We start from the raw sequence: 112,140 nt of genomic DNA on the forward strand, positions 1-112,140 counted from the left end.
GACTTCATCCACACCGATCTGGTGCCTGCCTACAATCCGGCGTCCTGATTACGACACGACTCGATCTCGGCCCTTGTCCAAGGCCGCGGTGTACCGCTGTTCAACCGCGCCGACATCGTCCAAACCGCACCGCGTGACCCGTCTCTGCGAAACACAATGATCCCGGCTCTCGAAGAATTCCGCCGCATCGTCATCAAGGTCGGATCGGCCCTGCTGGTCGATCGCAAGGCCGGCCGGCTGCGCCATGCCTGGTTGGCAGCTCTGGCCGAGGACATCGCCGAGTTGCACGGCCGGGGCGTCGACGTGCTGGTCGTGTCTTCCGGCAGCATCGCCCTGGGGCGGACGGTGCTGGGCCTGCCGCCCGGGATCCTGCGGCTCGAGGAGAGCCAGGGCGCGGCTTCGGTCGGGCAGATCACCCTGGCCCGGCACTGGGCCGAGGCGCTCGGCCATCACGGCATCGTGGCGGGTCAGATCCTGGTCACCCCGCAGGACACCGAGGAGCGCCGCCGCTATCTCAACGCCCGGGCGACGGTGCTGAAGCTCCTGGAGATGCGCGCCGTCCCGGTGGTCAACGAGAACGACACGGTGGCGACCTCGGAGATCCGCTACGGCGACAATGACCGGCTGGCCGCCCGGGTCGCCACCATGATCGATGCCGACGTGCTGGTGCTGTTCTCGGATATCGACGGCCTCTACACCGCCCCGCCCCAATCCGACCCAAATGCCCGTCACCTGCCCGTGGTCGAGCGCATCACCCCGGAGATCGAGGCGATGGCCGGCGGCCCGGCCTCGGAGTTGTCGCGGGGCGGCATGCGCACCAAGGTCGAGGCGGCCAAGATCGCGGCTTCGGGGGGCACCCACCTCGTCATCGCCGACGGACGGGGCAAGAACCCCCTGAAGGCGGTGCGCGAGGGTGCGCGCTGCACGTGGTTCCTGTCCGGTTCGACCCCGACCGCGGCGCGCAAGACCTGGATCGCCGGCTCCCTGGAGCCGCGCGGCACGCTGACCATCGATGCCGGGGCCGCCAAGGCGCTGCTTAGCGGCGCCAGCCTGCTGCCGGTGGGCGTCCGGGCGATCGAGGGCAGCTTCTCCCGGGGCGATGCGGTGATGATCCGCGATCCTGACGGGCGCGTGCTCGGCCGCGGCCTGGTGGCCTATGACAGCGCCGAGGCGGCGCTGATCATCGGCCATCCGAGCGCGCGCATACCCGAGTTGCTCAATTATCCCGGGCGCGCCTGGATGGTGCACCGCGATGATCTGGCGCTGTTTTAGAATGAACTGAGTCAGATCAATTATTCGCGCACCCTGGATCGCTCGATCTCCATCACGCTCTCCGGTCGGGCACACTTGTAGGCCCATCGCCCGATGTGCAAATACGGCCTATTCCCCTGTCGGGCCGGTTTCCGCGGCCCTCGAACACCGAGGACGCCAGCGTGCCCGTCCTGAACCTGAGATCGGATTTCACCGAGGCCGAGGCGCTGCCGGAGCAGATGGCGGCGATCGGCCGTCGGGGGCGCGTCGCCGGCCGGCGCATGGCGCTCGCGTCGGCCCAGACCAAGGATCGGGCGCTGCGGTTGATCGCCGAGCGCCTGCGGGCCAATGCGGAAGAAATCCTCCGCGAGAACGCCCGCGACGTTGCCGCCGCGCGTCAAGCCGGGCAGAGCGCCGCTCTGATCGATCGCCTCGCCCTCGATGCCGGCCGGGTCGCGGCCATCGCCGATTCCGTCGAGAAGGTCGGCGCGCTGGCTGATCCGGTCGGGCGCCAACTCGCCGCGATCGAGCGGCCGAACGGCCTGCTGATCGAGCGCATCGCCGTGCCGCTCGGCGTCATCGGCGTCATCTTCGAGAGCCGCCCGAACGTCACCGCGGATGCCGGCGCGCTTTGCCTGAAGGCCGGCAACGCCGCGATCCTGCGCGCCGGCTCGGACAGCCACCGCAGTGCCCTGGCGATCGCCAAGGCGATGAGCGAGGGCTTGGCCGAGGCCGGCCTGCCCGCCGACGCGATCCAGCTGGTGCCGACCCGGGACCGCGCTGCGGTCGGGCTGATGCTCGGCGGCCTCGACGGCTGCATCGACGTGATCGTGCCCCGGGGCGGGCGCGGTCTGGTCGAGCGCGTCCAGGCCGAAGCGCGGGTGCCGGTCTTCGCCCATCTCGACGGCGTCAACCACGTCTACGTCGCGGCCGCGGCCGATCTCGACATGGCGCTCGCCGTGCTGCTGAACAGCAAGATGCGCCGGACCAGCGTCTGCGGCGCCGCCGAGACCCTGCTGGTCGACCGCGCCTGCGCGGCGACGCATCTGGCCCCCCTTGTCCGGACCCTCCTGGATGTCGGCTGCGCCGTGCGCGGCGATGCCGAGACCCAGGCGGTCGATCCGCGGGTCACCGCGGTCTCGGAAGACGACTGGCACACCGAATATCTCGACGCGATCATCGCGGTGCGCGTGGTCGACGGGATCGAGGCGGCGATCGAGCATATCGAGACCTACGGCTCGCACCACACCGATGCGATCATCACCGGGGACCGCGCCGAAGCCACGCGCTTCCTCGCGGAAGTCGATTCGGCGATCGTTACCCACAACGCCTCGACCCAGTTCGCCGATGGCGGCGAGTTCGGCTTCGGCGCCGAGATCGGCATCGCCACCGGGCGCATGCATGCCCGCGGCCCGGTGGGCGTCGAGCAGCTGACGACCTTCAAGTACCGCGTCCACGGCAGCGGCCAGATCCGCCCGTGATCCCGCCGGAAGTCCCGGCGTGCGGCTGACCCTGCCGCCGAGCGCCCCCGGCATGCGGATCGGCCTCTACGGCGGATCCTTCAACCCCGCCCATCACGGCCACCGCCACGTCACCGTGACGGCTCTGCGCCGGCTCGGGCTCGACCGGGTGTGGTGGCTGGTCAGCCCTGGCAACCCGCTGAAAAGCCGGATCGCCCTGCCCTCCGTGGAGGTGCGCTGCGCCCAGGCCCGGGAGATCGCCCGGCACCCGCGCATCGCGGTAACCGGCATCGAGGCGGCGCTCGGCGTGCGCTTCACGGTCCAGACCCTGCGCTACCTGACCCGCCGCTGCCCCGGGGTGCAGTTCGTCTGGATCATGGGGGCGGATTCGCTCGGCAATTTCCACCGCTGGAAGGGATTCGCCGAGATCGCCCAGTTGGTGCCGATCGCGATCATCGACCGGCCGGGCTTCACCATGACGCCGCTGAGTGCCCGGGCTGCCCATCGGCTGGCTCAGGCGCGGGTGCCCGAGGAGGCTGCGCACACCCTGTCGACGCGCCCGCCCCCGGCCTGGGTGTTCCTCCACGGCCCCCGGTCACCCCTTTCGTCGACTGAAATCCGCAACGGCGGGCGGGGAACCTGAGCCCCCGAATGCGACGCAGTTGCAATCGCCGCATGATACAGCCAATTTCATACCCGTTCGCGCGCCTGGAGAGGGCGGCACGGCATCACGAGGAATCAGGACGCTGCCCGAGACCATTCGCACGGAGACCATCCGCACCAATGCCCCCGTCCCGGAAGAGCCCGGGATGGCGCGCTCGGACGACCTGAAGGCGCTCGCCCTCTTCTGCTTGGACGAGATGAAGGCCGAGGAGACGATTGCGATCGACCTCGCCGGAAAGACCTCGCTCGCCGACACGATGATCATCGCCTCCGGCCGGTCGCAGCGGCATGTCGGCTCGATCGCCGACAAATTCATCCAGGAGATGAAGAGCCGCGGCTATGGCAACGCCCGGGTTGAGGGCATGCCGGCCTGCGACTGGGTCTTGATCGACGCGGGCGACGTGCTGGTGCACATCTTCCGCCCGGAAGTGCGCGGCTTCTACAATCTCGAGAAGATGTGGGGCGCCGACCGCCCGTTGGGTCTGGCGGCCGACTAGCTATCGCCCAACCCGCGCCGTCATTGCGAGCGCAGCGAAGCAACCCAGGGCAGCGCGCGATCGCAAGACGTAACGCCACGCTGGGTTGCTTCGCTGCGCTCGCAATGACGTTGCGGCAACGTCTGTCCCAATACAGCGAGAGACCCCTCCCCCGTGCGCCTCGTCCTGGCAGCCATCGGCCGTCTGAAGGCCGGCCCGGAGCGCGAGCTCGCGTCACGATATCGCGACCGTGCGGGGCAACTCGGCCGCGGGCTCGGCTTTTCCGCCTGCGACAGCGTCGAGATCGTTGAATCTCGAGCCCGCCGGGCGCCGGACCGCTGCGCCGAGGAGGCGTCCGCCCTGCTCGCGCATCTGCCGCCCGGCGGGGTGCTGGTCGCCTATGACGAGCGCGGACGCTCGGACATCGCCAGCGAGGCCCTGGCCGAGCGTGTCGCCGGCTGGCGCGATGCCGGCCGACCGGCCTTGATGGTGGCGATCGGCGGGCCAGACGGCCTGGACGCCTCAATTCGGACGAAGGCGGAGCTGATCCTGTCCTTCGGGGCCGCCACCCTGCCCCACGGACTCGTGCGCGTGCTCGCCCTGGAACAGATCTATCGCAGCCTGACCATCCTGGCCGGCCACCCGTATCACCGCGGCGAGCCGGGCTAGGGCGCCGTGCGGTTCGATGGCCTCGCCCGTGGCGTCTTTTTCCAGCGTCCAACCCTCCGCGCCCTTGTGCTGATCGCCCTCGCCGGCACGGCCGCGCCGTCGCGGGCCGAGGATCCGGCCGCCAACGCAGAATCCGAAAAGATCCAGCGTGCCACCGAGGAGCGCGAGCGGCGGGCCGAGAACCTCAAGCGCGTTCAGGACGCGCTCGCCGCCAGCGCCGGCCAGCGGGCGCAGTTCGAGAGCGAGATCGCGGCGATCGGCTCGGACCGGGCCAAGCTCGACAGCGCGCTGCTCGATGCCGGCCGCCAGGCGCAGGCCACCGAGGACCGGTTGAGCCGCCTGGAAGAGCGCCTGAAGGCGATGATCGAGAGCGAGGCCGCGATCCGGCGCTCGCTGCAAGCCCGCCGGGGCATCGTCGCCGAGATCCTGGCGGCGCTGCAGCGGATGGGCCGGAGGCCGCCCCCGGCCGTGCTAGTGAGCCCGGAGGACGTGCTGGCGGTGATCCGCACCTCGATGCTGCTCGGCGCGGTGGTGCCGGAGCTGCGCGGCGAGGTCGATACCCTGGCCGCCGATCTTGCCGAAATGATCCGCCTGCGCGGGCTGATCGCGCAGGACAAGGAGGGGCTGGCCAACGACCTCGCCGGCTGGGCCCGCGAGCAGCAGCGGCTCCAGGCCCTCGTCACCGCCCGGCGGGCCCGGCAAGCGGATGTGGAGAGCGGCCTGACGGCGGAGCGCAAGCGCGCGGCCGATCTCGGCGCCCAGGCCAAATCCCTGAAGGACTTGCTCGACCGCACCGAGGCCGAGGTCAACGCTTCCCGGCGCTCGGCCGACGAGGCGAAGGCTGCTGCCGAGCGCGAGGCCCGGGTGACGCAGGAGCGTTTCGCCGCGGCGGGCTTCCGAGATCCCGCCCGCCTGGCCCCGAAGGTGCCGTTCGCGGAAGCGCGGGGCGAAGTGCCGCGGCCGGTCAGCGGGCGGCTGGCGCGGGCCTTCAATCAGCCGGACGGCAATGGCGGGACCACCCGCGGCGTCTCCTTCACGACGCGGCCGAAGGCGCTGGTCTCGTCCCCGGCCGACGGCTGGGTGAAGTTCGCCGGGCCGTTCCGGTCCTACGGGCGTCTCTTGATCATCAACGCCGGCGATGGCTACTATCTTCTGCTGGCGGGGATGGATCAGATTAGCGTAGAGGTCGGCCAGTTCGTGCTCGCGGGGGAACCGGTGGGCAGCATGGGCGAGGGTGGCGCGGGCTCGCCCGGGTCCGACGGCGAACCGACCCTGTACGTCGAGTTCAAAAAGGATGGCGGCTCCGTCGATCCGGAGCCGTGGTGGGCGAAGAGCCCCAGTGACAAGATACTTGGCGAGAAGGTTCGCGGCTGATGCGCAAGACATCCCTGATCATGCTCGGCGCCTTCCTGGGTGCCGGGACCTCGATGGTGGCGACCCAGACCGACATCCTGTCGGGACCGCGGGCCGTGGCCGCCTCGGCCGAGACCTACCGCCAGCTCAGCCTGTTCGGCGACGTGTTCGAGAAGGTCCGGACCGACTACGTCGAGAAGCCGGACGAGTCGAAGATGATCGAGGCGGCCGTCAACGGCATGCTGACCTCGCTCGACCCACATTCGAGCTACATGGACGCCAAGGCGTTCCGTGACATGCAGACAACGACCCGCGGCGAGTTCGGCGGGCTGGGCATCGAGGTCACGATGGAAGACGGCCTGATCAAGGTCGTCACGCCGATCGACGACACGCCGGCCGCCAAGGCGGGCTTGCTCGCCAACGACATCATCACCCAGATCGACGACGACCAGGTCCAGGGCCTGACCCTGAACCAGGCTGTCGACAAGATGCGCGGCCCGGTGAATTCGGCCGTGAAGCTCAAGATCTCCCGCAAGGAGGCCAAGGAGCCGCTGGACGTCACGCTCACCCGCGATGTGATCAAGATCAAGCCGGTGCGCTCGAAGGTCGAGGGCGGGGATATCGGGTACATCCGCCTGACCCAGTTTAACGAGCAGACCTTCGACGGCATGCGTGCGGCCATCGACAAGCTGTCGAGCGAGATCGGGGCCGACAAGCTCAAGGGCTACGTGGTCGACCTGCGCAACAACCCGGGCGGCCTGCTCGACCAGGCCGTAATGGTCTCGGACGGCTTCCTCGACCGCGGCGAGATCGTCTCCACCCGCGGCCGCAACCCCGATGAGACCCAGCGGTTCTCGGCCAAAGCCGGCGACCTGACCAAGGGCAAGCCGGTGGTGGTGCTAGTCAACGGCGGCTCGGCCTCGGCCTCCGAGATCGTGGCCGGCGCCCTGCAGGATCACAAGCGCGCGACCATCATGGGCACGCGCTCCTTCGGCAAGGGCTCGGTGCAGTCGATCATCCCGCTCGGCGGCTCCGGCGCCCTGCGGCTCACCACGGCGCGCTACTACACGCCGTCGGGCCGCTCGATCCAGGCGAAGGGCATCGAGCCGGATGTCGAGGTGCTGCAGGAGGTGCCCGACGAGCTGAAGGGCAAGGACGAAACCAAGGGCGAGGCCGGGCTGAAGGGCCACCTGAAGCAGAAGGACACCGACGAGCGCGGCGGGTCCTCCGCCTACATCCCGCCGGACCCGGCAAAGGACAAGCAGCTCCTGTCGGCGATCGACTTCCTGCACGGCATCCAGAAGGGCGCCGCCAACGGCACCCAGGCGCCGCAGCAGCAGAAGCCCAGCGTGCCGAACTGATCGTTTTCCACCGATCCAAGTGCCAAAAACCCCGTCCGGCAGGCCTGCCGGGCAGGGCTTTTTTGTGCCGGTTCGAGACGTTAGCGGAAGATTAACCATACCGGCCGGCAATGATCGCCAGGATTTGCGCCGCTGCTATCGGGCGTGGGACGCGAATCCGCATCGAGTGCCGCTTGACCGAACCCACCGACGATATCCTCACGCGCCCCCTCGGGGTGCCCGAGGCGCAAGCGCCGGAGCGGCCCGAGGGCCGGTTCGGGCGCCTCGTCGCGCCGCTGCGCCGGCCCAAGGTGGCTGCGGGCGTGATCGCCGGCGGGTTGCTGGCGGCCTGCGGGCTCGTGCTGGCGCTGGGCGATCCCCAAGGCGGTGAGCCGCGTGTGGAAGTCGCCATCGCGCTGCGCGAGCCCCTGTCGCGATCCGCTCCCGCTCCGGTGGCGGCCGTCTCGGAGCCGCAGGGCGCCGTGGTCGTCAACGCGGGGGGCTCGCAGCAGCGCAGCGCCGAGGAGATCGAGACTGCCTCGGGCGTCACCGTGGTGCGTCCGCCCGGCTCGGGCCCGAGCGAGGCCGTGGTGATCCGCGTGCCGCCGGCCAACGCGCCCCGGCTCACCCCGGCCCCGGATCCCCGCATCAGCGAGCAGGGCCGCCACGGGACCATGCCGAAACTCGGCGAGGGTCGGGTGCGCGCCCTCGACGTCTACGCCCGGGCCGAGGAGCCCGGCAGCGGCCCCCGGATCGCGATTCTGGTCACCGGCCTCGGCGTCGGCCAGGCTGCCACCGCCGGCGCGACGGTCCGCCTGCCGCAAGCCGTGAGCCTCGCCTTCCTGCCCTACGGCGCCGAGGCCGAGCGCTCGGCCGCCCGCGCCCGCGACGCCGGCCACGAGGTCTTCCTCCAGCTCCCCATGGAGCCGTTCGATTATCCCGACAGCGATCCCGGCCCCCAGACCCTGCTCACCGCCCTGAAGGGCCTGGAGAATTCCGACCGCCTCGCCTGGTCGCTCGCCCGCTTCCCCGGCTATGTCGGCGTGGCGAACTTCATGGGCGCCAAGATGATGGCCGACCCGGCCTTCGAGCCGATCCTGCGTGAGATCGGCGCCCGCGGCCTCGGCTTCCTCGACGACGGCACCGGTCCGAAGCCCGCGTTGACCAACAAGACCCGCACCCCGGTCGCCCGGGCCGAGCTCGTCCTCGACGCGGTGCCCCGCGCCGACGCCATCGACGCGGCGCTCGCCCAAGCCGAGGCGCGGGCGCGGGTCACCGGGTTCGCCCTGGTCTCGGCCAGCGGTGCGGCGCTCAGCGTCGACCGGATCGCCCGCTGGGCCCGGGACCTCGATACCCGCGGCATCCGCCTGGTCCCGGCGAGTGTCGCCCTGCGCGGCCCGGTGGAGAAGCGGGTCAGCACCGCCAATTGACCGCGTGCTTTCGGTGCCAGCGGCGTTGCCGCGCGACTTGCGCCTGACCTATGGTCGCCGCCGATGACCACAGATTCCGACTCGGACGCCGCGCTGCCCTACCGCCCCTGCGTGGGCGTCGCGCTGATCGCGCCCTCGGGCGGCGTCTTCGTCGGGCGCCGGACCAAGGAGGCCGGCCCGGAGCACGTCGCCGGCCCGTATATGTGGCAGATGCCGCAGGGCGGCATCGATCCCGGCGAGGACCCGCGAGTCGCGGCGCTGCGCGAACTCTACGAGGAGACCAACGTGCCGCCGGACGCGGTCCGCCCGCTCGGCGAGATTCCGGATTGGCTGAGCTACGACCTGCCCCCGGCGGTGGCGAAGCAGGCCTGGAAGGGACGCTATCGCGGCCAGACCCAGAAATGGTTCGCCTATGGGTTCCTCGGCAGCGAGAACCTAATCGACGTGCTGAGCCCCGGCGGCGGCGCTCACAAGGCCGAGTTCGACGCCTGGCGCTGGGCGCGATTCTCCGAGCTGCCGGACTTGATCGTACCGTTCAAGCGCCCGGCCTACGAGGGCGTGGTTGCGGCCTTCGCCGGTCTCGAGAGCTGGGCTTCGCGGCCGTGATCGCTCGGACGGGATCGTAGGGTGGTGCGCTGGCTCGCGATCCCGCTCGCGCTCGCTCTGACGTGGCTCGCCTTCACGGTGAGCCCGCTCTGGTCGCTCTACGATCTGGCGCAGGCCGTGCGCCGGCACGACGTGGCCTATATCGAGGGCCACGTGAACTTCCGGACGCTGCGGCTGTCCCTGGTCCGCCAGATCACCGGAGCGATACGCTCCGCCTCCGACACCGACCTGGACCTCGAACCCCGCGACCGGCAGCGCCTCAACGACGTGGCCTACGGATTGGCTCTGGCACTGGCCGAGACCCTGGTCACGCCCGAGACGGTGATGGACCTCCTCGACAACGGCTGGCCCGACAAGCTCGACATCGAGCGCCCCGCCGCGCTCAAGCCGGAGGGCCTGGCGATCCGCAGCGCCGGGCGGCTCCTGCCCTATTATACCGCCCTGGAGATGCGCGGCTTCCGGGCCGTGGTGATCCCGATCCCGCCCGAAGCTCCCCGGGCCGAGCGCACCCGGATCCGCCTGCGTCTGAGGGGCCTGAGCTGGCGGCTGGTCGACATCGAGATGGCCGACATCCTGCGCGAACAGATCGCCGCCAAGTTGGGGCGGGCGCTGGCGCGGGCCAAGCTCGGGGCGAGCGCGGGAGAGGAGCGGTGATGCTGCGTTCGGGCTGGTGATGGTCGCGGTACCACGACCTGCACCACGAATCCGTCGGATCAGGGCACTTCCACCCACGCCCTCATCCTGAGGCGACGGAGCGCAGCGGAGGCCTCGAAGGAGCCCTCCAGGGATCGCGAGCAGACTGGAGGGCCCCTTCGAGGCTCGCTGCGCTCGCACCTCAGGATGAGGTGAATTGTAGGGAAGACCGTCGATACCGGCTGCGCGGGGTGCCCCCCCGCCGTCAGTTCGCCTTCGGAGCCGGCGCCTTGGCAACCGGAGCCTTCTCGTCCGCCGGCGCCTTCGCCTTTGGCTCGCGCGCCTCGACCAGGCTCTCCGCCTCGTCCTCGTCGGTGTTGCCGCCCTGCACGATCGTCTTGTCGGGGTTGGCCAGCAGCGATTTGGCGATGCCGAGCAGCACCTCGCACTCGCCGGGGAACTTGTAGGTCTCCAGCACGATCGCCGCGTCGCGCAGGGTGCGCAGGTCGCGCACCGTCTGTTCGTTGGCGTCCTGGCGCAATTCCTTCTTGGCGGCGATCCCCTCTTCGATCTGGGCGCCCTTCACGTCGCAGGTGGCCGGGGCCGCCAGGGCGGAGGTGGTGAGGGCGAGGACGAGGCCGGTGGCGATCAGCGGGCGCCGCATGGCGGGGTTCCTTGGAAATCCGGGGTCAGGCGTGGTGGTGAGGGTGCGCGGCGCGCAGCATGTCGTTGGTCAGGGCCACGAGCTGGCTCGGCCGATACGGCTTGGGGACGAACACCGATTCGGAGACGGCGTCGGCGGGCGACAGGCAGGCCCGGCCGCCGGACGTGTAGAGGACCGGCAGATCGGGGCAGACGCTGCGGGCGCGGCGCGCCAGCGCCAGGCCGTTCGTGTTGCGGGCGAGGTCGATATCGGTGAAGAGCATGTCCACGCTCTCCCGCGCCAGGATCGCCTCGGCCTCCCAGGCATCCGCGGCGGTGAGCACCCGATAACCTTCTTCGAGAAGCGCCTCCGCGGCCAGCTCGCAGACGGTCGGCTCGTCCTCGACCACGAGGATGGTCGGGGCGGCCGAGTCCAGGGCGGGCATGGACGGGCAGGCGAAGGCGGCGGCGAACGGCATCATGACGCAACTCCCACTCACCCGGCGGGGGCGCGGTAGCCCCGCGCCGGATCGAAGGAGCAACGGGCCCCTGCGCTCCGGCGTTCGCGGTGATTGCATCGAATTGCTCCGACTTGGTGCATGGGCCGTTAACCCCACCCCGCTGCCGGTGAACGGAGCGTCCGAAATGGTTAACGGTGCGTTACCGGATTGCGGCGGGAGGGCGGATTCGTGAACCGGTCCTGGCAGCTGGGCACCGGCCTGCTCCTCACGGGGCTCGCCGGCTACGTCGATGCGCTGGGCTTCATGCGGCTCGGCGGGCTCTACACCTCGTTCATGAGCGGAAACACCACGCAGCTCGCGGTGTTCGGCGCCGAGGCCCAGCCGCACCGGATGCTGCTGCCGGCGATCCTGCTGGTCGCCTTCCTGACCGGCTCGATCCTCGGCAGCGGGCTGGCGATCCTGGTGCCGCAGCGCTGGACCACCCCGGTGGTGCTGGCCTACGAATCGCTGCTGATCCTCGGCGGTTTGGCTTTGGGACTGGCCTCGCCCGAGCTGGGGCTCGCCGCGTTCTTCGTGGCCGTCGCCATGGGGGCGCAGAACGCCGTGCTGGCGCAGGTGCAGGGGTTCCGCGCCGGCACCACCTTCGTCACCGGAGCCCTGTTCAGCCTGGGCCAGAAGATCGCCAGGGCGCTCACCCGGACGGGTGACCCGTTCGGGTGGATCGGCGACGGGCTGGTCTGGTTGTCCCTGCTGCTGGGCGCCCTCCTGGGGGGGCTGGCCTACGAAGCGTTCGCCCTCTACGCCCTGGTCGCGCCGGCGGCGGTCTCGGGGGTGCTCGCGCTCATCACCGCGGTGCTGGTCCTGCGCGCCGGCCCGCGGGCCAAGAAAGTCGAGTCCCCATGAGCGAGTCCGTCAGCCATCCGTCCCTCACCGACCACGTCGCGCCGCTGGAAGCAGGCGCCCACGTGGTCGCGGCGCATTTCCTGAAGGATTCGCCGGCCCTGGCCCTCGGCGACGGTACCGTCGCCCTGGTGCAGAGTGACGACCTCGTGCGCATCGCGGCCCATCCCGACAGCGGGATCCTGGTGGCGGCCGGTAGCCCCGACCGCCTCGTCACCGGCGGTGACGACGGCCGCGTCGTCGAGATCCGGGCCGGGGGCGCGACCCAGGAACTCGGTGTCGCCAAGGGTGGCGCCTGGATCGACGCCCTGGCGCTGCACCCGGACGGCGCCGTCGCCTGGTCGGCGGGGCGCGCGGTCGTGGCCCGGGACACCAAGGGCCGGGAGAAGAGCTTCACCGCCCCGTCCACCGCCCGCGGCCTTGTCTTCGCCCCGAAGGGCTACCGGCTTGGCGTCGCGCATTACAACGGCGTCAGCCTGTGGTTCCCGAACCTCGAGACCCCCGCAGAGGTCGTGACCTGGAAGGGTTCGCATATCGACGTCACGTGGTCGCCGGACGGCCGCTTCGTGGTCTCGACCATGCAGGAGAACGCCCTGCACGGCTGGCGCCTGCAGCCGGATCGCGGCCACATGCGGATGTCGGGCTATCCCGGCAAGGTCCGGTCGGTGTCGTGGTCGTCGGACGGGCATTGGCTCGCCACAGGCGGCGCCGAGGCGGCGATCGTCTGGCCGTTCGACTCCAAGGAAGGCCCCACCGGCAAGGCGCCGCGGGAATGCGGCGTCCGGCCGGCCCGGGTCTCGCGGGTGGCGTTCCATCCGAAAGCGCCGGTCCTGGCGGTCGGCTACGAGGATGGCTGCATCCTGCTGGTGCGCTTCACCGACGCCTCCGAGCTGCTGGTGCGGCGCGCCGTGCAGGGCAGCGGCATCACCGCGCTGGCCTGGGACGCGCGCGGCAACCGGCTGCTGTTCGGCTGTGGCGACGGCCAAGCCGGACTGCTGACCCTGCCGGCCTGAGTTTTTGTCTCCGGGCGACAGCCATGCTTTGTTTCCGCTTCATCGAGTCGCCCGGCTGGAGGGTTTGACGTGTTCCGCGTGTTCCGCACTTTCGGCCTCGCCCTCGGCCTGCTCGGCGGCGTGATCGCCGCGCAGGCCCCCGAATTCGCGCAGCAATACGCGCAGCGGATCGGTGGCGCCGTCGACGAGCTGCGCCGGCAGGTGGCGGTGCTGGAATCCGACGCGCAGGCGACCGGCACCACCCGCGACGGCGCAGTCGACCGGCTGCGCACGAATCCCGATCAGCTCGTCGCCCGGCGGGGCGAGGCCGCCCAGGCCGACATCGCCCGACTCGCCCGCCTGAGTTCCCAGCAACAGGCCCTGGCCTCGGCCACGAGTCCGCTGGGCAAGGTGGTGGCCATGCTGCGTGACCCGGACGTGCCGGTGGCGCAGGCCGCCTATCAGGACTTCAGCCCCGCCGTCCCGACCAATGCCGACGGCCTCGCCGCCGGGCTGATCGGGTTTCTCGCCGCCTGGGGCGGCTGGCGTGTCGTGTCCGATCTCGGCCTGCGCCTGACCCGCCGGCGCCCGCGCGAGACCACCCGCACCGCCTGACTCGGTCGCAAGGCAGTGCGCGGACCCGGGAGTGTTGCCCAGGGTCTACAGCGGCTTGCGCGGGGCTTGCGTATCGAACGTGATCCGGCCACCACGGTCCGGGATAAGGCGCAAGATGCCGCGCGCGTCGAACTCCACCACGATCGATCCGGCGCTCGACGCCGCCGCCCTGCTGCGGCGCGTCGGCTTCTTCGGCCTGTTCGTCATCCTGCCGGTGCTGGCGCAGGTCGCCCGCCGCGCCACCGTGATCCTGGCGCCGATCGCCGTGGTGCTGCTGATCATCGCCAGCGCGATCGACCGGCGCCAGCGTCCGGTGCGCCCGGGCGTGTCGCGGCTGCTCACGGCGCCGGCCTTCCTGGCCGGCATGCTGGTGGTGCTGTGGTCGGTGCTGTCGTTGACCTGGACGCCGTTCTTCGGGCCGGCGGTCGAGCGTCTGGCCAACCTCGCGGCCACGATCGGGCTGGCGCTGCTCGGCTATTTCGCCCTGCCCGACCGGATGCGCTCGGCCAACCTTTATCTGCTGCCGCTCGGGGTCGTGGCCGGGTCTATCGTGGCGATCGTTCTCGGGCTGTTCGGCGCCCATCTGGCGCCCCCCGGCATCGACGACGACGGCGCCCTCGACCGCGGCTTGATCCTGCTGATCCTGCTGGTCTGGCCGGCGCTCGCCTGGCTCCGGTCCCGGCGGCGCGACCGCGAGGCTCTGGGGCTCGCCCTGCTGGTGGCCCTGGCGCTGACGGTTCAGCCGGACGTCACGCAGATCGCCGCCCTGGCCGTGGGGGCGCTGGCCTTCGCGGTGACGAGCTATCGGCCCAAGCTCGGCGTGATGCTGACCGCGACGATCTCGGCCGCGCTGCTGGCCGTGGCGCCGCTGCTGCCGTTCCTCGCCCGTCCGATCGGCGCCGCCCTGCTCGGGCCGCTGTCGCCGGCCGCGCTGTCGCTGAAGAGCTGGCAGAAGGTGGTGACCGCCGATCCGGTTCGGCTCATCACCGGCCACGGCTTCGAGACGGCGCTCCGCGGGCGCCTCGTCGGCCTGCTGCCTCTGAACGCGCCGACCACGGCGCTGTTCGAGTTCTGGTATGAGCTCGGCATCGTCGGCGCGCTCGCCGCCGCCTTCGCGCTCTACGCCTCGATCCGCCGGGGCGGCCGCGACATTCCGGCCCTGATCCCGGGGGCGATGGGGTGCTTTGCCGCCGCCTTCACGGTGGCGTGCCTCGGCGTCGGCCTCACGGCGATCTGGTGGCTGAGCATCATCGCCATCGCCATCGTGGTGTTCGTGGCGGTGGAGCGCGGCCAGTTCCGGACCAGCCGCCCCAAGGTCGCCAAGCTGCACCGGCTGCGGGAGAACTGAGCCTCGTCCTGAAAGTCGGAAGACAGCTCTACGCCTTCACCATCAAGCGCAAGGCGCCCCAGCGGCGGCCATTCACCCGGATCGGCACCGAGACGTTTTTCATCATGTCGAACCGGCTGCCCATGTTGCGCCGGTAGGTCTGGACCAGCACCGGTTTGTCGCTGGTCATCTGGGCCAGGGAGGTGCGGTCGAGCTGGCGGGTCCTGGCTCGCGAATGGGCTGCGTTCCAGACCGGGTCGTCGGTCGGCGGCTTGGCGAAGGCGGCGTTGACGGTCGGATAGTAGTTGTTCATGTCGCCGGCGGCACAGGCCACGATCTGCGGCGAAGCGGCGACGATCTCTTCGAAGATCGGTTGCAGGTGGCGCGTGCAGAAATCGGTATGCCGCGTGAGGTAATGCGGCGGCTCGACGCCGGGCACCGGTCTGTAATCCGTATCGAACAGGGCATCCGCGGTGATCTCGCCCCGCGCAACTGCGTCTTCGAACAGTCTGGAAACCTGCTCGGCCGTCTGCACGGCGGCGTCCATGAACGGCGTGTCGACGGTCTCGACCCCGGCCTCGGCCGTGAGCGTGATCATATCCTCGCTCATCGCATGGAGACCGCTCGTCCGTTCGCGCACCGCTTCGAGATCGACGAGCGACGCGCGCGCCTCCCCCTCGATCTGGCTGATGTCCTCGCGCACGGTCCGAGACCGGACCTCGTTCTCGGTCACGGCGCGGGTGATGTCTCCCACCCGATCGCGCACCTGGGCCAGATCGCGGTTGACCTGATCGAGCTGGCCGAGGGCGGTCCCGAACACGCCGGAATCGGAACGTGCGGCCTCGGCCACCGTCGCGGCGTCATGGCTTTCCGTGACCAGAAGGGCGATCTGCGCGCTCAACGCACTCAAGGTGGCCTCGATCGTGGTGACGGCGTTCGCTGTCTGGAGCGAGAGCGCCTTGACCTCGGCGGCGACGACGGCGAAGCCCCGGCCGGCATCGCCGGCACGGGCGGCCTCAATGGTCGCATTCAAGGCCAGGAGGTTGGTCTGTCCGGCGATCTTCTTGATGTCGCGGGAGACCGACGAGACCCGGTCGAGTGAATCCCGCAGGCCGGGCAGCTTGCCTTCGACCTGTCCGATGCTGACCACCAGCCCGTTGATGGTTTCCAAGGCGCTTCTGACGGTGCCCCGGCTCTGTTCCATCGCGGCGCTGACCTGGGTCGAGGCTTCCCGCGTCGTCACCGCCGCCTCGGCGATGCGCGCATTGGCTTCCGCCATCGCCTGGACCGCGCCCGTGACGGCCACCAGCTGGTCCTGCTGCCGTTCGGCGCGCTCCGTCACCTGATCGATGCGGCCCGAAATATCGGCCGATTCGATGCCGAGGCGGCCGACCCGTTCGGCCATGGCCTGAATCGTGTGCAGCAGGTCGGTCGTCGGCTGGGACATGTCGGATCCGGCTGGCGCTTGAAGGACCGATGACACGGAAGCTGGCTTCGTGCCCGCGTTAGAGCACCTCACAGGACTCCCGGTTCCCGGAAGTTCTCCCTCTGCACGCGACAGTGCCGGGGGAGTTGTGTGAGACACTTTTAGCTAGCGACTTTCCAGGATCGGACAAGTGGGGCCGCACAAACTCACAAGCAATTAAGAACGTTGCCACACCAAGAAACCAGAAGCCGCATTTTGCAAAGCTAATTCAAGATTTAATGATGAATATCGCTCGTCGACGGGGAATATTTATCAGGTCCCGCGCCCCGAAAATCGGCTGACGATTTTCGGAATGCGAACGATGCACAATCTAATTCTCCGATCATCGCCCAGATTGCAATATCCAAGGCGGTGCTGGAGGAGATGCCGTCCTTGCTCCGGCGCAGCGGCCGTTCAGCTGCGCCGGGTGATCATGGAGACGTAAAAGCCGTCGGTCCCGGTCCGCAACGGAGTCATCTGTAGGCCGTGAGCGGTCTGGCGCACGGCGGTCGCGAGGCTCGGCGGTCCGGCCGCCAGCACGGTCTCGGCCGGCACGGCATCGAAGCGGCCGCGCCAGCGCGACAGCAGCCCGGCCACGGCGGCGTCGTTCTCCGCAGGCAGCAGCGAGCAGGTGATGTAGACGATCCGCCCGCCGGGCCGGATTAGTTTGGCCGCTCGGTCGAGGACCTGGCTCTGCTCGGCGACGCGCAGCGCCAGGCTGCCCGGCCGCAGCCGCCACTTGGCGTCCGGGTTGCGCCGCCAGGTCCCCGAGCCGGTGCAGGGCGCGTCGACCAGCACCCGGTCGACTGTGCCGTCGAGATCCTCCAGCACGTCGGCCCGGGCCTTGCCGCTGCGCGGCGTGCGCACCGCGACCTCGGCGCCGGACCGGCGCAGGCGCTCGTGGATCGGTGCGAGCCGGCGCGGATCGCCGTCGGTGGCGATCAGGCGGGCGCCGTTCCGGGTCTGGGAGGCCAGCGCCAGGGCCTTGCCGCCGCCGCCGGCGCAGAGATCGACGATGGTCTCACCCGGTTGCGGGTCGGCCAGCAGGGCGGCGAGCTGCGAGCCCTCGTCCTGGATCTCGTACCAGCCGTCCAGGAACTCGGCCTCGACATGGAGCGCCGGGCCGCGGCCATCGGCGCCGATCGGGACCCGGACGCCGAGCGGCGCATGCGGGGTCGGGGCGGCCTCGTATCCGGCGAGCGCCGGCATCAGGTCGTCGCGGCTGCCACGCAGGGCGTTGACCCGGATGTCGAGCGGCGCGCGCCGAGCGAGCGCCTTCAATTCGGGGATCAGCGCGTCGCACAGCGCGGCCTGAAGCTCGGGTAGCACGAAGGCCGGGGCATCGCCCGCCACCTCGGGCGGGGCCGCGTCCAGCGTCCCCGATTCGAGGCGGGCGCGCTCGTCGTCGCTCAGCGGCTCGGGGGCGAAGCGCTCGCCCGAGAACAGGGCGGCCACCGAGGCCGCGGCGAGGCCCTGCTGCAGCCGCAGGGAGCCGATCAGCACGGCGCGCGGCGCTTCCGAGCCCATGATCCAGGCGGCGGAGGCCCGCCGGCGCAGGGCGTCGTAGACCAGGCTGGCGATCCCGGCCCGGTCCCCGGAGCCGGCGAAGCGGTGCGCGAGGCCCCAATCCTTCAGCGCGTCGGCGGCCGGGCGGCGGCGCTCCGTGATATCGGTCAGGACTTCGATGGCAGCGGAGCAGCGGGCGGCGGGGGTCAGGGTCCGGATCCTTCTGAATGGGTCGAGGCCGACGCGAAACGGCCACGCTTGGCCCACGATGCCGCCACGGTACGGCCGAGCTTCCAGCACGATCCCGGTTCAGACCGGATCGTGGGCGGTCCCGCGACACGGGGCCGGCCCGTGTCGTATGGCATCCTCCCGTCGCGGGCCAGTGGGTTCCGCCAAGGGGGCATGCCCGGGAGTGCCTCAGATCATGTCTTCCGTCGTTCGCGTGGCTCGTTCTCTGACTCTCGCCGGCTTCGCCGCCGCCGCCCTCGCCGCCTGCGCGAGCGCCCCGGCCGCCCCCGACCTCACCCCACCGCCGCGCCGGCCGCTGGATGCCAAGACGCAGCTCGAATACGGCAACCCGCCCCCGCCGCCGCCCGGCCGCTACTGAGGGCCGGATGCGGGGCGCGGCTCAGGCCGCTTCCCGCGCCCGCCGGGCCTCGTAGCCCTTGAGGCCGGCATAGACCCGTTCCAGCGCCGGGAACGCCGCCTCCGGGACGAGCCGGCGCCCCCTGGCGATCAGGTCGCCGATGACGTGGTCGGCCTCGATCCGGCCGCCATTCTCGATGTCGCGCAGCATCGACGCCGTGAAGGTCGAGCCCTGAGCCGTGAGTTGCGCCCGGGCCCGCTCGGCGACCACGCCGCGCGGCTCGAACCCGCTCGCCGCCGCGATCGCCGTGCACTCCGTGTGGAGGGCGGCGATGAAGGCGGCCCCGCCGGGTGCCGCCACGATGTCGCCGACCGCGGCCCGCATCAGGGTCGTCGCGCCCGCGAGGCTCGCGAGGAACACCCACTTCTCCCACATCTCCAGCAGGATCACGTCGCTGAGGCGGGCCTGGAACTTCAGGCCGCGCATCAACCCGTCGATCGCCTCGATCCGGGGCGACCGCGACCCGTGCCGTTCGCCGTAGGTGATGCTGCACAGCTCGCTCATGTGCCGGATCGCCCCGTCCGGCGCGAGGGTCGCCGCGATGGCGCAGGATCCGCCGAGGACCCGCTCCGCGCCGAACCGGGCGTCGAGGGCATCGAGATGGGACAGGCCGTTCAGCAGCGGCAGGATCGCGGTCCCCTCGCTCACCGCGGGCGCCAAATCGGCCAGAGCGCTGTCGAGGTCGTAGGCCTTGCAGGACAGCACGACGAGATCGAACGCGCCCGCCTGCCCCAGCTTATCGGCCGTGACGGTGGGAGGCGCCGCAAGGTGAAGATCACCCAGCGGCGAGTGCAGCACGAGCCCGTTCGCCGCCAGTTTCTCGGCCCGCGCCGGCCGGACCAAGAAGGTCACGTCCGCCCCCGACTCGGCGAGCCGCGCCCCGTAATAGCCACCGGTCGCCCCGGCTCCGACGATCAGGGTGCGCATTGGGTGTCTCCGGGGCGAGAAAAACGGCGGCGTTCGGTGTCGTGAGCGCCTCCCGCGATCAAATCAAGATCCGAGAAGACGGTGACGGGCGGTCCACTGCGCCGTTTGAAGCTGCCGAACTAGTCTCGCATCTGCGGTCAACAGGACGCCGTCCCAACGTTCAGCCGCGGCCACGTAAAGCGCATCGTAGTGGGTACATCCGACAACGCGCGCGGTATTGAGCGCTGCGTCCGCAATCGCGTGGATCGGACGGAGCTGGACGAGCTTGCCCAGGGCCGCGATCGCGGCCCGCGCATGATCGAGCGTGATTGTGCCTGACCGATAGGCTTTCAGAAGTGTGTTCCCAACTTCCACAAGAATGTGCTCCGGCGCAATCCGGACATCCTCAGCGAGCAGGACCGTCTCTGCCAAATCGCTCTGTGGCTCCGGCAAGAACCACTTTACAGCGACGCAGGCATCAATGACGATCATCGTCCTTCGCGGTCTGCCCTGATCATCGGGGTGCTGTCGGGAAGCAGCTTACGACGCGCTTTGGCCCGGATCGTCCGGACCAGAGCCACGGCCTCAGCGGCCTGAAGGTCGTTCGTGTCCTTCAGGCCATCGTCGTGGCGGTGACGCAGGCCAGCTTCCGCGCGACCGCCGACGTCATCCCGCGGGACGTCGAAGACGGGTCGATGCCGACCGAGCGAAGACCAGCTTGGGATGTTCATGAGACCTCCGCCTCAGGTCCGCGACGGATAGTTCGGGCTCTCGCGGGTGATGGTCACGTCGTGGACGTGGCTCTCGCGCAGGCCGGCATTGGTGATGCGGATGAACTGCGCGCGCTCCTGGAAGTCCGGGATGGTCGCGCCGCCGACATAGCCCATCGCGGCACGCAGGCCGCCGGCGAGCTGGTGCAGGACGTTGCCCACCGGGCCCTTGTAGGGAACCTGGCCCTCGATGCCCTCGGGGACGAGCTTGTGGGTGTCATTCACCTCCGCCTGGAAGTAGCGGTCGGCCGAGCCACGGGCCATGGCGCCCACCGAGCCCATGCCGCGGTACGACTTGTACGAGCGGCCTTGATACAAAAAGACTTCGCCGGGGGCCTCGTCGGTGCCGGCGAGCAGCGAGCCGAGCATCGCGACGGAAGCGCCGGCCGCGATCGCCTTGGCGAGGTCGCCGGAATACTTGATGCCGCCATCGGCGATGACCGGGATGTCGGCCTCTCCGGCGGCCTCGACGGCCTCCATCAGGGCGGTGAGCTGGGGCACGCCGACGCCGGCCACGATCCGGGTGGTACAGATCGAGCCCGGGCCGATGCCGACCTTGATGGCGTCCGCGCCGGCATCGATCAGCGCCTTCGTGCCCTCGCGGGTGGCGACGTTGCCGGCGATCACCTGGACGGCGTTGGAGAGCTGCTTCACCCGGGCGACCGCGTCGAGCACCTTGATTGAGTGGCCGTGTGCGGTGTCGACCACGATTACGTCGCAGCCGGCATCGATCAGGCGCTCGGCCCGCTCGAAGCCGCTATCGCCCGTGGTGGTAGCAGCGGCGACCCGCAGGCGGCCCTGCTCGTCCTTGACGGCGAACGGGTAGGTGACGCGCTTCTCGATGTCCTTGACGGTGATGAGGCCGATGCAGCGGTAATGGTCGTCGACCACCAGCAGCTTCTCGATCCGGAACTGGTGCAGCAGCCGCTTGGCCTCGTCCTGGGTCACGCCCTCGCGGACCGTGATCAGCCGGTCCCGGGTCATCAGCTCGGCCACCGGCTGGGCGGAATTGGTGGCGAAGCGGACATCGCGGTTGGTCAGGATGCCGACCAACTTGCCCCGGGAGCCGTTGGGGCCGCGCTCGACCACCGGGATACCTGAGATGCGGTTGCGCTTCATCACCTCGAAGGCGTCGGCCAGGGTCTCGTCCGGGTGGATCGTGATGGGGTTCATCACCATGCCGGACTCGTACTTCTTGACGAGTCGGACCTGCTCGGCCTGCTCCGGCGGCTCCAGGTTGCGATGGATCACGCCCATGCCACCGTTGGCCGCCATGGCGATCGCCATCGGCGCCTCGGTGACGGTATCCATCGCGGAAGCGAGGATCGGCAGGTTCAGGGGGATCGTGCGGGTCAGCCGCGAGGCGACGTTGACCTCGGTCGGCATCACCGAGGAAGCGGCGGGCCGCAGGAGCACGTCGTCGAAGGTCAGGCCCTCGATGATCGTTGCAGAATCGACTCGGGCCATGTGCCAACTTTCCTCGGACGGCCGCGCTCGGGGGGGCTGCGCAGCGGGATCGGGTTGGCAAGGGCCAGTATCATGGGGTCCGCGGCCGCGCCAATGCGCCGTCGCCGCGCCGCAGCGGGAAATCGCGCATGGCTCCCCCGCTTTTTTGCACCGGTATGGGCGGCGCGGTCAGCGCAAATCCGGAGCGGGGCCCTTGTCGGTGTATTCCGGCGGCAGGCCGATATAATCGCCGAGGATACCGTCGATGCCGGGCGCCCGGCCGTAGGCCTCGCAATCGGGGTCGAGGGGCGCTTCGCCGAGCGTGGTGACCCGGATGCGGTCCCAGGTCGGCAGGGTGTTGGGCGCGTTGAACGGGTCGTCGCCGGTGGCCAGCATGAAGCCGAAATCCTGGCCGAACTCGCCGGCGAGGTCATAAGCGTCGCTGGCGCGGGAGAAGCGTGGCTGGCTGGTGAACGAGTTCGCGGCCCCGCCCCAGACCATCGCGGCGCGCTGCTCGCGGCGGCGGTCCAGCGCCTCGGCCTCGACCGTGAGGCTGCCGAGCCCGATCGGGATCCGCGGGATCGGGATACGGCCGATGCCCTCGACGGCGCTGAGGCCGACCTGGGACGCCACGGTCACGCCGGCCGAGCCTGAGATGGTGGCGCCGGCGCCGAGGAGGTCGGTGGGCTCGACCCGGGTGACCTGCGCCCGCACGGTCAGGTCGGCGTCGCGGCCGGTCACGACATCGTAGCGCAGCGACAGGTCGTAGCAGAGCGCCCGGTCGGCCGCGTTGGCGATCAGGCGGCGCTCCGCCTGGGTCAGCGGGGCGGCGCCCGCGACGTCGGCGTGGAACGCCGTCGGGATGATCCGCACGGTACCGGCCTTGGCCAGCGCCGGCCGGTCCACGTAGAGCCGCGAGGCCGAGGCGACCGCGCTGCTCGCCTTCAGGCGGTCGTAGCGGGTGAGCGAACCGCGATCGTTCAGCAGCACTGTGCCGCAGGCCGTTACCGTCGACAGGAGCGCGACGGCGGCGGCGATCCGCGACAGGGATCGGCGCTTGGTCGGAGAGGGCTGCATCGCGTGTCCCGTGGCCGGCACCGCGCCGGTATCGACGGCCGGAAGACCGCTCGCGCCAAACGTAGCCATTGGACCACCCGCACAAAAGGTGGTGTCCGGTCACGATGCAACCTCTGTTGCGTTGCGGATACAGACGCGAAACACGACGGTGCGAATGGGCGCCCCCGCCGTGCAACCGTCCCGGCGCGACGCGCGTCTGCTGTCCGATGTCTTCCCCGACCCAAAAACCGCTCTGGATCGTCCCCCTGACGGTGGCCACCGCCCTGTTCATGGAGAACACCGATTCCACCGTGATCGCCACGGCGCTGCCCAGCATCGCGACGAGCCTCGGGGAGGACCCGATCGCCCTGAAGCTGGCGCTGACCGCCTATCTCGTCAGCCTGGCGATCTTCATCCCGGTGAGCGGCTGGATGGCCGACCGCTACGGCTCGCGCACGGTGTTCCGGGCCGCGCTGGTCGTGTTTATGATCGGGTCCCTGGCCTGCGCGGCGGCCAACGGCCTGGCGTGGTTCGTCGCCGCGCGGTTCCTTCAGGGCATGGGCGGCGCCATGATGGTGCCGGTGGGCCGCCTCGTCGTGCTGCGCAGCGTGCCGAAGTCCCAGCTGGTGACGGCTCTGGCCTACCTGACCTTCCCGGCGCTGGTCGGCCCGGTGATCGGGCCGCCGCTCGGCGGGCTGATCACCACGTGGTTCGACTGGCGCTGGATCTTCTTCATCAACCTGCCGATCGGCTGCGCCGGGATCGTGCTGGCAAGCCTCTATTTCGAGGACATCCGCGAGCCGGAGCGGCCGCCGCTCGACGTCGCCGGCTTCTTCCTGCTCGGCACCGGCCTCGCCGCTTTAATGCTCGGGCTCGCCTCGATGGGACGCCATCTCCTGCCGGCCTCGGTCTCCTGGGGGTGTCTGGCCGGCGGCGCGATCCTGCTGCCGCTCTATTTCCTGCATGCCAGGCGTGTCGCCCACCCGATCGTCCGGCTCGACCTGATGAACCGCCCAACCTTCCGGGTCGCGATCCTGGGCGGCAGCCTGTTCCGGGTTGGGACGGGCGCCATCCCGTTCCTGCTGCCGCTGATGCTGCAGGTCGGGTTCGGGCTCGACGCCCTGCATTCCGGCCTGATCACCTTCGCGGCCGCGGCCGGAGCGATGTTCGTGAAGACCCTGGCGCCCAGGATTCTGCGCCATCTGGGCTTCCGCACCGTGATGGTCTCGAACGCGGTGCTGGCCTCGGCCTTCCTGGCGGTGAACGGGCTCTACACGGCGGGTACGCCGCACTGGATCATGATCGCGCTGCTGTTCATCGGCGGCTGCTCGCGCTCGGTGCAGTTCACCTGCGTCAACGCCATCGCGTATGCCGATCTCGAATCCCGGGAGATGAGCGCGGCCACGAGCTTCGCCAGCGTCTGCCAGCAGCTGTCGCTGAGCCTGGGCGTCACCCTCGGAGCGCTCGCCCTCGAGGGGACGGCTGGTCTCCACGGCCGGGCCCGGATCGAGGCCGGCGATTTCGGGCCGGCGTTCGTCGCCGTGGCTGTGCTGTCGGCCCTCTCCGTGCTGGCCTTCCGCAAGCTGACGCCCGATGCCGGTGCCGAGATTTCCGGCCGACGGATGGTCGCCGCGACGCCATCCGCATCACCCGAGCTGAAGCCCCGGGCAAGCTGAGCCGGTCAGGCCGCTGCCCGGGCCGGTGCGCGTCCGCCCGATTTCTTGCTGGCGCCACCGCGGGCCGCGGAGCTTTTTCCGGCGGCCTTGGCCGGCGCGCGCTGCGGAGCCGGCCGTTCGGCCGCCTGGCCGGCGCGCCAGCCCTGCCAACTCCAGGCACCGGGACCGGTCAGCGCGTAGATCAAGAATCCGCCCGCGAGCCCGAGATCGGCGAGCATCAGCGTCCGCTCGGCGATCGCGGCCGGCCCGACATATTGCCAGAACGCGTGCAGCATCACGGCCGTCACCGCCGCGAAGGCGGCGAGCGCCAGCCCGGTCAGGCGCGGCAGCACGCCGAGGATCAACGCGAGGGGCCCGAAGACCTGCACAACCACGGCGGCGGTGGCGACGCCGTTCGGGAACGGCATGCCGCTGCCGGCGAGCGTCAGCGCGAAGCCCGAGACGTTGAGCGCCCGGGCGATCCCGGTCGGCAGGAGCGCGGCGGCCAGGAGCAGGCGCGCGGCGAGAAGGGTTCCGTCCTGGGCGCGGGCGATCATGGTCGAATCCGGTCGGCTGAAAGGGCTGACCGGAGGGTGGCGGATTCTCTTGAAGGCCCGGTTAAGTCGCCGGGCCTCAGCTCGCGACGCCGCCCCGGAACAGCCGGCCGCGCTCGGTCCAGAGCACCACCAGCAGCGCCAGACCCCCGAGGGTGGCGTAGCCGATCCCGACCGGCAGCACGGTCCCGTCGAAGGCCTGGCCGATCACGTAGCCGGAAAACGCCCCCAGGATCGTCGTGTAGAAGCCCACGAACGACGAGGCCGTGCCGGCGATCGCGCCGAGCGGCTCCAGCGCCAGCGCGCTGAAGTTCGGCAGCGCAAAGCTCATCAGGAACTGGTTCGCCGCCAGGATCGCCAGAAACGCCGCCAGGGGCGGGTGGCCGTGATAGGCGAGGCCCACGCCGACCTGGGCCAGGGCCACCAGCGTGAACGCGATGATGCCAGCGTGCGAGAGCGCTCGCATCCCGAGCCGCCGCACGATCCGGGCGTTGATCAGCGTCGCCGCCCCCATGGCACCGGCGACCAGCCCGAAGGCCAGGGGGAACAGGGGCCCGAGATGGTACAGCCCGGTGTCGAACACCTGCTGGGCCGAGCCGACATAGCCCATGATGCAGCCGGTGAGCAGGCCGAGCGCCGTGGCGTAGCCGATGGCAACCCGGGTGGTGACCGTGGTGCGCACCGCGTCCCAGGTCGCCCCGAGCGAGAGCGGGCGACGGTATTCCGGATGCAGGGTCTCCGGCATCCGGAGCGAGAACCAGGCGGTCAGCCAGAAGGCCAGCGCCAGCATCGAGACGAACACGTAGACCCAGGAGCCCAGGGCCAGCATCAGGCCGCCGATCGCCGGGGCGATCATCGGGACGATCAGGAAGACCATCATGGTCAGCGACATCACGCTCGCCATCTCGCGGCCGGCGAAGCGGTCGCGCACGATCGCCACCGAGAGCACGCGGCCTGCAGCCGCGCCGATGCCCTGGATGACCCGGGCCGCCAGCAGCCAGCCGAAGCTCGGCGCCACCATGGCCAGCCCGCAGCCGACCACGTAGATCGCCAGGCTCGCGAGCAGCACAGGCCGGCGCCCGAACGTATCCGAGATCGGCCCGTAGGCGAGCTGGGCCACGCCGAACCCGGCCATGAAGACGTAAACGAGGAGCTGCAGCCGGTTCGGATCGGGCACGGAGAACCGCGCCTCGATCGCCGGGAAGGCCGGCAGCAGGTTGTCGATGGAGATGGCGGTGACGGCCATCATCAGCGCGATGATGGCGACGAACTCGGTGAAGCCCGGCCCCGACCGCGTCTGCGGGGTGCGAATTTCCTGGACCGGCGGATTCGGCCGGATCGCGATTGTCACAATGCGCACTCGTGCTGCGAAAGGGTTGCCCGACGGAGGCGCCCCCTTCGCGGCACGCTTGTGACGGCTTCGGCCGCTCGGCGCAGCTCAGGCCGGCAGCGGGCGCAGGGCCGGCTCGCGGGGATTGCGCCCGACGAAGCCCGCCATCAGGGCGGCGACCAGGCACATCAGGCCGGCCGACACGAACGCGCCGAGATAGCTGCCGGTATCGGTCCGGACCATGCCGGCGAGCCACGCGGCCGAGGCGGCGCCGATCTGGTGGGCGGCGGCTATCCAGCCGAACATCAGCGCGGCGTTCTCCTCGCCGAAGGACTTTCCGGCGAGCTGCACGGTGGGCGGTACGGTGGCGATCCAGTCGAGCCCGTAGAACACCGCGAACAGGGACAGGCCGTAGAAGCTCAGGTCGAACGAGTAGGGCAGGAAGATCAGCGAGAGGCCACGCAGGCCGTAATACCAGGCCAGCAGCTTGCGCGAATCGAACCGGTCGGTGAGCCAGCCCGAGGCCGTGGTGCCGATCAGGTCGCAGATGCCCATCACGGCGAGCAGGCCCGCCGCCGTCACCTCGGCGATGCCGTGATCGATGCAGGCCGGGATCAGGTGGGTGCCGATCAGCCCGTTGGTCGAGGCGCCGCAGATGAAGAACGTGCCGGACAGCAGCCAGAAATCCTTTGATCGCAGGCCGATCCGCAGGCCGCGCAGGGCCCGCATCGCCGGGTTTTCGGTGAACACGGGCGTCGGCGTCACCGTGGTCTCGCCGTAGCGCGGCAGGCCGAGATCGGCCGGCCGGTCGCGCAGCAGCAGCGCCGCCAGCGGGATCAGCACCAGGGTCACCCCCGCGACCAGCAGCGAGACCGAGCGCCAGCCCGACCCGACCGCCAGGGAGGCCAGGATCGGCAGGAAGATCAGCTGTCCCGTGGCGCTGCTGGCGGTGAGCATGCCGATCACCAGGCCGCGGCGCTTGCCGAACCAGCGCCCGGCGACGGTGGCGCCGAGCACGTTGGCGACCATGCCGGACCCCGAGCCGACCACGATGCCCCAGAGCAGGACCATCTGCCACGGCGCCGTCATCAGGCTGGTGGCGGCCGTGCCGAGTGCCAGGACGAAGAGCGAGCCGCAGACCGAGCGTCGCAGGCCGAACCGCTCGATGATCGCCACCGCGAACGGCCCGATCATCCCGTACAGGAAAATGTTGAGGGCGATGCCGACGCTGATCGTGGCGGCGGTCCAGCCGAATTCCCGCTCCCACGGGACGATCAGCACGCTCGGCGTCGCGCGCACGCCCGCCCCGATCAGCAGCACCAGGAAGGTCACCGCGGCGACGACCCAGGCATAGTGCAGGCGCGGCGCGGGCGGCGCGGAGAGCGTCTCGACGGGGGCGGGCATGTTCGGGCTCCGGGGGTGAGACGGTCGGTCAGGTGGCGGCGATCAGGGCTTCCGCGAGGGCTGCGACGGCCACGGGGTCGACCTGAGCGTTGATTCGAGCTTGGGCCGCCTGCCAGTAGGGCGTAGCCGCCGCGATAGCCTCGCGACCGGCATCCGTCAGGGAGACGATCCGCTCGCGCGCATCCCGGCCTGCCTCGATCTTCACGAGGCCGCGCCGTTCCAGCGGGTCGAGGTTGCGGCCCATCGTGGTCCGCTCCAGGACGGCCTCCACGGCCAGCCGCGTCACCGGAATTGGCCCGAGCCGTTCCAGGCGGCGCAGGATCGAGAATTGCGTCACCCGCAATCCGGCTGGACGCAGGGCCGCGTCATAGGACGCGGTCAATGCGCGGGTGGCCTGGCGCAGGGCGACGCAGGTGCAGGATTCGGTCTGAGATTCAGTGCTCACAATGCGTGTATATGCACCTATTCCCCGTCGCACAAGCCGGGCCTGACGGTTCCTCCGGTTCGACATGCGGGAACCGGGATTTGCGGCCGGCTGTCATCGACACGGCGGATCACCCTGCTAACGCTGCGCAGGCAGGCTCCCGGTTCGTGAGAGGCACGATGACACTCGAAACCGCCACGGCGTTGTCATCCTCGGAACAGAAATCGGCCCGGACCGACCTCATCGAGGCGGCCGCCGAGATCGTCGCCCAGCAGGGCGGACCCGGCGGCTTCGTCCGCGACCTGTTCGGACGCGTGACCCCCGAGGACGTGGCACCCTACCCGGGCGATGCGCTGGCCGAGCTCGCGGTTCGCGCCCGCGCGTTCCTGTCCGAGCCGCGCAAGTCCGGCGAACCGGCCCGGCTGCGCTTGAGCGATACCGAACTCGTGCGGGACGGCCGGACGCGCGAGGTGACGATCGTCGAGGTCATCAACGACAACCGGCCGTTCCTGCTCGATTCGACCCTGGCCGAACTCACCGAACAGGGCCTGACGCCGGATCTCGTCGCGCACCCGATCCTCGGGGTCGAGCGCGATGCCTCGGGCGTGCTGGTACGCGTGGTCGGGGAGACCACCGCGGACGCCCATGGCAGCCTGGCGCGCGAGAGCTTCATCCATCTCCATCTCGGCCGCCTCGACGGAGAGGCCCGGGCGCGGCTGGAGGAGGCCCTCAGCCAGGTCTACCGGGATGTGGCCCTGGCAAGCGACGACCACGATGCCATGCTGGCCCGCATCTCCGCGCTGTCCGACAGCCTCGGTCGCGCCCCCTCCCCGCTGCCGGAGGCCGAGATCGCCGAGGCGCGCGCCTTCCTGGACTGGCTCACCGACGGGCAATTCCTGGTGCTGGGCATGCGCCAGCACGGCATCGAGGGCGACGGCCATCCCTTGATCGAGGGCTCGAGCCTCGGGGTTCTGCGCGACCCCGGCGCCACGCCCCTGCGCCGGGGCCGGACACCGGTGGATTACACGCCCGAGATCCTGGCCTTCCTGGAGGAGCCGCAGGCGCTGATCATCACCAAGGCGAGCGCGAAGTCCCGGGTCCACCGGGTCTCCTATCTCGACTATGTCGGCGTGAAGCTGTTTTCGGCCACCGGCAAGCTCTCGGGCGAGGTGCGGATCGTCGGCCTGTTCACCGCCGCGGCCTATACCAGCCCGGCGCGCGAGGTGCCGGTGCTGCGCCGCAAGGTCGAGGCGGTGGCCGAACGGGCCGGCCTCGACCCGACCAGCCATGCCGGCCGCAGCCTGCTGGCGGTGCTGGAGACCTACCCGCGGGACGAGCTGTTCCAGATCGACATCGACCGGCTGTACCGGTTCACCCTGGCGATCGCGAACCTCGCCGACCGGCCGCGGATCCGCGTGCTGTCGCGTCCGGACCGGTTCGGCCGGTTCGTCTCGCTGCTGGTCTACGTGCCCAAGGACCGGTTCGATTCAACCGTGAGCGCCCGCATCGCCGCCTATCTGGCCGAGGCCTATGGCGGCCGGCCGAGCGCGGCCTACTCGGAGCTGCCCGAAGGCCCGCTGGCCCGGACCCACTACATCATCGGCCTGCCCGACGAGGGCACACCGGAGCAGGACCCCGCCGCCCTGGAGGCCGGCATCGCGGCTCTGGTTCGCACTTGGGGTGACGCCTTGAGCGCGGCGTTGGCGGAAGCCCATGACGGCGGCCGGGCCCGTCTTCTGGCCGCCCGCTACGCGGACGCGTTCTCGGCGGCCTATCGCGACAATTTCCAGGCGGACGTGGCGGTCGCCGACATCGCCATCCTTGAGGCGCTGAGCGACGCGCAGCCGCGCGCTGTGCATCTCGGGCGCCGGGCCGGCGATTCCGATGCGCAGGTCCGGCTGAAGGTCTTTTCCCGCGGCACCGCGATCGCCCTGTCCGACCGGGTGCCGGTGCTGGAAAATATGGGCTTTCGCGTCATCGATGAGCGGACCTATCGGGTCCGGCCGACCGGCTCGGACGAATCGGCCCGGATCTGGCTGCACGACATGCGGATCGAGCGCGCGAGCGGCGCGGCGATCGACCTGGCCCTGCTGGAGCAGCCCCTCGAAGAGGCGATGCTGGCGCTGGCCGACGGGGCGGCGGAATCGGACGGCTACAACCGGCTCGTGCTGGAAGCCGCCCTCCCCTGGCGGGAGGCGGCGCTGCTCCGGGCGCTCGGCCGCTACCTGCGCCAGCTCCGGATTCGCTATGGCCAGGATTACATGGCCGGCACGCTGAGCCGCCATCCCGGGATCGCCCGGGCGATCGTCAGCCTGTTCCGGACCCGCTTCGACCCGCAGGCCGAGGGCGACCGGGCCGCCCAGGAGGCCGAGACCCGCGCCCTGATCGAGGAGGCGCTCGGCGACGTCACCAGCCTGGACGATGACCGGATTCTGCGCCGGTTCGTCAACCTGGTCGAGGCGGCAGTGCGGACCAACTTCTTCCAGACCGTCGAAGGCGGTGGCCCTCGGGAGACGATCAGCTTCAAGTTCGCTTGCGCCAAGGTCACGGCGATGCCGCTGCCGCGGCCGTTCTTCGAGATCTTCGTCTATTCGCCACGAGTCGAGGGCGTGCATCTGCGCTTCGGCTACGTCGCCCGCGGCGGCCTGCGCTGGTCCGACCGGCCAGAGGATTTCCGCACCGAGATCCTGGGCCTGGTGAAGGCCCAGCAGGTGAAGAACGCCGTTATCGTGCCGGTGGGCGCCAAGGGGGGCTTCTTCCCCAAGCGCCTGCCGCCGGCCGCCGACCGGGCCGCCTGGATGCAGGAAGGCACCGAGAGCTACCGGCTCTTCATCCGCACGCTCCTGGAACTCACCGACAACATCGTCGACCAGGCGATCGTGCCGCCGCCCGACACGGTGCGGCACGACACGGACGACGCCTATCTCGTCGTGGCGGCCGACAAGGGCACCGCCACCTTCTCGGACATTGCCAACGCCCTCTCGCTGGAGAAGGGCCACTGGCTCGGGGACGCCTTCGCGTCCGGCGGCAGCCAGGGCTACGACCACAAGGGCATGGGCATCACCGCCCGCGGTGCCTGGGAGGCGGTGCGCCGCCACTTCCGCGAGATCGACGTCGACGTCCAGACCGACCCGATCACCGTGGTCGGCGTCGGCGACATGTCGGGCGACGTGTTCGGCAACGGCATGCTGCTGTCGGAGAGCCTCCGGCTGGTCGCGGCCTTCGACCATCGCGACATCTTCCTCGACCCGAAACCCGATGCGGCGAAGAGCTTTGCCGAGCGCAAGCGCCTGTTCGACCTCGGCCGCTCCTCCTGGGCGGATTACGACCGCGCGCTGATCTCCGAGGGCGGCGGGGTGTTCTCGCGCAGCCTCAAGACCATTCCGCTGTCGCAAGCCGTCCGGGCCGCCCTCGGCTTCGACCGGGACGAGGCGACGCCGACCGAGCTGATGCAGGCGATCCTGAAGGCCCCGGCCGACCTGCTGTGGTTCGGCGGCATCGGCACCTATATCCGCGCCACCACCGAGACCGACGAGGATGCGGGTGACCGGGCCAACGATGCGGTGCGCATCACCGGGCCGGAATTGCGGGTGAAGGCCGTCGGCGAGGGCGCCAATCTCGGCCTGACCCAGCGCGGCCGCATCGAGGCGGCTCGGGCCGGCATCCGGCTCAACACCGACGCGATCGACAATTCCGCCGGCGTGAACACCTCCGACGTCGAGGTGAACATCAAGATCGCGCTGATGACGCCAGAGCGCGACGGGCGGCTCGACTACGATGCGCGCAACCGGCTGCTCGCCACCATGACCGACGAGGTCGGGCGGCTGGTCCTGCGCAACAACGAGTTGCAGACGCTCGCCCTGTCCCTCGCCCAGCGCGGCGGCCTGGGCGAGACCGGCTTCGCCATGCGCACGATGCAGGCGCTGGAGGCCGAGGGGCGCCTCGACCGGGCGGTGGAATACCTGCCGGATGATGCGGCGATCACCGAGCGGACGCGCCGCGGCGAGGGCCTGACCCGGCCGGAATACGCGGTGCTGCTCGCCTACGCGAAGCTGTCGCTCTACGACGCGATCCTGGCGAGCGCAGTGCCGAACGATCCGTATTTCGATCGCGAATTGCAGCGCTACTTCCCCAAAGCCCTGCGCGAGCAGTTCCCGGACGCCGTGAAAGGCCACCGGCTGCGCCGGGAGATCATCTCCACGGCGCTGGCCAACATCATCGTCAACCGCGGCGGTCCGTCCCTGGTCACGCGCCTGATCGACGGGACCGGGGCGGATGCCGCGACCATCGCCAAGGCCTACGCGATCACCCGGGACGCGTTCGGGCTGATGGAGCTGAACCTCGCCATCGACGGCTTGGGCGGCGGCCTCTCCGGTCAGGACCAGCTCGGCCTCTACGCCGAGGTGCAGGGCCTGCTCGCCAACCGGATCGTCTGGTTCATCCGCAACCTCGACCTGACCGGCGGCCTCGCCCCGCTGGTGGCACGCTACCGCGACGGCGTCGCGGCCGTGGAGGCCGCGCTGCCGAAGGTGCTCGAGGCCGAGGCGCTTACCGCCATCGCCGACCGGGCGGCGGAGCTCGAAGGCCACGGCATGGGCCACGAACAGGCACGGCGGCTCGCCTCCCTGAACGCCCTGATCTCTGCGCCCGACATCGTGCGGGTGGCCGAAGCCAGCGGCCGACCGGTGGAGGAGGTGGCGGCGACCCATTTCGCCCTGGAACACGCCTTCCGCCTGGACGAGCTCGCCGCCGCGGCCCGGACCGTGCCGGTGGCCGACACGTTCGACCGGGTCGCCCTGGAGCGGGCGGTCGCCGGCATCGCCGCCGCCCACCGCAAGCTCACCGCCGAGGTGGTGGCCGATCTCGGCGCCGGGCCCGAGGCCGTTGCGGCCTGGGCCAAGGCACGGGGTGCGCCGCTGATCCGCATCCGCGATGCGGTGGACGCGATCAGTGCCTCAGGCCTGACGGTGTCCAAGGCAACGGTGGCGGCCAGCTTGCTTGGCGATCTGGTCCGGGCCGACTGACGTTGCGCCCGGCCGTCAGGCGCCGGGTGCGGAGGCGGAAAAGATCCGGCTGCCGCTGCGGCTGACGGCCGTGACCGTCAGGCCGAGGCCCAGGATCGAGACGGCGGCGGCGATCAGCGGCAGCTGGCCGTAGCCGGCTCCCAGCGTGAGGGCCGTGCCGCCGATCCAGGCGCCGGTGGCGTTGCCGAGGTTGAACGCGCCCTGGTTCAGCGTCGAGGCGAGGTTCGGGGCGTCGCTCGCGGCCTCGACCACCCAGATCTGCAGCGGCGAGACCAGCGCGAAGGCAAGGCCCGACCACAGGACCAGCACGGCGACGGTCGGGATCGCGTGATGGGCGACCGCGGCCAGCATCAGCAGCACCGCGACGATGCCGATGAACCCGCCGATGATCGTCGCCATCAGGCCCCGGTCGGCGAAGTGGCCGCCCGCGAGGTTGCCCACCGTCAGGCCGATTCCCGCGGCGAAAAGCACACCGGTCACGCCCTGCGGCGAGAACCCGGTGACGCCGGTGAGGAACGGCGTGATGTAGGTGAACACCGTGAAGAAGCTGACCGACGACAGGGTCGAGATCAGCATCGGCCGCAGCACCGGCCAGCGGCCGAGCGCCCGGAATTCTTTCACCAAGCCGCCGCGCGTGCCCGGTAGGCCGGCGGGCACGAACAGCTGGATCGCGAGACCGGCCAGGAGCCCGATCACGACCACCGCCCAGAAGGTCGAACGCCACCCGGCCACTTGGCCCAGGGCGGTGCCGAGGGGAACGCCGAGCACGTTGGCGAGCGTCAGGCCGGCGAACATCAGCGAGACCGCCTGGGTCCGCTTCTCGCGCGGCACCAGATCGCGCGCCACCACGGCGCCGATGCCGAAGAACGCCCCGTGCGCGAAGGCGGTGACGATCCGGGCCGCCATCAGCAGGCCGTAGCTCGGCGCGAGGGCGCAGCCGACATTGCCGATGAGGAACACAGCCATCAGGGCGAGCAACGCGGTCTTGCGGGGAAGCCCGGCGGTGGCGATCGCCACGATCGGCGCGCCCACGACCACGCCCATGGCGTAGCCGGAAACCAGATAGCCGGCCTGCGGAATGGTGACGCCGAAGCCCTGCGCCACCTCCGGCAGCAAGCCCATGATGACGAATTCGGTGGTGCCGATTCCGAACGAGGCGACGGCAAGGGCGAGGATCGGCAGGGGCGGCACGGCGGCCTCCTTCGAGCGGATAACGGGCGCCGCTTTGTGCGACGCAGCATGGCGCAAGGATGGGGCACATTCGGTTTTTGCATAGCGATGCAAACGCGATGCACCATTGCGCCGTATGCAAACAGCCGAATTGCGGAAGGAATAGTTTGGGTCAGAACCGCGTGCTGCCGCGCTCGGTCAGGCGCGGCGGGATCAGCATCCGCTCGCCGATGCCGACATCCTCGGCGGACATACGGGCGATCATCGCCAGAGCTGCCTCGACCAGCGCCGGAACATCCTGATCGAAACTGGTCAGGTCGTAGCCGCCCCAGGACGCGGCGGGGGTATCGTCGTAACCGATCACCCGAACGTCTTCGGGAATGCGCCGTCCCGCGCGCCGCAGGGCGTCGATCGTGCCCAGCGCGCAGAGATCGTTGGCGCAGAAGATCCCATCGACCGGCCCCGCGGCGCAGAGCTGCGTCGTCGCCTCGGCCCCGCCATCATAGGTGTAGGCGCATCCGGCGACGCGCGGCTCCGGCAGTCCCGATGCATGCAGGCCATCGCGAAAGCCGGTCAGGCGCTCGGCGCTGGCCGGGCTGTCGGCGGGCCCGGACACGAAGGCGGGATGGCGCACGCCGCATGCGTGCAGAAGGGCGGCGGCCTGCCGGCCCCCGAGCGCGTTGTCGGAGCCGACCGAACCGACCCGCGCGGCCGTCACCGGCGTGTTGAACGAGACCACCGGGATCCGGGAGGCCGAGAGCGTCTCCGCGGCGTCCCGCGAGAGCACGGCCAGGGCGCTGACGATCGCGTCGACCCGGTACTGCGCGAGCCGCGCCGCGACGGCGTCGAGGGTGTAGTCGCTGTCGACCGGGACCAAGAGGATCTGGTTGCCGGCCTCCCGCAGGCGGGCCGCAAGGGTCTGGACGACGCGCGCGTAGAACGCGTTTTCCAGGCCGCCGACCACCAGGGCCACGAGTCCGGACCGGTCGGTCAGCATGATCTTGGGGATCAGGCTCGGGCGGAAGCCGAGGGTTTCCGCCGCCGCCAAGACCTTGTCGCGCGTGCGCGCCGAGACGCTGGCGCCCGGTGTGAAGGTCCGGGACACCGCCGATTGCGAGACTCCGGCGAGGCGGGCGACCTCGATCGATGTCGGATAGCGCTTCGAGACCATGTTCGGCATGTATTGCGGCGGCGTCCGCTCGTCGGTTGAGCCATCCCGCCGCCGTGTCACGCTCGCGACTGGTCTCTGTCAAACGGGCCCAGTAAATTCGGCGCGCCGCTCTACTCGACCGGCGCCTTCTTGCGACCTCGCGTCTTCGGCGCAGATGCTGCCGGTGCCTCCTCCTCCACGGCTGGCGTCGCCGCACCGCGAGACTTGCGGCGCTGCTGGCCGAGGCCGAGGGCACGGGCCAACTCCGACCGCTGGGCCGAATAGCTTGCCGCCGTCATCGGATAGTCCCGCGGCAGGCCCCATTTCTCGCGGTAGGCCTCCGGGCTGAGCCCGCGCAGGGTCAGGTGCCGGCGCAAGGTCTTGTACGGCTTACCGTCTTCAAAACTCATAAGATGATCGTGCGTAATCGATTTCCGGATCTGGGCCGGGCTCATCTTCTCAACCGCGGTCGTCGATGACGCCCCCGAAGCCGAAAGGCTGTTCAGGGCCGCATGAATGCCGCCGATCAGACCCGGAAGTTCCGAGGGCGGTACCGAATTGTTGGACACATAGGCCGCGATGATATCGACCGCCAGCTCAATGTGTTCGGCCTGCTCAGCTTCAGCGCTATCGCTCACGTTGAACCTCTGTCGTTGCAACTATCCAGATCGGTCAATCCCGTAAGGACCGCATCGAATTCTGCTGGACGCTACCGGATCTGCGAGAAAAGCTCAATCGCTACTTTTACGCGACACCGAAATTTAAGAGCGACTGCGCCTCGCCTGGAAGAGCCGCGCAGATTCGGCGTTGACGGCGCATTAACCATGTCGGCGCTAGCTTGCATTAACCATACCGACGACCTCGGAGGCGGCGGCGTGATCTGTAGATCCCGGCTCTTGGGGCGCGGGGCGTAGGTGGAGGCCAAGATCAGGTGCGGATGTCGGGCGCTGATCGGCGGGGACGGCAGGAGATCAGGCTCGCCCTCGCGATCCTGACGCTCGTGCTCGCCGCATCGCCGTCCGAAGCGCAGCGCTTCGATGCGATCAGCCCGGTCACCGGCCAGCCCGACAATCCCGGTATCGGTCAGGATACGGCGCCGAACGGTCTCCCGGCGCTGCGGCGGCGCATCCCGGACGGGCTGTCGCGCGAGGACGGCCGTACCTCGTCGGGCGGCAATTCAACCGGCGGCGAGCAGACCGGGGGTGACAGCCTCCGGTCGCCGCTTTCGCCGCCGATCCCGACGCAGAGCCAGACGGGCCTCTCCCAGCTCGGCACCCGCATCACCGGCAGCGGCCAACGTACCGGCGGTTCGACCACGGCACCGAACAACCGGACGCCGTCGGACCTGCTGCGCTCCCGCTCCGCGCCGCCCCGGCGCATCGGCTCCGCGACCCGCAGAGTCACCCAGGAGGTGACGCAGGTGCCGGCGCCGGCTTTGCGGCTGACGCCAGTGGTCCAGCAGGCCGTGGTCGGTGTGCCCGTGCAGCCGGTTCTGGCATCACGCCCTGTCCTGCCGCTCTTCGTGATCTCCCCCGCGCTCGGCCTGCTCACGCCGGGATTCATCCTCGGCCTCGACCTTGCGCGCCCGATCCCGACCGATCCGGCCTACGCGCCGATCGGCTACCGGATCGGCACCTTCACGGTTCTGCCGAGCTTCGCGCAGAGCGTCGGCTACGATTCGAACCCCGACCAGACCAGCCGCCAGCTCGCCAAGGGGTCGGTGGCCCTGCGCACCGAAGCCGCCGTCGACTTCCGCAGCGACTGGTCCTCCAGCTCGTTCCAGGGCTCGCTGCGCGGCTCCTACCTGGAGACCCCGCAGAACGAGGCCGCCAGCCGGCCGGCCGCGGACGGCACAGTCCGCCTGCGCATCGACGCCGACCGCGACCTGCACATCGACGCCGAGGGCCGCTTCCTGGTCGACACGCAGCGCACGTCCAGCCCGAACCTGCAGGCCGCCACGGCGACGAGCCGGCCGCTGCTCGCCGTCTACGGTGCCTCGCTCGGCGCCACGGAGACGTTCAATCGGCTGTCCGTGACCCTGCGCGGCTCGGTCGACCGCTCGGAATTCGACAACGCTCAGCTCTCGGACGGCACGATCATCAACCAGTCCGACCGCAACCTGAACCAGTACAGCCTGCAGCTGCGCACGGCCTACGAGGTCAGCCCGGATCTAAGCCCGTTCGTGGACCTGCTGGGCGATACCCGCGTCTACGACCTGCGCCGGGACACCAACGGCATCCGCCGCGATTCCGACGGCATCGCCCTGATGGTGGGGGCGAGCTTCGGGCTCGCGCGCTCGGTCACCGGCGAGATCTCGGCCGGCATCCAGCACCGGACCTATGTCGACCCGTCGTTGCGGTCGATCGATGCCCCGCTGGTCAACGCCGCCCTGGTCTGGTCCCTGAGCCCGCTCACGACGGTCCGGCTCACCGCGGCGACGGGGGTGACCGAGACCACGGTCCTCGGATCCAGCGGCATCTTCACCGAGGTCGCCACCCTGGAAGTCCAGCACGACCTGCTGCGCAACCTGTCGATCGTGCTCGGCGGCTCGTTCCTGAAGAACGACTACCAGGGCAGCACCATCCGGGAGACCGGCTTCTCCGCGACCGCGCGGCTCGATTACCGCTTCACCCGGTGGCTGACCCTGCGCGGCACCTACATCTACCAGCAGATCGACAGCACGGTGGCCGGATCCAGCTTCCGGGACAACACCTTCCTGCTCGGCCTGCGGGTCAATCCCTAGAGCACGCTTCAGAAGCGTTCGACCCAGGGCCGCAGCTCCAGTTCCGACGTCCAGGCGCTGCGATCCTGCCGCAGCAGGTCGCGATAGGCGCGGGCGATGGCGTCCGGGTCGAGGTGGCTGTCCGGGGCGTCCGGCGGCTCGCCGCCTCGGGCCAGATTCCGGATGGCGCCGTCGATCACCACGTGGGCGACGTGGATGCCCTGCGGCTGCAATTCGCGGGCGAGGCTCTGGCCGAGACCCCGCAGGGCGAACTTCCCCATGGCGAAGGGCGCCGAGCCGGCGAATCCCTTCACGCTCGCCGAGGCGCCGGTGAGCAGGATCGCGCCGTGCCGGTGCGGCAGCATCCGGCGCGCCGCCGCCTGTGCCACCAGGAAGCCGCCATAGGCGGACACCATCAGGCTCTGCGCGACCGCCTGCGGATCGAGATCGACCACAGGCCCGCGCAGCCGGCCGCTGGCGTTGTAGATCACCACGTCTGGCGAGCCGCCGAGCGCCGGCTCCAGGCGGGCGAACAGGGCCTCGACCTCATTCGGGTCGCTCGCGTCGCAGGCATGGACGGCGGCCCCGGTCTCGGCCGCGAGAGCGGAGAGCTTCTCGACGTTGCGGGCGGCCAGCCCGACCTTCAGGCCGTCCGCCGCCAGGAGCCGGGCGAGCGAGGCACTCAGGCCGGAGCCTGCGCCGACGATCAACGCGCGCGAATAGGTCGGTGTCATGGGCGGACGCTCCGTTCGATCCTGCGAGGATGCCCCGAAGCCGCGCGGGTTCAAGCCCTCAATCGCGCCGTTCTGCGAAGAATGCGCGAAGCAGTTCGGCCGCCTCGGTCTCGCGGAAGCCGCCATAGACCTCCGGCGCATGGTGGCAGGTCGGCTGGTTGAACACCCGCGGGCCATGCTCGACGCCGCCGCCCTTGGGATCGGGGGCGCCGAAATAGAGTCGCCGGATCCGGGCGAACGCGATCGCGCCGGCGCACATCGGGCAGGGTTCGAGGGTGACGTAGAGATCGCAACCGGTCAGCCGCTCGTCGCCGATGGCGGCGCAGGCGGCGCGGATCGCCAGGATCTCGGCATGGGCGGTCGGGTCGTGCAGCGCCCGCGGCCGGTTGTGGGCCACTGCCAGAACCGCGCCGTTCCGGACCACGATCGCGCCGACCGGCACCTCGCCGGCTCGGGCCGCTGCCCGCGCGGCCGCGAAGGCGTGGTCGAACGGCCCGGAGGCGCTCGCGGTTTCTTGCTCCGCGTCTGGGATCGGATCGACCGCCACGGTGTTTATCACCCCATCGCCGGGACAGGCACCGACCGGCGCCGGAACCCGATCCAGGTCAATGTTAATGCCTGGAACATTCCTCTCATCGTCACCGTTGCCATAACGATTGCGGCGCCGCCGCGAGAGATTGGACGGAAGGAAACGCCATGAGCAGCACCACCGACAAGATCAAGGGCGCCGCCAACGAGGCCCTCGGCAAGGCCAAGCAGGGCATCGGCGACGTGACCAACAATGACAAGCTCAAGGCCGACGGCGCGGCGCAGGAGCTCAAGGGCAAGGCCCAGGGCACCGTGGGCGACGCGAAGAGCGCCGTGAAGTCGGCCACCGACAAGCTCTGAGATACCGGATGTGACCGGATCGGGATCCGCCTCCGGCGGGTTCCGGTCCTGAACCGACTGAACGTCGCGAGGTTGTCATGATCGGTTGGGCTATCACGTTTCTCGTCGTCGCCCTCGTGGCGGCGCTCCTGGGCTTCGGCGGCATCGCCGGCACGGCCGTCGAGGCGGCCAAGATCATCTTCTTCGTGGCGATCGCCCTGTTCCTGGTCTCCGCCGTGTTCGGCGTGATGCGCGGGCGATCCCCAAGACTCTGAGCACCTGCAAAACGGCGGGTGATCCGGGGCGGTCCAGCGGGGCCGCCCCGTTTTGTTTGGCCGGCATCGATTCCTTTGCCACGGCGAGACCTCGGAGGCTCAACCCGTCTCGCCTGTCCGGGCCGGCTCTGATAAGGCCGGCGCATGAGCGACTTGCCGAAAGACGATGTCCCGGGGGCTCCTGCCCAGCCGGACACAGAGACCACGCGTACCGAGCGTTGGAAGCCCACGACGGATGCGGGCAGCGAATCCGAGACGAAGCCTGACGGGCCGTCCTCGACGTCCGAGCCGAACCCGCATGAAAATACCGCGGCTTCGGAGCCCGCCGCCGAGGTGGCCGCCGACGCGCCGACCCCGCCGGGCGAGCGCATCGCCAAAGCGATGGCCCGGGCCGGCATCGCCTCGCGCCGTGACGCCGAGGCGATGATCCTGGCCGGGCGCGTGAGCGTCAACGGCGAGACGCTGACCTCGCCGGCGCGCAACGTCACGGACGACGACACGATCGTGATCGATGGCGAGCGCATGCCGGCCCGTGAGCGCAGCCGGCTGTGGATCTTCCACAAGCCGCGCGGCCTCGTCACCACGGCGCGCGACCCCGAAGGCCGCCAGACGGTGTTCGAGGTCCTGCCCGAGGACCTGCCCCGGGTGGTGGCGGTCGGCCGGCTCGACATCAACACCGAAGGTCTGCTGCTGCTCACCAACGATGGCGGCCTCGCCAAGGTGATCGCGCATCCCGATACCGGCTGGCTGCGCCGCTACCGCGTCCGCGCCCATGGCGACACCGATCAGGCCCAGCTCGACACGCTGGCCAAGGGCGTGACCATCGACGGGATGGAATACGGCCCGGTCGAGGCGACCCTGGACCGGGTCCAGGGCGACAATCTCTGGCTGACGCTGGGGCTGCGCGAGGGCAAGAACCGCGAGGTCAAGCGCATCCTCGAGCATCTCGGCCTGTCGGTGAACCGGCTGATCCGGCTGTCCTTCGGTCCGTTCCAGCTCGGCGATCTCGAGGTCGGCCTGGTCGAGGAGGTGCGCATGCGCGTCCTCAAGGACCAGCTCGGCAAGGCCCTGGCCGAGCAGGCCGGGGTCGATTTCGAGAGCCCGGTGCGCGAGCCGATCGGCGCCTTCGGCAGCCCCAAAAAGGCCGAGAAACATGTCGAGCGGGCGCCGTCCGCCGGCCGCAACGCCGCGCGGCCCGCGCCGGCACCCCGTGTCTCCACCGGCGGGGCCGGGTCCGGCCCGCGCAAGTCGGCCTGGCGGGCCGACGAGGACTCCGGCAAGCCGCGGGCCGCTCGCGTCCCGCGCCGGGGTACCGATCCGCGGGCCTCGCAGGCGGCCGCGGCCGAGCGCGGCCATGAGCGGGTCGGGTCGTTCCAGAAAGGCGATCGCCGGGTCGTGGTCGAGCGCCTGTCCGCGAGCCCGGTCGAGCCGGTCCAGGAGGAGAAGCCGCGGCGTCGCTACGCCGATCGCGGCGCGCCCGAGGGCGGGCAGCGCTCTGCGCCGGGTCGTCCGGATCGCGCCGGCTGGGACAGCCGCGGACCGGCGCCGCGGGGCGACAGGGGCCAGGGCGACCGTCCCGGGTACGGGGATCGCTCGGGACCGCGCGATTCGGCCCGGGGCGCACCCGGTCAGCGGGACGAGGCCCGACGGGACGACCGCCGTGACGGCCGGCCGGCCGGACGCAGCGATCGGCCGTACGGGGGCGGGTCGGCCGAGGGCGCCCCGCGCGGTGGCGGCGGCTTCCGGAGTGAGCGATCCGGGCCCGGCGGCAAGCCGGCCTTCGGCGGCCCCAAGCCCGGGGGCGGCGGGCGCCCCGGCGGCAAGCCGGGTGGCTTTGCCGGCAAGAGTTCCGGCGGCTTCGGTGGCAAGGCCCCCGGCGGCTATGCCGGCAAGGGTCCGGGCGCCAAGCCCGGTGGGCGTCCGGGCGGCTTCAAGGGGGGCGGCAAGCCCGGCGGCGGCGCAAGACCCGGTGGCGGCGGTGGCGGGCGTCCGCCGCGCGGAGGCCGATGAGAATCGTCGGCGGTGCGTGGCGCGGCCGCAAGCTGGCGACGCCGCGCACCGACGCGATCCGACCGACCTCGGACAGGCTTCGCGAATCCCTGTTCAACGTGCTGACGCATGCCTACGACGAAGCCGTCGTCGGCACGCGGGTGCTCGACCTGTTCGCCGGCACCGGTGCGCTGGGTTTCGAGGCGCTGTCGCGTGGCGCGGCCTACGCCCTCCTGGTCGACGAGGGCGCCGAGGCCCGTGCGGTGATTCGGTCGAACATCGAGGCCTTCGGCGCCGAGGGCGTGACCCGGCTGTTCCGGCGTGACGCGACCCGGCTCGGGCCGGCCGGCACCACGGCCCCGTTCTCGCTGGTCTTCTGCGATCCGCCGTACCATCGCGGACTGGCGCCCCAGGCGCTCGCGAGCGCGGCCGGCGGGGCGTGGCTCACCCCCGGGGCCCTGGTCGTCGTCGAAGAAGCCGAGGACGTGCAGCTCGCATGGCCCGAGGGCTTCACCGCGCTGGAGCGCCGTGTCTACGGCGACACCGCCGTGGCCGTGGCACGCTTCGCCGCCTGACCGCACCTCACGGGCCAGTGCCCGACCCGAGCTCCGGCCCGAAATGGATCGCCAGCCAGATCGTCGGCGAATCGGTCTCCTCGACGCGGTGCCGGCGATGGGGCTCGATCAGGACGGTATCGCCCGCCGAGAGCCTGCGCGGTTCCGCCTCGTCGGCGAAACGCAGTGCGGCGGATCCCGTCAGCACCGCCACCCATTCGGCATGGGGCTGGTCGTCATAGAAGCCCGGCGGGCTCGCCTGACCGGTCGAGACGATGCGCTCGACTCGTAAACCGGGCGCCGAAAGCAGGACCGTGACGACCTCTTCGCGCGCGTCAAGGGCAAGATCCGCGAAGAGGTTGGAGACGTGTAAGGCGGTCATCCCCGTCTCCCGAATCAGGATCACGAAGGGACGTGCGCCGCATAGCGCGGCCGGTCAACCGCCACGACCGTTGGCTGCTTCAGGCCGACGGCGCGGCGCCGTTGGTCGCAGTAGCCCGCTGCAGAACGCTATCCGCAGACACGCTCGCGTTGCCGATCCGGGCGGCGGATTTCACCAGCGCGATGACATCCCGGCGCATCTGGTCGTCGGCGATATGATTGTAGGCGCGCAGGAGTTCCACGGCCCCGGCCACCCGGAGCAGCGCCGGGCCGTTCTCGGTCGCGGCTTCCGGCTCGGGCTCGAAGAAGCTCGACACCGGCACGCCGAGGCGCTCGGCAATCGCCTGGAGGCGCCCGGCCCCGACGCGGTTCTTGCCGGTCTCGTACTTCTGAACCTGCTGGAAGCTGACGCCCAGCGCGCTTGCCAGCGCGGACTGGCTCAGCCCGTTCGCCGCTCGCAGGAAGGCGATGCGGCTGCCGACCCCGTGATCGATGGCCGTGGTCTGCTTCGGCTTGGGGGTCGGGTTGGACATGATCGTGGGTCCGAGCTTCGTTTAGGTTGCGGCGGGCGTGGTCGTGCGGACCCTGGCCGCAGCTCACAACCAACAGGTGCAACATCACGCGGCCAAGGTCCAGACGTGACGCATGTTAGTGCCACAGTGCAGCCGAGTGTGCAACGAATGGTCACGCTTGCAGGATCATGCAGCACGAGCATAGCCGCCTCGGTTTCGCAGTTACGCCGAGGCGATCGACACAGAGAATCACGACCGATCAATTCTACGGATACCGGCTACGCAGACCGGGACTTTCCGGCAATGATCGCGCGCGCGGGATTGCCTATGGCCCAAGTGATTTGGTAATTTTTAAACTGATCGGCAGCGAAGAGCCCAAGGTTCGGTCGGCGCAGGGTCTTGCCGGTCAAGCCGCCGGGCCGAGCCAGTCCGTGACGATGCGAAGTTGAGTCTCGTCCAGCAGAGCCGGCGCGTGACCGCAATCCGGGATCTCGACCCGCTCGACGGGCGGGCCGCGGCGGGTCATCTCATCCGCCGTCGAAGCGAGAAGCAATTCCGAGTTCTGGCCGCGCAGCAGCAGGACCGGACAGGTAATCGCGTCCCATTCACGCCACATGCTGACGCTGTAGACCCGGCCGGGCCGGAACGCGTCGCCGATGGCCGGGTCGTGGTGGGGGCGCCAGCCGCCGTGGGGCTCGGGAAAGAAACTGTGTTTGGCGATGTGGCGCCACTGCTCGTCCGTCAGCGGTCCGAAGGCCGCCAGGACGGTCCGCAGGCGTGATTCGCCCGAGGCCAGGTTGTGGTGGAGCCGTGGCGCATCGCGCAGCCGCGTCCCGATATGGCGGATCGGCGCCCAGGGCAGGAACGGCCCGACATCGTTGATGACCATGCGGCGGATCGGCGTGTTGTCCGAGGCCGCCAGCACCATGCCGGTGAGTCCGCCGAGCGACGTGCCGACCCAGTCGATCTTACCCTTGACCCGCAGGTGCCCGATCAGCGCCGCCATGTCGGCGGCGTATTGAGGCAGGGCGTAGAATTCCGGATCCTTCAACCACCCGCTCAAGCCCCGCCCGGGCAGGTCCGGGCACACGACCCGGTAGCCCATCTTGGCCAGCTTGTAGCCCAGCGGATCGAAATCGCGACCCTGCCGGCTCAGGCCGTGGACGCACACGACCACGTGCGGGCTGTCCGGCTCGCCCCATTCGACATAGGCGATGCGGTGGAAATCGTGCGGCGCGTAGGCCGCGAAATGTCCGGTCCGAAATGGCACGTCGGCGCGGCTGAGATCGTCCAGGCGCGGCATCGTCTCGGATGCCGCGACCGGCTCGGCGGTGAGCGCGGTCACGGCGTCTCCGTACGGGCGGCAGCTTCGCGGGCGAGGCGGCTGGTGGTCTGGTGGAGATCGACCATCTGATCGGTGAGGCGGCGCGACTGCTCCTGCATGAACGTGACGTGCAAAGCCGCCACTTCGCGGGCGTCCGCGGCCTTGGCGAGGCGCTCGGCGAAGTCCAGCGAGGCGCGGACGTTGGTATCCGACGCGACCAGCATGCGGTGGCCGATCTCCCGCATCGCCGCCAGGGTGTGTCCGGCATTGTCCTCGAACGCGTTGTAGAGCCGCGCGCCGGCAGCCTCCCATTGCTCGCGCGTCTTGCGCGCGCCCGCGACGTTGCTGTCCGAAAGCTGGTGTGCCGTCTCGCGACTCGATCCCATCACCGAGCGCCAGCCCTCGAAGCTCTGCGCCATCGAGGTCTCGAAGGCGTTGAGCGCCATCTCGCCGGCTTCGGCGAAATGCTCGTAGGCCTCCCGGACCCGCGCCAGGCTGCCCTCGGCAATGTCGCGCCCGGCCTGGGGTGGGACCGTCGGCAGGTTGTCGTTCTTCACAAGCCTCTCCCGCGTGACGCCCGTCCTAGACGCCTCAATGGACCGCACGACCGGCATCCGCCAGGGCGGGACCGTCGTCAACCACCCCGGCGTGACAGACCATTTGATCGCTCCATCAGGCTTCCGTGCGCTCGGAGCAGTGTGATGACCGGTTCCACTTGTAACCGGCGCGCCGATTGACAGTCCGGACGGACACGACGTCATCTCGACGTTGAGCGCGCGCCACGCCAACCGCCCGGTCAAAAGGCAGAACCATGACGGAGACGAATCCGCCCCGAGCGGGCTCTCGGGAGTCCCACCGCCACCCGTTCGAGACCGGGCTCGACCGGACGCCGGCGAATTACGTGCCGCTGACGCCGGTGAGCTTGCTGGCCCGGGCGGCGGCTTCCGTGGGCGCGCGGGTCGCCATCATCGACGGGGCGCGGCGCCTGACCTACGCCGACCTGTACCGCCGTTGCCGCCGCCTCGCCTCCGGGCTCGCGCGGCGGGGAATCGGGCACCTCGATACGGTGGCGATCCTGGCGCCGAACGTCGCCGAGATGATCGAGGCGCATTTCGCCGTGCCGATGCTCGGCGGCGTGCTGAACCCGCTGAACACCCGCCTCGATCCCGCGACCATCGCGTTCTCCCTCGACCATGGCGGCGCCCGGATTTTGTTCGTCGAAGCCGAATACGGCGAACTGGCCGCCAAGGCGCTGGCCGACCGAGCCCAAGTGATCCTGGTGGTGGAGATCGGTGCCACCGGCATCGCCGGCGCGATCCCCTACGAGTCCCTGCTGGACGAGGGCGACCCGGACTACGCCTGGGCCGGCCCTGTGGACGAGTGGCAGTCGCTCTGCCTGCTCTACACCTCCGGCACGACCGGCGACCCGAAGGGCGCCGTCTACAGCCATCGCGGCGCCTACCTGCAGGCGCTCGGCAACGCGGTCACCTTCGGCCTCACCGGCGAGAGCGCCTATCTCTGGACGCTGCCGATATTCCATTGCAGCGGCTGGTCCTACCCCTGGGCGAGCGTGGCGGCCTGCGCGACCCAGATCTGCCTGCGCAAGGTCGAGCCGGCGGCGATCTTCCGGCTGATCGCCGAGCATGGCGTGACCCACTTGTGCGGCGCGCCGATCGTGCTCTCGATGATCGCCCACGCGCCGGCGTCGGACCGCGTGCCGTTCCGGCAGCGCGTGCGCTGTGCGGTCGGCGGCGCCGCGCCGTCCTCGACCATCATCCGCACCATGGAGAAGCTCGGCTTTCAGGTGACGCATCTCTACGGCGCCACTGAGAGCTACGGCCCGGCCACCGTCTGTCTGGAGCAGCCCGACTGGGCCGACCTGCCGGAGGAGGACCGCTACGCCCGGATGGCGCGCCAGGGCGTGGCGCTCGCGACCGTCGAGGGCGTCGTCGTGGTCGATGCGGCCAGCGACCGACCGGTGCCGCAGGACGGCATCACGGTCGGCGAGATCTGCCTGCGCGGCAACACCGTGATGAAGGGCTATCTCGGCAATCCCGACGCCACGGCGCAGGCGCTCGCCGGCGGCTGGTACCACACCGGCGACCTCGCGGTCTGGCACCCCGACGGCGCCGTGGAGATCAAGGACCGGGCCAAGGACATCATCATCTCGGGCGGCGAGAACATCTCCAGCCTGGAGGTCGAGGAGGTGCTGATGCGCCATCCCGCGGTGATGCTGGCAGCCGTGGTTGCCCGGCCCGACGCTACCTGGGGCGAGAGCCCCTGCGCGTTCTTGGAGATGAAGCCCGGCGCGTCCGCCCCCACCGACCGGGACCTGATCGATTTCTGCCGGGAGCGGATGGCCCGGTTCAAGGTGCCCAAGACGGTGGTGTTCGGCCCTCTGCCCAAGACCTCGACCGGCAAGATCCAGAAATTCGTCCTGCGCGAGCAGGCCCGGGGGCTGTCCAATTCCATCTGACGCAACCTGCCCGACCCTCGCCCTGATCCTGAGGAGCCCGCGCCAGCGTGCTCCTTCGAGGGCTTCGCTTCGCTGCGCCGCCTCAGGATAAGGGGGCGCGTTGAATGTCCCCGGGTTTGACCCTCACGCTCCGGGCTTCGACGGCTTCCAGATGTCGGCGGCGGCCTCGGCGGCAGCGGTGAGGGCGGCGTGCAGCTCCGGATCGGCATCGCGCGCGCCGGTTCGGATTGCCCGGACCAGATCGTCCAACGCGTCATCGCCGGCACCGGCGAGCACCCGCGCGCCGGTCTCCCTCAGCCGATCCGCCTGCGCGATCTCGCGGGCGGCGATGCCGATGGCGTTGGCGACCATCAGGGCGACGTAGCGCGGCCGTCCGGTGAGGCCGGGGACGACTTCGTCCGTCAGCGCCCGGCGGGCGGCGTCGAGGAGCGCGGCGCCGGAGGGTTCGTCCTGCATGCTCAGCTCCAGTGCTCCGGGGCGGTGGCCCGCAGGATCGTGCGTTCGAGTTCCGGCACCATCCGGCCGGTCAGCGCCAGCTCCAGGGAGAATTCCCGGCCCGAGACGTGGCGGGCGCCCTGCTCCAGGGCGATCACCGCCCAGCGCAGATGCGCCAGCACCTCCCAATAGGCGACGCGCGCCGGATCGACCGCCCGTCCGCCCTCCTCCGTGTAGCCCCGGTAGAACGCCGCCCGGGTGCCGATGCCGCCAGCCTCGAGATCCGGCCGGCCGAAGCGCCAGCACGCGGCGCAGAACCAGCCGAGATCCTGCGCGGGATCGCCCCAGCCGGCGAATTCCCAATCGAGGATCGCGGTCAGCCCGGATTCATTCACCATGTAGTTGCCGGTGCGGAAATCTCGGTGCACCAGAGTCGGTGCCGGGCAGTCCGGCGCCCGGACCTCGCCCCAGCGCAGCCCCCACTCGATCGCTGGGCGCTGGGCGCCGATCCCGTCGAGGCTTGCGCGCAGGCGGGCGATCTCGGCCAGCGCCGGCTGCGCCTCGGGCTCCCCGAGGAAGGCGAGCGCAGACGGCAGCTCGCGCGGATCGAGGGCGGCGTGGATCCGGGCGAGCTCGCGGCCGAGCGTCTGGGCCAGACGCTCCCGGTCGCCGCCGAGGGACAGATCCTTGGCGATGCGCGGCCCGAGGCCGACGCCCTCGACCAGGCCCATCAGCGCGAAGGGCGCGCCGACGACGGAAGGGTCGGCGCAGAAGCCGACCGGCTCCGGCACCCGTACCCCCGCCCGCCAGACCGCTTCGAGGATGCCGAACTCCTCCGCCCGGGACCGGCTCGACGCGATGGTCGCAGCCGCGTCCATGCGCAGCACGAAGGCCCGGGTGGTGTCGCCGATCCGGCAGCGGACCAGCCGGTTCTCCTGGATCGAGCCGCCGCCCAGCGGGCGGATCTCCTCGATGGCGAGATCCGGACTGCCGAGAAGCCCGGCGATCCAGTCGCGCAGCCGTGTCTGGTCCATCGGCTAGAGCCCCGACACGAGGTGGCCGCCATCGACCGCGACGACGCTGCCGGTCATGTACGAGCCGGCCTCGGAGGCGAGCAACAGCAGCGGCCCGTCAAGCTCGGACGCTTCGCCGAGCCGCCGCTGCGGCACGCGCTTGATCAGCGCCTTGCCGGGCTCGGAGTCGAAGAACGCGTCGTTCAGCTCGGTGGCGATGTAGCCGGGCGCGAGCGCGTTCACCCGGATCCCGTGGCGGGCCCATTCCAGCGCCAAGCTCTTGGTCAGCTGCACCACCCCGGCCTTCGACGCGGCGTAGGCCGCGAGCCCGCCGGTGACGCGCAGGCCGAGGATCGAGGCGATGTTGACGATGCTGCCGCCCGCCCCGTGCCGGACCATGCGCCGCCCGGTCGCCTGCGCCACCAGCCAGACGCCCTTGAGATTCGTGTCGAGCACGAAGTCCCAGTCGGCCTCGTCCAGGTCGAGGGCCGGCTTCGTGGCGGTGACGCCGGCGTTGTTGACCAGCACCGAAACGGGGCCGAACCGCGCCTCGGCGGCGTCGAGCGCCCGCTCGACGCTCGCGGCATCGGTCACGTCCATGACGATGGCGTGCGCCTCGCCGCCGCCCTGTTCGACACGGGTGACGGTCTCGGCGAGCGCGTCGGCGCGGCGAGCGCAGAGCGAGAGGCGGGCGCCGGCCTTGGCCAGCGTTCCGGCGAAGTGGCGGCCGAGGCCGCTCGAGGCGCCGGTGACCAGCACGTGCCGGCTGGTGAGATCGAACAAAGCCGCCATCTCAGTGCAGCCGCTCGATCGCCATGGCGATGCCCTGTCCGCCGCCGATGCACATGGTGACGAGCCCGTAGCGGCCGTTGACCCGGGCCAGCTCGTAGAGCGCCTTCACGGTGACGATCGCCCCCGTGGCCCCGAGCGGATGCCCGAGCGCTATGGCGCCGCCGTTCACGTTGACCTTGGCGGGGTCGAGGTCGAGGGCGCGGGAGACCGCGCAGGCCTGAGCCGCGAAGGCCTCGTTGGATTCGATCACGTTGAAATCGGCGGCGCGCAGGCCGGTCCGTTGCAGAAGGCGCTGCACCGCCGGGACCGGCCCCATGCCCATCTCGGACGGGTCGACCCCGGCATGGGCGTAGCCGACGATCCGGGCGAGCGGCCGCGACCCGTCGCGCTCGGCCGCGGCAGCGCTCGCCAGCACCACGATCGCGGCACCGTCGTTGAGGCCGGACGCGTTGCCGGCGGTGACGCTGCCGGTCTTGGAGAAGGCCGGACGGAGCTTGGCGAGATCCTCGGCGCTGGTCGCCTTCGGGTGCTCGTCGGTGTCGAACGCCACGGTCTCGCGCTTGCGCTGGACCTCGACGGCTAGGATCTGATCGCGGAACCGCCCCTCGCGGATCGCCGTTGCGGCGCGGGCCTGGCTCTCGGCGGCGAAATCATCCTGCATGGCCCGGGAGATGCCGTAGCGCTCGGCGACGTTCTCGGCCGTGACGCCCATATGGCCGTGGCCGAACGGGTCGTTGAGCACGCCCACCATGTAGTCGACCAGGGCGGCGTCGCCCATGCGCTGGCCGAAGCGGCCGGTCTTCAGCAGGTGCGGCGAGCGGCTCATGCTCTCGGCGCCGCCGGCGACCGCAACTTCGGCATCACCGAGCATGATCGCCTGCGCGGCCGAGACGATCGCCTGCAGGCCGCTACCGCACAGCCGGTTGACCGTGAGCGCCGGCACCGCCTCAGGCACCCCGCCCTCGATCGCCGCGACCCGGGCGATGTAGGCGTCCCGCGGCTCCGTCGGGATGACGTGGCCGAGCACGACATGGCCGACCGCCTCAGGGGCGGTCCCGGAGCGCTTCAACGCCTCCGCGACGCATTTCGCCGCCAGCTCGGCCGGCGGGATCGCGGCGAGCGAGCCCCCGAAGGTGCCGATCGCGGTGCGAACCGCACCGGTGATCACGACATCGGTCATTTGTTTTGGACCTTTCCTATCGTCGGCTAACCGCCGATCAAGGCGTTCCCATTGCCGATTTTTATTCGTCACGGCCGGATGAGCAGACAAACGGTCATCCCACCAGCGCCCTCATCCTGAGGTGCCCGGCGATCGAAGATCGCTGGGCCTCGAAGGAGCCTTCCAGCCCGCCGCGATCCCTGGAGGCCTCCTTCGAGGCATCCGCTGCGCGGGCGCACCTCAGGATGAGGGGGTGGGTTGGAGGTTCACGTCACGGATGAAACCACGCCGGTCACGCCTCGACACCCCAAGTCCAAAACGAATCGCCCTCGGTTTCGAGATTGCGATTGAGCACCATCTTGTGGACTTCGTCGGCCCCGTCCACCAGCCGGGCCTGGCGGGCGTAGCGGTAGATCCACTCCAACGGCGTGTCGGTGGAATAGCCCCGAGCGCCGTTGATCTGGATCGCGATGTCGGCCGCCGCGTGGACCAGGTTGGCGACGTGGACCTTGGCCATCGAGACCTCCTTGCGGGCGAAGCTCCCCTGGTCGAGCGCCCAGGCGGCCTTCATCACCAAAAGCCGGCCGATCTCGATCCGCATGGCGAGGTCGCCGAGCATCAGCTGGATGCTCTCGCGGTCGGCGAGCCGGATGCCGAAGCCGTGGCGCTCGCCCGCATAGGCCCGGGCGATCTCGACGCAGCGCTTCGACAGGCCGAGCCAGCGCATGCAATGGGTCAGCCGCGCCGGGCCGAGGCGGATCTGGGTCAGCTTCAGGCCGTCACCCTCGTTCATCAGCACGTTCTCGGCCGGGATCTCCAGCCCGTCGAACAGCAATTCGCAATGGCCGCCATGCTCCTCCGGACCCATGATCGGGATCCGGCGCAGGATCTCCCAGCCGGGCTGGTCCTTGTGGAACAGGAAGGCGGTCAGCCCCTTGCGGGCATCGTCGGAGGTACGCGCCATCAGGATGAAGTGGGCGGCCTCCTCGGCCCCGGTGATGTACCATTTGCGGCCGGTGACCACGTAGGTGTCGCCCCGCCGCTCGGCCCGGGTCTGGATCATGCCGGGATCGGAGCCGCCGCCGGGATGCGGCTCGGTCATGGCGAAGGCGGAGCGGACCCCGCCGCGCACGATCGGGGCGAGCCAGCGCTCTTTCTGGGCCGGGGTCGCGACCTTCTCCAGCACCATCATGTTGCCGTCGTCGGGGGCGGCGGAATTGAACACCACCGGCCCGAAGATCGAGCGGTTCATCGCCTCGTAGCAGACCGCCATGCCGACCTTGTCGAGCCCGGCCCCGCCGGTCTCGGGCTTGAGCTGGAGGCACCACAGGCCCTCCGCCTGGGCGAGCCCGCGCAGCCGCGCCAGCTCGGCCAGGCCGATATTGCCGTGCGCGTCATAGGCCGACCGGTCCGCCTCCACCGGCAGGATATGCGCCTCAACGAACGCCGCGATCCGCGCGCGGTAATCCTCGACGCGGCGGGAGATGGTGAAATCCATGGTCGCGGGCTCCGGCAGGGCGCGGTGTAAGGGACGTTATCGGCGGCCGAACAGCCGCTCGATGTCGGAGAGCTTCAGCTCGATCGAGGTCGGGCGGCCGTGGTTGCACTGGCCGGAATTGGGCGTCGCCTCCATCTCGCGGAGCAGGGCGTTCATCTCCTCCGGACGTAGGCGCCGTCCGGCGCGGACCGAGCCGTGGCAGCTCATGCGCGAGAGCACCGCGTCAAGGCGCCGGCCCAGTGGGCCGCCCTCGGTGGCGGGTGCGCCGCCCTCCTCGTCGCCGCTTGCTTCCAGCGCGTCGAGGATGTCGGTGACGAGGTCGCGGATCGAGGCGCCGATCAGGGCCGCCGGCACCTCGCGCACCAGCACGGCGCCGGTGCCGAAAGCCTCGATGGTGAGACCGAGCCGGTCGAGATCCGGGGCGGCGGCGACCAGGCGCTCGGCCGCGTCCGGGCTCATCTCGACCACGTCCGGGATCAGCAGGCCCTGGCGGGCGATGCCGCCGCGGGCCCGCTCCGCCTTCATGCGCTCATAGACCAGGCGCTCGTGGGCGGCGTGCTGGTCGACGATCACCAGGCCATCCTTCGTCTGGGCCAGGATGTAGGTCTCGTGGATCTGGGCGCGGGCCGCGCCGAGCGGGTGGTCGACGGCCTCGGCCGCCTCGGCCATCGGGCGGACATCCGCCTGGGGCGGAGCCGCGTGATCCACTGGCCGCTCGAACAGGGCCTGAGCGGCCTCGCCGAAGCCCTGCCCCTCACCGAAGACCGGTTCCGGCGCCTCCTCCGTCAATTCAGGGGCCGGTCGCCAACCCTCCGGCCGGCGATAGCCCGCGGGGGCCGCCACGGACGGCGTGCCCGCCGGGAAGAAGCTCGGCCGGGCCGACCGGAACAGGCTCGGCGCGGCGGCACCGGTATGGGTGGCCAGCGCAGGGCCGGCGGGGCGCAGGGCGTCGAGGGTCCGGCTGGCGCCGGTGGTGGCCGAGCGGGCGCCGCCCCGGCGCAGGGCGTCGTGGATCGCGCTCACCACCAGCGCCCGCACCAGGCCGGGCTCGCGGAAGCGCACCTCGGTCTTGGCCGGGTGGACGTTGACGTCGACGTGGTCGGGATCGCAGGCGATGGCGAGCCCGAGCACGGGGTGACGGTCGGAGGCCAGGGTATCGGCATAGGCCCCGCGGACCGCGCCGAGCAGCAGCCGGTCGCGTACCGGGCGGCCGTTGACCACGAGATGGATGTAGCCGGCCGCTCCCCGGTGATAGGTCGGCAGGCCGACATGGCCGGTGACCCAGAAGCTCTCGCGGATGAGCGATACCGGCAGGGCGTTGGCGGCGAAATCTGGCCCGAGCACCGCGGTCAGGCGACGCAGTTCCGCTTCCGGCCCGGTTTCGGCGGGCAGGAGCAGCGGCTGGCCGGCATCCGCCTTCAGGGTGAAGCGGATCCCGGGCTGGGCCACGGCGAGCCGCCGCAGGGTCTCGGCGATGGCGGAATTCTCGGCACGGTCGGACTTCAGGAACTTCAGCCGGGCCGGCGTCGCGGCGAACAGCTCGGTCACCTCGATCCGGGTGCCGCGCTGGGCCGGGGCCGGGCGGACCGGACCTTTGAGGCCGGCCTCGACGATGAGGCTCGCCCCGGCTTCCGCGCCCTCGGGACGGGTGGTGATGGCGAGCCGCGATACGGCGCCGATCGAAGGCAAAGCCTCGCCGCGGAAGCCCAGCGTGTCGATGGCCGAGAGGTCGCCGCCCGGCAGCTTCGAGGTGGCGTGGCGCTCGACGCACAGCGCCAGATCCTCCGGGCTCATGCCGCGGCCGTCGTCGACCACCCGGATCAGCCGGCGGCCGCCATTCTCCACCACCACGTCGATGGTGCGGGCGCCGGCATCGATGGCGTTCTCGACCAGCTCCTTCACGGCCGAGGCCGGACGCTCCACCACCTCGCCCGCGGCGATGCGGTCGACGAGGATCGGGTCCAGGCGGCGGATGACGGGATGGGGGACGGACATCGGGGGCCACGATAGCCCGGGGGCCGCGGCGCTCCTAGAGCCTCATGCCACCGCGGCGCTCAGGCGCGACTGCCCGAGCCGCCGAGGCTGACGCGGTTGCCCGCCGGCCGGGCGCCGTGGCTCGGCGCCTTGTAGGGCCGGCGCGACGCGTCGTAGAGGGCGTTGCCGACGAGGCCGGCGGTGCGGCGCAGCGTGGCCCCGTCGCAGGTGGCAGCCACCCGCACGCCGATCTCGTGGGTGTGGCTGCGGCCGTACAGCCAGACGGCGAGCCGCGCCCGGGTCGCCTCCGGGATGCCGTCGAGGATGTAGGACGCCGTATCCGCGTCGGCCTTGATCAGGCGGCCGACGGTTTCGGGCGGAATCGGGCAATCCACCGCGGGATCGTCGATGCTCAGTGGCTGGGTCTTCGTCATGGTCAAACCTGTCAGCCTGGGAACTGCAGGTTGAGCCGCCTTGGTTAACGAAGGGTCAACGACGCCGGTCGGGCGCCGCACTGCGACATTTCAGAGCGGCTTGCGGATCAGCTTGGCCACGAGCCCGACGATGCCCTCGCGGAACAGCAGCACGCAGAGCACGAAGACGCAGCCCTGGATGATGGTCACCCAGGCGCCGAACTGCGCGAGGTAGGTCTCCATGGTGACGATCACCAGCGCGCCGACGATCGGCCCGAACACCGTGCCCATGCCTCCGACCAAGGTCATCAGCACCACCTCGCCCGACATCGACCAGTGGACGTCGGTGAGCGAGGCGAGCTGGAACACGATCGCCTTGGTCGAGCCCGCGAGCCCGGCCAGCGTCGCCGAGAGGACGAACACCGCGAGCTTGTACTGGTTGGCCCGGTAGCCGAGCGAGATCGCCCGGGGCTCGTTGTCCCGGATCGCCTTGAGCACCTGCCCGAACGGCGAGTGGATGATCCGGTAGATCAGCAGCATCCCGGCCATGAAGACCACGCAGACGAGGCCGTACATCGCCCGGTCGTCGGCGAGGCTGAACACCCCGAACAGGTTGCCCCGCGGCACCGCCTGGATGCCGTCCTCGCCGCCGGTGAACTTCGCCTGCAGGGAGAAGAAGAACGCCATCTGGGCGAGCGCCAGGGTGATCATCGAGAAATAGATGCCCTGGCGCCGGATCGCGAGCGACCCGAACACCAGGCCGAACAGGGCCGCCGTGGCGGTGCCCGACAGGATCGCCAGTTCCGGGGTGAAGCCGAGGCTCTTTGCCGTGTAGGCGCAGAGATAGCTCGCCATGCCGAAATACGCGGCGTGGCCGAACGAGAGGAGGCCGCCGTAGCCGAGCAACAAGTTGAAGGCGAGCGCGAACAGCGCGAAGCACAAAACCTTCATCAGGTAGACGGGATAGAGCACCATCGGCGCCGCGATCAGCAGCAGCGCGATGCCGACGAAGATCATCCGGTGCAGCGCCTTGTCGTCACGGCGCGTCGGCAGCGCGGCGGCGATCGGGGCGACGTCGATGGCGGCGGTGTCGGCCATTTGGATCGAGCCTCTGATCTCTATCAGGCCGTGCGCCCGAACAGGCCGGCGGGTTTGACGAGCAGCACCAGCACCATGATCACGAAGATCACGGTGGCCGAGGCCTCCGGGTAGAACACCTTGGTCAGGCCCTCGACCAGGCCCAGCGCGAAGCCGGTGATCACCGAGCCGATGATCGAGCCCATGCCGCCGATCACCACCACGGCGAAGACCACGATGATGATGTCGGCGCCCATATTCGGGTTCACCGAGTAGATCGGCGCCGCGAGCACGCCGGCGAAGCCGGCGAGCGCCACGCCGAACCCGTAGGTCAGGGTTAGGAACAGCGGCACGTTGACCCCGAAGGCCTGGACCAGGGTCGGATTCTCGGTGGCCGCTCGGAGATAGGCGCCGAGCTTGGTCTTCTCGATCACCAGCCAGGTGGCGATGCAGACGGTGAGCGAGGCCACCACCACCCAAGCCCGGTAGTTCGGCAGGAACATGAACGGCAGGCGCTGCCCGCCCGACAGCTCCGGCGGGATCGCGTAGGGGAGCCCTGAGACGCCGTACTGGTTGCGGAACAGGCCCTGGATGATCAGCGCCAGCCCGAAGGTCAGGAGCAGCCCGTAGAGGTGGTCGAGCTTGTACAGCCGGGCGATCAGCACCCGCTCCAGCACGACCCCGAAGATCCCCACCACCAGCGGCGCCAAGCCCAGCGCCCACCAGTAGCCGAGCCCGACATAGGTCAGCAGCATCCAGGCCACGAACGCGCCCATCATGTAGAGCGCGCCGTGGGCGAAGTTGATGATGTTCAACAGCCCGAAGATGATCGCGAGCCCGAGCGACAGGATCGCGTAGAACGAGCCGTTGATCAGGCCGAGCAGCAATTGCCCGAACAAAGCCTGGGTCGGCACGCCGAAGATCATGGACATCGGGGTCTCCTCATGGCCGTCCTGCGTGCCGGACCCGCACCGTCAGCCCTTCACCAGCGGGCAATTGCCCTCGTTCAGCGGCCGGAAGACCTGGTCGCCCGGGATGGTCTCGAGCTTGTTGTAGAGGTCCCACTCGCCCTTCGACTCGGCGGGCTTTTTGACCTCGAACAGGTACATATCGTGGATCTTGCGCCCGTCCGCGCGGATCGTGCCCTTGCCGAACAGCGGATCGTCGGTGGGGATGGACTTCATCTTGGCGACCGTGGCGGCGCCGTCGGCGGTGGACTTCGTCTCGGTCACCGCCTTCAGGTAGTGCAGCACGTCCGAATAGACGCCGGCGTGGTTGGCGGTGGGCTTGGAATTGCCCTTCATCTGCTTGGAAAACCGGTCCGAGAAGGCCCGGGTCTGGTCGTTCAGGTCCCAGTAGAACGGCTCGGTGAGCACGAGGCCCTGCGCGACCTTGGTCCCGAGCGAGTGCACGTCCGAGGAGAACACCAAAAGGCCGGCGAGCGCCTGGCCGCCCTCGGTGATGCCGAACTCGCCGGCCTGCTTGATCGAATTGATCGTGTCGGTGCCGGCATTGGCGAGCCCGATCACCTTGGCGCCGGACCCTTGGGCCTGGAGCAGGAACGAGGAGAAGTCCGAGGTCGGGAATGGAGTCTTGACCGAACCGATGACCTTGCCGCCGTTCTTGACGATCACCGCGCTGGTGTCGCGCTGCAGGGTCTGGCCGAACACGTAGTCGGCGGTGAGGAAGAACCAGGTGTTGCCGCCGCGCTTGACCATGGCGCCGCCGGTGCCGTTGGCGAGCGCCACCGTGTCGTAGACCCAGTGGATCGTGTTCGGCGTGCATTGCGAGCCGGTGAGGTCGGCGGTGCCGGCGCCGGTATCGATGAAAACCTTGTTCTTCTCCTTGGTCACCTGGCTGATCGCCAGCGCCACCGAGGAGGTCACGCCGTCGGTAATCATGTCGACGCCGTCGCGGTCGTACCATTGCCGCGCGATGCCGGCCCCGACATCGGGCTTGTTCTGGTGGTCGGCGGAGACGATCTCGACCTTCAGCCCGTGCTCGGCCGGCTTGAAGTCCTCAACCGCCAGCTTCGCGGCGACCACCGAGCCTTCGCCGCTGATATCGGAATAGGCGCCGGAGCGGTCGCCCAGGATGCCGATCTTCACATTCGTCTGCGCGCTCGCACCGCCCATCATCAGGGCACCGGCGAGGGCAGCGAGGGACACGGACCCGATGAGACGTCCGACCATGGTCTTCCTATCCTCCAGCGGCGCAGCGGGTCCCGCCTGCCGAGTGTCCGACGCCGTTCTCCGGCGTTTATTTGGTATTGATCGCCTGACTCAGACGCCGAGATAGGCGTGAAGCTTGTCGATATTGGCGTCAAGATCGGCGTTGGGGATCATGTCGATCACCCTGCCCTGCTCGATGACGAAGTGCCGGTCGGCCAAGGTCTGCGCGAAGCGGAAATTCTGCTCGACCAGCACGATGGTGTAGCCCTGGGACTTCAACTGCTGGATCGTCCGGCCGATCTGCTGGACGATCACCGGGGCGAGACCTTCGGTGGGTTCGTCCAGCAGGATCAGCTTGGCGCCGGTCCGCAGGATGCGGCCGATGGCGAGCATCTGCTGCTCGCCGCCCGAGAGCTTGGTGCCCTGGCTGCCCGCGCGCTCCTTCAGGTTCGGGAACAGGGTGTGAATCTCGGCGACCGTCATCCCGCCCGGCTTCACCCGGGGCGGCAGCATCAGGTTCTCGTGGACCGTGAGGCTCGCGAAGATGCCGCGCTCCTCCGGGACGTAGCCGAGGCCCAGCCGCGCGATGTTGCGCGAGGCCATCCGGATGGTCTCGACGCCGTCATAGACGATCGAGCCGGCGCGCCTGCCCAGGATGCCGATGATCGCCCGGAGCGTGGTGGTCTTGCCGGCGCCGTTGCGGCCGAGCAGCGTGATCACCTCGCCGGCCCGGACATCGAGATCGATGCCGTGGAGCACGTGGCTCTCGCCGTACCAGCCCTCCAGCCCGCGCACGGTCAGCAGGGCATCCGTCGCCGCTTCCGGCACGGGATTCTTCACGGCGGTGTCAAGCATGTCCCGCCCCGATATAGGCCTCGACCACCCGCGGATCCTTCGAGACGGTGGCGTAATCGCCCTCGGCCAGGACCTGGCCGCGGGCCAGAACGGTGATGCGGTCGGACAGCGACGCCACCACCGAGAGATTGTGCTCGACCATCAGGATGGTCCGGTCCTTCGAGACCCGGCGGATGAGCTGGGCGGTCCGATCCACGTCCTCGTGGCCCATGCCGGCCATCGGCTCGTCGAGGAGCAGCATCTCGGGATCCAGCGCCAGGGTGGTGGCGATCTCCAGCGCACGCTTGCGGCCGTAGGACAGCTCGACCGCGAGGACGTCGGCGAACTCGGACAGCCCCACCGCCTCGACGAGCGCCAGGGCCTCGCCGTCGAGCGCCCGCAGCACCTTCTCCGGCCGCCAGAAATCGAACGAATCGCCTCGGAGCCGGCGCTGGAGCGCGATCCGCACGTTCTCGGTTACCGTCAGGTGCGGGAACACCGCCGAGATCTGGAAGGAGCGCACCAGGCCGAGCCGAGCCACGTCGGCCGCCCGCATCCCGGTGATGTCCCGATCCTTGTACCGGATTGTGCCGGCGGTCGGGATGAGGAACTTGGTCAGCAGATTGAAACAGGTGGTCTTGCCGGCGCCGTTCGGGCCGATCAGCGCGTGGATCGTCCCGCGCTCGACTTCCAGCTTGACGCCGTTGACGGCCCGGAATCCTTTGAATTCCATCGTCAAGCCATCGGTCGCCAGGATCACGTCCCGTGCCAAGCGCGTCCCTCCCGCGTATGATTTATTGCCTGCCATATCGCCGATCCGGCCGTGAACAGTCCATCGCAAACGCTCGGCGCGACGGGACAATCCCCGGCTCATGATATGCTGATGGTTCCTGGCCTGGGATCAGACGTCTGATCCGCGGAGTCCAATCCCGGCTTCTTGTCCCGGCGGCCCTTGCTCGACCCGTTGCCAAGGCCCTATAACTCAGACAAATGACGAACAGGGAGGGGCGCGCATGGTCGGCCGAGCGGCCTATATCGCCGTCGACTGGGGGACCACCAACCGGCGCGCGTACGCGATGACCGCGGACGGCGACGTGGTCGACACCCTGCAGGACGATCGCGGTGTCCTCGCGCTGAGCCCCGCCGAGTATCCCGACGCGATCGCGAGGCTGCGGGACCGCTTCGGCGCGCGGACGGTCGTCGCGGCCGGCATGGTCGGATCCACCCGCGGCTGGCGGGAAGCCCCCTACATCGATGCGCCCGCCACGCTGCAGGCTCTCGCGGGTGCGAGCCTCGCAGTTGCGCCCGACGTCCGGATCATCCCCGGGGTCGCGCTCAGGACCGGCCCGCGTCCCGACGTGATGCGCGGCGAGGAGGTCCAGGTTCTCGGCGCGATCAGAACCGGCGCGGCATCGCCGACGGCCCTGTTCTGCCAGCCCGGCACGCACAATAAGTGGATCGAGACGGTGGACGGCGCGATCACGGATTTCGCCACCGTCATGACCGGTGAACTCTTCGCCCTGGTCCGCACCCACGGCATCCTGGCGGGCATGCTGGACGGCCCGGTGGCGGACGGTGCCGCCTTCAGGGATGGGCTCCGCCGCGGGCGCGAGGCGTGCAACCTCGCGGCCGCCCTATTCGAGGTCCGGGCCGGCGTGCTGCTCGACCGGCTGACCCCGGCGGACGCCGCCGCCTATGCCAGCGGGCTCATGATCGGCGCGGATGTCGGGACGCGCACCGATCTCGGCGACCGCCCGGTCCACCTGCTCGGCGGGGGCGCCCTGGCCGCGCTCTACACGGTCGCGATCACGGAAGCCGGCGGCCGCGCCGTGACGGTTCCGGACGGGTCCACGACGGCCGGCATCCACGCCATCTGGAGTTTGCGGGCATGACGATCCTCGATCGATTTGAAGTGGCCTTCGCGGCCTGCCCCCTGGTGGCGATCCTCCGCGGGCTCACGCCCGACGAGGCGCCGGCCATCGGCGACGCGCTGGTCGAGGCCGGCTTCACCCTGATCGAGGTGCCGCTCAACTCGCCGGAGCCGCTGAAAAGCATCGCGCTGCTGGCCGAGCGCTTCGCCGGGCGCGCCCTGGTCGGCGCGGGCACCGTCCTGACGCCTGCCCAGGTCGCGGACGTTGCGGCGGCGGGCGGGACCCTGATCGTCTCGCCCAACACCGACGCGGCGGTGATCCGCGCGACCGTCGCTGCCGGCCTCGTGTCGTTGCCCGGCTACCAGAAGCCGAGCGAGGCGTTCGCCGCCCTCGCGGCCGGCGCCACTGCCCTGAAACTCTTCCCCGCGGATATCGCCACACCGGCGGCGCTCAAGGCGCACCGGGCGGTGTTCCCGTCCGGCGCCCGCGTGCTCGCCGTCGGCGGCGTCACCCCGGACAGCGTTTCCACCTGGCGACAGGCGGGCGCGGTGGGCTTCGGGCTCGGCTCGAACCTCTACCGTCCCGGTAAGCCGGCGGCCGACGTCGCCCGGGACGCGGCGGCCTTCATCGCGGCGATCGGGGGATCGGCATGAGCGCGCACGGCCTGTTCGCATCGGGGGCAGCGGTCCGGCGGGCGGCGCGTCGGCGACGTCTCTTCAGCGCCCTTCTGGCGGTCGCGACGGCTGCGGCGCCCTCCGGCCTGCAGGCCCAGACCAGCCGCTTCGTGCCGACGGCTTCCGGCAAGCCGGCCCTGGAGGTGGACGGCCAGCCGTTCCTGACTCTCGGCATCCAGCTGAACAACTCCAGCGGCTTCCCGGCGGAGCTGAAGAAGCTGGGCCCGGCCATCGCCCGGACGCATGCCAACGTGGTCATGGTCCCGGTGAGCTGGCAGCTGATCGAGCCCGAGGAGGGCACGTTCGACTGGTTGGTGGTGGATGGCGTGCTGGCCGAGGCGCGGGTACAGAAACTCCGGCCGACGCTGCTGTGGTTCGGCACCTGGAAGAACGCCACCATGAGCTACGCCCCGGCCTGGGTGAAGCGCGATGTCCGGCGCTTCCCCCGGGTCGTCTCCGCCACGGGCGCCGCCATCGACGTACTCAGCCCGATCGCAACCGCCAGCCGCGACGCCGACGCGCGCGCCTTCGCTGCCCTGGTGGCGCATCTGGCCGCGGTGGACGGGGCGCAGCACACGGTCATCATGGTTCAGGTGGAAGAACGAGGCGGGCACGCTGGGCGCCGACCGCGACCATTCCCCGGCGGCCGAGGCGCTGTTCCGCGGTCCCGTCCCGGCCGACATGCCGGGCGCCAAGCCGGGAACTTGGAGCGAGAGCTACGGCGTGGACGCGCCGGAGGCGTTCATGGCCTACCACACCGCCAAGTATATCGGCGCCGTCGCGGAGGCTGCAAAACGCGCCTATGCGCTCCCGCTCTACGCCAATGTCTGGCCGCGCGAGCAGCCGGGGCTCCTGCGCCCGGGCGACAGCTCGCCGTCGGGCGGCGCGGTCTCCTGGCTGCTGCCGCAATGGCGCGCGTTGGCGCCGGCCATCGACGTGGTCGGGGTCGACAATTACGACACCAACATCGCCCCCTATATCGAAATCGCGCGGGCCTACGACATTCCGGGCAATCCTCTGTTCGTGCCGGAGACCGGGGCGACGATGGCCCATGCCCGCCACGCCTTCTGGACGCTGGCCCAGCCGCACGCGCTCGGCATTTCCCGGTTCGGTCTCAGCGTGGATTCCGGCCTCAAGGACGGTCGGCCCGCGGAAGAGCCGATCGCGGTGGATTATCGCCTGCTCGACGGCATCGCCCCCTTCCTCCTGCCGCTGCGTGATGCCGGTCAGGTACGCGTCGCGATCGAGGAGGACGGCCTCGCCAACGTGCCCGGGGCGTTCGACGGGGTCGATTTCGTCGCCCGCTTCGGCGAGGTGAAGGACGTCTATGGCGGCAAGCGCGGCCAGGGGAATCCCGATCTGTCGGGCCGGGTGATCGTGGCGCGCGCGGCGCCCGACCGCTTCCTCGTCACCGGCGCCTCGGCCAATGTCATCTTCGCACCCAAGCTCGGCCAGCCGGGCGCGATCGAGCTGGTCACGGTCGAAGAGGGCCATTTCGAGAGCGGTCGCTGGGTGCGCGAGCGCCTGCTCAACGGCGACGAGACCGCCTTCGGGCTGGTCCTGCCCCCCGAAGGCCGGTCCATGATGGTGACCGTGCTGGCGAATCGCTGACCCGGCGCATCGCGCCCGGATTCGCGCGGCTCCCGTGACGGCGCCCCTGCCCCTGTCTATGAGCTTGCCCGGGCGGACAGCGCGGGAGCGAGCGAATGACGGACGCGGGCATTGGGCAGGCGGACGGCCTCGACGATCTGGAGACGCCCTGCCTGCTCCTCGATTCGGACAGGCTGACGGCCAACGTCGCTGGGATGCGGGCACGGCTCGACCGGCTGGGCGTGTCGCTGCGCCCGCACCTGAAGACCGCCAAGTCCTTGGATGTCGCCCGCATCGCCATGGCGAGCCCGTCCGGCCCGGCCACCGTCTCGACCCTGCGGGAGGCGGAGTACTTCGCCGAAGGCGGCGTCCGAGACCTGATCTACGCGGTGGGGATCGCGCCGCAGAAGCTCTACCGGGTCGGGGCGATTCGACGGCGCTGGGGCGCGGATCTGGCGATCGTCCTGGATTCGGTCGAGCAGGCCGAGGCCGTGGCGGCCTGGGGCCGCGGCCACGGCGATCCGCTGCCGGTGCTGATCGAGGTCGACGCCGACGGGCATCGCTCGGGCGTGGATCCCCGTGACGCGGATACGCTCGTGGCGATCGGCCGAACGCTCGCGGAGGGCGCGTCCCTGCGGGGCGTGCTGCTGCATGCCGGCGACAGCTACGTGCTGACCGATCCGCCGGCCCTGATCGCAGCGGCGGAGGCCGAGCGGCAGGCCGCTCTGGGGGCCGCCGCGATCCTGCGCGACGCTGGCCTGCCCTGCCCGGTGGTCAGCGTCGGCTCGACCCCCACGGCGCGCTACGCGGAGGATCTGGACGGCATCACCGAAGTCCGGGCCGGCGTGTTCATGATCGGCGACCTGTTCCAGGCCGGCGTCGGCTCCTGTGGGATCGACGACATCGCGCTCAGCGTCCTCACCACGGTGATCGGCCACCAGCGGGACAAGGGCTGGATCATCACGGATGCCGGCTGGATGGCGCTGTCACGCGACCGCGGCACGGCAAGGCAGGCGATCGATCAGGGTTACGGCATCGCCTGCGACCTGGCGGGACGCCCCTACCCGGACCTGATCGTGCGGGACGCGAACCAGGAGCATGGCATCCTGGCCCTGCGGCCGGGCTCATCGGCAGCCCGCCCGGATCTTCCGATTGGGTCGCGCCTGCGGATCCTGCCGAACCACGCCTGCGCCACCGGTGCCCAGCACGACCGCTATCATGTCATCGCCGACGGCCGGCTGACCGGCGCGGTCTGGCCGCGCATCAACGGCTGGTAGGGCCCGGTCTTCAGGGCCGGTTCGAGACCGTCCGCACCGGGCGATCGGATTGGTCCATCACCACGCGGCAGCCGGCGCTGAGGTTCGGCCGCTGCTGGCGCAGGCAGACCGTGATCGCGGCCACGTTCGGGATCTGCGAGGCGCAGAGGCGCATGACGTCCGGCGTGCAGGCCGCACGGTCGGCCCGGGATTCCGCCAGCGCCGGCGCCGCGCCGACGATCAGGGCGATCAGAGCGAACGAAGCGGATTTCATCGAAACGGATCCTTTGACAGGTGCGTAGACGGCCCGAACGGCCAAGCCTCGATGTGCGGCGAAACGCTGGGAGCGGCCGAAATATCCCCTCGGCAAGCGCCCTATTCTGTCGCACCGACCGCGATATGCGATGTGCGTCCGCGTGCCGATGGCTACGGCGGCGAAGAGCAGCCGGCGTGGTTAGGGCCGCGGACCCGGCGTGATCGCCCCGGTCGCGGCGGGCTCGGCCAAGGCCGCAGCGGCGTGGGCCGGCGCTTTCTGCCGGTCGAGCTTGTCCGCCGAGACGAGAGCGGCCGCAATCAAGGCCGCCACCGCCATCGTTGCCTTCACAACCTCCCAGGTCCGCGCAAGCATGGCTGATTCCCAATGGCGTCACAGCATCTTGAGCAGATCAGCCTGGGGCGAAGCTGTTCAAACTGCGTGCCGCGCGCCGGCTGATCGATCCGTGACCTCACGATCTTCAGCCCCGACCCTTCCCAAAACCTTTCCACGTCGGTTTCCAGAAACCATCCGCGGGAACGTGATGCATCCACGCCTCACCGCGGAGCGGCCTCCGCGGCTTCGGTGGCCAGCGCCTCGAAGACCAGCGCGTGCCGGAGCGCCAGGGCCTCCACGTCGGAGGTGTATCCGCCGCCGATCACCGCCACGAGCGGGATGGAACGCGCGCGCGCCTGGGACACCACGAATCGGTCCCGGGCCAGCAGGCCGGCATCGCTGAGGCAGAGCCGCCCGAGCCGGTCGTCGCGGTGCGGATCGACCCCGGCATTGTAGAAGATCAGATCGGGGGCCAGGGCGTCGAGGAGCGGCGGCAGACGGGCGCGCAGCACCTCCAGATAGCCGGCATCGTCGAGCCGGTCGGGCAGGCCGATATCGAGATCGCCGGCGATCTTCTGGGCCGGATAATTGTTCTCGCAATGGATCGAGAGGGTGAACAGCTCCGGGCAGAGCGCGAGGCAATCCGCCGTGCCGTCCCCCTGATGGACATCGCAATCGACCACCAGGACCCGCCGGACCGCGCCCTCCGCCTGCAAGGTCCGGGCAGCCACCGCGACATCGTTGAGCACGCAGAAGCCGGCGCCTTGCAGGCGCCGCGCGTGGTGGCTGCCGCCGGCCGCGCTGCCCGCCAGCCCTTCCGCCAGCGCCAGCCGCGCGGCTAGGAGCGTCCCGCCCACGGAGGCGCGCGAGCGGCGGACCAGGGCCGCATCCACCGGCAGGCCGATCGCCCGCTCGATCTCCCGGGGGACGGCGACGCCGAGGACCGCGGCGACGTAGGCGGGATCATGCGCGTTGATCAGAATCTCCGCGGTCGCCAGTTCTGGCGTGACGAAGCCGAGCGGCGCCAGCCCTTTGGCGACCAGCGTCTCCGCGAGCAAGCCGTATTTGCGCATCGGAAAGCGGTGCCCGGCCGGTAAGCTCGATTCGTAGGCCGGGTGGAAGGCGATGGGCGGGATCACGCGGGCCGTCTCATCGCTCGGTGACAAGCGTCCGACCGGCCGAACGCCGCGACAGCCCCCGAGCACCCGCTTCGCAGATCGCGAAGCGGTCGAGCCGGTTCACGGCATCGTTGGAACGTCCCGGGCGTGTGGCGTCGCGCATCGCGTGGACATAGCGCGGCAAGCGGCCGGATGGCAGGGAAGCGCGACTGCGGCGCTTGAGCCCGCGTTCGATCGGGATGGTTCGCGGCTCGCAGATCCTGCGGCTGCCGTGATCACGCGGCCCGTATCTCGATCGGTCAATACCGCCCGCGTCAGGCGGGATCCGGCCGCCGGATACGCGCCCGTTCGGCGCCGCTCTGGGCGATCAGAGCCGCGATCCCGATCCCGGCAGCCCCCGCGCCGACGATCGCGGTCGCGGTCAGCCCGAACGCTGCGACGACGCCACCTCCCACCAGGGAGCCGAGCGCGATCCCCGCATTGAACCCCGCGATGTTGAGGCCAGCGGCCGAGGCCAGCGCAGTGGGGGCGCGGCGCTCGGCGAGGCCGATCACCCGCGCCTGCAGAGCCGGGACGGCGGCGTAGGTCAGGGCGCCGAGCGCCGCGACCAGCACGGCCATGGCGGGGGTCGAGCGTGCCGCGAACCCCATGGCGGCGAGGATGACTGTGAGGCCGACCAGGACGATCAGCACCGCCCGGTCGGGACCGAGCCGGTCGGTCATCCGCCCTCCGGCGACGTTGCCGATCGCGGCGGCGACCCCGTAGACCAGCATCATCGCGCCGACCCACGATGCGTCCATGCCCGTGACCTGAATGAGCAGCGGCGCGATGTAGGAGAACAGGCAGAACGAGCCGGTATAGGCGAGCACCGTGATCAGCGCGGCGCCGAGCAGCCGGCTATCGAGAAGCGCCGTCAGGTTGTGGATGGCGTCGCGGGCGCGGCCGCCGTCGCGGCCATCGGGCATCAGGGCCAGCAGGCCGACGAGACCGATCGCGCCGCAGGCCGCGACCGCCATGAAGATCGCCTGCCAGGTCCAGAGGCCTCCAAGCCAGGTGCCGATCGGGACGCCGAAGGCCAGAGCCAGGGTCAAGCCGCCGAACACCACCGCGACGGCGCTCCCGGCCCGTTCGGGCCCGACCAGTCGGGTCGCGGCGCTGGAGGCGACGGCGAGGAAGACGCCGTGTCCCAGGCCCGATCCGAATCGGGCGGCGAGCAAGGACGGCAGGTCGGCCGACAGTCCGACGAAGGCGTTGCCCAGCGTGAAGACCAGCATCGCGGCGACGAGCAGGTGCTTGCGGCTGAGCGGCGCGGCCAGCGCCGTCAGGATCGGCGCACCGATGGTGGCGCCGATCGCGTAGGCGGCTACGGCCGCGCCGACCGCGCTGACATCGACCTTCAAATCCGCCGCGATGGCGGAGACCAGGCCGATGGTGACGAATTCGGTGAAGCCGAGCGCGAAGGCCGACAGCGCGAAGACGTAGACGACGAACGGCATCCGGGTGGCGGTGGAGGTTGCCATGGCGATCCCCTCCCTCGGTCAGCGGGCCGCGGCGCGGAGCGCGTCGAGCGTCAGTTCCGCGGCGCGCGTCGAGGAGGCCGGGTTCTGCCCGGTGACGAGACGGCCATCGGCGATGGCGAAGGGTTGGAAGTCCGCGCCGCATTCGTAGCGCGTGTCGAGCTCGCGAAGCCGCGTCTCCAGCAGGAACGGGACGGCCTCGGCCAGCCCGGCCGCGCGCTCCTCGCTATTGGAGAAGCCGGTGATGCGGCGCCCCGCGACCAGGGGCTTGCCGGCAGCGTCCTTGGCCGAGACCAGCCCCGCCGACCCATGACACACGTCGGCGACAACTCCACCGCTCGTCCAGACCGTGCGCAAGGCCGCTGATAAAGCGGCGCTGTCCGGCAGGTCCCACATCGTGCCGTGGCCGCCGGGCAGGAACACGGCCTGATAGGCCGAAGCATCGACCGCCTCCACCGGGATCGTCGATCGAAGGGCGGTTGTCGCGGCGGCGTCGCCGAGAAAGCGATCGACGCTCGCCGGGTTCTCACCCTTCGCCCTGACTGAGCGCGGATCGATCGGCGCAGAACCGCCCAGGATTGAGGCCAATGTCACCGCGACGCCGGCATCGACAAAGATGTAGTAAGGCGTCGCCAGTTCTTCGAGCCATAGGCCGGTCGGCTCGCCGGTCTTCTCCATGACGGCACTGGACGTCACCACGATCAGAATTTTGCGCTCGGCAGGCATCGGCGAACCCCCGTTGTTCGGATTGGACAGTGCCGAACTCTCAACGGCGATAGAAATTATTCCTTTTGCTTCAAGCCATCAGAAATCTTATGGCTTTAGGGGCGATGAACCATCTGCCCTACCTTCGGACATTCCTTGAGATCTACCGCGCCGGTTCGTTGACCCGAGCCGCCGAACGCTTGGGGATGACCCAGCCGGCCGCCTCCGGACATCTGTCCGCCCTGGAGGCGATGCTCGGGAAGCCGCTGTTCCTGCGGCAGGCCCGGGGCGTGAGACCGACTGCGGCCGCCGACGACCTCGCCCACGCCATCGCCGCGAGCCTCGATCACGTCGAGGCGACCATGAGCGCGGCGCTCGCCCGCTCGCATTGGCTCACCGGGACGGTGCATCTGATCGGGCCGGCCGAGTATCTCTCCGCCCGTATCGCGCCGCTGCTGATGCCCCTCGCCGCGGAGGGGCTCCGGTTCCGTATCCAGACGGGCAATCGCGAGCGCATCTATGCCGGGCTGGACGGGGGCCACGCCGACCTCGCCGTCACGGCGTCCCGGCCGGATCCACAGCGTTACGGCTTCGCCGACCTCGAGACCGAGCGGCAGATGCTGGTGGCCGCACCCGCCTTTGCCGCGCGGGCGAAGGGAAGACGCGTGACCGCGGACTTCCTCGCCGCCCTGCCGAGCTTGGCCTATGACGAGACCCTGCCGCTCATCCGACCGTATTTCGAGCACGTCTTCGGCGAGTGGCCCGACATGCAGGCGATCGCGACGGCGCCGGATCTGCGCATCCTGCTCGGCATGGCAGAGGCCGGGACCGGCTGGACCGTCCTGCCGGATTACATCTGTGCCGATGCCCTGGCGACGGGGCGCCTAATTGATCTGTTTCCCACGAAAACCGGTCCGGACAACAGGCTCTATCTCGTCTGGAACAAGGCCGCGCTGCGTCATCCCCGCGTCGTCCACGTGCGCGACCGTCTACTCCAGGCGATCGGCCGGGCGTCTCCGGTCCGGGTCGGCGATCCGGCGCGATGAGGTCGAACCGCGGGTCGCTGATTTGATAGGATGGTGCGGGTAGAGGGAATCGAACCCCCACGCCTTGCGGCTGGCGATTTTGAGTCGCCCGCGTCTACCAATTCCGCCATACCCGCGCGCGTTGCGCTCTTCGCACAGGTGCGGCGTCGAGGCCAAGGGTGTTGGTGCGGTTTTTTTGCCGACTCGGACCGATCTGGCCATGGCGCGGCGCCTATGCTCAAAGGGCGGCCGTTTCTTCACGATCTGGAAGTTGTATGCTCCGCCGTCTTTACGCGTGGATCCTCGCGCTCAGCGGCAGGCCCTCCGCACCCTACGTGCTCGGGGCCGTGGCTTTCGCCGAGAGCTCGTTCTTCCCGGTCCCGCCGGACGCGATGCTGGTGCCGATGGCGGTCAGCCGTCCGGACCGGGTCTGGCTCTACGCCACGATCGCCACGGTGGCGTCGGTGCTGGGCGGCCTGGTCGGCTACGCGATCGGGGCGCTGCTGTTCGACTCCGTCGGCGAATGGCTGATCCGCCTGTACGGGCTGCAGAACTCGGCCGCGACCTTCCAGGATTCCTACGCCCGCTACGGCCATTGGGTGATCCTGTTGAAAGGGCTCACCCCGATCCCCTACAAGATCGTCACGATCACGTCGGGCTTTGCCCATTACTCTCTGTTCTGGTTCACCGTGCTGTCGGTCATCACCCGCGGGGCCCGGTTCTTCATCCTGGCCGGTTTGCTCGGGCGCTACGGCCTCCAGATCCGCGGCGTGCTCGACCGCCATCTCAACGCGGTCGTGGCGATCTCGGTCGCCGTCGTCGTGCTTGGTTTCCTGCTGTTCAAGGTCATCCTGTAACCATGAACGTCGCGTCTGCGCTTCGCCTCAAGACAGCGGGCCTGTGGCTCGCGCTCGCCTCGGCGCTGATCCTCGGGGCCGTCCTGGCGCTTCAATACGGCTACGGCTACGCCCCGTGCAAACTCTGCCTGACCGAGCGCCTGCCCTACTACGCCGCGCTCCCGCTCGGGCTTGCGGCCCTGTTCGCGCCGGCGCGGCTGGCTCGCCTGGCGCTCGGGCTCGCGGCGCTCGGGTTGCTGTATGGCGCCGGGATCGGGGTGTACCATGCCGGCGCGGAATGGGGGTTCTGGCCCGGACCGAGCGATTGCGGCGGCGGCACCGGCGCCAACCCGGGACAGATCGGCGATTTCCTGAACCAGCTTCAGACCACGAAGGTCGTCGATTGCTCGACCGCGGCTCTGCGCGTCCTTGGGATTTCGCTGGCCGGATGGAATGCCGTCGCATCCTTCGTGCTGGCCTTCCTGGCCGGCACCGCCGCAATGCGCCGGTGAGCGCCGCTCATCGAGCGGATCAGTTGCGGTCGTCGGGCATGATCGGGATCGGCGCGACGTCGATCCCCTCCTCGATCAAGGCCCGTGCCTCGGCCGGGCTCGCCTCGCCGTAGATGGAGCGGCCCTCGGCCTCGCCGTAATGGATCTTGCGCGCCTCCTCGGGGAAGCGTGTCCCGACATGCTCGGAATTGGCCACCACCTGTTCGCGCAAGACTCGCAGCATCGCGCGCACCTGACGCTCGGGCTCGGCGATCATCGGCATCGGGGCGTCGGCCTGGAGCGGCGCCACGGGCGTCGGACTCTGCCCGCGATCGGTGCGTACGACGCTCGGCGCCATGAGCGCCTTCGCCACCTTGTCGCTGTCGCAGATCGGGCAGGTCACCAGACGGCGCGCGGCCTGCGCATCGTAGGATTCAGAAGAGGGAAACCAGCTGTCGAAGCCGTGGGCGGCTTCGCAGACGAGACTGTACCGGATCATTCTGTCGCTTACTGTGCGGCCTGGACCTCAGGCCCGATGCGCTCGACCGTGAACGCGCGTCCGTGCTGCAAGGCCGGGATACGCGCCCGCGCATCCGCGACCTGGGCGAGGTCGATCTCCGCCAGGATTACTCCCGGCTCGGCCCCGCCGGCATCGGCGAGCACACGGCCCCAGGGATCGATGATGAGCGAATGCCCGTAGGTCTCGCGGCCGTCCTCGTGGACGCCCCCCTGCGCCGCCGAGATCACGAAAGCGCCGGTCTCGATGGCCCGCGCCCGCTGGAGGATGTGCCAGTGGGCCTCGCCGGTCTGACGGGTGAAGCACGCCGGAGCGGTGAGGATCTCGGCTCCGGCTTCGGCCAGCGCCCGATACAGGCCCGGGAAGCGGATGTCATAGCAGATCGTCAGGCCGAGCAGCGCCCAGGGCGTCGCCGCCAGTACAGCGCAGGCACCGCCCGTATAAGTCGCGGATTCGCGCCAGCGTTCGCCGCTCGGCAGATCGACGTCGAACAGGTGCAGCTTGTCGTAGGAGCCGAGGATCTCACCGTCGGCGCCGATCAGGTAGGCCCGGTTGGCGATCTTGTCGCCCGACCGCACCGCGATCGAGCCGATATGTACCATCGCGCCGGTCTCCCGGGCCGTCTGCCGGAGACTGGCCAGGGTCTGATCCTGGTCCTCGGTCGTGACGTGCGCGAACAGGCGTTCGCGGCTCCGCTCCACCAGGGAGGTCATCTCGGGGGTCTGGACGTAAGCTGCGCCGCGGCTCGCCGCCTCGCGAACGCCTGCCACGGCGGCATCGCGGTTGGCGCCCGGGTCGCGGCCCGAGCGCATCTGCACGCAGGCCGCCGTGAAACGCGTCTCAGGCATCGGCCTTGTCCGTCAGCAGCGGATCGAGCTTGCCGGCGCGGTCGAGGGCGTAGAGATCGTCGCAGCCGCCGACATGGGTCGTCCCGATGAAGATCTGCGGGACGCTGGTGCGACCACCTGAACGCTCGAGCATCGCGGCCCGGGCGCCTTGCGCGCGCTCCACGTCAATCTCCTGGAAGGCGACGCCCTTCTCCTTCAGCAGACTCTTGGCTGCCGAGCAGTAGGGGCACCAGGCCGTGGTGTAGATCGTGACCGGCTGCATGGCGTTCGTCGTCTCGCGCGGGGGCTGTCTCCATATAGGAGCGCGCCCGCCGGATTGCCTATGCCCGCGTGGTCACAGCCGAACCGGTCGGAGATCTGCGCCGATCAGGCAGCCATCAGCTTCTCGACCTCGTTGACGAGATCACGCAGGTGAAACGGCTTCGACAGGACCTTCGCGTCCTTCGGAGCCTTCGAATCCGGGTTGAGCGCGACGGCCGCGAAACCGGTGATGAACATCACCTTGATGTCCGGATCAAGCTCAGTGGCGCGACGTGCCAGCTCGATTCCATCCATCTCGGGCATGACGATATCGGTCAGCAGGAGTTCGAACGGCTCCTCGCGCAGCCGATTATAGGCGGAGAGGCCGTTGTCGAAGGACAAGACGTCGTAGCCCGCATTCTGCAGCGCCTTGGCCAGGAACCGGCGCATGTCGTTGTCGTCTTCCGCCAGTAGGATTTTCATCGGCCGTTTCCGAGCCCTCGAGTCAAAATGTTGATCCCATAAAGGGAGGTGATGGTAAACAAGGTGTTAGGATTGGAGCCCGCAGACGGCGCCGCGCGTTCCGAGGACGGTCCTGTGAGTCGTATGCGCCGGAGTGGACAGGTGACCGTTCGCATACCACAGTACGCGTCCGCCGCGTTTCCTCTACCGCCGGGGCCTTCACACACCCAATGACCGCGCCCGAAACGGTACAGCCCGATGCATTCGGTTTTGCCCCCGCCTTCGAGGTTGACGAACCGGCGACGCATACCCTGCCGTTCGTCTTCAATACCGGTCATTCCGGCGCCGTCTACCCCCCCGATTTTGTCGCCGCCTCACGACTGGATGCATTGAGCCTGCGCCGGTCCGAAGACGCCTATGTCGATCGCCTGTTCGCTGCAGTGGTCGAACTCGGCGCGCCGCTCCTGCGGGCCAACTTTCCCCGGGCTTTCCTGGATGTGAACCGCGAGCCGTTCGAACTCGACCCGCGCATGTTCGACGGCAGGCTGCCGCCTTTCGCCAACACCCGCTCGATGCGGGTCGCCGGCGGGCTGGGCACCGTGCCGCGGGTCGTTGCGGACGGCCAGGAGATCTACGCGCGGCGGCTGCCGGTCAGCGAGGCGACCGCCCGGATCGAGGCGTTGTACAAGCCCTATCACCAGGTCCTGCGCAGCCTGATCCAGCTCACGACGCGCACGCACGGCCATTGTGTGCTGATCGATTGCCACTCGATGCCGTCCTCGAGCCTCGGGCGCGATGCCGAGATCAAGGCCGACATGGTGTTGGGCGACCGGTACGGGACGTCGTGCGCGCCCGGCCTGATCGAAGCGTTCGAGGCGGCACTCCGCGCGCAGGGCTTCCGGGTGGTGCGCAACAAGCCCTATGCGGGCGGTTTCATCACCGAGCATTACGGAGAGCCGAATCTCCGCCGTCATGCCCTGCAGATCGAGGTCAACCGCGCTTTGTACATGGATGAGGCGAGCCTCGCGACGACGCCGGATTTCCCGAGTTTGGTCAAAGCGCTGCGGATGGTCATCGCCACAGTGGCGGCCGATCTGGGCGATCTCACACCGCGCAGGATCGCCGCCGAATAGGCCCCTTCCCGATCGCCGCGGACGCGGCGACCGCCCCACACGCTGCGCGTTATCGAGGTCCGGAAAGAAAAAAGGCCACTCCCGAAGGAGCGGCCCGAAGTCTAGGGAGGAAACGCCCAAGAAGGGCTACGGGACCGCGACGCCATCGCGATCTCGCAACGCACAAATTAAAGTGCGGCGCACAAGAAGCAAGGATTAATTCGCCTCGGCCTCCGCACCGGATGCATGCCTCTGCCGCGCCGCGCGCAACGGCTCAGCTCTGCGCCAGCAGCTTGGCGATCTCGGCCTTGAGCGGACCTGCGAGGTCCGGCCGCTCCAGCGCATAGGCGAGGTTGGCGGTGAGGAATCCGATCTTGGAGCCGGTATCGTAGGTCCGGCCCTCGTAGTGCATGCCGAAGAAATCCTGCGTTTCCATCAGGTCGATCATCGCATCAGTGAGCTGGATCTCGCCGCCGGCGCCCTTCTTTCCATGCTCCAGGATCCCGAAAATCTCGGGCTGGAGGATGTAGCGGCCGGAAATGATGAAATTCGACGGTGCTGTACCCTGCTTCGGTTTCTCGACCATGCCGGTGATCTCGAAGGACTGGCCGTAGGTCTCGCCGACGCTGACGATGCCGTATTGGTGCGTCTCCTCCGGAGCCACTTCCTCGACCGCGATGATGTTGCCGCCATGACGCTCGTAGGTCGCGAGCATCTGCTGCATGCACCCGCGGCTGAGCATATCCGGCAGCAGCACCGCGAACGGCTCGTCACCGACGATCTCCCGGGCGCACCAGACGGCGTGCCCGAGGCCGAGGGGCGCCTGCTGGCGGGTGAAGCTGGTCTGGCCGGCCTTGGGCAGATCGCGCTTTAGTTCCTCGTAGGCGGCGGTCTTCCCGCGCTCCTGAAGGGTGTGTTCCAGCTCGAACGCGATATCGAAGTGATCCTCGATCACCGCCTTGCCGCGACCCGTGACGAAGATGAAGTGCTCGATGCCGGCCTCGCGCGCCTCGTCGACGACGTGCTGCACGACCGGCCGGTCCACGACCGTGAGCATTTCCTTCGGGACCGCCTTGGTGGCGGGCAGGAATCGCGTGCCCAGGCCCGCGACGGGCAGGACAGCCTTGCGGATCGGTTTCATCAAGCAGCAACCCCGAAAACTGAATGGAACGGCATGGGCAATGGTTCAGGCAGTGAGATAGCCTACAGGACGCTTCGCAAGGCCTCTACGTCGATAGTATGAGCCGAAGCGCCGTAAATATACCGTTTGTGACCACCTAACGTCACCATTATCAAGTGGAATCCCACGTCACGCTTGAACGTGCGATGAAGCGGCGGCTGGAAGCCTTGCCCAGTCGCAGCCCGATCGGGCAAGGCTTCCGGCGGGAACCATTGGAACGGCATCGGAGCGGAGACATGGCGGTTCTGGTGACGGGCGGGGCCGGGTATATCGGCAGCCACATGGTTCTGGCGCTGCTGGATGCCGGCCACGAGGAGATCGTGGTGCTCGATGACCTCTCCACCGGCTTCGATTGGGCCGTGCCCGAGGGCGTCAAGCTCGTGGTCGGCGACGTCGCCGATCAGGCGCTGGTCACCCAGACCATCCTGCAGCACCGGATCGACGCGCTCGCCCATTTCGCCGCCCGGATCGTCGTGCCGGAGTCGGTGGCCGACCCGCTGGGCTATTACCTGGCCAACACGGTCAAGACCCGCGCCCTGATCGAATCCGCGACGCGTGCGGGCGTGCGCCACGTGATCTTCTCCTCGACGGCGGCCGTCTACGGCGAGCCCGAGATCGTGCCGGTGCCCGAGGACCTGCCGCTCAACCCGATCAACCCGTATGGCCGCTCCAAGCTGATGAGCGAGTGGATGATCGCCGATGCCGCGGCGGCCCACGGCTTCACCTATGTGGTGTTGCGCTACTTCAATGTCGCCGGCGCCGATCCGGCCGGGCGCTCCGGGCAGTCGACACCGGACGCCACGCACCTGATCAAGGTCGCGACGCAGGCCGCGCTCGGCCGACGGGCGCGGCTCGACGTCTACGGCACCGACTACCCGACGCCGGACGGCTCGTGCCTGCGCGACTACATCCAGGTCTCGGATCTGGCCGAAGCGCACCGGGTGGCGCTCGACCACCTGCGCGGCGGCGGCGAGAGCCTGACGCTGAACTGCGGCTACGGCCGGGGCTACTCGGTCCTGGAGGTGATCGAGGTGGTCAAACGGATCTCGGGCCGTGACTTCGAGGTCCGTTTGTGCCCGCGCCGGCCGGGCGACCCGGCCCGGATCGTGGCCGAGGCCGCCCGGATCCGGTCGCAGCTGGGCTGGCAGCCGCGCAACGACGATCTCGACGCCATCGTCGCCCAGGCGCTGGCCTGGGAGGACAAACTCAGTACGCGCAATCGGATCTGAGCCGGTGGCCTGCCGCCGTGCGCTGCTCGTAGCGGCGTTGTGCCTCGCACCGACGCTGTCCTGGTCCGGGACGCCCCAAACTTCGAACGGGGCTTTCGAAGCCTTCGTCGCGGCTCTGCGTATCGATGCGGAAGCGCGCGGCGTGTCCGCCGCGACCTTCGCGGCCGCGTTCCGCGCCATTACGGCGCCCGATCCGGGGATCCTGGGGCGGACCCGGCAGCAGGGCGAGTTCGTGCGGCCGGTCTGGGACTATCTCGTCGGTGCCGTGTCGCCAGGGCGAATTATCCGCGGGCGGGCGCGCGCTGCCGCGCTCGCGCAGACGCTCAAGGCCATCGAGAACCGGTACGGCGTTCCAGCATCGGTGGTGCTGGCCTTCTGGGGTATCGAATCGGATTTCGGCGCGAGCGCCGGCAGCACATCGACCATCCGGGCGCTCGCGACCCTCGCCGAAGCAAAGCACCGCGGCACGCTATTTCGTGACGAACTCCTCGCGGCCCTGTCGATCCTCCAACGCGGCGACATCGCGCCTGACCGAATGAGCGGAAGCTGGGCGGGCGCCATGGGGCAGGTCCAGTTCCTGCCGTCCACCTACCTCGCCCACGCGGTCGATTTCGACGGCGATGGCCACCGGGATATCTGGACGAGCGACGCCGACTCGCTGGCATCCATCGCGGCCTATCTCAAGGATCTGGGCTGGGATCCGGCCCTATCGTGGGGCTACGAAGTGCGTCTTCCCGAGGGGTTCGACCTCACCGATTATACCGGCGACCTCGGCAAGTTCGCGGCCCGCGGCGTCCGGCGCGTGGACGGCAATCCTCTGCCTGAGCGCGGCAATGCCACCCTGTTCCTGCCCGGAGGTCTCGGGGCACCCGCTTTCTTGATCACCGGCAATTTCGAGGTGATCCGCGGCTACAACACATCCGATTCCTACGCGCTAGCGGTAGGGCATCTCGCCGACCGTCTCGACGGCGGACCCGTTCTGGCGAACCCGTGGCCGACGGGCCCGCGCCTCGACGGCGCGGGGTTGCGCGCGCTCCAGACCGGGCTGGCTGCCGCCGGTGTCTACGATGGCCCGAAAGATGGCCGTGCCGGACCCAAGCTGCGCGAGGCGGTGCGCCGCTACCAGATTGGAGCGGGTCTGCCGGCGGATGGCTACGCCACGCCGACGCTTCTCGCCCACGTCCAGGGGCGCCACGGCCGCGGTCAATAGAGCCCGGTTTAGACGCGCGTGTCGCTCTACCGTATAGTACCGCCGACCGATCGGCTTCCGGTCGTCCAGGGAATGCGCATGAGAGTCGCCGCTTGGCGTCGCACCATCCGTCCGGCCGTCCTCGGGCTCACCGTCCTGCTGTGCCAAGCCGGCCTGTCCCTTTTCGGCAGCGGGCCAGTCAAAGCGCAATGGGGCGACGGCTATCAGCAGCCCGGAAACGGTGCCTCCTACGAGGCGCCGCCGCGGCGTCGCCCGCGCGACGCGTATTATCGCGATGACGGATCTTACGCACGGCAGCCGCGCTATGCGCCGCCCCAGGAAGCACCGCGTCAGTTCTACTGGCCGTGGGAGGATCGGCCGCAGCAAGTCGCCCCCGCGCCGGAGCGCACCTACCGGGCACCCCGCCCGCGCGGCAATATCGGGACTGCCGACGCGCAACGGCCTCCGCCCGTCATCAAGCGTCGGGAACGGCCCGCCCGGGCGCCGACGCCGCCGAAGCCCGCCATCGCCAAGACCGCCCCGAACGTGCAGATCGCGGTATTCGGCGATTCGCTCGCCGATCACCTCGCCCACGGCCTCGACGACGTCTTCGAGGACAATGCCGACATCGCCATCGTCGATCGCGCGAAGGGCGACAGCGGCCTCGTGCGCAAGGACGTGGTCGATTGGCCGAAGAGTGCTGAAGACTACTTCCGGACAAATCCGAAGGTGCGCTACGCGCTGGTTATGCTCGGCGCCAATGACCGGCAGCCGATCCGCGAGGGCGACGAGACGGCCGATCCGCTCACCGATCGCTGGAAGGCCCTGTACCGCGCGCGGGTGGATGCCCTTCTGAAGGTGTTCACCGACCACAAGGTGCCGCTGGTCTGGGTCGGGCTTCCGCCGATGCAGAGCGAGAGCCTGAGCCGGGACCTCGCCAGCATCAACGACATCGTGCGGGACAGCGTGACCAAGGCCGGCGCGACCTATGTCGATATCTGGCCCGGTTTCGTCGACGACCGCGACCGCTACGCGGCATCCGGCCCCGATCCCGAGGGTCAGATCGCCAAGCTTCGGACGGCCGACGGCGTGCACTTCACCAAGGCCGGCGACCGCAAGCTCGCGCACTTCGCCGATGTCGAATTGAAGCGTCTCATGGGCACCGCCGCGCCGGCGCTGACCGAGCCGGCGCCCACCGCCACCATCGCGCCGGCTGGGCCGCCCTCGACATCGGGCCCGAGCCTTGACGGGTCCGGGCAGCCCACCGACACCGCGACGATCGACCGCCAGATCACCGCGATGCTGCCGAGCCTGCCGGAGCCGCCGGGTGTTCCGGCTCTACCGGTGAAACCCGCGGCCGGTCCTGTCGTGCCCCTTGGTCGAACCGAAATCTCTCCCGGTGGAACGTTGCTGACCGGTCGCCCGCGCGACGGCGATAATCTCGGCACCGTCGAGCGGACGCTCGTCCGCGGGGCTGCACCGCTCCCGCAGCCCGGCCGCGCCGACGATTTCCGGTGGCCGCCAGGCTGACGAGACGAGGTCGGCGCGGATCTGGTGGCCCGCGCCGGTGGATCGAGGCCGGTTATCGCGGCAGGACGCTCGCGCCCATCAGGGTCTCGTCGATGGCGCGCGCGGCTTGGCGGCCCTCGCGGATCGCCCAGACCACCAGGGACTGCCCACGGCGCATATCGCCGGCGCTCCAGATCTTCTCGTCCGAAGTGCGATAATCCTCCTCGTTCGCCTCGACGTTTCCGCGCTTGCTCACGCTGATGCCGGATTGTTCGAGAAGGCCCTTCTGCACCGAGCCGGCGAAGCCGATCGCCATGAACACCAGATCGGCCGGCAGGATGAACTCGCTGCCGGGAATCGGCTGACGCTTGGCGTCGACCCGGGCACAGACCACGCCGGTCAGCCGGCCCTTCTTGTTGCCGTCGAGCCGCAGCGTCGCCGCCTGGAACTCGCGCTCGGCACCTTCCGCCTGGCTGGACGAGGTCCGCATCTTGGTCGGCCAGTACGGCCACACCGTCAGCTTGTCCTCGCGCTCGGGCGGCCGGGGCCGGATATCGAGCTGCGTCACCGACAGGGCGCCCTGGCGGAACGCGGTGCCGACGCAGTCGGAGGCCGTGTCACCGCCGCCGATCACAACGACGTTCTTGCCCGAGGCCAGGATCGGGGACTCGCCGTTGCCGCGCATCGGCTCCGCGGCGACGCGCCGGTTCGACTGGATCAGGTAGGGCATCGCGTAATGGACGCCCTCCAGTTCCTGACCGGGGAGCTGCGGGTTCCGGGGATCCTCCGCGCCGCCGCAGAACATCACGGCGTCGAACTCAGCCTTCAGCTCGTCCACCGGCTTCGTCACGCCGATATTCTGGCTGTAGTGGAAGACGACGCCCTCGGCCTCCATCTGCCGCACGCGGCGGTCGATGTGGCGCTTCTCCATCTTGAAGTCGGGGATGCCGTAGCGGAGCAGGCCGCCGGCCTTCGGCTCGCGCTCGAACACATGGACGTCGTGGCCGACCCGGGCGAGCTGCTGGGCCGCCGCGAGACCGGCCGGCCCGGAGCCAACGATCGCCACGCGCTTGCCGGTGCGCACGGAGGCCGCCTCGGGCTTGATCCAGCCCATGTTCCAGGCACGGTCGGCGATGGCCTGTTCGATCGTCTTGATGGCGACCGGCTGGTTCTCGAGGTTGAGCGTGCACGCCTCCTCGCAAGGTGCCGGGCAGACGCGGCCGGTAAATTCCGGGAAGTTGTTGGTGGAATGGAGGTTGCGCGACGCCTCCTCCCAATCCGACTGGAACACGAGGTCGTTCCAGTCCGGAATCTGGTTGTGGACCGGGCAGCCGGTCGGGCCATGGCAGAACGGAATGCCGCAATCCATGCAGCGTGCCGCCTGTTTGGTTAGGTCGTGCTCGTCGAGCGGCAGGGTAAACTCGCGGAAGTGCCGCACGCGATCGGCCGCGAGCTGATACTTCTGCTCCTGCCGGTCGAACTCGAGGAAACCCGTGATCTTGCCCATCGATCAACCCTTGAGGCCCGCAGATCGACCGATGCTGCAGCCTATGAGACCTTCATTCCGCAATCGGCACCCGTGTCGCTCGGGTGCCGATACCGAGAACTCTACTCCGCGGCCACCGGCATCCGGGCCATCTCCATCTCGCGCAGGGCGCGGCGGTATTCCACCGGCATCACCTTGACGAACTTGGTGCGGAAGCTCGCCCAGTCGTCCAGGATCTGCTTCGCCCGCGGGCTGCCCGTATATTTGAGATGGTTGGTGATCAGCTGGCTGAGGCGCTCCTCGTCGTGGCCGGACATGTCGGCCAGGATGTCGACACGCCCCTTGGTCTCCAGGTCGCCGTCCTGGTGGAAGCGGCGCATCAGGTCGTCCTCCTCCTCGACGGGCTCGAGATCGACCATCGACAGGTTGCACCGAGCCGAAAACGAACCGTCCTCGTCCAGCACATAGGCGATGCCGCCCGACATGCCGGCCGCGAAGTTGCGCCCGGTCTCGCCGATCGAGACCACGACGCCGCCGGTCATGTACTCGCAGCCGTGGTCGCCCATGCCCTCGACCACCGTGATCGCGCCGGAGTTGCGCACCGCGAAGCGCTCGCCCGCGGAACCGCGGATGTAGCACTCGCCGGCGATCGCCCCGTACAGCACGGTGTTGCCGACCATGATGGTCCGGTCCGGGGGCGACCGCAGGGCGTCGCTCGGCCGGATGATCAGCTTGCCGCCCGACAGGCCCTTGCCGACGTAGTCGTTGCCGTGGCCGGTCAGCTCGATGGTGACGCCGGCCGCGACCCAGGCGCCGAAGCTCTGGCCGGCGGTGCCGGACAGCTTCACCACGATGGTGTCGTCCGGCAGCCCCTCGTGGCCATGCGCCTTGGCGACCATGCCCGACAGCATCGCACCCGCGGCCCGGTCCGAGTTGCGGATCGTGTCGGTGACAACCACCGGCTCGCCGGTCTCGATGGCGTGCTTGGCCCGCTCGATCAGGCGCCGGTCGAGCACCGTGTCGATCGGATGGTGCTGCTTCTCCACGTGCCGGATGGCGATGCCGTCCGCCACCTTCGGGCGGTGGAACAGCTTGGTGAAGTCGAGCCCGCGCGCCTTCCAGTGGGCGATGGCCTCCACCTTGTCGAGCACGTCCGAGCGGCCGACCGCCTCCTCCAGCTTGGTGAAGCCGAGCGAGGCCAGGATCTCGCGCACCTCCTCGGCCACGAAGAAGAAGTAGTTCACCACGTGCTCGGGCGTGCCCTTGAAGCGCTTGCGCAGAACCGGATCCTGCGTGGCCACGCCCACCGGGCAGGTGTTGAGATGGCACTTGCGCATCATGATGCAGCCGGCTGCGATGAGCGGCGCGGTCGAGAAGCCCATCTGGTCGGCGCCGAGCAGGGCCGCGATGACGACGTCACGCCCGGTCCGGATGCCGCCATCGGCCTGGAGGGCGACGCGCCCGCGCAGGCCGTTGAGCACCAGCGTCTGCTGGGTCTCGGCCAAGCCGGTCTCCCACGGGCCGCCCGCGTGCTTGAGCGAGGTCAGCGGCGCGGCGCCGGTGCCGCCGTCATAGCCCGAGATCGTGATGTGATCGGCCCGCGCCTTGGCGACGCCCGCCGCCACGGTGCCGACCCCGACCTCGGAGACGAGCTTCACCGACACGTCGGCCGACGGGTTCACGTTCTTCAGGTCAAAGATCAGCTGGGCCAGATCCTCGATCGAGTAGATGTCGTGATGCGGCGGCGGCGAGATCAGGCCGACGCCCGGGGTGGCGTAGCGGACCTTGGCGATCTTGGCGTCGACCTTGTGGCCGGGCAGCTGGCCGCCCTCGCCGGGCTTGGCGCCCTGCGCGACCTTGATCTGCATCATGTCGGAATTCACGAGGTATTCCGTCGTGACGCCGAAGCGACCCGAGGCGACCTGCTTGATCGCGGACCGGCGCGAGCGCCCGTCCGGCAGCGGCTTGAACCGCTCGACCTCTTCGCCGCCTTCGCCGGAATTGGACCGCCCGCCGAAGGAATTCAGCGCAATGGCGAGGGTCTCGTGAGCCTCCTTCGAAATCGAGCCATACGACATCGCCCCGGTGGCGAAGCGCTTGACGATCTCGGAGGCCGGCTCGACCGAATCCAGCGGCACCGGCTCGCGGCCGAGCTCCGTCGCGCTCTTGAGACGGAACAGCCCGCGCAAGGTCTTGAGATGGTTCTCCTGCCGGTTCACCAGAGCGGCGTATTCGCGGTAGCGCTCGGGCACGTTGAGGCGCACCGCGTGCTGGAGCGTCGCGATCGTGTCGGGCGCCCAGGTATGGGCCTCGCCGCGGAGCCGATAGGCGTATTCGCCGCCGACATCGAGGGCGTTGCGGTAGATCGGCGCGTCGCCGAAGGCATCGCGGTGACGGCTGACCGTCTCCTCGGCGACCTCGGCCATGCCGACGCCTTCGATGGTCGTGGCGGTGCCGAAGAAGTCGCGGCTGACGAAGGACGAGTTCAAGCCGACCGCGTCGAAGATCTGCGCGCCGCAATAGGACTGGTAGGTCGAGATGCCCATCTTGGACATAACCTTCAGCAGACCCTTATCGATCGCCTTGATGTACCGGTAGATGATCTCGTCGTCGGTGAGGTCCGGCGGGAACTCGTTCTTCATCGCCAGCAGCGTCTCGAAGGCGAGATACGGATTGATCGCCTCGGCGCCGTAGCCGGCCAGGCAGGCGAAATGGTGCACCTCCCGCGGCTCACCGGATTCGACCACGAGGCCGACCGATGTGCGAAGCCCCTTCCGGATCAGATAGTTATGCACCGCCGCGGTGGCCAGAAGCGCCGGGATCGGGACCCGGTCCGGTCCTATGGCGCGGTCGGTCAGCACGATGATGTTATAGCCGCCGCGCACCGCCGCCTCGGCGCGGTCGCAGAGGCGGTCGAGCGCCCCGTTCATGGCCTGCGCGCCCATTTCGGCCGGATAGGTCACGTCGAGGGTCTTGGTGTCGAACCGATCCTCGAAATGGCCGATCGAGCGGATCTTCTCCAGGTCGCCGTTGGTGAGGATCGGCTGGCGGACCTCCAGGCGCTTGCGCCGGGACGCGCCTTCCATGTCGAGCAGGTTCGGCCGCGGCCCGATGAACGAGACAAGGCTCATTACCGCCTCTTCCCGGATCGGGTCGATCGGCGGGTTGGTGACCTGCGCGAAGTTCTGCTTGAAGTAGGTGTAGAGCAGCTTGGATTTGTCGGAGAGCGCCGAGAGCGGCGTGTCCGTGCCCATTGAGCCGACCGCCTCCTGGCCGGTCACGGCCATGGGCTGCATCAGCAGCTTGAGGTCTTCCTGCGTGTAGCCGAAGGCCTGCTGGCGATCGAGCAGGCTCACGTCCGAGCGCGATTCCCGCGCCACGACGGGCTTGAGATCCTCCAGCACGATCTGGGTGTTCTTGACCCAGTCCGCATAGGGATGTGCGGCGGCGAGCTCGCCCTTGATCTCCTCGTCGGAGACGATCCGGCCCTTCTGCAGATCGATCAGCAGCATCCGGCCCGGCTGCAGGCGCCAGGACTGGACGATCTTCTCGTCCGGGATCGGCAGCGTGCCCATCTCGGAGGCGAGCACGACGAGCCCGTCATCCGTGACGATGTAGCGGGCCGGACGCAGGCCGTTGCGGTCCAGGGTGGCGCCGATCTGGCGACCATCGGTGAAGGCCACGGCCGCGGGTCCGTCCCACGGCTCCATCAGGGCGGCGTGGTACTCGTAGAAGGCGCGCCGCTCCTCGCTCATCAGCGGATTACCGGCCCAGGCCTCCGGGATCAGCATCATCATGGCATGCGCGAGCGGGTAGCCGCCCTGCACCAGGAACTCGAGGGCGTTGTCGAAGCAGGCGGTGTCGGACTGACCCTCGTAGGAGATCGGCCAGAGCTTCGAGATGTCGTTGCCGAACAGGTCCGAATCGACGCTGGCTTGCCGGGCCGCCATCCAGTTGACGTTGCCGCGCAGCGTGTTGATCTCGCCGTTATGGGCGACCATCCGGTACGGGTGCGACAGCCGCCAGGTCGGGAAGGTGTTGGTGGCGAAGCGCTGGTGGACCAGGGCGATCGCCGAGACGAAGCGCTCGTCCTTCAGGTCGAGGAAGTAGTCGCCGATCTGGGTGACCAGCACCATGCCCTTGTAGACGATCGTCCGGGTCGAGACCGAGACCGGGTAGAACTCCTTCACCCGCGGGTCGTCGAGGGCGTAGACCTTGTTGGAGATCACCTTGCGGGCGACGAAGACACGCCGCTCGAACGTGTCCTGATCGGAGACCGAGCCGGGCCGGCCGATGAACACCTGCCGGTGATGCGGCTCGGTTGCCTTCACGGCCACGCCCAGATCCTCGGGATCGACCGGCACGTCGCGCCAGCCGAGCAGCGGCAGACCTTCGGCCGCCAGAGCCGATTCGATGATGCCCTGGATGATCGCCCGGGGTTCCTCAGCTTTGGGCATGAAGAACTGACCGATGGCGTATTGCCCCGCCGGCGGCAGCTCGAAGCCGAGACGCGAGCACTCATCCGAGAAAAAGCCGTGCGGGATCTGGGTGAGGATGCCGCAGCCGTCGCCCATCTTCGGATCCGCGCCCACCGCGCCGCGATGGTCGAGATTCTCGAGGATCTTCAGGCCCTGCTGGACGATGGCATGGGTCCGGCGGTCATGCATGTCGGCGATGAAGCCGACGCCGCAGGCATCGCGCTCGTTCGCCGGATCATAGGCGCCCTGGGCTTTGGGCAGGGCGGGATCACGCACCGTGAGCGGCATCGCGCCGCCGCGCGGGGCGGCAGCCTGGAACTCGGAAGCAGCAAACTCGTCGGTGGGTCCGCGCTGGGCCATGCTTCGCCTCGTCCTTCCCTCGATCCCCTCCGCCGTCGGTGGACCAGCCAGCATGTTTCATGCCCGCAAGCCGTAACCGCCCGACGCCCTGACTCGATGCCGCAGGCGATCCGGTCGGTCCCCAGAGAGACGTGCCCGTCGACCTTCGTTCATCGAGAACCCGGACCGCTCCAGGAGCGGCGCGCTGGCGCGCTCGAGACCGTCTGCCGGATTTCGCGCTGGCGCGCGAGACGGCGACGATCGGTATGCGCGGCCGATGGGACAGTTCTACTGTCCTAAGTAGCGAAATTGGCAGATTGAAACCGTTTCAGCAAGGGAGCGCGCGAGGACGCGGGCGCGACATCGGCGACTTGGCTTAAACCGCTGTTAATCAGTCTCTTCCGCAATCTCGCCCGAATCACGCGGTCTACGGGCTTTGCCGAGCACAAGCGGCATGCGGGGCAACGACCTCGCCGGCATGGTCGAGGTCTGGGCAAACCAGCCCAGACCATGCCGGGACCGGTTACTCTGCCGGGTCTCCAAGACGGGAACGCATCAGAGTGATGATCGAGAACAGTATGGCTGGCCGCGCACGGCGCGCAACGACGCGTGCCCTAGCAGCGGTGCTCCTGTCCGGCGCCGCAGTGCTGGGTCTCTGCAACGTCGCCAGCGCGCAATTCGCCTTCGAGGAAGACATCCTGCCGCCGCGCGTCGTCGCGTGGCGCCTGGCCGACCGCGGCTTCAGCGGGATGAGCCGCCCACGCTTCGACGGGCGCGTCTACGTCGTCGATGCCGTCAGCCCCACAGGCGTTCCGGTCCGGCTGTTCGTCGATCCGGCCGCGGGCGCGATCGTCGGACGCCAGCGGCTCGGCGCCCCGGAAACCTATGCGAGGCTCGAGCGGCCCGCCCCCGGCTTCGGCTGGACCGAGGAGGACGCGGCCCCGCGGCGTCTCCTGCGGCCGGCGACGCCGGACGATGTCCCGGCGCCGGCTGCGCGTCCGCTGCGCCGTGCCAATCCCGAGGCCCTGCGCCCGGAAGCCAATCCCGACGGTCTGAATCCCGACGGCCGTGCCCGCCCCGAAGCGCCGCGCAAGGTCGCCCGCGCGGCCCAGCCTGGCCGCCAGCCCGAGCTGAAGCCGGCGCTTCGCACCGTTCCGGAGGCGCCAGCCCCGAAGGTCGCCCCTGTGGACGCGGCCAAGGCGGACTCCGCAGCCGATGCCAAGCCGGACACCAAGTCGGCCGCCATCGAGAAGACGCCGCCCGCGACCGCCGCGCCGACGAATGCCGCCCCTGCCAGACCCGCAGGTGGCGCCGTCGCCGAGGCGCCCAAGCCTGCGGCACAGGATTGGAAGGACCCGCCGCCGGACAAGAAGCCGGTGCGAATCATCGGCGGCGCTACGATCGTCCCCGGCCCGTCCGAGAAAGAACCGGCGGCCGCGCAGTAGCGCTACGTTCCCGAAATCAGCCGCTCGGCCCCGGTGAAGACGGTCACCGTGTCCGAGCGTGCGATGGCACAGAGCGTGATCCCGTGCGCCTTCGCGCGCTCCAGCGCCAGGGAGGTCGGGGCCGAGATCGCTACGATAACCGCGGCGCCGAGGCGCGCGGCTTTCTCGACCATCTCGAACGAGCAGCGGCTGGTGATCACCAGGAAGCCGTGGGCGGGGTCGGTGCCGGCCCGCATCAGCGCGCCGATCAATTTGTCCAAGGCATTGTGCCGGCCGACATCCTCGCGCACCGCGACAAGCGTGCCGTCGAGCCGGGCCCAGGCGGCAGCGTGAACCGCCCGGGTCTCGGCGCCCAAGACCTGCGCGGCATCGAGGCCCCTCAGCGCCTCGGCGATCGCGGGAAGCGCCACCCGCATGTCCGGCGCGTCCCGCATCTCGGCCCGGGGCAGCTCGGTCAGATCCTCGATCCCGCAGACACCGCAGCCGGTCCGGCCGCTGATCGCGCGCTTGCGCGCCAGATGCTCCCGCAGGCGGCCGGGGGCCAGCTCGACATGCAGGCGCAGCCCGTCCGGCCCGACCTCGACCCGCGTCCCTCGGATCTCGGCGGCAGATTCGATGATCCCCTCCGTCAGGCTGAAGCCGTAGGCGAAGTCGTCGAGATCGGCGGGCGTCGCCATCATCACCGCATGCGGCACGCTGCCGTAGACGAGGTTGACCGGCGCCTCGACTGCGAGCGAGCGCGTGCCGGGCAGAGGCTCGGAGGCCGTGTAGGCGACCACCCGCATCGGGGCTCGGACCGCGCGAGGCGGCAGCTCAGATGATCGGTCCACGGGTTTCGTCAACATCCAATGCTCCGACGGGATCCGATAGAACCTCCGCCCCAACGCACCCGGAACGCCAGAACAGACTCGAAGGCGGCGAAAGGTCCGGACGAAACCGCCTCGACCACCTCTGAAAGAGCCTGAAATTGCGCGCTGCGACGCTTGTGCGGTTGCACCTCGAACGCCCTTGTGATCTGAAGCCGCGATCGGATACACGCCGGGTAACACAACTGGCAGTCCGTCACGTCGGCACCATCCCGCGCTCAGTCAAGACGGGAAAGGCCGCCGGGAAAGCAAATCGCAGGGGAGCAACGAGAGGCAGATGCGGACGGTGCGGACGATCACCCGATCACCCTGGAGCCTCGCCGCCCTCGGCGCTTTGCTCAGCTCGACTTCCGGTGCGCTCGCCGCCGGCTTCGGACAGCCGGTGCCGTGGGAGATGAGCCGGCAGATCCCGGTCACCGAGAACGCGCGCGACATCCTCAGCTTCGAGATCGGCCTGCATTGGCTCTCGCTGGTGATCTCGGTCTTCGTGCTCGGCCTGATTCTCTGGTGCGTCTTCCGCTTCAACGAGAAGACCAACCCGACCCCCTCGCGTACCACCCACAACACCGCCATCGAGATCGCCTGGACCATCGTGCCGGTGCTGATCCTGGTCGCCGTCGCGATCCCGTCCTTCCGTCTGCTGCGCACGCAGCTTGCGGATCCGAAGGCCGACATGATCGTGAAGGTCATCGGCCACGCCTGGTACTGGTCCTACGAGTATCCGCAGACCGAAGCCGGCGGCGGCTTCACCTTCGATGCCAACATCGACGAGGACAAGCAGCCCCGCCTGCTGCAGACGGACAACGAGATGGTCGTGCCGCTGGGCAAGATCGTGAAGATCCAGGTCACGGCGGCGGACGTGCTGCATTCCTGGGCGATGCCGGCCTTCGGCTTCAAGATCGACGCCGTGCCGGGCCGCCTGAACCAGATGTGGTTCCGGGCCGACAAGGAAGGCACCTTCCACGGCCAGTGCTCGGAGCTCTGCGGCCAGCGCCACGCCTACATGCCGATCGTCGTGCGCGTGGTCAGCGAGCAGGCCTACGCCGACTGGCTGAAGGAAGCCAAGACCAAGTACGCCCGCATCGACACCGGCACGAGCTTCGCCGAGGCGCGCTGAGCTCCGGCTGACCGAACAGAACCCGTCAGATCCACAAGGCACCCGAATCCATGGCTACAGCCGCAGCCCATGCCGAGGCCCACGAGGTCCACGACCACAAGCCGTCGTTCTTCGCCCGGTGGTTCCTGTCGACGAACCACAAGGACATCGGCACCCTCTACCTACTCTTCGCCTTCTGCGCCGGCATGATCGGCGCGTTCCTCTCCTTCGGCATCCGGATGGAGATGGAGCAGCCGGGGCTGCAGTACTTCTCGAATCCGGCGACCTACAACGTGTTCGTCACCGGCCACGGCCTCATCATGGTGTTCTTCATGGTGATGCCGGCCCTGATCGGCGGCTTCGGCAACTGGTTCGTGCCCCTCATGATCGGCGCGCCCGATATGGCGTTCCCGCGCATGAACAACATCTCGTTCTGGCTCACGGTGGCGGGCTTCTGCTCCCTGCTGTGCTCGCTGTTCGTCGAAGGCGCTCCGGGCGCGTCCGGCGCCGGCACCGGCTGGACCGTCTACCCGCCGCTCTCCACCGCCGGCCATCCCGGCCCGGCCGTCGACTTCGCGATCTTCGCCCTGCACCTGTCGGGAGCGGGCTCGATCCTCGGGGCGATCAACTTCATCACCACGATCCTGAACATGCGCGCCCCGGGCATGACGCTGCACAAGATGCCGCTCTTCGCCTGGGCCGAGCTGGTCACCGCCTTCCTGCTGCTGCTGTCGCTGCCGGTGCTGGCGGGCGCCATCACGATGCTGCTCACCGACCGCAACTTCGGCACGACCTTCTTCGACCCGGCCGGCGGCGGTGACCCGATCCTGTATCAGCACCTGTTCTGGTTCTTCGGTCACCCCGAAGTGTACATCATGATCCTGCCGGCCTTCGGCATCGTCTCGCACATCATCTCGACCTTCTCGCGCAAGCCGGTCTTCGGCTACCTCGCGATGGCCTACGCGATGGTGGCGATCGGCGTCGTCGGCTTCGTCGTGTGGGCCCACCACATGTACACGGTCGGCTTGTCCCTGCAGACGCAGTCCTACTTCGTGTTCGCCACCATGGTGATCGCGGTTCCCACGGGCGTGAAGATCTTCTCCTGGATTGCCACGATGTGGGGCGGCTCGATCCGCTTCACCGCCGCGATGCACTGGGCGGTGGGCTTCATCTTTCTGTTCACCGTCGGCGGCGTGACCGGCGTGGTGCTGGCGAACTCCGCGGTCGATAAGTACCTGCACGACACCTACTACGTCGTGGCACACTTCCACTACGTGCTGTCGCTGGGTGCGGTGTTCATCATCTTCGCCGGTATCTACTATTGGTTCCCGAAGATGACCGGGCACATCATCCCGGAATGGGCCGGCAAGCTGCACTTCTGGCTGGCCTTCATCGGCGCCAACGTCCTGTTCTTCCCGATGCACTTCCTCGGGCTGGCCGGCATGCCGCGTCGTTACGCCGACTACCCGGACGCCTTCGCGGCCTGGCACAGGGTCTCGACCTACGGCGGCCACATCTTCGGCCTCAGCATGTTCGTCTTCGTGATCGGCGTCGTGCTGGCCTTCCGGTCCAAGGAGCGGGCAGCGGACAACCCGTGGGGTGAAGGCGCGACCACTCTCGAGTGGACGCTCCCCTCCCCGCCGCCATTCCACCAGTTCGAGACGCTGCCCCGCATCGTCGACGAGCCGGGCGCGCACTGATCCACATCTGCGAGGGCCGCATCCGCGGCCCTCGCCCTTCCCAGGAAGCCGCGACGGCGACTTCCCGGCAAGGGCGATGAAGATGGGCGAACCGCACGGGCTGCGTGTTCCGCTCGCGCCTTCCCTTGGAACTAATCGATTTCGAAACGCGACCCGGCCGTGACGCGCGTGGCCGGGCGCCGGGACCAACAGCGGCAGACGCGATGACGAGCCTGACGAACACGATCGGACCGGACGTCCCCGCCCCGGCCTTCACGGCCGTCGGCGGCGACGTGCCGGACTATTTCGCGCTGCTTAAGCCGCGGGTCATGGTCCTCGTCATCTTCACCGCCCTGGTCGGAATGGTCGTCTCGCATGGTCACGTCCAGCCGGCGATCGGCGTGATCTCGCTGCTGGCCATCGCGGTCGGGGCCGGCGCCTCCGGTTGCCTCAACATGTGGTGGGACGCGGATATCGACGCCGTGATGACCCGGACGGCGCAGCGCCCGATCCCGGCCGGCCGGATTTCCTCCGAAGAGGCGCTCGGCTTCGGGCTGTTCCTGTCGGTGGCGTCCGTTCTGGTGTTGGGCTTGGCCGCGAACTGGCTCGCCGCCGGGCTGCTGGCCTTCACCATCGTGTTCTACGCGGTGATCTACTCGATGTGGCTGAAGCGGGCGACCGCCCAGAACATCGTCATCGGCGGCGCCGCCGGCGCCCTGCCGCCGGTGATCGGCCAGGCGGTGGTCTCCGGCTCGGTCGGGATCGAGTCCCTGGTCCTGTTCGCGATCATCTTCATCTGGACGCCGCCGCATTTCTGGGCGCTGGCCCTGATCAAGGCCGAGGAATATGCCCGCGCCGGCATCCCGATGATGCCCAACGTCGCCGGCCCCGCCTCCACCCGCCGGCAGATCGTCTGGTACTCCGTGTTCCTGGCGCCGCTCGGCCTCGTGCCGGTGGCCCTCGGCTTCGGCGGCCTGCTCTACGCGGTGATCGGCGTGGTCGGCGGCCTCGGCATGCTGGCCTTCAGCGTCCGCGTCCTGAAGAACCGCGAGGGCGAGGCCGAGAAGCGCGCCGCCATGGGCATGTTCGGCTTCTCGATCCTCTACCTGTTCGCGCTGTTCTCGGCGTTGCTCGCCGAGCAGAGCTTCGGCCTGTTTCGGCCGCTGGTCTGAACCGCCATGCCGGATCCAGAGGTCCCGTATCGCCAGCTCACGCCCCAGGAAGAAGCGCGCCGCCGGAAGCGTTCGATCGCGATCGCTCTGGCCTTGGGGGCCTGGGTGCTGCTGTTCTTCGTGCTGACGATCGTCAAGCTCGGCCCGCAGATCCTCAGCCGTCCGCTTTGAGGAGGCCCCGGTGAGCGCATCCCGTCCCGATCCCACCAGCGGCGCCAGACGGACGGCCATCGCCTGCGCCGGCCTGGCGGTCGGCATGATCGGCCTCGCCTTCGCGTCGGTGCCGCTCTACGACGCCTTCTGCAAGGCGACCGGCTATGACGGCACGCCCCGCCAGGGGCCGGCCCTGACGGCAGCGGCCGCGCGCACCGACGACAGCATGGTGGTGCATTTCGACACCAATGTCGCGCCGGGCCTGCCCTGGAAGTTCGCCCCCGAGGCGAACACCGTCGAGGCGAAACTCGGTGAGACCAAGACGGTCTTCTTCCGGGTCCAGAACACCGGAACCAAGCCGTCCACGGGCGTGGCGACCTTCAATGTCCAGCCCGGCCTGATGGGCGGCTACTTCGTCAAGATCGCCTGCTTCTGCTTCAACGAGCAGACGCTGCAGCCGGGCGAGACGCTGGACGTGCCGGTGGTCTTCTACGTCGACCCGGCCGTGCGGGACGATTCGAACACCGCGCATCTCTCGGAGATGACGCTGTCCTACACCTATTTCGCCTCGAAGAACGGCCAGCCGGTCACTGCGGCGGTCGCGACCACAGGGGCATCGGGCACGAAGCGCGATTTCTGATCGCGAATGCGTGACAACAGAGGTCGGCACCGACTAAGTGTGCGGACAAGCTTGGGCGCTTTCTATCCGGCGCCCGGCCAAGAGCGATTAGGCCGGATGCCGGGAACGGCGCGGGGCGTCAGGGTGAGGAGCGACGGGACGATGGCCGAGGCGCACGCCAAGAATCACGATTTCCATATTCTGAGCCCGAGTCCGTGGCCGCTGATCGGGGCCTTCTCGGGCTTCCTGATGGCCTTCGGCGCCGTGTTCTGGATGAAGAGCCTCCAGATCGGCACCCTGACCCCGGGGCCCTACATCTTCGGCGTCGGCGCCATCGGCGTGCTCTACACCATGTTCTCCTGGTGGAAGGACGTGGCGCACGAGGCCAATTCCGGCGATCACACCCGCGTCGTCCAGCTCCATCACCGCTACGGCATGATGATGTTCATCGCCTCCGAGGTGATGTTCTTCGTCGCGTGGTTCTGGGCCTATTTCGAGGCCGCGCTCTATACCGCCGACCCGATCCAGGCCTCCCGGGTCGAGTTCACCGGCGGGGTCTGGCCACCCAAGGGCATCGAGGCGTTCGATCCTTGGCATCTGCCCCTGCTCAACACGCTGATCCTGCTGACCTCCGGCACGACCGTGACCTGGGCGCACCACGCCCTGCTCCACGGCGACCGCAAGGGCCTGAAATACGGCCTGTGGCTGACGATCATCCTGGGCGTGCTGTTCACCGCCTGCCAGGCCTACGAGTACAGCCACGCCGAATTCGCGTTTGCGGGCAGCATCTACTCGTCGACCTTCTTCATGGCGACGGGTTTCCACGGCGCCCACGTCATCATCGGCACCATCTTCCTGGCGGTGTGCCTGTTCCGCGCCTATGCCGGCCAGTTCACCCCGCGCCAGCATCTCGGCTTCGAATTCGCCGCCTGGTACTGGCACTTCGTCGACGTGGTCTGGCTGTTCCTGTTCGCCGCGATCTACGTCTGGGGTTCGGGCGTCTTCCACGGCGCCGCTCACTGAGCGCCGCCATCCCGTCCCCGCATGGCGGGTCTGTGAAAGGGCGGCTCAGGCCGCCCTTTTTCGTGTTCGACTCGATGGGATCCCCATATCGATAAGGACGGCCGGGCAGCACCGCATATGCGGCTTCCCGGGCCGGTCTGGAGTGTTCACGTGGACCAACGAACCTATCCGCAGCCGCCGCCTGTCCCCACGGGGCTGCGCGGCCGGTGTCCGCGCTGCGGCGAAGGCCACCTGTTCAAGGGCTACCTGACCCTGCGCCCGTCCTGCGAGGCCTGCGGGCTCGACTACGCCAGTTTCGATTCCGCGGACGGGCCGGCCTTCTTCGTGATGTCCATCGTCGGCTTGCTGGTGGTCGGCCTGGCCCTGTGGTTGGAGATCACCTACGAGCCGCCGATCTGGGTCCACGCGCTCGTCGCCGGCACCCTGTCGATCGGCTTGAGCCTGATGCTGGTCCGGCCCCTGAAGGGCATGCTGATCGCCCTCCAATACAGCAACAAGGCCGAGCAGGGACGCTTCGAGCAGTGAGCCGGACCATGCCGCGCGCGGCTGCCTGGCGCGACTTGATCGCGCCCGGCCTCGCGTCCCTGATCGCGTTGACGATTCTGGTCAGCCTCGGGGTCTGGCAGATCGAGCGCAAGACCTGGAAGGAAGACCTGATCGCCCGTATCGTCCGGCAGACCAGGGCCGAGCCGGTGGCGCCGCCCGCGCCTGAGTCCTGGGATCCGGCCCGCGACGAGTTCCGCCACGTGCGCGTCGCCGGCCGCTTCGCCAACGATCGCGAGACCTTGGTCCACGGCCTGGCTGCCGGTGAGACGCCCGGCCGGGCGCTCCAGGGCTACTACGTCATCACGCCGCTGCTGCGGGCGGAGGGCGGTACGGTCCTGATCAATCGCGGCTTCGTGCCGACCGAGCTGAAGGCGCAGGCCGATCGCCGGGACGGCCTGATCGAGGGCACGACCCTCGTGACCGGCATCCTGCGCGCCAGCGAAGCGAGGGGCCTGTTCGTGCCGGAGGCGGATCCGACGCGGGGCGAGTGGTTCAACCGCGATGTCGCCGGCATCGCCGCCGCGCGCGGGATCGCCGAAGCCGCGCCGTACCTGATCGAGGCGGATGCGGTGCCGGGCCAGACCACGTGGCCGCGCGGCGGCCAGCTGAAGGTCGATATCCCTAACAACCACCTGCAATACGCGTTCACGTGGTTCGCCCTGGCGGCCTGCCTGCTCGGTGTCTTCGGCGCGTTCGCCTATCGCCGCTTGCACGATTCCGACGCTGTCCGCACGGTTCGAGAATAAACTCGCATTCGACACCGGGCCGCGCAGAAGAATGCCGCCCGGGCTGGGTTTAAAACGGCACCGCGTTCCTTTGACCTGTCGCGGCCAAGCCGGAATACTTTGCGTGTTCCTATGTGGTCGCGCAAGTCTGCATCTTGTATTCAGTTTGCTGCGATCCTTCGAAGACGCCGCGGAGCAACGCCTCCGCGCGAACGAGGTAGCGCGCCATGACCGTCCGTTTCGTCGAAGACACGCCGCCTGATCCGATCCGTTTTGCCTATTGGGTGCCCAACGTCTCCGGCGGCCTGGTGATCAGCAAGATCCCGCAGCGCACGAGCTGGGACGCCGATTACAACCGCCGCTTGGCACAGATCGCCGAGGAATCTGGCTTCGACTACGCCCTGACCCAGATCCGCTTCACCGCGGGCTACGGCGCCGAATACCAGCACGAATCGGTGGCGTTCAGCCACGCGCTGCTGGCCGCGACCACCCGGCTCAAGGTCATCGCCGCGCTGCTGCCCGGCCCGTGGCATCCCACCCTGGCGGCCAAGCAGGTGGCGACGATCTCGCAACTCACCGGCGGCCGGATCGCCGTCAACATCGTTTCCGGCTGGTTCTCGGGCGAGTTCCGGGCGATCGGCGAGCCCTGGCTCGATCACGACGAGCGCTACCGCCGCTCGGAAGAATTCATCCGCAGCCTGCGGGGGATCTGGACGCAGGACAACTTCACCTTCCGAGGCGATTTCTATCGCTACACGGACTACACCCTGAAGCCGAAGCCGGCCGATCCGCTGCCGGAGATCTTTCAGGGCGGCTCGTCCCGGGCGGCGCGCGACATGGCGGCCCGCGTCTCCGATTGGTACTTCACCAACGGCAACACGCCGGAGAACATCCGCGCCCAGGTCGACGATATCCGCGCGAAGGCCGCCGAGAGCGGCAACCGGCCGCGCATCGGCGTGAACGCCTTCGTGATCGCCCGCGACACCGAGGAGTAGGCCCGCGCCGTCCTTCAGGAGATCATCGACCAGGCCGATCCGGACGCCGTGAAGGCGTTCGGCCACGAGGTGAAGAATGCCGGGAAGGCTTCGCCCGAGGGTGAAGGCAACTGGGCCAAATCCAGCTTCACCGACCTCGTCCAGTACAATGACGGCTTCAAGACTAATCTGATCGGCACACCCGACCAGATCGCCGAGCGGATCCTGGCGCTCAAGGATGCCGGGGCCGATCTCGCGCTCCTGGCCTTCCTGCATTTCCAGGAGGAGGTCGCGTATTTCGGCACTCACGTGATCCCGCGGGTCCGCGCGCTCGAAGCCGCGCGCGAGAAGCGCGCCGAGGCGGCCTGATGGGCCGCCCAAAACCTCAAAACGTTCCCCTACCCTTCCGGAGTGAGCCATGAACATCGCGGTCGATGCGCGCACGCTCGAAACCCAGCCGCGCCAGGGCGTTCCCGGCCTGGCGCGGCCGCCCTCCCCCGCCCACGTGATCCGTGACGATGCCGAGGCGCTGGCGGTGGCCCATCGCCTTGCCGCAAACTTCCGCCTGGGCGCCTCCGAGCGCGACCGGAACCATGCGCGGCCCCTGGCGGAGCTCGATGCCTTTTCCCAGAGCGGCCTGTGGTCGATCAACGTGCCCAGAGCCTATGGCGGCCCGGAGGTCTCCTACAAGACCCTGGCGCAGGTGATCGCGATCATCTCGGCCGCCGACCCGGCGATCGGACAGATCGCGCAGAATCACCTCGGCATCGTCGCGGCGATCCGGACGGTCTCGGACGAACCGCAGAAGCGGCTGCTGTTCGGGGAGGTCCTGCGAGGCACACGGTTCGGCAACGCCTTCTCCGAGCGGGGGACCAAGCGCGCCGCCGATTTCGACACCCGCTTCACCGATCACGGCGACCACGTGATCGTGCGCGGCCAGAAATTCTACGCGACCGGGGCGCTGCTGGCGCATCTAGTGCCGATCGTCGCCCTCGATGCCGAGGGCCGGGCCTGGTACGCCATCGCCGAGCGGGACGCACCGGGGCTGACGGTGATCGACGACTGGTCCAGCTTCGGCCAGCGCGGGACCGCAAGCGGCACGGTGCTGATCGAGGATGTCCGGGTCGAGAAGACCCACCTGGTGCCGGCCTGGAAGGGCTACGAGGCGCCCAGTGCGGACGGGGCGATCTTCCAGATCATCCAGGCGGCGGTCGATGCCGGCATCGGCCGTGAGGCCTTGGACGACACAATCCGCTTCGTGCGCGAGAAGGCGCGGCCCTGGATCGATAGCGGGCAGGAGCGCGCCTCCGACGACCCCTACACGATCCAGGCGGTCGGCGACCTCACCATTCGCCAGCACGCGGCTGAAGCCCTGCTGGACAAGGCTGGGCTCGCCCTCGACGCCGCGGTCGCACAGCCGGATGCGGAGAGCGTCGCCGCCGCGCAGCTCGCCGTCGCCGAGGCAAAGGTGCTGACCACGGACGTCGCTCTGGCCGCCTCCAACAAGCTCTTCGAATTGTCCGGCACCCGCTCGACGCTGGCCGCCGAGAATCTCGACCGGCACTGGCGCAATGCCCGGACCCACACTCTGCACGACCCGGTTCGCTGGAAGGTCGCCATCATCGGCAACCACGCGCTGAACGGTGTGGCGCCGCCGTTCCACGCCTGGAGCTAGACGCTTCCCCTGACGTCCGACTGCCGGGTTTCAGGCGCAGACCCATCGACCTAAAGCCTGTGGCAGCGTCCCGGATTCGAATGCCGGGACGCCGCTTCCCTTGCGGGCCGAGGTTGGCGTGCGCCACCGACTGCCGCCTGGATCAGAGAACCGGCAGGCCGCGGGCCTTGGCCTCCTCGCCGGGCTCGACATGGATCGTGACGACCGCCCCGGGGATCGTGGTCTCCAGGGCGCTTTCCAGCCGGTCGCAGATGGCGTGCGAGGCCTCGACGGTCATGCTGCCCGGGACCACGAGGTGGAAATCGATGAACGTCGCTTGGCCCGCCGACCGGGTCCGGACGTCATGGGCCTCCAGGGCGCCCTCCCCGTGGCGGGAGATGAGTGAGCGGATCTCACAGACCATTTCGGGCGGCGCAGCCCGATCCATCAGGCCGTCGACCGATTCGCGCACCATCCGGAAGCCGGACCACAGGATGTTGAGCGCGACGAGGCCGGCCACCGCCGGGTCGAGGATCGGATAGCCGGTCAGCCAGACCGCAGCGACGCCGACGAGCACGCCGCAGGATGTTACGACGTCGGCGAAGACGTGGCGCGCATCGGCGATCAGGGCCGGCGAGCGCCATGCCCGCCCCCAGCGCATCAGCGCCCAGGCCCAGGCGGCGTTGATGGCGCCGGCCCCGAGGTTGATCGCCAGGCCCAGGGCCGGTGCGTCGAGGGGCTTCGGGGCCAGCATGCCGAAATAGGCCTCCCGCAGGATCAGGACCGCGGCGACGACGATGAGCGCCCCCTCGATCACTGCCGAGAAGAATTCGGCCTTGTGGTGGCCGTAGGGATGCTCCGCGTCGGCGGGGCGTGCCGCCACCCGCAGCGCGACGAATGCACCGATCGCCGCGACCACGTTGATGATGCTCTCGAGGGCGTCCGAGTACAGCGCCAGGCTGTTGGTCAGCCACGCCGCGTAGAATTTGAGCCCGGTCACCACGAGGCCGATGCCGGCGCTGAGGAGGGCTGCTTTCTGGGTCCGGTCCATGGGTGCGCCGATCACGAGACGACGTGCCCATACGGGATGCAGCTTGCCTCAGGCCACGGCAAAGCTTCGACGCTGCCGAATGAGTCTTAGCTTCGGCTATGCCTCATTCGGCCGAGGCGCCGGGTCGCGGGCTGCCTCGCGCTGGCGGCTCCGCTCGGCCTTGCCTCGCGCCTCCGTGGCCTTGCGCAAGAAGCGGCGCTTCTGCCACGCGAAGCGCGTGGATGCCGCGATCGTCTCCAGGCGCGCCGCCTCGCGGTCCCAATAGCCGACGAGCTGTCCGTCAAGGGTCACGCGTGCGGGGCGGCTGGTCCTGACCATGGTGCTCAGTCCTGCGGGGAAGCCGGCTCGCCGGTCTCGGCCACGATCAGCGCGTCCGCATCGCCTTGGAAGCTCCCGGTCCCGGAATTCGGCACCGGCACGGCCGGGCTGCCGAAGGGCTCGCTCGGATAGGCCTCCTCGAACTTGGATCGGGCGCCGGCCGGATCGTCGGCCTTGAGAACGATCTGTTCGGTGCCAGGCAGCGGCCAGCGCGGGTCGGCTGCATCGCGGGGTCGCACGGCGTACCAGGACATCGTTCGGGCGTCTCCCGCGTCGGTGAGGCGAGAACCGGCGGGGCGCGAACCGGTTCCGAGGTTGAAACCGCATGCCGTTCGGTGCAGGCAGCCGGCGATGCGCGTGGACCTGTTCGATTTCGAGTTGCCGGAGAGCTGCATCGCCCTGCGTCCGGCCGAGCCGCGCGATGCCGGGCGGCTCCTCGTCGTGCGCCCGGGCGAGGCGCTGGCGGATCAAACCGTCCGCGGCCTGCCCGGGGCGCTCCGATCCGGCGACGCCCTGGTCTTCAACGACACGAAGGTGATCCCGGCGCGGCTCAACGGCGTGCGCACCCGCCCCGGCGCCCCCGGCCAGCGCACCGAGGTGATGCTGCACCTGCGCGAGGCACCGGCGCGCTGGCGGGCCTTCGCCCGGCCGGCCAAGCGGCTGACTGTGGGCGATGCGCTTCAGTTCGGCGACCTTCGCGCCACCGTGTTCGAGAAGGGCGAGGCCGGCGAGATCACCCTCGATTTCGATCGGGCCGGGGCCGCCCTCGACGCCCAGATCGCCCTCGAAGGCGCCCTGCCGCTACCGCCCTACATCGCCGGCAAGCGCCCCACCGACGCCCGCGACGCCACCGACTACCAAACGATCTATGCGCGCCATCCCGGCGCCGTGGCAGCCCCGACGGCAGGGCTGCATGTCTCGGACGATCTGCTTGCCGCGCTCGACGCCGCCGGCCTGCACCGGCACCACGTCACCCTGCATGTCGGCGCCGGGACTTTTTTGCCGGTCAAGGCCGACGATACCGAGGACCACCGGATGCATGCGGAGATCGGCATCCTCGATGCCGACACGGCCGCTGCCCTCAACGCCGTCCGGGCCGCCGGCGGTCGGATCGTCGCCGTGGGCACGACGGCCCTGCGCCTCCTGGAGAGCGCCGCGAGCCCCGACGGCACGCTCGCGGCCTTCTCGGGGCCGACCGACATCTTCATCACGCCCGGCTACCGGTTCCGCGCGGTCGACGCGCTGGTGACGAACTTCCACCTGCCGCGCTCGACCCTGTTCATGCTGGTCTCGGCCTTCTCGGGCCTCGACACGATGCGGACGGCCTACGCGCACGCGATCCGAAGCGGCTACCGCTTCTACTCCTACGGCGACGCCAGCCTGCTGTTCCCGGGCCCGCGCGCGGACATGCCATGACCGAGACCGTGCCCTTCGGCTTCACCCTGCACGGGCAGGACGGCACCGCCCGGACCGGCGAGATTGCGACGCCGCGCGGAAACATCCGCACGCCGGCCTTCATGCCAGTGGGGACCGCCGCCACCGTCAAGGCGATGTATCCCGGTCAGGTCCGGGAGCTGGGCGCCGACGTGGTGCTGGGCAACACCTACCACCTGATGCTGCGCCCAGGCCCCGAGCGGATGGCGCGGCTCGGCGGCCTGCACCGGTTCATGAACTGGGACCGGCCGATCCTCACCGATTCCGGCGGCTTCCAGGTGATGTCGCTCTCGGCCCTGCGGAAGATCGACGAGCAGGGGGTGACGTTCCGCTCGCATATCGACGGCACCGCCCACCACATGAGCCCGGAGCGCTCGATCGAGATCCAGGGCCTGCTCGGCTCCGACATCCAGATGCAGCTCGACGAGTGCGTGCGCCTGCCCGCCGAGCACAAGGCGATCGAGAAGGCGATGCACCTGTCCCTGCGCTGGGCCGAGCGCTGCCGGGTCGCGTTCGGCGAGCAACCCGGCAAGGCGATGTTCGGCATCGTGCAGGGCGGCGACGTGCCGGCGTTGCGCGTCGAGAGCGCCCGCGCCCTGACCGACCTCGACCTGAAGGGCTACGCGGTCGGCGGCCTCGCGGTCGGCGAGCCGCAAGCAGTGATGTTTGCCATGATCGAGACCGTGGAGCCGCACCTGCCGCAGGCGAAGCCGCGCTACCTGATGGGCGTCGGCACGCCGGACGACATCCTGGGCGCCGTCGCCCGGGGCATCGACATGTTCGACTGCGTGATGCCGACCCGGGCCGGCCGCCACGGTCTCGCCTATACCAGGAACGGCCGGGTCAACCTGCGCAACGCCCGACACGCCGAGGACACGGCGCCCCTGGACGAGACCTCGACCTGCCCGGCCGCGCGGGACTATTCCCGGGCCTACCTGCATCACCTCGTCCGGTCGAACGAGATCCTGGGGATGATGCTGCTGACCTGGAACAACCTCGCCTATTATCAGGACCTGATGGCCGGCGCCCGGGCCGCGATCCGGGACGGGCGGTTCACGGATTACTGCGGCGCCACCCGCGAGGGCTGGGCACGGGCCGAGCGCGCGGCAGCTGGCTGAACCGGCGTTACGGGTGCGCAAGGATTCGGTAGGCGCCGTCTGGGTCGTCGGCGCCGGTGCTGACGGACGCTTTCAGGGCGGCCACGATTCGTGCGGCTACCGGCAAGCGGTAATGCAGCGCGTCCCAGTAGTTCGTGTCCTGCGTGGTCACGGTCGAGGGCATGCGGAAATCCACCACGACGGCACCGCGTTTCGCGCCGATCTCCGCGACGCGGGCCTTGCAGGCCGCCTCCCGCCGTCCGGCCGGTGTTCCAGGAGCGCCTTGCGCCGCTGCGTGCACCGGCATGAAGGCGACGAGCTTCAGGGCACCCGCCGGGATTGTTTCGAGGAGCGCATTGAGCCGTGCCAGCGCCGGCATGGGGGCGTCCGGCGGGTCTGAGGTTGCCGCCGGATCGAGGGTGCCGGCCCGGATATGGACGCGGGCGCGCGCGGGATCGTACAGCGCCTCGGGCGGCGTGAAGACCGCGTAGCCGTCGGGGCGGATCCGCGGCCGTGCGAGGCCGAGGCGCGCAAGCGCGGTCTGCGCGGCGATCGTGACCGAGCGCAGGCTGACCTGCCGCAGCACGCCCCAGGGCGCTCCGGTCTCGTAGAGCCAGTCCGGAAAGGCGTTGGCGCTGCGGGCCGGCGGATCGGCGGCGCACCAGGTCGTGTCGAGGCCGAACAGGACCGCCTTCACCGGCCGATGCGCGAGGAACAGATCGGCCAGGCGGATCTGCTCGTCCGGCGTCGCTGCGTTCATCGCGAGGTTGGCGAAGCGCGCATCGAAGGCGGCATCGAGCGCGTCCGGGTCGAGCAGCCTGGCCGTCGAGGTGCCGAACACGGCCGCGTCGAACGGGCCACCGCGGGCGATCTGTGGATAGGAGAGCCGCTGGTTCGTGTCCATGATCGGCCCCGGCGGATGTCCGGGCGCCGCGCGCAGACCGTAGGGGTCCAGACCCGCGAGACTGCCGATGATGGCGAGGCCGAGCAAACCGGCGGCGATCAGAAAGAGCTGGGTGAAGCCGACCCACGCGGCGGGCGGGGTTTCGACTTCGATGGGAGAGGCTGGCGATTTCGGGGCCATAGGCTGGCCGCATACCCGCTTCGATCGACGCCGTCGCGCTGATTCAGAAAGCGGACTCAAGTATACGCCACGCGTCACCGGCCTGTGGCAACGAAAGCGATCAGCAAAAGCGGGAAGACCTGTACTCCGCGAAGGAGCTTGGTCGGAGTGGCAGGATTTGAACCTGCGACCCCCACGTCCCGAACGTGGTGCGCTACCAGACTGCGCTACACTCCGAAGGCCGGTTTGCGTGTCCGCAACTGCCGGCAGCGGGCTTATAGCTGCGCCTTTCCCGGACCGCAAGGCCGGTGTTGGGCTTTCAGCGAAGGCGGCTCGGCCAACCTGGTTCAAGATGCCGAAACGCGATCCCGGCCGCTGCGCAGCGCACCGCGACCGTTGCGGCGTAGCCCGGTCCGCACGCGATGTCGGCCAGCGTCAAGGCGCCGCCCTGGGCCATGCGCAGAAGGCGCGGGGAAGCGGGCGGGACGCTGACGCTGAAGCGGTCCAGGGGCAACGACAGGCCGGTGCCCAGAGCCTTCACCACGGCTTCCTTGCGGGTCCACAGGCCGAAGAAGGCGATCTCGATGTCCTCCGGTGCTTGCGCCGCAAGGGACGCCGCCTCGTCGGGTGCGAAATGCGAGCGGGCAATGCGCAGGGCATCCGCGATGGGCCGGATCTCCTCGACATCGACGCCGATGGCCGCCCCGCGCACTAGGCCAACCAGGGCGCGTCCGCCGGAATGGGACAGGTTGAAGTCGAGGGCGCCACGCGCGGAGCCGGCGAGTTCGGGCTTGCCGGCGGCGCCGGCCTCCAGGCGGATCTCGGCAGGCGCGAGGCCCAAAGCCTCGCCGAGGATCAGCCGGAGCGCCGCGTGGCTCGCCTGGTAGCGCACCCGGTCGGCCGGTCGCAGGAATCGCGCAGCGCGACAGCGCTCGTCGGCATCGAGAACGGCCCCGCAGCGATCGAGCTGTTCCGGCGACGGTGCGAGATCGACGATCCAGATCTCGGCCGCGCTCACGCGACGCCTCGCGGCTTCTGGGCGTACGACGTAGTCTGCTCGGGACGAGGCGGCACGGGTTCGGATCCGGTGATGGCGGGATGAGGAGCATCGTCGTGCGGCACCGGACCGGCAAGGGCATCCGGGCTTGAGCGCAGGCTCGCGTCGCGGATGGCTGCCAACCCCGAGCCTGGCCGGGCGGCGAGCCTGCTACGGCGTGTTCTTCGCGACCTACCTCTACCAGGGCCTGATCGCCGGATTCTCCCTGACCGCCTTGGCCAATCACCTCGCGGCGCGCGGCGTCCCGGCCACCGAGGTCGGACTTCATTTCGCCCTGGCCGGGCTGCCCTGGACGCTCCAGCCGATCCTGTGGGGGCCGCTGGTCGATCGATCGGCGCAGCGCCGCATGGGCCGGCGACGGCCCTTCGCGGTGGCGGCGATCCTCGGATGCCACGCGACGATCGCCCTGATGCTGCTCCTCGACGCCGACCAGGTCGGCCTGCTCGGCCTTGCCTTCCTGGTCCACAGCCTGTTCGCCTCCCTGCTCGACACCGCCTGCGACCGGATGATCATGGATCACGTCCCCGCGGCCGAGCTCGGCCGGGTCAGCGCGTGCACGCGGGCCGGGTTCGTCGCCGGGACCAGCCTCAGCGCCGGTTTGCTCGGCTGGACGCTCTCCCGCTACGGGCTCACGGTGAGCCTGTCCGGCCTGCTCGCGTCCGGCGTCCTGGCGAGCCTGCCGATGCTGCTGGTGCGCGAGGCGCCCGCCGACGCGCTGATGGATTTCGGCCGACGCGGCCCGGCTCCGCGGCGCGTCCCGTTCCTGCGCTTCCTGCGCCGCCTCGTCCTCGCGTTGCGGCGGAAGCGAGCGCTGCAGCTGCTCGCCCTGTGCTTCGGTCTCGATGCGGCCCTCGGGCTGTTCGAGCTGCCGTTCTCGGTCGATTTGCTCCAGGGCCGGGGCTGGGACGCGGCTGCCCTGTCGCGCCTTCAGGCGGGTCTTGCGCTGGTGAGCGGGACGGCGGGCGCCTTCGCGATCGGAGTCTGGTCGGACCGGGCCGGCCCGGTGCGGCCTCTAAGACTCCTGCTTCTGGCGAGCGCGTCGACCTTCGTGCTGGCCGGCGTCCTGATCGCCGCGGGTCTGCTGCGGTCGGCGGCGCCGCTGATCCTGGCGCTCACCAACGCTCTGCCGGGACTGCTGATCGTCGCGCTGATGCCGGCGCTGCTCCAGGCGAGCCGCGGGCGTGCCGGCGCAGCGACGCAGTTCGAGGTCTACATGGCCGCGATGAATCTCGGCTCGGTCGCCGGCACCGTGCTGTCGGGTTGGCTCGCCCCGGTGATGCCGCTGGCCGTCCTGAGCGCCGTGGTGGCCGCGGTGTTCCTCGGCGCCTTCCTGCTGGTCGGCCGCGGCGATCTGCTCGCGCCCCGCGGCTGAGGGATATGGGGACGCCGCGCCGCAGCCGACTCCCGCGGCGTGCGCGATGCGCTAGAACGCCCCCATGCCAGCCGCGAAACCCGATACGCCCGAGCTCGACCTCACCGCCGAGGAGGCGCGCACCGAGCATGCGCGGCTCTCCGAGGCGATCCAGGAGGCCGACCGACTCTACCACCAGGAGGACGCGCCCGAGATCTCGGACGCTGATTACGACCGCCTGCGCCGTCGGCTGGAGGACATCGAGACCCGTTTCCCCGATCTCGCCGGGACCGGTGCGGCCAGCACATCGGTCGGCGCCAAGCCCTCGGAAAAGTTCGCCAAGGTGCGGCACGCCGTGCCGATGCTGTCGCTGGGCAACGCCTTCGATCCGGAGGAGGTCGCCGAGTTCGTGGCCCGGGTCCGCCGCTTCCTGGGCTGGTCCGAGGACGCGCCCCTCGCCTTCACGGCCGAGCCGAAGATCGACGGCCTGTCGCTGTCGCTGCGCTACGTGAACGGCAAGCTGGAGACGGCGGCGACCCGCGGCGACGGCGAGGTCGGCGAGAACGTCACGGCCAATGCCCGCACCGTGAACGACATCCCAGCTGTGTTGGCAGGCACCGGCTGGCCGGAGATCTGTGAGGTGCGCGGCGAGGTCTACCTGTCGCACGCCGATTTCGCCGCGATCAACGCCCGCCAGGAGGCGGCCGGCAAGCCGCTCTTCGCCAACCCGCGCAACGCCGCCGCCGGCAGCCTGCGCCAGCTCGACCCCGGGATCACCGCCTCCCGACCCTTGAAGTTTTTCGCCTATGCCTGGGGTGAGCTCTCGGCACCGATCGCCGAGACGCAATCCGGCGTCCTTGAGCGCTTCGCCGCCTGGGGTCTGCCGGTGAACCCGCTCACCCGGACCTTCACCGACATCGAAGCGATGCTCGGCCATTACCGCCGGATCGAGGCGGACCGGGCCGGGCTCGGCTACGACATCGACGGCGTCGTCTACAAGGTCGACGACCTCGCGCTGCAGAAGCGGCTCGGCTTCGTCTCGCGCTCGCCCCGCTGGGCGCTGGCCCACAAATTCGCCGCCCAGGAGGCGACGACATTGGTCGAGGACATCGTCATCAATGTCGGCCGCACCGGCTCGCTCAACCCGCTGGCGAAGCTGAAGCCGGTGACGGTGGGCGGCGTGGTCGTCTCCAACGCGACGCTCCACAACGAGGGCTACGTGAAGGGTGTCGGCGGCGACGGCGAGCCGATCCGCGACGGGCGCGACATCCGCGTCGGCGACACGGTCACGGTGGTCCGGGCCGGCGACGTGATCCCCAAGGTGATGGATGTCGACCTCACCAAGCGACCGGCGGATTCGCAGCCCTTCGCCTTCCCGGAGACTTGCCCGGCCTGCGGCAGCCGCGCCGTGCGGGCGATCAACCCGCGCACCGGCCGCCCCGACGCGATCCGGCGCTGCACCGGCGGCCTGATCTGCCCGGCGCAGGGGGTGGAGCGGCTGAAGCATTTCGTCTCGCGCAACGGCTTCGACATCGAGGGCTTCGGCGAGACCTATATCGAGGTGCTGTTCGAGGCCGGCCTGGTGCGCCAGCCCGCCGACCTGTTCCGGCTCGATTTCGAGACCCTGAAGGCCGCCGTCGTGGCGCGGCGCGAGGCGCTCTCGGCGGAGCGGCGCGCCGAGGCCGGGGCGCCCGAGCCGCCCAAGAAGGCCGCCAAGAAGAAGGGCGAGGAGGAAGACAAGGCGATCAAGAACCTGCTCGCCGGGGTCGAGGGCCGCCGGACGGTTCCGATGAACCGCCTGCTGTTCGCGCTGGGCATCCCGCAGATCGGCGAGGCCACCGCCAAGGCTTTGGCCAAGCGGTTTCCCGACATGCCGTCGCTGATCGCGGCGATCACGGAGGCGGCCGCCGTGCAGCCGGGACCGGACTGGGTCGAGCTGCGGTCCGTGGACAGGATCGGCGACACGACTCGGGGCCGGCTGCTCGATCTCGGCTTCCCCGACGACGCGCCCTCCGATGCCCCGCGTGCTCGCCTCAGCGCCCCCCAACGGGAAAACCTCCTCCAGCATTACGGCGGTGCCGATGCCTTGCGGGCCGCCCTCGCCCGGGCCGCCGCGCAGAAGCCCGGCGACGCCTACCGGCTGTTTGCCGATGACGGCGAGATCGGCCCGGTGGCGACCGACGCGCTGATCCTGTTCTTCTCCGAGCCGCACAATGCCGATGCGGTCGCGGCCCTGCTCGCCGAAGTGACGGTCGAGGCGATGGAGCGCCCGGCCGCGGCCTCCGCGTTCGCTGGCAAGACCTTAGTCTTCACCGGCACCCTGGAGAAGATGACCCGCAACGAGGCCAAGGCGGTGGCCGAGCGGCTCGGTGCGAAGGTCTCGGGCTCGGTCTCGGCCAAGACCGACCTCGTGGTCGCGGGCCCCGGGGCCGGCTCGAAGCTGAAGGACGCCGAGAAGCACGGCGTCCGGGTGGTGTCGGAGGACGATTGGCTGGGAATGGTCGCGCAGGGTTGAAGCGCGACTCCCGGGGCTTTAGACCGCTTGGGAACACCCCGAGAACGTTCCCCGGCATGGTCCACCCGCGATGACGGTCCTGGCCCTCGACTTCGAGACGGCCAACGAGCGGCGCGACAGCGCCTGCGCGGTGGGGCTCGCCTGGATCGCGGATGGGCGGATCGTGCGGCGGGAAAGCCACCTGATCCGGCCACCGGAGATGCGGTTCTCCCCGGGCAACATCCGGGTCCACGGCATCCTGCCGGCCAATGTCGCCGATCAGCCGGACTTCGCAGGCGTCATGGCGCCCTATCTCGACGACCTGACCAGCGGGTTGATCCTCGCGCACAACGCCAGCTTCGACATCGGCGTGCTGCGCGCCGGCCTGGCCCGGGCCGGCCTGCCGGTGCCGGCCCTGTCCTATCTCTGCACGGTCCAGATCGCCCGACGGGTGTTTCCGGCGCCGGAGGGCTGCGGCCTCGGCAAGGTCGCCCGGCGCCTCGGCATCCGCTTCGAGCACCACGATGCGGGCGAGGATGCCTATGCCTGCGCGGCCATCGCCCTGGCGGCCATGCGCGAGACCGAGACGCCGGACGTCCACGGCCTCGCCGCGGCGATCGGTGTCCCGGTCACCCGGGTGACGGGCGGACCGTCCCTCCCCCGCCGGGCTCCGGGGGCGATCAGCGACCGGGCGCTCGCCGCCTTCCCGGCCGCGCCCTCGGCGCTCAGCTTCGCGATCCGGGGCTCGACCGGCAACCGATACAGCGTCGTGCTGGAAGAGCGGCCCGGCGGCCCGCAGCTGCGCTGCACCTGCACGGCCGGCCGCTACGGCATGCGCTGCCGCCACGTGAAGGCGCTGGAGGTCGGCGACATCACCGATCTTCTGTCCGACAACGTCAACGACGTGGAGCTGCTTGCCCGGATGCTCGGCGCGAAGGTCCGCGTCGCTTGACGAGGATCAGGCTGCCGCGAGGCAGGTCCGGAACGCCGCGACCGCGCGCGCGACGTCGCTCGAACCGATATGCCGGTGCGTCACCAGCCGCAGGCACCGCTCACCCAGCGGGCGGGTCAGGATCCCGGCCGCTTCGAGATCGTCCACCCAGCAGGCGCTGTCGCGGCCGGTCCCGGTGAGGTCGATCTGAACGATGTTGGTTTGCGGGTGGCTCGCCGAGAGGCGCGGGCCGAGCGTGTTCAGGCTGTCGCTGAGCTGGCGTGCCGTCGCATGATCCTCGGCGAGCCGGGCGCCCATCGCGGTCACCGCTTCCAGGCCGGCCGCCGCCAGGATCCCGATCTGGCGCTGCGTGCCGCCGAGCATCTTCCGGAGGCGCCGCGCCTCGGCGATCACGGCGGCGGGACCGGCAAGGATCGCGCCCGCGGGTGCGCTGAGGCCCTTCGACAGGCACAGGGACACCGTATCGACCTGCGCGGCGATCTCCGCAGGCGTCACTTCGAGATGCGCCGCCGCATTGAACAGGCGCGCGCCGTCGAGATGGACCGGGATGCCCCTCGTCCAGGCGAGGCCGGCCACCGCCGCCATGTGGAGCAGCGGCAGCACGGCGCCGCCCGCCGCATTGTGCGACGTTTCCAGCGCGACCATCGCGGTCCGGAGCGGGCTGGCGCCGGGCCGCAGAGCGTCTTCCAGTTGGTTGAGGTCCATGGCCCCGTCCGTGCCCGGGAGACCGAACAGGAAGGTGCCCGTGAAGGTCGCCGCGCCGCGCTCGGTGTTGACCATGTGGGCCCGCGCTTCGAGCAGGATCTGCTCGCTGCGCTGGACCTGCGCCAGGATCGCCAGCAGGTTCGCCATGGTGCAACTCGGCACGAACAGGCCGGCTTCCTTGCCGAGGATGTGGGCCGCGGTGACCTCCAGCGCGCGCGCGGTCGGGTCGCCTTCGAGCCCGTCATCGCCGAGCGGGGCCTCGCGCATGCGCTCGTACATCGCCTCGGTCGGACGCGTGACCGTATCGCTGCGCAAGTCGACCACGTCGGGCCGCATACCGGATTCCTCGGGCATCATGATCTCGGACAAAAGGTGGGCAGGATCTATCAATAATCGGCCTCGTCGCCGGAATCGGTCGGCTTGGCGAGCGCCCGCTTCAGCACGTCGCTCATCGGCAGGTCGAGGTTGATGCCCTTCGGCGGCAGCGGCGACTGGAAGTACTTCGTGTAGAGTTGGGCGACGGTGCCGTCCTGGATCATCTCGATCACGGCCTTGTCGACCGCGGCCTTGAAATCTGGATCGTCCTTCGGCTCCAGGATGCCGTAGGGCGAGAATTCCAGCCCCTTATCGCCGATCTTGTAGTCCGATGGGTCCTTGGCGCCCGCCACGGTGGCATGGGCCAGGGCGTCGTCGTTGATCATGCCGGCGGCGCGCCCGCTGGCCAAGAGTAGAAACACCTCGCCGGTATCCTTGGCCGGCATGATCCGGAGATCGAGGTTGTCGCGCACGTTGATCCGTGTGGCGACCCGCTGGGTTTCGCCGCCGGCCTGAGCCGAGATTGCCTTCCCGCGGAAGGACGCGAGATCGTTCACGTCGAACGGCGTTTCCTTCCGCGCAGTCAGCACCACCTGCGCTACGAAGGTCGTCGGCGCGAAGGCGACGAGCTTGTGCCGTTCCGGCAGGTTGCTCGCCGTGCCGCATTCGAGATCGATCGTGCCGTTGTTGATCAGCGGAATCCGGGTCGCGGACATCACCGGGACGTGGCGGACATCGAGCTTCGGCAGGCCGAGGGCGCGTTTCAGCTTCTCGGCGACGTGCTCGCATATCTCCACCGAATAGCCCATCGGCTTCGCGTTGCCGTCGAGGAAGCCGAATGGGGGCGACGCATCCGGAAATCCGAGGCTGATCTGCCCCAGGGACCGGAGCTTATCGAGACGTCCCGAACCTTCAGCGGACGACGAGGCAGTTGTTCCGACCGACAACAGGGAGGCCAGCAGCAACGGAATCCTGTTCAACACCCCTGCACTCCACTGGTGGACGCCGACCCAGATTCGCTTCAGCGAGGCCTGCACCGTGCGGGAGTCGAGCGTAGACTCCCCGGCTTGCCGGAGAATGTTTATCCTGCGTGCGCCGACCGGCGTCCAATTCCGATTTCCCTGCGGACCATGCGGATCTGATATGGCGCAGCGGCGCATGACCTTCCGGCATATCGAAGCGTTCCGCGCCGTGATGGCCGCAGGTTCGATGACCGAGGCGGCCCGGCAGCTCCACACTTCGCAGCCGCAGGTGAGCCGACTGATCGCCCAGCTCGAGGCAATGACTGGCCTGCCCCTGTTCGATCGCAGCGGCAGCCGCCTGTCGCCCTCGCTAGACGGCATGCGCTTCCACACCGAAGTCGACCGGGCCTTCGTGGGCCTGACCAGTCTGGAGGCGGCGGCCACCCGCATCCGCGCCTTCGGGGCCGAGCGGCTGCGGGTCGCCGCCATGCCACGGCTGGCCGGAGGCCTGCTCTCCCGCGCGGTGGCGCGCTTCAAGACCGCGCACCCGGACGTGATCGTAGCGATCCATTCCGGCGACGACGAGACCGTGAACAGGTGGGTGTCCAGCGGCTTCTGCGACGCCGCGCTGACGATGATCTACGGCGACGCCCCGGATTCCCGGCTCGAACACGTGCTGACGATGGATTGCGTCGCCGTCCTGCCGCCGGACCATCCGCTCGGCGCCCGCGCCAGTCTCAGGCCCGAGGATTTTCGCGGGTTCCCTTTCGTGGCCTCACCGCTCGCGAGTGCGCTACGCGCCCGGATCGATGCGGTGTTCCACACGGCGGGGGTCGAGATGACGATCACCGCGGAGGCCGGGCTCGGCTCCGCGATCTGCACTCTTGTCTCGGCCGGCCTCGGCGTCAGCCTGATGAACCCGCTGGCGGCCTACGAAGAGGCTAAGGTCTCGCCGATCCTGATCCGGCCGTTCGCGCCGGCTCTGCCGGTGCGGTTCGCGCTGCTGTTCCCGCCCGATCATACGCGGGGGCGACTGATGCGGGCGTTCGGCGCCTGTGCGCGGGCCATGATGCTGGAGGAACTCGCCCGTCTGCCGGGTGCCGCGGCGCAGGCCGTTCCCGAGGCGATCGGGAACGGCTCTCAGGCCTTGGTCTGAGGCGTCCGCCAAACCGATCAGGCGGCGCGCTTCTGTTCTCCGTAGAAGGTCCCGCCCCGCTCGGCCATGGCCGCCAAGGTGTCGGGCACCCGGAAGCGGGGGCCGTGCTTGACCTCCAGGCCGCGAGCGAGCGCCACGAAGGACGCCGTGCCCATGAAGTCGATGTAGGACAGGGTGCCGCCGGTGAACGGTGCGAAGCCGAAGCCCAGGATCGAGCCGACATCGGCCTCTCGGGGATCGGTGACCACACCTTCGCCGACGGTGCGGGCGGCCTCCAGCGCCTGCACAACCAGGAGCCGCTGCTTCAATTCGTTGAAGTCCACCGCCTCCGGGTCGAGACGGTTGGGCTGCAGCTCCGCCAGGCCCGGCCAGAGGCGCTTGGGCGCGCCCTCGGGATAATCGTAGAAGCCCTTGCGGTTCTTGCGCCCGAGCCGGCCTTGGCCCTCGACCAGGGCGGTGAGGATCGTTTTCTGGGCCGGATCGACCGCCCCCTCCCCCACCTGCGCCTCGGTGGCCTTGGCGATCTTGAGCACGAGGTCGAGGGCGACCTCGTCGTTGAGCGACAGCGGTCCGACCGGCATGCCGGCCTGGCGCCCGGCGCTCTCGATCATCGCGGGCGGCACGCCCTCGGCTAGCATCTTGTGGCCTTCGAGGATGTAGGCGCCGACGCAGCGGTTGGCGAAGAAGCCGCGGGCGTCGTTCACGACGATCGGGGTCTTCTTGATCAGCCGCACGTAGTCGAGGGCGGTGGCCAACGCCGCATCGCCCATGGCCTCGCCCTTGATGATCTCGACCAGCATCATCTTCTCGACGGGCGAGAAGAAGTGGATGCCAACGAACCGGTCCGGCCGCTGCGCGCTCTTCGCCAGGCCGGTGATCGGCAGCGTCGAGGTGTTGGAGGCGAAGATCGTGTCGGGGCCGATCACCGCCTCGACCTTCTGGATCACCTCGGCCTTGACCTTCGGATCCTCGAACACCGCCTCGATCACGAGGTCGCATCCGCTGAGCGTGGCGTAATCCGCCGTGGTGGTGATCCGGCCGAGCAGTGCGTCGCGATCGGCGGTCTTGGCGCGGCCCTTGTTGATCTGGCCGGTGATCAGCGTGTGGGCGTAGGCCTTGCCCTTCTCGGCGGCCTCGATCGACTGGTCGACCAGCACCACTTCGAGTCCGGCCTGGGCGGTGACGTAGGCGACGCCGGCACCCATGAAGCCGGCGCCGATCACCCCGACCCGCCGCAAGTTGGTGGCCGGCACGTCCTTCGGCCGGCGGGCGCCCTTGTTCAACTCGCCCATGGAGATGAACAGCGTGCGGATCATCGCCGCCGCCTCCTTCGAGCGCAGGATATGCGCGAAGTAGCGGCTCTCGACCCGCAGGGCGAGGTCCATGGGCAGCTGCAAGCCCTCGTAGACCGAAGCCAGGATCGCCTTGGCGGCCGGGTAATTGTTGTG

At 69.6% G+C, this 112,140-nt stretch carries 104 protein-coding genes, 2 tRNA genes and 1 pseudogene (1 of these 107 only partly in view); 51 read left to right on the forward strand and 56 right to left on the reverse strand.

Translation table 11 applies throughout. From position 1 onward, the window contains the following. Positions 1 to 156 precede the first annotated feature (156 nt). From proB to MKL09_RS15580, 10 genes are all read left to right on the forward strand, one after another. Positions 157 to 1,272, forward strand: coding sequence for a glutamate 5-kinase (gene proB / locus MKL09_RS15535; RefSeq protein ID WP_244021485.1), 1,116 nt, complete (start codon positions 157 to 159; stop codon positions 1,270 to 1,272). Between the two features lie 161 nt (positions 1,273 to 1,433). Continuing rightward, entirely contained in the window at positions 1,434 to 2,732 is a 1,299-nt protein-coding gene (locus MKL09_RS15540; RefSeq protein WP_244021487.1) for a glutamate-5-semialdehyde dehydrogenase, read from the forward strand. Positions 2,733 to 2,784: 52 nt separating this feature from the next. Beyond that, on the forward strand, positions 2,785 to 3,354 hold the full coding sequence (locus tag MKL09_RS15545) for a nicotinate-nucleotide adenylyltransferase (protein WP_244021715.1): 570 nt from the start codon (positions 2,785 to 2,787) through the stop codon (positions 3,352 to 3,354). A 166-nt stretch (positions 3,355 to 3,520) separates the two neighbouring features. Continuing rightward, positions 3,521 to 3,871 (forward strand): ribosome silencing factor, encoded by a 351-nt coding sequence (gene rsfS / locus MKL09_RS15550; RefSeq protein ID WP_244021488.1) that lies wholly within the window; start codon positions 3,521 to 3,523, stop codon positions 3,869 to 3,871. A gap of 153 nt (positions 3,872 to 4,024) precedes the next feature. Further along, positions 4,025 to 4,519: a 23S rRNA (pseudouridine(1915)-N(3))-methyltransferase RlmH gene (rlmH, locus tag MKL09_RS15555; protein WP_244021489.1), complete on the forward strand. Its 495-nt coding sequence runs from the start codon at positions 4,025 to 4,027 to the stop codon at positions 4,517 to 4,519. Positions 4,520 to 4,525: 6 nt separating this feature from the next. After that, entirely contained in the window at positions 4,526 to 5,893 is a 1,368-nt protein-coding gene (locus MKL09_RS15560) for a murein hydrolase activator EnvC family protein (RefSeq protein WP_409566934.1), read from the forward strand. Then, positions 5,893 to 7,233, forward strand: a complete 1,341-nt coding sequence (locus MKL09_RS15565; protein ID WP_244021491.1) for a S41 family peptidase — start codon at positions 5,893 to 5,895, stop codon at positions 7,231 to 7,233. Before MKL09_RS15560 ends, MKL09_RS15565 begins: the two co-directional genes overlap by 1 nt. 173 nt (positions 7,234 to 7,406) lie before the next feature. Continuing rightward, positions 7,407 to 8,642 carry a divergent polysaccharide deacetylase family protein gene (locus MKL09_RS15570; protein ID WP_244021493.1) on the forward strand — a complete coding sequence of 412 codons (1,236 nt, stop codon included), beginning with the start codon at positions 7,407 to 7,409 and terminating at the stop codon, positions 8,640 to 8,642. A 63-nt stretch (positions 8,643 to 8,705) separates the two neighbouring features. Beyond that, positions 8,706 to 9,248, forward strand: a complete 543-nt coding sequence (locus tag MKL09_RS15575; protein WP_244021495.1) for an RNA pyrophosphohydrolase — start codon at positions 8,706 to 8,708, stop codon at positions 9,246 to 9,248. A 24-nt stretch (positions 9,249 to 9,272) separates the two neighbouring features. Then, on the forward strand, positions 9,273 to 9,902 hold the full coding sequence (locus tag MKL09_RS15580; protein WP_244021719.1) for a DUF2939 domain-containing protein: 630 nt from the start codon (positions 9,273 to 9,275) through the stop codon (positions 9,900 to 9,902). Between the two features lie 244 nt (positions 9,903 to 10,146). On the opposite strand, the gene MKL09_RS15585 is transcribed toward MKL09_RS15580, so the two are convergent. After that, a complete protein-coding gene (locus MKL09_RS15585; protein WP_244021497.1) occupies positions 10,147 to 10,545 on the reverse strand; it encodes a photosystem reaction center subunit H in 399 nt (132 codons plus the stop codon). Positions 10,546 to 10,570: 25 nt separating this feature from the next. After that, positions 10,571 to 11,005: a response regulator gene (locus tag MKL09_RS15590; RefSeq protein WP_244021499.1), complete on the reverse strand. Its 435-nt coding sequence runs from the start codon at positions 11,003 to 11,005 to the stop codon at positions 10,571 to 10,573. 207 nt (positions 11,006 to 11,212) lie between these two features. On the opposite strand from MKL09_RS15590, the gene MKL09_RS15595 reads away from it, so the two are divergent. From MKL09_RS15595 to MKL09_RS15610, 4 genes are all read left to right on the forward strand, one after another. After that, complete coding sequence (locus MKL09_RS15595) at positions 11,213 to 11,887, forward strand: YoaK family protein (RefSeq protein ID WP_244021501.1); 675 nt, start codon at positions 11,213 to 11,215, stop codon at positions 11,885 to 11,887. Then, entirely contained in the window at positions 11,884 to 12,897 is a 1,014-nt protein-coding gene (locus MKL09_RS15600) for a WD40 repeat domain-containing protein (RefSeq protein ID WP_244021503.1), read from the forward strand. The genes MKL09_RS15595 and MKL09_RS15600 overlap by 4 nt, the downstream gene beginning before the upstream one ends. Positions 12,898 to 12,966: 69 nt before the next feature. Further along, a complete protein-coding gene (locus MKL09_RS15605) occupies positions 12,967 to 13,491 on the forward strand; it encodes a DUF2937 family protein (RefSeq protein WP_244021505.1) in 525 nt (174 codons plus the stop codon). 115 nt (positions 13,492 to 13,606) lie between these two features. Then, the gene (locus tag MKL09_RS15610) at positions 13,607 to 14,839 is read left to right on the forward strand and encodes a peptide ABC transporter permease (RefSeq protein ID WP_244021507.1); all 1,233 of its coding nucleotides are present in this window, start codon (positions 13,607 to 13,609) and stop codon (positions 14,837 to 14,839) included. A gap of 28 nt (positions 14,840 to 14,867) precedes the next feature. On the opposite strand, the gene MKL09_RS15615 is transcribed toward MKL09_RS15610, so the two are convergent. Together MKL09_RS15615 and MKL09_RS15620 are read right to left on the reverse strand one after the other, a co-directional pair. Beyond that, positions 14,868 to 16,265 carry a methyl-accepting chemotaxis protein gene (locus tag MKL09_RS15615; RefSeq protein WP_244021509.1) on the reverse strand — a complete coding sequence of 466 codons (1,398 nt, stop codon included), beginning with the start codon at positions 16,263 to 16,265 and terminating at the stop codon, positions 14,868 to 14,870. A gap of 432 nt (positions 16,266 to 16,697) precedes the next feature. Beyond that, complete coding sequence (locus tag MKL09_RS15620; protein WP_244021720.1) at positions 16,698 to 18,056, reverse strand: RsmB/NOP family class I SAM-dependent RNA methyltransferase; 1,359 nt, start codon at positions 18,054 to 18,056, stop codon at positions 16,698 to 16,700. Positions 18,057 to 18,213: 157 nt separating this feature from the next. On the opposite strand from MKL09_RS15620, the gene MKL09_RS15625 reads away from it, so the two are divergent. Continuing rightward, the gene (locus MKL09_RS15625; protein WP_244021511.1) at positions 18,214 to 18,396 is read left to right on the forward strand and encodes a hypothetical protein; all 183 of its coding nucleotides are present in this window, start codon (positions 18,214 to 18,216) and stop codon (positions 18,394 to 18,396) included. 21 nt (positions 18,397 to 18,417) lie between these two features. Here the strand turns inward: MKL09_RS15625 and panE are convergent, their stop codons facing one another. From panE to MKL09_RS15645, 4 genes are all read right to left on the reverse strand, one after another. Continuing rightward, positions 18,418 to 19,362, reverse strand: a complete 945-nt coding sequence (gene panE, locus MKL09_RS15630) for a 2-dehydropantoate 2-reductase (RefSeq protein ID WP_244021512.1) — start codon at positions 19,360 to 19,362, stop codon at positions 18,418 to 18,420. Between the two features lie 63 nt (positions 19,363 to 19,425). Then, positions 19,426 to 19,833, reverse strand: a complete 408-nt coding sequence (locus tag MKL09_RS15635) for a type II toxin-antitoxin system VapC family toxin (RefSeq protein ID WP_244021514.1) — start codon at positions 19,831 to 19,833, stop codon at positions 19,426 to 19,428. A gap of 251 nt (positions 19,834 to 20,084) precedes the next feature. Then, on the reverse strand, positions 20,085 to 21,578 hold the full coding sequence (gene guaB / locus MKL09_RS15640; protein WP_244021516.1) for an IMP dehydrogenase: 1,494 nt from the start codon (positions 21,576 to 21,578) through the stop codon (positions 20,085 to 20,087). Positions 21,579 to 21,746: 168 nt separating this feature from the next. Further along, on the reverse strand, positions 21,747 to 22,634 hold the full coding sequence (locus tag MKL09_RS15645; RefSeq protein ID WP_244021721.1) for a DUF3313 domain-containing protein: 888 nt from the start codon (positions 22,632 to 22,634) through the stop codon (positions 21,747 to 21,749). A 206-nt stretch (positions 22,635 to 22,840) separates the two neighbouring features. Here MKL09_RS15645 and MKL09_RS15650 point away from each other — a divergent pair, with 206 nt between their 5' ends. Beyond that, positions 22,841 to 24,289, forward strand: coding sequence for an MFS transporter (locus tag MKL09_RS15650; protein ID WP_244021518.1), 1,449 nt, complete (start codon positions 22,841 to 22,843; stop codon positions 24,287 to 24,289). Positions 24,290 to 24,294: 5 nt separating this feature from the next. On the opposite strand, the gene MKL09_RS15655 is transcribed toward MKL09_RS15650, so the two are convergent. The 4 genes from MKL09_RS15655 to MKL09_RS15670 form a co-directional block, all read right to left on the reverse strand. After that, positions 24,295 to 24,825 (reverse strand): DoxX family protein, encoded by a 531-nt coding sequence (locus MKL09_RS15655; protein ID WP_244021520.1) that lies wholly within the window; start codon positions 24,823 to 24,825, stop codon positions 24,295 to 24,297. A gap of 76 nt (positions 24,826 to 24,901) precedes the next feature. Continuing rightward, the gene (locus tag MKL09_RS15660) at positions 24,902 to 26,173 is read right to left on the reverse strand and encodes a multidrug effflux MFS transporter (RefSeq protein ID WP_244021522.1); all 1,272 of its coding nucleotides are present in this window, start codon (positions 26,171 to 26,173) and stop codon (positions 24,902 to 24,904) included. A gap of 87 nt (positions 26,174 to 26,260) precedes the next feature. Then, on the reverse strand, positions 26,261 to 27,556 hold the full coding sequence (locus MKL09_RS15665) for an MFS transporter (RefSeq protein WP_244021524.1): 1,296 nt from the start codon (positions 27,554 to 27,556) through the stop codon (positions 26,261 to 26,263). Between the two features lie 28 nt (positions 27,557 to 27,584). Further along, positions 27,585 to 28,001 (reverse strand): MarR family winged helix-turn-helix transcriptional regulator, encoded by a 417-nt coding sequence (locus MKL09_RS15670; RefSeq protein WP_244021534.1) that lies wholly within the window; start codon positions 27,999 to 28,001, stop codon positions 27,585 to 27,587. A 158-nt stretch (positions 28,002 to 28,159) separates the two neighbouring features. Here MKL09_RS15670 and MKL09_RS15675 point away from each other — a divergent pair, with 158 nt between their 5' ends. Beyond that, complete coding sequence (locus MKL09_RS15675; RefSeq protein ID WP_244021536.1) at positions 28,160 to 33,004, forward strand: NAD-glutamate dehydrogenase; 4,845 nt, start codon at positions 28,160 to 28,162, stop codon at positions 33,002 to 33,004. 15 nt (positions 33,005 to 33,019) lie between these two features. Here MKL09_RS15675 and MKL09_RS15680 read toward each other — a convergent pair whose 3' ends face one another. The 3 genes from MKL09_RS15680 to MKL09_RS15690 all read right to left on the reverse strand — a co-directional run bounded on the left by MKL09_RS15680 (position 33,020) and on the right by MKL09_RS15690 (position 35,962). Then, positions 33,020 to 34,195, reverse strand: coding sequence for an MFS transporter (locus MKL09_RS15680; protein WP_244021537.1), 1,176 nt, complete (start codon positions 34,193 to 34,195; stop codon positions 33,020 to 33,022). Positions 34,196 to 34,346: 151 nt separating this feature from the next. Then, positions 34,347 to 35,354 (reverse strand): LacI family DNA-binding transcriptional regulator, encoded by a 1,008-nt coding sequence (locus tag MKL09_RS15685; protein ID WP_244021539.1) that lies wholly within the window; start codon positions 35,352 to 35,354, stop codon positions 34,347 to 34,349. A 101-nt stretch (positions 35,355 to 35,455) separates the two neighbouring features. After that, the gene (locus MKL09_RS15690) at positions 35,456 to 35,962 is read right to left on the reverse strand and encodes a MucR family transcriptional regulator (RefSeq protein ID WP_244021540.1); all 507 of its coding nucleotides are present in this window, start codon (positions 35,960 to 35,962) and stop codon (positions 35,456 to 35,458) included. A 299-nt stretch (positions 35,963 to 36,261) separates the two neighbouring features. Here MKL09_RS15690 and MKL09_RS15695 point away from each other — a divergent pair, with 299 nt between their 5' ends. Next, positions 36,262 to 38,067: an outer membrane beta-barrel protein gene (locus MKL09_RS15695; RefSeq protein WP_244021541.1), complete on the forward strand. Its 1,806-nt coding sequence runs from the start codon at positions 36,262 to 36,264 to the stop codon at positions 38,065 to 38,067. A gap of 8 nt (positions 38,068 to 38,075) precedes the next feature. Here MKL09_RS15695 and MKL09_RS15700 read toward each other — a convergent pair whose 3' ends face one another. Further along, on the reverse strand, positions 38,076 to 38,780 hold the full coding sequence (locus tag MKL09_RS15700) for an SDR family NAD(P)-dependent oxidoreductase (RefSeq protein ID WP_244021542.1): 705 nt from the start codon (positions 38,778 to 38,780) through the stop codon (positions 38,076 to 38,078). Positions 38,781 to 38,838: 58 nt separating this feature from the next. Beyond that, positions 38,839 to 39,327 carry a nucleoside deaminase gene (locus MKL09_RS15705; protein WP_409566935.1) on the reverse strand — a complete coding sequence of 163 codons (489 nt, stop codon included), beginning with the start codon at positions 39,325 to 39,327 and terminating at the stop codon, positions 38,839 to 38,841. Between the two features lie 149 nt (positions 39,328 to 39,476). Between MKL09_RS15705 and MKL09_RS15710 the strand changes: the two genes are divergently transcribed. The 4 genes from MKL09_RS15710 to rsmD all read left to right on the forward strand — a co-directional run bounded on the left by MKL09_RS15710 (position 39,477) and on the right by rsmD (position 42,486). Beyond that, entirely contained in the window at positions 39,477 to 39,668 is a 192-nt protein-coding gene (locus MKL09_RS15710) for a CsbD family protein (RefSeq protein WP_244021543.1), read from the forward strand. A 77-nt stretch (positions 39,669 to 39,745) separates the two neighbouring features. Continuing rightward, positions 39,746 to 39,922, forward strand: a complete 177-nt coding sequence (locus MKL09_RS15715) for a DUF1328 domain-containing protein (protein ID WP_244021544.1) — start codon at positions 39,746 to 39,748, stop codon at positions 39,920 to 39,922. A gap of 144 nt (positions 39,923 to 40,066) precedes the next feature. Next, the gene (locus MKL09_RS15720) at positions 40,067 to 41,932 is read left to right on the forward strand and encodes a pseudouridine synthase (RefSeq protein WP_244021545.1); all 1,866 of its coding nucleotides are present in this window, start codon (positions 40,067 to 40,069) and stop codon (positions 41,930 to 41,932) included. After that, a complete protein-coding gene (gene rsmD, locus MKL09_RS15725; RefSeq protein WP_244021546.1) occupies positions 41,929 to 42,486 on the forward strand; it encodes a 16S rRNA (guanine(966)-N(2))-methyltransferase RsmD in 558 nt (185 codons plus the stop codon). Before MKL09_RS15720 ends, rsmD begins: the two co-directional genes overlap by 4 nt. Positions 42,487 to 42,493: 7 nt before the next feature. Here the strand turns inward: rsmD and MKL09_RS15730 are convergent, their stop codons facing one another. From MKL09_RS15730 to MKL09_RS15745, 4 genes are all read right to left on the reverse strand, one after another. Further along, positions 42,494 to 42,847, reverse strand: coding sequence for a cupin domain-containing protein (locus MKL09_RS15730; protein ID WP_244021723.1), 354 nt, complete (start codon positions 42,845 to 42,847; stop codon positions 42,494 to 42,496). Positions 42,848 to 42,926: 79 nt separating this feature from the next. Then, positions 42,927 to 43,379, reverse strand: coding sequence for a helix-turn-helix domain-containing protein (locus MKL09_RS15735; protein ID WP_244021548.1), 453 nt, complete (start codon positions 43,377 to 43,379; stop codon positions 42,927 to 42,929). A gap of 385 nt (positions 43,380 to 43,764) precedes the next feature. Continuing rightward, entirely contained in the window at positions 43,765 to 44,703 is a 939-nt protein-coding gene (locus tag MKL09_RS15740) for an alpha/beta fold hydrolase (protein WP_244021550.1), read from the reverse strand. Continuing rightward, positions 44,700 to 45,239 carry a phasin family protein gene (locus MKL09_RS15745; protein ID WP_244021552.1) on the reverse strand — a complete coding sequence of 180 codons (540 nt, stop codon included), beginning with the start codon at positions 45,237 to 45,239 and terminating at the stop codon, positions 44,700 to 44,702. Before MKL09_RS15745 ends, MKL09_RS15740 begins: the two co-directional genes overlap by 4 nt. 254 nt (positions 45,240 to 45,493) lie before the next feature. Between MKL09_RS15745 and MKL09_RS15750 the strand changes: the two genes are divergently transcribed. Next, positions 45,494 to 47,158 (forward strand): AMP-binding protein, encoded by a 1,665-nt coding sequence (locus MKL09_RS15750; protein ID WP_244021554.1) that lies wholly within the window; start codon positions 45,494 to 45,496, stop codon positions 47,156 to 47,158. A gap of 123 nt (positions 47,159 to 47,281) precedes the next feature. Here MKL09_RS15750 and MKL09_RS15755 read toward each other — a convergent pair whose 3' ends face one another. The 12 genes from MKL09_RS15755 to MKL09_RS15810 all read right to left on the reverse strand — a co-directional run bounded on the left by MKL09_RS15755 (position 47,282) and on the right by MKL09_RS15810 (position 59,296). Continuing rightward, the gene (locus tag MKL09_RS15755) at positions 47,282 to 47,614 is read right to left on the reverse strand and encodes a DUF6285 domain-containing protein (RefSeq protein ID WP_244021555.1); all 333 of its coding nucleotides are present in this window, start codon (positions 47,612 to 47,614) and stop codon (positions 47,282 to 47,284) included. A 2-nt stretch (positions 47,615 to 47,616) separates the two neighbouring features. Beyond that, entirely contained in the window at positions 47,617 to 48,627 is a 1,011-nt protein-coding gene (locus tag MKL09_RS15760; protein WP_244021556.1) for a phosphotransferase family protein, read from the reverse strand. Between the two features lie 3 nt (positions 48,628 to 48,630). Next, on the reverse strand, positions 48,631 to 49,398 hold the full coding sequence (locus tag MKL09_RS15765) for an SDR family NAD(P)-dependent oxidoreductase (protein ID WP_244021558.1): 768 nt from the start codon (positions 49,396 to 49,398) through the stop codon (positions 48,631 to 48,633). Between the two features lies 1 nt (position 49,399). Continuing rightward, positions 49,400 to 50,578 carry an acetyl-CoA C-acyltransferase family protein gene (locus MKL09_RS15770; RefSeq protein ID WP_244021560.1) on the reverse strand — a complete coding sequence of 393 codons (1,179 nt, stop codon included), beginning with the start codon at positions 50,576 to 50,578 and terminating at the stop codon, positions 49,400 to 49,402. Between the two features lie 271 nt (positions 50,579 to 50,849). Beyond that, positions 50,850 to 52,055: an acyl-CoA dehydrogenase family protein gene (locus MKL09_RS15775; RefSeq protein WP_244021562.1), complete on the reverse strand. Its 1,206-nt coding sequence runs from the start codon at positions 52,053 to 52,055 to the stop codon at positions 50,850 to 50,852. 36 nt (positions 52,056 to 52,091) lie between these two features. Beyond that, positions 52,092 to 54,050: a DNA mismatch repair endonuclease MutL gene (mutL, locus tag MKL09_RS15780; RefSeq protein WP_244021565.1), complete on the reverse strand. Its 1,959-nt coding sequence runs from the start codon at positions 54,048 to 54,050 to the stop codon at positions 52,092 to 52,094. Positions 54,051 to 54,109: 59 nt separating this feature from the next. Next, entirely contained in the window at positions 54,110 to 54,463 is a 354-nt protein-coding gene (locus MKL09_RS15785) for a hypothetical protein (protein ID WP_244021567.1), read from the reverse strand. 90 nt (positions 54,464 to 54,553) lie between these two features. Then, positions 54,554 to 55,540 (reverse strand): branched-chain amino acid ABC transporter permease, encoded by a 987-nt coding sequence (locus MKL09_RS15790; RefSeq protein ID WP_244021569.1) that lies wholly within the window; start codon positions 55,538 to 55,540, stop codon positions 54,554 to 54,556. Positions 55,541 to 55,563: 23 nt separating this feature from the next. After that, positions 55,564 to 56,451: a branched-chain amino acid ABC transporter permease gene (locus tag MKL09_RS15795; RefSeq protein ID WP_244021577.1), complete on the reverse strand. Its 888-nt coding sequence runs from the start codon at positions 56,449 to 56,451 to the stop codon at positions 55,564 to 55,566. A gap of 42 nt (positions 56,452 to 56,493) precedes the next feature. Next, positions 56,494 to 57,711 (reverse strand): ABC transporter substrate-binding protein, encoded by a 1,218-nt coding sequence (locus tag MKL09_RS15800; RefSeq protein ID WP_244021579.1) that lies wholly within the window; start codon positions 57,709 to 57,711, stop codon positions 56,494 to 56,496. Positions 57,712 to 57,801: 90 nt separating this feature from the next. Further along, the gene (locus MKL09_RS15805) at positions 57,802 to 58,545 is read right to left on the reverse strand and encodes an ABC transporter ATP-binding protein (RefSeq protein ID WP_244021581.1); all 744 of its coding nucleotides are present in this window, start codon (positions 58,543 to 58,545) and stop codon (positions 57,802 to 57,804) included. Then, positions 58,538 to 59,296 (reverse strand): ABC transporter ATP-binding protein, encoded by a 759-nt coding sequence (locus tag MKL09_RS15810; protein ID WP_244021583.1) that lies wholly within the window; start codon positions 59,294 to 59,296, stop codon positions 58,538 to 58,540. Before MKL09_RS15810 ends, MKL09_RS15805 begins: the two co-directional genes overlap by 8 nt. A gap of 241 nt (positions 59,297 to 59,537) precedes the next feature. Here MKL09_RS15810 and MKL09_RS15815 point away from each other — a divergent pair, with 241 nt between their 5' ends. The 4 genes from MKL09_RS15815 to MKL09_RS15830 all read left to right on the forward strand — a co-directional run bounded on the left by MKL09_RS15815 (position 59,538) and on the right by MKL09_RS15830 (position 63,936). Continuing rightward, the gene (locus MKL09_RS15815; RefSeq protein WP_244021585.1) at positions 59,538 to 60,416 is read left to right on the forward strand and encodes a 2-dehydro-3-deoxygalactonokinase; all 879 of its coding nucleotides are present in this window, start codon (positions 59,538 to 59,540) and stop codon (positions 60,414 to 60,416) included. Next, positions 60,413 to 61,048, forward strand: coding sequence for a 2-dehydro-3-deoxy-6-phosphogalactonate aldolase (locus MKL09_RS15820; protein ID WP_244021587.1), 636 nt, complete (start codon positions 60,413 to 60,415; stop codon positions 61,046 to 61,048). The genes MKL09_RS15815 and MKL09_RS15820 overlap by 4 nt, the downstream gene beginning before the upstream one ends. 702 nt (positions 61,049 to 61,750) lie before the next feature. Next, complete coding sequence (locus tag MKL09_RS15825) at positions 61,751 to 62,680, forward strand: DUF5597 domain-containing protein (protein WP_244021589.1); 930 nt, start codon at positions 61,751 to 61,753, stop codon at positions 62,678 to 62,680. Positions 62,681 to 62,775: 95 nt separating this feature from the next. Next, complete coding sequence (locus MKL09_RS15830; RefSeq protein ID WP_244021591.1) at positions 62,776 to 63,936, forward strand: DSD1 family PLP-dependent enzyme; 1,161 nt, start codon at positions 62,776 to 62,778, stop codon at positions 63,934 to 63,936. 10 nt (positions 63,937 to 63,946) lie between these two features. Here MKL09_RS15830 and MKL09_RS15835 read toward each other — a convergent pair whose 3' ends face one another. The 5 genes from MKL09_RS15835 to MKL09_RS15855 form a co-directional block, all read right to left on the reverse strand. Continuing rightward, positions 63,947 to 64,189: a hypothetical protein gene (locus MKL09_RS15835; protein WP_244021592.1), complete on the reverse strand. Its 243-nt coding sequence runs from the start codon at positions 64,187 to 64,189 to the stop codon at positions 63,947 to 63,949. Between the two features lie 180 nt (positions 64,190 to 64,369). Further along, positions 64,370 to 64,543 (reverse strand): hypothetical protein, encoded by a 174-nt coding sequence (locus MKL09_RS15840; RefSeq protein ID WP_244021594.1) that lies wholly within the window; start codon positions 64,541 to 64,543, stop codon positions 64,370 to 64,372. 182 nt (positions 64,544 to 64,725) lie between these two features. Further along, a complete protein-coding gene (locus MKL09_RS15845) occupies positions 64,726 to 65,643 on the reverse strand; it encodes a histone deacetylase (RefSeq protein WP_244021596.1) in 918 nt (305 codons plus the stop codon). Positions 65,644 to 65,936: 293 nt separating this feature from the next. Then, a complete protein-coding gene (locus MKL09_RS15850) occupies positions 65,937 to 67,142 on the reverse strand; it encodes an MFS transporter (protein WP_244021598.1) in 1,206 nt (401 codons plus the stop codon). Positions 67,143 to 67,160: 18 nt separating this feature from the next. Continuing rightward, the gene (locus MKL09_RS15855; protein ID WP_244021600.1) at positions 67,161 to 67,865 is read right to left on the reverse strand and encodes a type 1 glutamine amidotransferase domain-containing protein; all 705 of its coding nucleotides are present in this window, start codon (positions 67,863 to 67,865) and stop codon (positions 67,161 to 67,163) included. Positions 67,866 to 67,969: 104 nt separating this feature from the next. On the opposite strand from MKL09_RS15855, the gene MKL09_RS15860 reads away from it, so the two are divergent. Next, entirely contained in the window at positions 67,970 to 68,890 is a 921-nt protein-coding gene (locus MKL09_RS15860) for a LysR family transcriptional regulator (protein WP_244021602.1), read from the forward strand. A gap of 31 nt (positions 68,891 to 68,921) precedes the next feature. On the opposite strand, the gene MKL09_RS15865 is transcribed toward MKL09_RS15860, so the two are convergent. Beyond that, positions 68,922 to 69,006, reverse strand: a tRNA-Leu gene (locus MKL09_RS15865). A gap of 138 nt (positions 69,007 to 69,144) precedes the next feature. On the opposite strand from MKL09_RS15865, the gene MKL09_RS15870 reads away from it, so the two are divergent. Then, positions 69,145 to 69,726 (forward strand): YqaA family protein, encoded by a 582-nt coding sequence (locus MKL09_RS15870; RefSeq protein WP_244021604.1) that lies wholly within the window; start codon positions 69,145 to 69,147, stop codon positions 69,724 to 69,726. Positions 69,727 to 69,728: 2 nt separating this feature from the next. Further along, the gene (locus MKL09_RS15875) at positions 69,729 to 70,217 is read left to right on the forward strand and encodes a disulfide bond formation protein B (protein WP_244021606.1); all 489 of its coding nucleotides are present in this window, start codon (positions 69,729 to 69,731) and stop codon (positions 70,215 to 70,217) included. Positions 70,218 to 70,236: 19 nt separating this feature from the next. On the opposite strand, the gene MKL09_RS15880 is transcribed toward MKL09_RS15875, so the two are convergent. The 4 genes from MKL09_RS15880 to cpdR form a co-directional block, all read right to left on the reverse strand. Continuing rightward, positions 70,237 to 70,695 (reverse strand): DUF1178 family protein, encoded by a 459-nt coding sequence (locus MKL09_RS15880; RefSeq protein ID WP_244021612.1) that lies wholly within the window; start codon positions 70,693 to 70,695, stop codon positions 70,237 to 70,239. 8 nt (positions 70,696 to 70,703) lie between these two features. Further along, the gene (locus MKL09_RS15885) at positions 70,704 to 71,561 is read right to left on the reverse strand and encodes a carbon-nitrogen hydrolase family protein (RefSeq protein ID WP_244021619.1); all 858 of its coding nucleotides are present in this window, start codon (positions 71,559 to 71,561) and stop codon (positions 70,704 to 70,706) included. Continuing rightward, complete coding sequence (gene grxC, locus MKL09_RS15890) at positions 71,554 to 71,823, reverse strand: glutaredoxin 3 (RefSeq protein WP_244021622.1); 270 nt, start codon at positions 71,821 to 71,823, stop codon at positions 71,554 to 71,556. Before grxC ends, MKL09_RS15885 begins: the two co-directional genes overlap by 8 nt. Before the next feature lie 104 nt (positions 71,824 to 71,927). Further along, complete coding sequence (cpdR, locus tag MKL09_RS15895; RefSeq protein WP_007558883.1) at positions 71,928 to 72,284, reverse strand: cell cycle two-component system response regulator CpdR; 357 nt, start codon at positions 72,282 to 72,284, stop codon at positions 71,928 to 71,930. 209 nt (positions 72,285 to 72,493) lie between these two features. Between cpdR and MKL09_RS15900 the strand changes: the two genes are divergently transcribed. After that, positions 72,494 to 73,396 carry an N-formylglutamate amidohydrolase gene (locus tag MKL09_RS15900; protein WP_244021624.1) on the forward strand — a complete coding sequence of 301 codons (903 nt, stop codon included), beginning with the start codon at positions 72,494 to 72,496 and terminating at the stop codon, positions 73,394 to 73,396. 253 nt (positions 73,397 to 73,649) lie between these two features. On the opposite strand, the gene galU is transcribed toward MKL09_RS15900, so the two are convergent. Then, positions 73,650 to 74,516, reverse strand: a complete 867-nt coding sequence (gene galU / locus MKL09_RS15905) for a UTP--glucose-1-phosphate uridylyltransferase GalU (protein WP_244021626.1) — start codon at positions 74,514 to 74,516, stop codon at positions 73,650 to 73,652. Between the two features lie 275 nt (positions 74,517 to 74,791). Here galU and galE point away from each other — a divergent pair, with 275 nt between their 5' ends. The 3 genes from galE (at position 74,792) to MKL09_RS15920 (ending at position 78,503) form a co-directional block, all read left to right on the forward strand. Further along, positions 74,792 to 75,784 carry a UDP-glucose 4-epimerase GalE gene (gene galE / locus MKL09_RS15910; RefSeq protein WP_244021627.1) on the forward strand — a complete coding sequence of 331 codons (993 nt, stop codon included), beginning with the start codon at positions 74,792 to 74,794 and terminating at the stop codon, positions 75,782 to 75,784. Positions 75,785 to 75,788: 4 nt separating this feature from the next. Beyond that, positions 75,789 to 76,994 (forward strand): lytic murein transglycosylase, encoded by a 1,206-nt coding sequence (locus MKL09_RS15915; RefSeq protein WP_409566936.1) that lies wholly within the window; start codon positions 75,789 to 75,791, stop codon positions 76,992 to 76,994. A 72-nt stretch (positions 76,995 to 77,066) separates the two neighbouring features. Continuing rightward, complete coding sequence (locus MKL09_RS15920; protein WP_244021629.1) at positions 77,067 to 78,503, forward strand: DUF459 domain-containing protein; 1,437 nt, start codon at positions 77,067 to 77,069, stop codon at positions 78,501 to 78,503. A 52-nt stretch (positions 78,504 to 78,555) separates the two neighbouring features. Here MKL09_RS15920 and MKL09_RS15925 read toward each other — a convergent pair whose 3' ends face one another. Both MKL09_RS15925 and gltB read right to left on the reverse strand, forming a co-directional pair. After that, positions 78,556 to 79,989: a glutamate synthase subunit beta gene (locus MKL09_RS15925; protein WP_244021631.1), complete on the reverse strand. Its 1,434-nt coding sequence runs from the start codon at positions 79,987 to 79,989 to the stop codon at positions 78,556 to 78,558. Between the two features lie 101 nt (positions 79,990 to 80,090). Then, positions 80,091 to 84,806, reverse strand: coding sequence for a glutamate synthase large subunit (gltB, locus tag MKL09_RS15930; protein WP_244021633.1), 4,716 nt, complete (start codon positions 84,804 to 84,806; stop codon positions 80,091 to 80,093). A gap of 557 nt (positions 84,807 to 85,363) precedes the next feature. Between gltB and MKL09_RS15935 the strand changes: the two genes are divergently transcribed. After that, positions 85,364 to 86,230: a hypothetical protein gene (locus MKL09_RS15935; RefSeq protein WP_244021635.1), complete on the forward strand. Its 867-nt coding sequence runs from the start codon at positions 85,364 to 85,366 to the stop codon at positions 86,228 to 86,230. Positions 86,231 to 86,232: 2 nt separating this feature from the next. Here MKL09_RS15935 and fdhD read toward each other — a convergent pair whose 3' ends face one another. Further along, positions 86,233 to 87,075, reverse strand: coding sequence for a formate dehydrogenase accessory sulfurtransferase FdhD (gene fdhD / locus MKL09_RS15940; RefSeq protein WP_409566937.1), 843 nt, complete (start codon positions 87,073 to 87,075; stop codon positions 86,233 to 86,235). Between the two features lie 298 nt (positions 87,076 to 87,373). Here fdhD and coxB point away from each other — a divergent pair, with 298 nt between their 5' ends. The 10 genes and pseudogenes from coxB (at position 87,374) to MKL09_RS15990 (ending at position 96,758) form a co-directional block, all read left to right on the forward strand. Beyond that, positions 87,374 to 88,213 (forward strand): cytochrome c oxidase subunit II, encoded by an 840-nt coding sequence (gene coxB, locus MKL09_RS15945; protein ID WP_244021637.1) that lies wholly within the window; start codon positions 87,374 to 87,376, stop codon positions 88,211 to 88,213. A 50-nt stretch (positions 88,214 to 88,263) separates the two neighbouring features. Continuing rightward, positions 88,264 to 89,892 (forward strand): cytochrome c oxidase subunit I, encoded by a 1,629-nt coding sequence (ctaD, locus tag MKL09_RS15950; RefSeq protein ID WP_244021638.1) that lies wholly within the window; start codon positions 88,264 to 88,266, stop codon positions 89,890 to 89,892. 203 nt (positions 89,893 to 90,095) lie between these two features. Continuing rightward, a complete protein-coding gene (locus MKL09_RS15955; RefSeq protein ID WP_244021640.1) occupies positions 90,096 to 91,043 on the forward strand; it encodes a heme o synthase in 948 nt (315 codons plus the stop codon). Between the two features lie 6 nt (positions 91,044 to 91,049). Next, positions 91,050 to 91,214 (forward strand): hypothetical protein, encoded by a 165-nt coding sequence (locus tag MKL09_RS15960; RefSeq protein WP_244021642.1) that lies wholly within the window; start codon positions 91,050 to 91,052, stop codon positions 91,212 to 91,214. Positions 91,215 to 91,224: 10 nt separating this feature from the next. Next, positions 91,225 to 91,836, forward strand: coding sequence for a cytochrome c oxidase assembly protein (locus MKL09_RS15965; RefSeq protein ID WP_244021644.1), 612 nt, complete (start codon positions 91,225 to 91,227; stop codon positions 91,834 to 91,836). 141 nt (positions 91,837 to 91,977) lie between these two features. Next, positions 91,978 to 92,838, forward strand: a complete 861-nt coding sequence (locus MKL09_RS15970; protein ID WP_244021646.1) for a cytochrome c oxidase subunit 3 — start codon at positions 91,978 to 91,980, stop codon at positions 92,836 to 92,838. A gap of 117 nt (positions 92,839 to 92,955) precedes the next feature. Further along, on the forward strand, positions 92,956 to 93,363 hold the full coding sequence (locus MKL09_RS15975; protein WP_279605900.1) for a DUF983 domain-containing protein: 408 nt from the start codon (positions 92,956 to 92,958) through the stop codon (positions 93,361 to 93,363). Between the two features lie 8 nt (positions 93,364 to 93,371). Beyond that, positions 93,372 to 94,130, forward strand: coding sequence for an SURF1 family protein (locus tag MKL09_RS15980; RefSeq protein WP_244021649.1), 759 nt, complete (start codon positions 93,372 to 93,374; stop codon positions 94,128 to 94,130). A 206-nt stretch (positions 94,131 to 94,336) separates the two neighbouring features. After that, positions 94,337 to 95,452: pseudogene (gene sfnG / locus MKL09_RS15985) on the forward strand (dimethylsulfone monooxygenase SfnG). 49 nt (positions 95,453 to 95,501) lie between these two features. Further along, the gene (locus tag MKL09_RS15990; RefSeq protein WP_244021651.1) at positions 95,502 to 96,758 is read left to right on the forward strand and encodes an SfnB family sulfur acquisition oxidoreductase; all 1,257 of its coding nucleotides are present in this window, start codon (positions 95,502 to 95,504) and stop codon (positions 96,756 to 96,758) included. A gap of 142 nt (positions 96,759 to 96,900) precedes the next feature. Here MKL09_RS15990 and MKL09_RS15995 read toward each other — a convergent pair whose 3' ends face one another. The 3 genes from MKL09_RS15995 to MKL09_RS16005 form a co-directional block, all read right to left on the reverse strand. After that, positions 96,901 to 97,788, reverse strand: coding sequence for a cation diffusion facilitator family transporter (locus tag MKL09_RS15995; protein WP_244021653.1), 888 nt, complete (start codon positions 97,786 to 97,788; stop codon positions 96,901 to 96,903). 96 nt (positions 97,789 to 97,884) lie between these two features. Next, positions 97,885 to 98,106 carry a hypothetical protein gene (locus MKL09_RS16000; protein WP_244021655.1) on the reverse strand — a complete coding sequence of 74 codons (222 nt, stop codon included), beginning with the start codon at positions 98,104 to 98,106 and terminating at the stop codon, positions 97,885 to 97,887. A gap of 5 nt (positions 98,107 to 98,111) precedes the next feature. Further along, complete coding sequence (locus tag MKL09_RS16005; RefSeq protein WP_244021657.1) at positions 98,112 to 98,360, reverse strand: hypothetical protein; 249 nt, start codon at positions 98,358 to 98,360, stop codon at positions 98,112 to 98,114. Between the two features lie 97 nt (positions 98,361 to 98,457). Between MKL09_RS16005 and queA the strand changes: the two genes are divergently transcribed. Together queA and tgt are read left to right on the forward strand one after the other, a co-directional pair. After that, positions 98,458 to 99,522 (forward strand): tRNA preQ1(34) S-adenosylmethionine ribosyltransferase-isomerase QueA, encoded by a 1,065-nt coding sequence (gene queA / locus MKL09_RS16010; RefSeq protein ID WP_244021659.1) that lies wholly within the window; start codon positions 98,458 to 98,460, stop codon positions 99,520 to 99,522. Then, positions 99,519 to 100,658, forward strand: a complete 1,140-nt coding sequence (gene tgt / locus MKL09_RS16015) for a tRNA guanosine(34) transglycosylase Tgt (protein WP_244021668.1) — start codon at positions 99,519 to 99,521, stop codon at positions 100,656 to 100,658. The genes queA and tgt overlap by 4 nt, the downstream gene beginning before the upstream one ends. Positions 100,659 to 100,665: 7 nt before the next feature. Here tgt and MKL09_RS16020 read toward each other — a convergent pair whose 3' ends face one another. The 3 genes from MKL09_RS16020 to MKL09_RS16030 form a co-directional block, all read right to left on the reverse strand. Then, positions 100,666 to 101,799 carry a hypothetical protein gene (locus MKL09_RS16020; protein WP_244021670.1) on the reverse strand — a complete coding sequence of 378 codons (1,134 nt, stop codon included), beginning with the start codon at positions 101,797 to 101,799 and terminating at the stop codon, positions 100,666 to 100,668. 61 nt (positions 101,800 to 101,860) lie between these two features. Then, a tRNA-Pro gene (locus tag MKL09_RS16025) sits at positions 101,861 to 101,937 on the reverse strand. An 82-nt stretch (positions 101,938 to 102,019) separates the two neighbouring features. Further along, positions 102,020 to 102,718, reverse strand: coding sequence for a 4'-phosphopantetheinyl transferase family protein (locus MKL09_RS16030; RefSeq protein WP_244021673.1), 699 nt, complete (start codon positions 102,716 to 102,718; stop codon positions 102,020 to 102,022). 127 nt (positions 102,719 to 102,845) lie between these two features. Between MKL09_RS16030 and MKL09_RS16035 the strand changes: the two genes are divergently transcribed. From MKL09_RS16035 to MKL09_RS16045, 3 genes are all read left to right on the forward strand, one after another. Continuing rightward, the gene (locus MKL09_RS16035; protein ID WP_244021675.1) at positions 102,846 to 104,129 is read left to right on the forward strand and encodes an MFS transporter; all 1,284 of its coding nucleotides are present in this window, start codon (positions 102,846 to 102,848) and stop codon (positions 104,127 to 104,129) included. Positions 104,130 to 104,193: 64 nt separating this feature from the next. After that, a complete protein-coding gene (gene ligA, locus MKL09_RS16040; protein ID WP_244021677.1) occupies positions 104,194 to 106,623 on the forward strand; it encodes an NAD-dependent DNA ligase LigA in 2,430 nt (809 codons plus the stop codon). A gap of 70 nt (positions 106,624 to 106,693) precedes the next feature. Then, complete coding sequence (locus tag MKL09_RS16045) at positions 106,694 to 107,554, forward strand: 3'-5' exonuclease (protein WP_244021679.1); 861 nt, start codon at positions 106,694 to 106,696, stop codon at positions 107,552 to 107,554. A gap of 6 nt (positions 107,555 to 107,560) precedes the next feature. Here the strand turns inward: MKL09_RS16045 and MKL09_RS16050 are convergent, their stop codons facing one another. Continuing rightward, positions 107,561 to 108,613 carry a GntG family PLP-dependent aldolase gene (locus MKL09_RS16050; RefSeq protein WP_313901187.1) on the reverse strand — a complete coding sequence of 351 codons (1,053 nt, stop codon included), beginning with the start codon at positions 108,611 to 108,613 and terminating at the stop codon, positions 107,561 to 107,563. 32 nt (positions 108,614 to 108,645) lie between these two features. Continuing rightward, positions 108,646 to 109,557 carry an amino acid ABC transporter substrate-binding protein gene (locus MKL09_RS16055; protein ID WP_244021683.1) on the reverse strand — a complete coding sequence of 304 codons (912 nt, stop codon included), beginning with the start codon at positions 109,555 to 109,557 and terminating at the stop codon, positions 108,646 to 108,648. 160 nt (positions 109,558 to 109,717) lie between these two features. Between MKL09_RS16055 and MKL09_RS16060 the strand changes: the two genes are divergently transcribed. After that, positions 109,718 to 110,692 carry a LysR substrate-binding domain-containing protein gene (locus MKL09_RS16060; RefSeq protein WP_244021684.1) on the forward strand — a complete coding sequence of 325 codons (975 nt, stop codon included), beginning with the start codon at positions 109,718 to 109,720 and terminating at the stop codon, positions 110,690 to 110,692. Positions 110,693 to 110,709: 17 nt separating this feature from the next. On the opposite strand, the gene MKL09_RS16065 is transcribed toward MKL09_RS16060, so the two are convergent. Next, positions 110,710 to 112,140, reverse strand: the 3' portion of a protein-coding gene (locus tag MKL09_RS16065; protein ID WP_244021686.1) for a 3-hydroxyacyl-CoA dehydrogenase NAD-binding domain-containing protein. 768 nt of this gene lie beyond the right edge of the window; only the last 1,431 of its 2,199 coding nucleotides appear in the window; the start codon falls outside the window, past its right edge — the gene reads right to left on this strand; its stop codon occupies positions 110,710 to 110,712.

Origin of the sequence: Methylobacterium sp. J-048 (genome assembly GCF_022829515.1) — a bacterium.
Taxonomy (GTDB): domain Bacteria; phylum Pseudomonadota; class Alphaproteobacteria; order Rhizobiales; family Beijerinckiaceae; genus Methylobacterium.

Excerpts from the sequence above, each read along its gene's own strand:
- MKL09_RS15785 (WP_244021567.1), bottom strand. The coding sequence starts at position 54,463 with ATGACGAAGACCCAGCCACTGAGCATCGACGATCCCGCGGTGGATTGC.
- MKL09_RS15600 (WP_244021503.1), top strand. The coding sequence starts at position 11,884 with ATGAGCGAGTCCGTCAGCCATCCGTCCCTCACCGACCACGTCGCGCCG.
- MKL09_RS15590 (WP_244021499.1), bottom strand. The coding sequence starts at position 11,005 with ATGATGCCGTTCGCCGCCGCCTTCGCCTGCCCGTCCATGCCCGCCCTG.
- MKL09_RS15695 (WP_244021541.1), top strand. The coding sequence starts at position 36,262 with ATGTCGGGCGCTGATCGGCGGGGACGGCAGGAGATCAGGCTCGCCCTC.
- MKL09_RS15835 (WP_244021592.1), bottom strand. The coding sequence starts at position 64,189 with ATGAAATCCGCTTCGTTCGCTCTGATCGCCCTGATCGTCGGCGCGGCG.
- MKL09_RS15710 (WP_244021543.1), top strand. The coding sequence starts at position 39,477 with ATGAGCAGCACCACCGACAAGATCAAGGGCGCCGCCAACGAGGCCCTC.
- MKL09_RS15665 (WP_244021524.1), bottom strand. The coding sequence starts at position 27,556 with ATGCCCGCCCCCGTCGAGACGCTCTCCGCGCCGCCCGCGCCGCGCCTG.
- MKL09_RS15830 (WP_244021591.1), top strand. The coding sequence starts at position 62,776 with ATGACGGACGCGGGCATTGGGCAGGCGGACGGCCTCGACGATCTGGAG.
- MKL09_RS16045 (WP_244021679.1), top strand. The coding sequence starts at position 106,694 with ATGACGGTCCTGGCCCTCGACTTCGAGACGGCCAACGAGCGGCGCGAC.
- MKL09_RS15615 (WP_244021509.1), bottom strand. The coding sequence starts at position 16,265 with ATGTCCCAGCCGACGACCGACCTGCTGCACACGATTCAGGCCATGGCC.
- MKL09_RS15775 (WP_244021562.1), bottom strand. The coding sequence starts at position 52,055 with ATGGATTTCACCATCTCCCGCCGCGTCGAGGATTACCGCGCGCGGATC.
- MKL09_RS15935 (WP_244021635.1), top strand. The coding sequence starts at position 85,364 with ATGGCTGGCCGCGCACGGCGCGCAACGACGCGTGCCCTAGCAGCGGTG.
- tgt (WP_244021668.1), top strand. The coding sequence starts at position 99,519 with ATGACCGAGACCGTGCCCTTCGGCTTCACCCTGCACGGGCAGGACGGC.
- MKL09_RS15880 (WP_244021612.1), bottom strand. The coding sequence starts at position 70,695 with ATGATCCGGTACAGTCTCGTCTGCGAAGCCGCCCACGGCTTCGACAGC.
- MKL09_RS15635 (WP_244021514.1), bottom strand. The coding sequence starts at position 19,833 with ATGATCGTCATTGATGCCTGCGTCGCTGTAAAGTGGTTCTTGCCGGAG.
- MKL09_RS15700 (WP_244021542.1), bottom strand. The coding sequence starts at position 38,780 with ATGACACCGACCTATTCGCGCGCGTTGATCGTCGGCGCAGGCTCCGGC.
- MKL09_RS15970 (WP_244021646.1), top strand. The coding sequence starts at position 91,978 with ATGGCCGAGGCGCACGCCAAGAATCACGATTTCCATATTCTGAGCCCG.
- MKL09_RS15750 (WP_244021554.1), top strand. The coding sequence starts at position 45,494 with ATGACGGAGACGAATCCGCCCCGAGCGGGCTCTCGGGAGTCCCACCGC.
- MKL09_RS16050 (WP_313901187.1), bottom strand. The coding sequence starts at position 108,613 with ATGCCCGAGGAATCCGGTATGCGGCCCGACGTGGTCGACTTGCGCAGC.
- MKL09_RS15855 (WP_244021600.1), bottom strand. The coding sequence starts at position 67,865 with ATGCCTGCCGAGCGCAAAATTCTGATCGTGGTGACGTCCAGTGCCGTC.
- MKL09_RS15870 (WP_244021604.1), top strand. The coding sequence starts at position 69,145 with ATGCTCCGCCGTCTTTACGCGTGGATCCTCGCGCTCAGCGGCAGGCCC.
- MKL09_RS15825 (WP_244021589.1), top strand. The coding sequence starts at position 61,751 with ATGCCGGGCGCCAAGCCGGGAACTTGGAGCGAGAGCTACGGCGTGGAC.
- MKL09_RS15685 (WP_244021539.1), bottom strand. The coding sequence starts at position 35,354 with ATGCCGAACATGGTCTCGAAGCGCTATCCGACATCGATCGAGGTCGCC.
- gltB (WP_244021633.1), bottom strand. The coding sequence starts at position 84,806 with ATGGCCCAGCGCGGACCCACCGACGAGTTTGCTGCTTCCGAGTTCCAG.
- MKL09_RS15920 (WP_244021629.1), top strand. The coding sequence starts at position 77,067 with ATGCGCATGAGAGTCGCCGCTTGGCGTCGCACCATCCGTCCGGCCGTC.
- rsfS (WP_244021488.1), top strand. The coding sequence starts at position 3,521 with ATGGCGCGCTCGGACGACCTGAAGGCGCTCGCCCTCTTCTGCTTGGAC.
- MKL09_RS15885 (WP_244021619.1), bottom strand. The coding sequence starts at position 71,561 with ATGCCTGAGACGCGTTTCACGGCGGCCTGCGTGCAGATGCGCTCGGGC.
- grxC (WP_244021622.1), bottom strand. The coding sequence starts at position 71,823 with ATGCAGCCGGTCACGATCTACACCACGGCCTGGTGCCCCTACTGCTCG.
- MKL09_RS15815 (WP_244021585.1), top strand. The coding sequence starts at position 59,538 with ATGGTCGGCCGAGCGGCCTATATCGCCGTCGACTGGGGGACCACCAAC.
- MKL09_RS15675 (WP_244021536.1), top strand. The coding sequence starts at position 28,160 with ATGACACTCGAAACCGCCACGGCGTTGTCATCCTCGGAACAGAAATCG.
- ctaD (WP_244021638.1), top strand. The coding sequence starts at position 88,264 with ATGGCTACAGCCGCAGCCCATGCCGAGGCCCACGAGGTCCACGACCAC.
- MKL09_RS15585 (WP_244021497.1), bottom strand. The coding sequence starts at position 10,545 with ATGCGGCGCCCGCTGATCGCCACCGGCCTCGTCCTCGCCCTCACCACC.
- MKL09_RS15795 (WP_244021577.1), bottom strand. The coding sequence starts at position 56,451 with ATGTCCATGATCTTCGGCGTGCCGACCCAGGCTTTGTTCGGGCAATTG.
- coxB (WP_244021637.1), top strand. The coding sequence starts at position 87,374 with ATGCGGACGGTGCGGACGATCACCCGATCACCCTGGAGCCTCGCCGCC.
- MKL09_RS15770 (WP_244021560.1), bottom strand. The coding sequence starts at position 50,578 with ATGACCGATGTCGTGATCACCGGTGCGGTTCGCACCGCGATCGGCACC.
- galE (WP_244021627.1), top strand. The coding sequence starts at position 74,792 with ATGGCGGTTCTGGTGACGGGCGGGGCCGGGTATATCGGCAGCCACATG.
- MKL09_RS15800 (WP_244021579.1), bottom strand. The coding sequence starts at position 57,711 with ATGGTCGGACGTCTCATCGGGTCCGTGTCCCTCGCTGCCCTCGCCGGT.
- MKL09_RS15990 (WP_244021651.1), top strand. The coding sequence starts at position 95,502 with ATGAACATCGCGGTCGATGCGCGCACGCTCGAAACCCAGCCGCGCCAG.
- MKL09_RS15715 (WP_244021544.1), top strand. The coding sequence starts at position 39,746 with ATGATCGGTTGGGCTATCACGTTTCTCGTCGTCGCCCTCGTGGCGGCG.
- MKL09_RS15650 (WP_244021518.1), top strand. The coding sequence starts at position 22,841 with ATGTCTTCCCCGACCCAAAAACCGCTCTGGATCGTCCCCCTGACGGTG.
- MKL09_RS15820 (WP_244021587.1), top strand. The coding sequence starts at position 60,413 with ATGACGATCCTCGATCGATTTGAAGTGGCCTTCGCGGCCTGCCCCCTG.
- MKL09_RS15575 (WP_244021495.1), top strand. The coding sequence starts at position 8,706 with ATGACCACAGATTCCGACTCGGACGCCGCGCTGCCCTACCGCCCCTGC.
- MKL09_RS15765 (WP_244021558.1), bottom strand. The coding sequence starts at position 49,398 with ATGGCGGCTTTGTTCGATCTCACCAGCCGGCACGTGCTGGTCACCGGC.
- MKL09_RS15900 (WP_244021624.1), top strand. The coding sequence starts at position 72,494 with ATGACCGCGCCCGAAACGGTACAGCCCGATGCATTCGGTTTTGCCCCC.
- mutL (WP_244021565.1), bottom strand. The coding sequence starts at position 54,050 with ATGTCCGTCCCCCATCCCGTCATCCGCCGCCTGGACCCGATCCTCGTC.
- MKL09_RS15655 (WP_244021520.1), bottom strand. The coding sequence starts at position 24,825 with ATGATCGCCCGCGCCCAGGACGGAACCCTTCTCGCCGCGCGCCTGCTC.
- proB (WP_244021485.1), top strand. The coding sequence starts at position 157 with ATGATCCCGGCTCTCGAAGAATTCCGCCGCATCGTCATCAAGGTCGGA.
- MKL09_RS15735 (WP_244021548.1), bottom strand. The coding sequence starts at position 43,379 with ATGTCCAACCCGACCCCCAAGCCGAAGCAGACCACGGCCATCGATCAC.
- queA (WP_244021659.1), top strand. The coding sequence starts at position 98,458 with ATGCGCGTGGACCTGTTCGATTTCGAGTTGCCGGAGAGCTGCATCGCC.
- MKL09_RS16005 (WP_244021657.1), bottom strand. The coding sequence starts at position 98,360 with ATGTCCTGGTACGCCGTGCGACCCCGCGATGCAGCCGACCCGCGCTGG.
- rsmD (WP_244021546.1), top strand. The coding sequence starts at position 41,929 with ATGAGAATCGTCGGCGGTGCGTGGCGCGGCCGCAAGCTGGCGACGCCG.
- MKL09_RS15760 (WP_244021556.1), bottom strand. The coding sequence starts at position 48,627 with ATGGACCAGACACGGCTGCGCGACTGGATCGCCGGGCTTCTCGGCAGT.
- MKL09_RS15980 (WP_244021649.1), top strand. The coding sequence starts at position 93,372 with ATGCCGCGCGCGGCTGCCTGGCGCGACTTGATCGCGCCCGGCCTCGCG.
- MKL09_RS15805 (WP_244021581.1), bottom strand. The coding sequence starts at position 58,545 with ATGCTTGACACCGCCGTGAAGAATCCCGTGCCGGAAGCGGCGACGGAT.
- MKL09_RS15925 (WP_244021631.1), bottom strand. The coding sequence starts at position 79,989 with ATGGGCAAGATCACGGGTTTCCTCGAGTTCGACCGGCAGGAGCAGAAG.
- MKL09_RS15790 (WP_244021569.1), bottom strand. The coding sequence starts at position 55,540 with ATGGCCGACACCGCCGCCATCGACGTCGCCCCGATCGCCGCCGCGCTG.
- MKL09_RS15545 (WP_244021715.1), top strand. The coding sequence starts at position 2,785 with ATGCGGATCGGCCTCTACGGCGGATCCTTCAACCCCGCCCATCACGGC.
- MKL09_RS15875 (WP_244021606.1), top strand. The coding sequence starts at position 69,729 with ATGAACGTCGCGTCTGCGCTTCGCCTCAAGACAGCGGGCCTGTGGCTC.
- MKL09_RS15975 (WP_279605900.1), top strand. The coding sequence starts at position 92,956 with ATGCGGCTTCCCGGGCCGGTCTGGAGTGTTCACGTGGACCAACGAACC.
- panE (WP_244021512.1), bottom strand. The coding sequence starts at position 19,362 with ATGCGCACCCTGATCGTCGGAGCCGGGGCGACCGGTGGCTATTACGGG.
- ligA (WP_244021677.1), top strand. The coding sequence starts at position 104,194 with ATGCCAGCCGCGAAACCCGATACGCCCGAGCTCGACCTCACCGCCGAG.
- MKL09_RS15610 (WP_244021507.1), top strand. The coding sequence starts at position 13,607 with ATGCCGCGCGCGTCGAACTCCACCACGATCGATCCGGCGCTCGACGCC.
- fdhD (WP_409566937.1), bottom strand. The coding sequence starts at position 87,075 with ATGTTGACGAAACCCGTGGACCGATCATCTGAGCTGCCGCCTCGCGCG.
- MKL09_RS15625 (WP_244021511.1), top strand. The coding sequence starts at position 18,214 with ATGTCTTCCGTCGTTCGCGTGGCTCGTTCTCTGACTCTCGCCGGCTTC.
- MKL09_RS15730 (WP_244021723.1), bottom strand. The coding sequence starts at position 42,847 with ATGACCGCCTTACACGTCTCCAACCTCTTCGCGGATCTTGCCCTTGAC.
- cpdR (WP_007558883.1), bottom strand. The coding sequence starts at position 72,284 with ATGAAAATCCTACTGGCGGAAGACGACAACGACATGCGCCGGTTCCTG.
- MKL09_RS16060 (WP_244021684.1), top strand. The coding sequence starts at position 109,718 with ATGGCGCAGCGGCGCATGACCTTCCGGCATATCGAAGCGTTCCGCGCC.
- MKL09_RS15850 (WP_244021598.1), bottom strand. The coding sequence starts at position 67,142 with ATGGCAACCTCCACCGCCACCCGGATGCCGTTCGTCGTCTACGTCTTC.
- guaB (WP_244021516.1), bottom strand. The coding sequence starts at position 21,578 with ATGGCCCGAGTCGATTCTGCAACGATCATCGAGGGCCTGACCTTCGAC.
- MKL09_RS15995 (WP_244021653.1), bottom strand. The coding sequence starts at position 97,788 with ATGGACCGGACCCAGAAAGCAGCCCTCCTCAGCGCCGGCATCGGCCTC.
- MKL09_RS15960 (WP_244021642.1), top strand. The coding sequence starts at position 91,050 with ATGCCGGATCCAGAGGTCCCGTATCGCCAGCTCACGCCCCAGGAAGAA.
- MKL09_RS15565 (WP_244021491.1), top strand. The coding sequence starts at position 5,893 with ATGCGCAAGACATCCCTGATCATGCTCGGCGCCTTCCTGGGTGCCGGG.
- MKL09_RS15955 (WP_244021640.1), top strand. The coding sequence starts at position 90,096 with ATGACGAGCCTGACGAACACGATCGGACCGGACGTCCCCGCCCCGGCC.
- MKL09_RS15755 (WP_244021555.1), bottom strand. The coding sequence starts at position 47,614 with ATGCAGGACGAACCCTCCGGCGCCGCGCTCCTCGACGCCGCCCGCCGG.
- MKL09_RS16000 (WP_244021655.1), bottom strand. The coding sequence starts at position 98,106 with ATGGTCAGGACCAGCCGCCCCGCACGCGTGACCCTTGACGGACAGCTC.
- MKL09_RS15720 (WP_244021545.1), top strand. The coding sequence starts at position 40,067 with ATGAGCGACTTGCCGAAAGACGATGTCCCGGGGGCTCCTGCCCAGCCG.
- MKL09_RS15840 (WP_244021594.1), bottom strand. The coding sequence starts at position 64,543 with ATGCTTGCGCGGACCTGGGAGGTTGTGAAGGCAACGATGGCGGTGGCG.
- MKL09_RS15860 (WP_244021602.1), top strand. The coding sequence starts at position 67,970 with ATGAACCATCTGCCCTACCTTCGGACATTCCTTGAGATCTACCGCGCC.
- MKL09_RS15645 (WP_244021721.1), bottom strand. The coding sequence starts at position 22,634 with ATGCAGCCCTCTCCGACCAAGCGCCGATCCCTGTCGCGGATCGCCGCC.
- galU (WP_244021626.1), bottom strand. The coding sequence starts at position 74,516 with ATGAAACCGATCCGCAAGGCTGTCCTGCCCGTCGCGGGCCTGGGCACG.